This is a genomic window from Marinomonas sp. IMCC 4694 (assembly GCF_008122525.1).
Classification (GTDB): domain Bacteria; phylum Pseudomonadota; class Gammaproteobacteria; order Pseudomonadales; family Marinomonadaceae; genus Marinomonas.
In genome coordinates, this window is record NZ_VSRV01000001.1 from 403700 (window position 1) to 519042 (window position 115343).

Sequence of the window (115343 nt, forward strand, 5' to 3'; positions counted from 1 at the left end):
GCGTTATGGCCTGCCAGAATACCAAGGGCACGACGCGTTAACCGATGCGTTAGCGACCGCCGAACTACTGCTGGCACAAATTGCTTACCAAGGCAAAGAGTGCCGATTACACGACTTAAACCAAATGGGGGGAGGGCGAGTGACGCTCTCGACGCGTTAGCATGTTGGTTAATCGTAATAAGCGTTTACTGAACGCGCCTTTTTACCCTTTTTAATCCGTCATAAGCCGCTATAGTAAGGAGCGTACATAGGCCTCAAGATCGGGTTTTTTGCCATGATCAAAAAAACATTGCTGGAAACGTTCGCCAGATACCGCGGTTTTAATCAGCGCTGGGTCCATGGCGTTTAGACCATCCAAGTAGTTGTTTTTCATGGTGGCGGCTTTTACCATATTCAAGATGCCAGCGTTTTTCACCTGAGGGTCTTTGCGTTCAACCGGATACCCTTCGCCGCGCGGTCCGGTGAAGGCTTTTTCAAAGATGTAGCGCGCGTTCAGCTCTGCCGCCCAACCGAAGCCTTTTGCAAACGCCATGGCAATGGCGTTGCCGTTATTGATTTGATTGAACAAAAAAGCATCAGAAGGTTCTAGGCAGTAACCGCACACCACACCAGGGTGAGCGTTCAGTGACATCATGGCGCCTTGGCCTGTGCCACAGCCAGAGACAACAAAATCCACCGCGTTTGAATTTAATAATAGGCTGGCCATAATACCAAGATGAATGTACGTCAAGTGGTGATCGTTTTCGTCACTCATGCCAACGTTGAACACATCGTGATTCAATGGGCCTGCGGCGGCGTTGAGCTGTTCTAAAATCGCCGCGTTTTTGCTCGCTTGGCTGTTTTCCATCATCAGTGCAATTTTCATCATTTTCTCCTGAATTCGTGTCAATGGTTGCGTTTTACGGTGTGGCTCAAAGAAAGTCTTTTCGAACGGGGGTAAAGTTGTCTAGCAAGACCCCAGGCTCTAAACAGCGACAACCGTGCACGACATTTGGCGCTTTATAAAGGGTGTCGCCGGGGCCAACAATCTTGGTGTCGTCCCCTATGGTGAATTCAAACTTGCCTGATAATACGTAGGTTAATTGTTCATGCGGGTGATGATGTAAAGGCCCTATTGCGTCTTTTTCAAAATGCACTTCAACGGCCATGATGTTCTCTGAATAAGCCATTATTTTACGTGAGACACCTTTTCCAAGATCTTCCAAAGGGACTTCATTATTGTAAATAAACATAGGACAGCTCTTTGTATTCTTGTGTTAGATGGCATCACTATAACATTAATAAAACAATATTAAATATTTTATAAAAAGCTGTTTCATTTATTTTTTTAAAATAGAGGCCTAAACGCCCTCTCATTTTTGAGTATTAAACTTGTGCAATCTCGCTCGTTTTATTTCGAATGGCCAAGTTTTACCGATACTTTCTCGGCCGCTGCACGCAGCAAATCTACATAGGTTTCAAATTTTTCAGGCGTGTAGCGCAGCGTTGGGAAAGACAAGCTTACCCCAGCAATCACCTTGCCTAGTCGGTCATAAATTGGCGCCGCTATGCAGCGTAATCCCTCTTCTTGTTCTTCGTTATCCACCCCGTAGCCAAGGTCTCTAACTTCTTTGAGTTCCAATAAGAGCGAGTCTATGGATCGATGCGTTTTGGCGGTTGACGGCAAAAAATCAGTGTCTTTTAAGATATCTCGAACATCGCTTTCTGAACGTTCTGCTAATAGCACCTTGCCGATCGCAGTAGAATACAGTGGATTACGGCGGCCAACGCGGGATTGCATGCGCAAATTGTACTGAGCATCCACTTTATGAATGTAAATAATCCCATCTCCATCGCGAATACCAAGGTGCAATGCTTCTTTTGTTAGCTCGCCGATACGTGACATGTAAGGTTCGGTCAGCTCGACCAGGTCGACATGCTCTAAGGCGCGCGCACTGACTTCAAACAGTTTTAGCGTCAGAGAATAGCGGTCAAAATCCTCTTCTTGCGAGACAAACCCAAGCATTTTCATCGTTTGTAAAAAACGATAAACCGTACTTTTTGATGTCATGACGATTTGAGACAGTTCCGTTACACCCAAAGATTTGTGTTCTGCTAGCGCGTTCAGGATAGCAAATACCTTCATTACTGAAGATACCGGCTCGATTTGGTGGTTTTTTTCATCATTGATCATAGTGGTTTCATTTTTTTTGAAAAGCGTTTCTGTTGTGTGTCTATGAAATTGTAAAGTAATTCTCCTTTTAGTGACATGATCACTTTTCAAAAAGGCACGTACTGTGCCATTTCTTTGGCTTTTAACGAGCCAGCCAGCCACCGTCTACGGCAATGGTATAGCCGTTGACGTACCGAGAAGCTTCCGACGCTAAGAAAATAATTGGCCCTGCCATGTCATCAGGTGTGCCCCAGCGGCCTGCCGGAATGCGGCTTAAAATCTCATCGGAACGCTCTTTATCTGCGCGTAAAGCGTCGGTGTTGTTGGTGGCCATGTAGCCTGGGGCTATGGCGTTCACATTGATGCCGTGTTGTGCCCATTCATTGGCAAGCAAGCGAGTAACGCCCATGACGCCACTTTTTGATGCGGTGTAAGAGGGCACTCGAATTCCTCCTTGATAAGACAACATAGAGGCAATATTGATGATGTTGCCAGACGTTCCCTGAACAATCACCTGTTTCGCAAAGCCCTGCGACATAAAGAAGACCGCTTTGATGTTCAAATCCATGACATCGTCCCAATCTTTCTCGGTAAAATCTATCGCGTCATTCCTGCGAATAATACCAGCGTTATTCACCAGAATGTCGACTTTACCAAACGCCGATACCGCTTCTTTCACTACGTGAGCGACATTGTCTATTTTGCTCATATCGGCAATAACGCTGTGAAATTGACGGCCTGTTTTGGCCATTAACGCCATCGTTTCCTCTGGAACGCCTCGGTTCACACCGACAATATCAGCGCCTGCGTTTGCTAGGGCTAAAGCCATTCCTTGACCAAGTCCTGTATTACAGCCTGTTACAATGGCGACTTTACCCGTTAGATCGAACATAATGCTTCCTCGTGTTTTACGCATGATACTGGCCGTAAAGGTGATGTTTATTTGCCGCAGAGTGAACATCTTAGAAGAATGAAAAATAAATAACAATGATCAATTTAATTTTTAGAAACACCATTTCATTTTATTTATTTTGTTTTCCCCAAGGTTTTTTAGGCGTCTATTCAGTCATGTTAAGTGGCGGTAGGCTGATTGCTTAATGCCCTGAATTTTCCTGGTGGTAAGCCTGCTGAGCGTTTAAAGAAACGTGAGAAATAGCCAGGGTCTTTAAAGCCCAAGTCATAACTGATTTCTTCTACGGAGCGGGCGGTGTAAATCAAGCGGCGTTTCGCTTCCAGTAATAGTCTGTCATGTATCAAATCTAGCACGCTTTGATTAAACGTGGTTTTGCTCATTCGGTTTAAGCGGCTGATTGAAGTACCCAGAGCATCGGCGTATTGATGACTGCTCCAATGTTCACGGTAGTGGTTTTCAATTAATTCTTTTAACGACAAAGCGTGATGATTGTACGCTCTGCTGGCGGCACTGGATTTGTCGTGACGATGTTGTCGATGCAGTAGCAGCAAAATGGCTTTGATCAGGTATTCGCTCATCAGTGCTCGTCCCTCGCGCATCCGTGATGCCTCATTTTCAAGCTGCTGAATCAACGGCCAGAGTTCTGAAAACAGATTTCGATGGCCATTAAAGTCAATATGAAGGGCCTGACTCAATAAAGGTTTGATGTACATGGCGGCCTTTTCTTGGTACGCATCTTCCAGTAAAGATTCGGCAATACTGATCACTCGTCCGTCGGTGTCGGGTGCAAAGCAAAAGCCATGTACAACGCCCGCTGGCACAATAATCGCCCACGCACCTTGTAACGTCTGTTGCTGTTCATCGAGTTGCACGTGGGCTTGCCCAGACTTTAAGATGAGAATTTGAAACAGCTGAGCGTGGCGATGAGGGCTTATTTTCCAGCCTAAGTCGCTGCTGCGGGAGGCAATGTCTTCAATATGGAAAAAATCAGGGTCATCAATCCCGCTGGATTCTCCATACAGGCCAAAGTGCGGAATGGTCGCTTGCTTCATATAAGCTCGTTTATTGTCAGTTGATTGTTAAAAAGTGTACTTTTTACCGCGTTTTAGACGTGGCGATTAAACTATAGAATCGCCATTAAAATGGCAAACTTTGTAAATATAAGGATTAACCATAGTAAAAAATACACTTTTATACGGTTTTAACCGGACGTTATCCTGCTTCCGCGTACAAAAAGTACAATTTTTTAATCAGAAAGCACCTAACGTATTCTGCCTTTACTCTTCAATATAGTGACCGTTCTTATGCTGATGTTGTTCAGTATGCAAAATAACAATAATGTGGAGAAAAGAGATGAAGACTCAAGTTGCTATTATTGGGGCTGGCCCCTCTGGATTATTACTGGGCCAGTTATTGGCTAAGCAGGGCATTGATAACGTGGTCATTGAGCGCGCTGCAGGTGAGTACATTTTAGGTCGCATTCGCGCGGGTGTTCTCGAACAAGGTATGACGGATTTACTGCGCGAGGCAGGCGTGGGCGAACGTATGGATCGCGAAGGTCAAGTTCACCACGGCGTGGAATTGGCTTTCAATAATAAGCGTGTAAAAATCGATTTGGATACCCTCACCGGCGGCAGCACGGTCATGGTGTATGGCCAAACCGAAGTCACTCGAGATCTGATGGAAGCGCGAGAAAATGCCGGTCTGACCACGTATTATGAATCCAGTAATGTGGTGTTGCATGATGTCAAAACCGACCTGCCTTTTGTTACCTTTGAGCAAGGTGGCACCGAGTATCGTCTTGATTGCGATTACATCGCGGGCTGTGATGGCTTTCATGGTGTCTCTCGCCAAACCATCCCTGAATCGTCTCGTAAAGAATTTGAACGAGTGTATCCGTTCGGTTGGTTAGGTATTTTGTCGGACACGCCGCCAGTGAACGAAGAGCTTATTTATTGTAAAACCGATCGTGGCTTTGCCATGACCAGTATGCGTTCTGCCACTCGATCACGCTATTATTTGCAAGTTCCTTTAACCGACAAAGTCGAAGATTGGAGCGATGACGATTTTTGGACAGAGTTAAAGCGTCGTTTGCCCGATGATGTGGCTGAGAAGTTGGTAACAGGCCCAAGTATTGAGAAAAGCATTGCGCCGTTGCGCTCTTTTGTTTGTGAACCTATGCAATATGGCCATTTATTTTTGGTTGGCGATGCGGCGCATATCGTGCCGCCAACCGGTGCTAAAGGGCTGAATTTAGCGGCCTCAGATGTGGCCACGCTGACTAAAGTGCTGACGCGCGTTTACAAACAGGGCGATAAAGACTGTATTTCTCAATATTCCGACATTTGTCTGCGTCGTGTTTGGCATGGGGAGCGCTTCTCCTGGTGGATGACCAGTATGTTGCACGACTTCAGCGGGGAAAGCGCGAGTCAGATGGATGCACAAACCCATGATAGGTTTATGAGTTCAGAACTGAATTTTTATACCGACAATGAAGCTGGGCGCCGTGTCATTGCGTTGCAATATGTAGGGCTGCCTTACGAAGATTTGTCTTAAACCGCCGCCGGTGAGGCGGCCATAAAAGCCGTGAACCCATGAAGGGCAATACGATACAGATCACCGCCACTCCATGGTGTTTAATGGCGGCTGGATTCGTTCTTCTAGCCGCAACATTTCTTGTATTTTTTATGACTTCCGCAGAAGCAGGGGTCATTCCGCTGAGGTGTTTTTTCCACAAGTTGAGTAATGGGTTTGTTGAGGGCAACCGTCAACGCCGTAATGTCCTCTTGCGCCTCACGATCAATACGGATGTCTGCACACAAATCGTGAGCGATTAAGAGCGTGCTTATTTCACGCTCACGTTCAGGGGTTTGCACTCGTAAGGCAAGTGGATTTTCTTCACTGCCTGATTTTACCGTCGGCTTCGGCTGATAATTGCCTTGATTGTGTTTGCCCATGATATCGGGTCTTCCACGATAGAAAAATTTTGACACGCATATTCCTAATGGTCGTTTTGCAGTCGCTCACAGTGAGTGGCTGAAGAAGCCGCAGTCTATCAGAATTCAGAATGGTTAGCGCATCTCTATTACGGTTTCTGCTGCATCTCATCAGGAGGTTCTCTGTTTACCCGAGTCAGCATTGAATACAGGCTAGGAGCGGTTGTGTATTGATCCAGAAAAGCGTCTTTGTGTGAAAAGAGAAAGAGGTTGTTAGGTCATAAATATTGTGTTTAATCGATGAAAATAAGACTTTTTTATGCAGAAATAAAAGGCGTGCATGTCTTTTATAGGTGCGGATTGATTTTTATAAATACTATTAAAATCATCATATTAGTGAAGATTTTTGTGGCGATTAAAACAGATAAAAGGTCCGTTTTTCAAAAAAAGACAGTGAGCCTATCCAATTTATCAATACCACAACACTATAATCAATTACCTATTTTATAAGTGGATTGATAGTCTTGTAAAAAGATAAGCAATATTGAATATAAAGTGTCAGAAAAACCACAAAAGCCATTGGGAGTTAACCATGATAAAAATAATAAAACACGCCGCTATAACCGCAGTCGTCGCCACCGCAATAATGAGTACTCAGGCCTATGCCTCTGCAGAGTATACCCTGCGATTCAGCCACTTCTTCCCAGAGGTATCTGGACCGAGCAAGGCGTTGTTTCAAAAATGGGCGGAAGCCGTAGAGGCTGAATCCAATGGCCGTATTGATGTGCAGATGTATCCTTCGAGTACATTGGCAAAGCCTCCCGCACAGTACGATGCCGTGAAAAACAGAATAGCTGACGTGTCGGTTTCTGTTCAAGGTTACACAGCAAATCGCTTTCCATTAACACAAATTGTTGAATTACCTGGTGTTTCTCAAGGCGCCGCGCAAGGTTCTTGTATTGTGCAGTCCTTGTATGATGAAGGTCTAATTGCGAACGAATACAGTGAAACTAAGCCTTTATTCTTATTTACCCATGGGCCTGGTGGCATTCACACCACCAATAAAGAAATCAAGGTGCCGAAAGATTTAGAGGGTCTGCGCATTCGTCGCCCAACTGCCGTGGTTGCAAAACTGTTAGAAGGATTGGGAGCGCAGCCTGTTGGTATGCCAGCACCAGACTCTTACCAGTCTACTCAGCGTGGCGTTATTGATGGGGTTTCTCTACCTTGGGAAGGTCAATACACGTTTCGTTTGAACGAATTGACGCCCTATCACACCGAAGTGGGTGGCCTTTATACCTTGTCATTCATTATGACGATCAACAAATCTTTTTATAACCGCCTCCCAGCGGATCTGAAAACAGTCATTGACCACAACTCTGGTATGGAGTGGTCGAAAAAAGCCGCTGCTGTATTTGATGATTTGGATGCCAAAGGTCGCGCCCAAGCGATTGAAATGGGTCATACCATCAACGTCATAAAAGGCGGTGCTGAAAACCCATTGTGGAAACCAGTGTTGTATCAAGCGGCAGAAGATTACTTACAAGAGTTGAAGGAAAAAGGTCTACCTTCTTACAAGGTATATGCCCGTGCGGTGGAATTGTCTAAGACAGCCTGTCAGTAATCGAAGAACAATGAACGACAAAGTCGCGGCAGTTGGAGAGTATTAATGAAGGCAATGGCTCGGATAATAGAGCGTATCGCGTATGGAATGCATTTGTTGGGTGGGTTTTTCTTAATTGCCATGATGGTGGTAACCCTGTTGGATGTGTTAACGCGAGGGTTGTTTACTCTTACAGAGGGAGCAATAGATTTCACCATATTAGGTGGCATTGAATTAGTAAAATACAGCCTGTTGTTTACGGTGCTCTTTATACTGCCGCATTCTGTCAGCCGTTCACAGGTCATTGTTGATCTGTTTACGGAGCATTTGCAAACAAGAACAAAAAAGGCGTTAGAAGCCTTTTATATTCTCTGTTTTGGTTTGATGGGCGCGGGTATGAGCGTGAGCTTTTATCATTCGGTTGAAGAGGCCTCGATGAGTTATGAAACAACACAAGATTTATTGATTCCATTGACGTATTTTTATGCTATAGCGTGCTTTGCGACCGCCATGTTGGCGGTGTCGGCGGCTACCTATGCGTCTCAACTATTATTTTGCACTAAGGCAGAGTCATGAGCACTTCGATGATCGGTATTATTTGCATTGCTGCCATGTTGTTGCTGATCGCACTGCGTGCTCCGGTTGCTCTGACCATGGCTTTAGCGGGTTTTTTTGGTTTTGGCTGGATTGTGGCTTTTGACCCTGCCGTGTCTATATTGGCAAGTGGGCCTTTTGAAACCTTATCCAATTACAGTTTTAGCCCTATTCCCATGTTTATCTTGATGGGGGTCTTTGCGTCCAAAGCGGGCATGTCGCAAGAGCTCTTTCAGGGTGCCAGAGCGATGTTCGGAAGTTGGCGAGGCGGAATGGGCCTGGCGGCGGTGACTTCGTGCGGGATTTTTTCGGCGATCTCAGGATCGTCCATGGCGACCGCGGCGAGCATGTCACGTGTGGCGTTGCCAGAAATGGAAAAAAACGGCTATGCCCCCACGTTAGCAACGGGCGTTTTGGCGGCGGGTGGCACGCTGGGTATTATGATTCCGCCTTCGATTGCTCTGTTGTTGTATGCGTTGATTACTGAACAGTCAGTGGGGGATATGTTCATTGCCGGCATGGTGCCAGGTTTACTTGGCTTAGTGATGTATGGCTTAACCGTCGCGGTTTTAGTGACGCTTTTTCCACACATTGCGCAACCAGGTCAGGCCACTACGCTAAAAGAAAAGTTTTTCGGTTTAAAGGGGTTGCTTCCCTTTACTGGCGTGTTTGTTTTTATCATTGGTGGCATTTACACTGGCTGGTTTACGCCAACAGAAGCCTCTGCTGTAGGCGCAGGGGCAACACTATTGATCGCAGTGTTGCGTGGAATGAGATTGACCCAGTTTAAAGAAGCGGTGGGCGAGACATTGATCATGTCGGCGATGATCTTTTTTATGATCATTGGGGCTGAAATTTTCGGCTACTTCTTATCGGTGTCGCGTATTTCGTTTTCTTTGGTTGAGTACGTGGACAGCTTGCAACTCAGCCCTTATATGGTTTTGTTGTGCGTTCTGATCATCTTTATGCTGCTGGGTTGTGTAATGGACAGTATTGCAATGCTGTTGCTCACAGTGCCCGTCGTGTACCCTTTGATTGAATCGGCGGGTTTTGATCCTATTTGGTTCGGCATTGTCGCTGTGATTACGGTTGAATTGGGGTTGATCACACCGCCTGTGGGCATGAATGTGTTTGTGATTAAATCGGTCGCTCCACATATTTCGATTGGTGATATGTATCGAGGTGTGATGCCGTTTGTGATTGCGGACTTGCTGCGTTTGGCGTTGATTGTTGCCTTCCCTGTACTGGCGATTGGGCTACTCTAGCGTCAGTGAGTGAACGATTGTATCTCTTAAAATACACCAAAAAACGGCTCAAAAATGAGCCGTTTTTTTTGATGTATTGAGTTAGCGATCGGTTTAGGGTAACTGAGTTAACCAAGTAAACATGGCTTCTATCGCTTGGTTGGACCAGTTGATTGAGGCTTCTTTTTCGGCACTTTCTTGGCTTTTACCTATGCCTCTGGCACTCACGGTCCAAGAGGCCAGCCGCGCGCCAGTAGGACCAGACAAGGCCAGTGAGCCCTCTTCAAACACATACACGCGCCCGTTTTGGGTTTCGCTCTGTTGTGTGGTGCGGGTGCTTAGCGTGAAGGTTGAATCATTTTTTGGGGTTAAACCAAACCGTGATAAGGCGCTGGCCAGTGTGTCGGCTTGTTTTGTCTGGGAAGCATCAAACCCATAAAAGGCAAGGGCATTACTCAGTTGCTGCTCTATAGATCGAATATTCACGTCAGCTTTTCCGGCCGTGTTGTGCTCGGTGGAATACAAACTCAGTTCCTTTTGATCGCTTTTTCGTTGCGCAAAATAAGGAATGAGCGACATGTAGATCCGCCAGTCTTGTGCTACTGGTGGTTGGTCGTCAGATTGGCTAAGTAAGGCGGCTTGTCGACGTATCTGATCGTCGGTGTCGTTTATGGCGCGGGTGAGTTTGGCCACAATTCGACGGCGGTCGATTGATTGCAGCGCATAAACATAACGTTCTCCAGCAAAGCGTTGTTCGTTAGTGGCTTGCTCCAATTCAATGGCGGAGGTGGCGATCCGAGTGTAGGCGGTCGAGGTTTGTGAGATTTGTTCTGCACCTTGCCCCGATCGTACTTGAATGTCTTGGGTATTGACTTGGCTGATTTGAGTGCGCAGCTGCTGAGCAATTTGCACATTCCCATTTTGCTCAGCTTGAATGAACGCCAACGCGACATTGTCAATGCGCGGCGCACTCCCAACACCGTATAAGTGAGCGTCGCTTTTGGGTGGAGACAGTACCCAACTGGGTACGGCCTCTTCTTGGTGCTGAGTGGTCTGGGTGCCTAGACACCCTGTCAGGCTGATCACCAAGCTGGTGGTAATGACCCAGCGGTAGGGCGTAGGCAAAGCGGAATAGATCATGGTTAGAAGAAGCCTTTATCGGCTAACTTTTTCAGCTTTTTCTGACCGTTCCATACTTCACGATTCGTCGTCATATCGATCAGCTTTAGGTCAACTTGATAAAAACTCACACGCTGGTCACCATTGGAATCTACGATTGAATTGATGGTCCCAGACAAGGCAAAACCAGCGCCCTGTTCTAACCCAAATTTCGCTACTGTCTCTGGTGCGGCATTTAGTGCTTGCTCTTCGCGTTCACTGCGGATGTCTTCACGTTCAGCACCTGAGACCACAAAGTCGACTGTGCCAGCGCGCAGTAAGCTGCGTTTAATGTCATTGATGAAGGTTTCAACCGGGATGTGTTCCGAGGTTTTGTTGCGAATGGTTTGTACAATGACCGTCGGATTGCCTTTTTGGCTGAAGTTGTAGTCGCGAAACCAAGGGAAGGTCAGCATGTCCCCCATCATTTCCTCGGCCACCAGTCGAGAGTCGGTGTCGTTCCAGCGGTCCGATAGCATAACGTCTTCATTGGTGTCGAGTCGTTTGACACTACCGGAGCAGGCCGTGAGTAACATAGCCATAAACAGTGTGAAGAGACTCTTGTAGGACAGAGAAGCCCATTGAGACCTTTTTGATGTGCTTTTTGTTGAGAACATAGTATTTTCCTTGCGTCTAGTTAGCCTGATGCTCGTTTAAAGGGTGCTGAGCGTTTAGTGTAATCAATTTAATTGGGATTGCGTAGGTTCCATAGTCTAATGTCGTTAGCGCCTAGCTCGATGTCCCCCAGTGAAAAGGGGGTTCGGTCTACTGTGTATTTGGGGGAATATTGCCCCGCTGGCAGTGGTTGACGGGTTAATCTTACCTGCGCGGGTAACGTTAACCAGTTACGCGTATCCGCGGCAGAAGACGCAAACACCGCGACTTGCCCAATCAGATTTAAAAGTAGACTGGCGCCTTCGTCCTGGACATTAGCGGCGATTTGATACGCCAACCAACTGCGTAATAATTCACGAATGAGGCTTTCGTAGATATCGCGTTGCGCCTGGGCGAGCTGCTCTTGAAGGGCAATGTCTGCCAGCGATGTCATCCGTATGCTCGGTTGTTGGGCATTTAATGGCGTGCCATTGGTGATAAGTGCGGTTGGGCTTTTGTCTAACGTAAAGCGCTGATAATACGGTACAGTGACTCGAATGACTTGCTTGGTGAGCAGCGTATCAAGATTGATGGCATTCAGCTGCTGCCAGATGGGACGTCCGAGAATAACGCGTTTGGTAAAGACACCTGAAAAAGTGCCCCATGCGCCGCCGGCTTTGTAATTGGCGAGTAAATTGAGCGGATTAATGTCGGCATAGGCCATGGTAAACCAACGAAATGAGTCATTTGTGTCTTTTGCTCCACCGCCGTGCAAAGGCTCTAATACTAACGAATAAGCACGAGGGTCCGCGTACAGCAGTAGTGTCATTTCGCTTTTGTTTGGGACAAACCCCTGATGCTCTAAAACAACCAATTCAGCGTCGTCATGGTGGTATTGCTCAAAGGTATGTCGCATATCCGCAGAAAGCTTGCTTTGGATAAGCGTATCAATGTCGTTCTGATCAAAGCCCCCTTTTTGCATCATGCGAATCGTATCGAGCCATGCACGTTCTGCCGTGGTTGCCGATAAGTCGTATTGTTTGGCGTAACCGTCTTCGTATAAATTCGCGGCTTTTTGATAACTGACTCGAGCGTCGTCAATGTCCCCACTGATCTCGTAGTTCAAACCTTCCATGTAACGAGCCCAGGCGTCATCGCGATAGAGAAAGGTGTCTGTGTCACGTCCACCGGTGTAAAAGCCGCTTAGCCAACCCAAGGCTTTTTGATAGAAGGCTTGATTTTCTTTGGCATTGAGGTCTTGATAGCTGGGGTTTTGCGCGCGTATTTCATTAAGCTTGATATCAATGCGTCGTACTTCCACCAGTGCAGCATCGTTAAGTTGACGCTTTTGGGTGAATGGTGTTTCTTGTGTGGCGAGCGCAAGATAATTCATCGATTTAAGATAGCTTATGTAGACGCGTTCCATTCCGCTGCCACGGTAATCGCCCTGCCTTGGGTTGCTCAATAATGCCCAAGACCGATTCGAAAAGTTTTCTGAAAAAAAGGTATCACTGAGTCGTTCAGCCTGCTCAAGTAGGGCATTGCTGCGTTCATAATCGCCTTGATTTTGGGCGAGCGCCCCCGTCTCCATATAATAAAGCAATTGGTCTTGCGGGCTACTTAATACACCCTGTAAGGTCTCTTCGGCGTCTTTCCATTTGCCCTGCTGAGCCAACACCAGTCCTTCATTAATGTCTTGTTGGTAAGTGGCGCAACCGCCTAATACACCAAAGCACAAACAAAGAATGATGCCTTTCATGTTAGATTCCTTTCTCTAAAAACTGATGAACAACCAAGACCGCAAGCAAAACAAAACAACCAAGGTATAGCATTAACCAGCGGGCTTTTAAACAGTTCGGGCAGGGCTTTTTTTTCTTTTTCATCGCAACGTCCAGTGTGTCTGAGAATACTAAAAACCAATGACGCTCTATTATGTAATAAAAAAGGAAGCGCGGGGCTTCCTTTTTTTATTACTTTTCGCAGCACGCCGTGTTTCACACTTATTGAGTAGGCTCTGTCGCTTGCTGTTTCTGAAGGCTTTCCATGTAAAGCGCATCAAAATTAATAGGTGCAAGCATAAGCGCTGGGAAGCTGCCTTTGACAACGATGGCATCAATACTTTCTCTGGCGTAGGGGAAAATAGTCGCTGGGCAAAAAGCCCCCAATGCGTGATGAAGCTGTTGCTCGTCAAGACCAGCAATGACAAACAAGCCACCTTGTTGAATTTGCACCAAGTAACCTGGTTGCTCACCATTTTTTACCGTTACCGTAATCTCTAAGACAACTTCGTACACACTTTCGCCAACTTGGCGACTTTTTGTATTTAGCTCCAAGCCAACTTCTGGTTTCCATTCTTCTTGGAAAATCATCGGCGAACGGGGTGATTCAAACGATATATCTTTCAAAAAAACGCGCTGCATAGACAGTTGTGGTGCGGGCGCTTCTTGCGTTGCTACTTCTGGAGTTTCTGCTGTATCAGACATCTTAGTTCCTTTTTTTACTATTTTTAGTGTTGTGTAGTATGAAAGTGATAAAGGTGTGGTTGCGGGTAAATTATGGTGCTAAAAGCGCCGTCAACTTTTGTGCACGCTCAAGCGCAAACAAGTCATCACAGCCGCCGATATGTTTCTCACCAATCCATATTTGCGGAACGGTATGACGACCACTTTTTTCCATCATTTCCTGCCGCAATTGACGTTCTCCGTCAACACGGATTTCGTTAAACGCAACATTTTTTGAAGTCAGTAACTGCTTTGCTCTTACGCAAAATGGACAGTAATCACTCGAATATATTGTTACAGTGGCCATAGTATTACCTTTTACTTCTTCACCAGGGGTAGGTTGGATGCTTGCCATTCCGCAATACCACCTTGTAATTTATATACCTTACTAAAGCCGGCTTTTTGAAGATCTTTCGCACTGGCTCCGGCGGTTATACCCGATTTGCATACCACAATAATGGGGGCATCTTTGTGTTTCTCAAGACGTGTCAAATTGTCTTTCATTTTTGTTGCCGGCACATTGATCGCAGCCGTAATGTGCCCGGTACTGAATTCTTTTTCTGGACGAATATCGATAACCACGGCGTCTTCATTGTTGATCAGCGTGGTGGCCGCGGCCGGGGTTAACCCTTCGGCGCCATTTTTTCGCTCAACGAACAGCAAGGTGATCAGAATCGCAAAAAAAACGCCGACCATTTCCCAGTGGTTAATCGAAAATTCAATAAATTGGTTCATCATAATCGTAAAGCTCGAAATTAAATTGCCAGCATTATACACGGCCTGCGGAATCGGTACAGGTTCAAACGCACGGCGATGAGTTAAAAACAGATTTGAGGAACAAGAAAGTCCGCAGGAAAAATCACAGAACACCGACCGTTTTGAGGAAGTAAAACGGTCGGTGTTGGTCGTGACAGATTATCAAGGATTACTGATTACTGGTGGAGTCAAAAATTTTATCGGCGTTGCCTTCGATAAAGCTGTCGAATAATACTCCGTTTGCCATCGGATGACGGCGGGCGAATTCATAAAAACAGCTTGGAATGGCTTTTTGCGTGCCATCGGCAAAGGTGTAGTGGATTTTGTCGGCCATGGTGGAAGATTGCTCTAGGCAGGATTCTGGCGAGCCTTTGATGACACCGCCCACTTGGTTCAGCGCGTAGCCTTCGCTTTCCAATAAGGCGTTTACGGCCTCAATAGTGGGGAAGTGTTGCAAGTGATTGATGCTGACAGTGAAGTGGTTGGCCTGCAAGCCCATGGTGGCCAACCATGCCGCATATTCACTGTGTTCAGCAAGCGTCGCGTAGTCGGCCTGAGTGGGGGTTTCCCACAGCGTTCCTGCCCAAAAAACAGCGGGGCTTTGCACGGCGTTTGCTGGAATCTGTGCGACCCATTTACCGATGATGTCTTGGCAAACCGGTGGCAACTCTTCTACCAACAATTCAGAGAGAAAAATCTTCGGTAAATTCACGTCTGTGCTGTGCTTATAACAGCGTGCTTTGAGGTGTTTGCTCTCAAATAAAAACGCACCATACGCCTGATACCCTAATGCGGTGAGTTGGGGTTCCAATTTTTCCAAAGCGATTGGAGAGTGGTTGAACGTGCGAAACGCGACGTGGTCGTTTAAAACGGTTTCGCCATGCTTTTTAAACAGCGCTTGGATGCGCTGTGCTTGCGGTGTGACCTCGGTGTAGTGATCCCACAGAGAAGCGAAAAAGTCAGTTGGTGTCATGGTGATCTCCAGAATTAGCCAGTCGATTTGAACATGCCCTTACTCTAAAGGACGATTCCTTACCAATGCAAAAGGTAAAAACGCACCGTGTGATGCGTAAAAGTTATGTGAGCCGTGTTTCTAATAGGCTCTTGTGGGCAAACAGCTGCTGCTTGGCGGCTAAAATGGTATTGATCAAATGGGCAGGAAAGCTACGCTGTTTGTTGTGCGCTAAGCCAACGACGCGTTTTAGTTTTACATCATTCAACGGCCGTAAGCACACGTCATTACGTCCTCGAGAAGAATGCTCAGGGATCAGGGAAATGCCTAATCCCGCCGCCACCAAATCCAACGCATATTCCTCTGTTTTTACTTGCGCTCGCACGTCGGTAGTGAGTTCCTGTTTTTGCATTAAATAATTCCACGATTCCAAAATGTCGCACGGTGTCCGCGAAATAAAGGGCTGCTTATCGATTTGTTTGATCGACAGTGAGGGAAGGTCTGCCAGCCAATGGTCCAAGGGCATGGCAATCACATAATCGTCTTCCCATAAAGGGTAAAACACGTCTTCTTCACTGGTGTAGCGTTGGCAAGTAAAACGCAAGTCAGCGCTTTCTGATTGGTCCACTAATTTCAATGTTAGGCCGTTCACTTCGTCGAGCATGGTTTTAATCACTTGGCCTATCAAGGCCCCCGACAAAAAAGGCGCCAAGGAAATAGACAAGCTGAGGGGCGCGGGCGTTTCGGTAAATAAATGTCGCATGGCGCTTAAATCACTGACCATTTTGCATGCGTGTGGATAAAGCTGGGAGCCACTGTCAGTGGGCGATACCCCTTTAGAATGCCGTACAAACAGCTTGGTGTTTAAGTCGTCTTCGAGTTGGGCAACGGTGGTGGAAATCGACGGCTGCGCCACAAAGCAACGTTTGGCGGCGGCGCTTAGGCTGCGCTCTTCGTAAACCGCAATAAAATAGCGCAATGACCGAATGTCCATAGTGGGCTCTTATTTAATAGTGGAAAAGTCGCGTTCTGATCAATATACCTATAGGACTGGCTTCTGGCCATAGGGAAAAACTAGACCACTGGCAGGAAAACGGTATTTCTTATTTGAGTCAACACTGGTTAAGGTGAACGGATTGACCATTTATTGATACGAAAACACGGATTGAGGTTGTTATGTCACTGACTTGCTTAGAAACACTGGGCGTGAATACGCTAAAACAAGGCAATACGTTTTACAGCGTATTAACCGGTAATACACAGGCATTAGGCGAAGGCAGTGAATTTTCTGCCCACAGCCCAATCGATGGTGCCACCTTATCCACGTTTCATAATGCCACAGCGGTACAGCTTGACGCGGTGAGTACAGAATTAAACGCCGCGTTTAAGGTCTTGCGCACAATCCCCGCGCCGCGCCGCGGGGAGTTAGTGCGCCGCATCGGTGATGAAGCACGCAAATACAAACAGGAATTGGCGCAGGTGATTTCCCTTGAAGCCGGTAAAATTCTTCCAGAAGCATTGGGCGAGGTTCAAGAGTGGATCGATGTCTGTGATTTCGCTGTAGGTCAATCGCGCATGTTGCATGGTTTGTCTATTGTGTCTGAGCGCCCAGGACATCGCATGATGGAGCAATGGCATCCGCTTGGTCCTGTTGCCGTGATTACCGCGTTTAACTTTCCGATGGCCGTTTGGGCGTGGAACACCATGTTGGGCCTAGTGTGCGGCGATCCTGTGTTGCTTAAACCGTCTGAAAAAGCCCCTTTGTGCGCCTTGGCGATGTACAAAATCGCTCAAAACGTGATTGCAGACATGCCAGACATTCCGAAAGCCGCGGTGTCTGTGATGATTGGTGATCGCGAATTAGGTGAGGCGATAGCCTCAAGTGAGACTTTTCCGCTGGTTTCAGCCACCGGTTCTACGGCGATGGGTCGTGCCGTCGCGAAAACCGTGGCGGGTCGTTTGGGTCGTTCTTTGTTAGAACTGGGTGGCAACAACGCCATGATCGTCTCGGACACCGCCGATCTGGATTTGGCTTTGCGTGCGATTGTGTTTTCGGCCGCGGGCACAGCAGGCCAACGCTGCACCACCTTGCGTCGTTTGATCACCCATGAATCCATTGTGGAGGGTTTGGTGGAGCGCTTGGCGACCTCTTACGGTTCACTTCGCGTGGGCAACCCACTAGAAGAAGGCAACTTAGTGGGGCCTCTTATCGACGAAGGCAGTTTCAATCGCATGCAAGCGGCGCTTGATACCGCCAAACAGCAAGGCGGTGTGAGTATTTGTGGCGGCGATCGTGTCACCGAAGGCGTCCCAGCCGATGGATTTTACGTACGCCCTGCGATTGTCCGTATCGCTCATGATGCGCCGATCGTTCACGAAGAAACCTTTGCGCCGATTTTGTATGTGCTGACGTACAGCACATTCGACGAAGCCATTGAGATTCAAAACGAAGTGCCTCAAGGCCTGTCGTCGGCGGTGTTTACCGAAAGCCTGCGTGAAGCTGAACTGTTCATGTCGCCAGCGGGGTCGGATTGCGGTATTGCCAATGTAAATATAGGGACATCGGGCGCCGAGATTGGTGGTGCGTTTGGCGGCGAGAAAGACACCGGAGGCGGCCGTGAGTCCGGCTCCGACGCATGGAGAAATTACATGCGCCGCACTACAAACACGGTGAACTACGGGGGCGATTTGCCTTTAGCGCAGGGCATTGTGTTCGAATAAGCCCAGTTCGGGTATGACATTGATCGATCCATAAAGGTGAGTTTCGGCTCGCCTTTATGTGTTTATTCCATTGCAGGTGCAATTTAAATTGTTTTTGAGGGCGGTGAAATCTGGTCTCGGAGGTCGTTGTTATGGCTGAGCGTGTGTGTGATTCATTGTGGCGATGCAGTGCCCCAGCGGGACCTGAACTGTCGCCGTTGGTTGGTGGGTGCGAGGTTAAAGTGGCGATTGTGGGCGGCGGCTATACCGGCCTGTCTGCGGCCTTGCATCTGGCCAAATTTGGTGTGTCGGTGGCGGTGATTGAAGCGCAAGAAATGGGTTTTGGTGGCTCGGGTCGAAACGTCGGCCTTGCCAATGCCGGGGTGTGGTTGGAACCCGATCAGCTGGACAAAACCCTCGGGGCGGAAGCGGGCAATGTGATGTATAACGCGCTTGCCGCTGCACCGGATTACGTTTATCAACTCATCGCTGAGTATGATATCCAGTGTGAGCCCGTACGTAATGGAACGCTTCATGCGGGCGTCGGGAAATCGGGTTTAGTACAGTTACAGCGCCGTTGCGAGCAAATGCAACGTCGCGGCGCCCCGGTTCGATTGCTGGACGCCAGCGAGGCGCAAGCGCGCATTGGCTCAACCAAGTTTAACTCAGCGCTGTTCGATCCTCGAGCAGGTACGATTCAGCCTTTGGCTTACGCACGGGGCTTGGCTTCAGCGGCCTTAAAAGAAGGGGCGAAACTGTTCGATCATTCCCCCGTAAGTGGCATTCATCCCTTAGAAAACGGATGGCGTATTCAAACCGCACAAGGCGAAATACGCGCGGAAACCGTTATTTTAGCTACCAATGCTTACAGTGAGTATGGCCTTAAAGAGCAGGCATGTAAGTTTGTGCCTATTTATTACAGTCAGCTTGCTAGTAAGCCGTTATCTGAATCCCAACTTGCTCACGTCTTGCCTAACAAAGAAGGCGTTTGGGATACTTGCACCGTGATGAGTTCGTTTCGTCTCGACCAACAAGGGCGATTGATTTTTGGCGGTATGGGAGGCGAAGGCCGTGTTTTGTCAAACTGGGCATCTCAGCGAGTTAGCGAGCTATTTCCGATGTTAAGCAAGGTAGAATGGGATTATTGTTGGACGGGGCAAATTGCCTACAGCGAAGACCATTTACCTCATTGTCAACAGTTGCAACCAGGCTTATACAGCATCGCGGGCTACAGTGGACGCGGCATTGGTCCTGGCACTGTCATGGGCAAAGAATTGGCTGAGTGGCTAACGGGCAAGCGTGAGGCTTTATCGGTTCCAACCACGTTGCTGCGTAATATTCCTATGCGAGAGTTCAAACGACTGTTTTATGAAGTCGGGGCACAGACCTACCATTTGGGGCAGCGAGCTCATGCCTTGGATTAAAGTTGGGAATGCGGTGGAGATAGGATACAGTTGTCGCTTCTTATGTTTCACTGATCGTTAAGGTTGCTATGCGCCGATATATTCCATCATCCACTGCGCTAAAGTGTTTTGAAGCGTCGGTTCGGCATCTTAGCTTCACCAAAGCGGCCGAGGAGTTGCACCTTACTCAAAGTGCAGTGAGTCGACAAATTCGTAACCTCGAAGACTTTTTATCGCGAGATTTATTCATTCGTCTTAACAAGCGCTTAGTGCTCACTGGAACGGGCGCGGCTTACTATAAAGAAGTCGTGCCCTTGCTGGACGGTATGGAAAACGCCTGTCTGAAAATGCTGCACCGCGAAGACGAAAAAACCACCTTAACCCTATCGGCTTTACCAACTTTGGCGTCTTACTGGTTAATGCCCTTGTTGGCGGATTTTCAGCTTGAACATCCGCAATTTCAAATCAAAGTCCGTTCCCTTGACGATGCGGCAAAAATAGACCCTGAAAATATCGATATCATTCTGCATTATGGCGGCGATCATTGGCCTAGGGCGATTTCTCATCAGTTGATTAAAGAAAGTGTGATCGCGGTGTGCGCGCCGGCGTTGTTGCAGCGTATCGCTCGTTCATTAATAGACAATCCATCAATAGGTGAGTGGCAAGCCAAAGACGTGACTTTATTTCCGTTTCTGCATTTGTCATCACGTATGAATGCGTGGCCGGATTGGATGGTGTCTCAAGGGATGGAAAGTGGTTCCTTCGCTGGTGCCTCGTTTGCCCACTTTCATATGTTATTGGAAGCGGCGAAAAACAGTATGGGCATCGCTATTATACCGACTATATTGGCAGAGCGGAGCTTACAGTCGGGTGAACTGGTGGCACCTTTTGGCGGTGCCGTCTCTACGCCTCACGAATATCTACTGTCTTACCCAATAGATAAGGCCGATCTGGAACAGGTGGTGATTTTTCGGGATTGGTTGCTGGCCAAACGAAGCGCAATCTGAGTTGGAGTCGATGAAATTAATCGACACAATAGCGGCGCTGGCCTGTAATTAAATTACAGGCTTGTGGTAGTATCAAGCCATAATCATGATCAATGTAAGGGATAAATTCAGATGAACAAACAGACCACAGCGCTCTTTATTCTTGACGGATGGGGGTACAGCGAAACGTCTACGTCTAACGCCATTGCCGCGGCTAATACGCCTAATTGGGATGCGCTTTGGCAACATCATCCTCACGCGCTCATTAAAACCTCCGGGCTTGCTGTGGGGTTGCCGGAAGGGCAAATGGGTAATTCAGAAGTCGGCCACATGAATCTAGGGGCGGGTCGCGTTGTGTATCAAAACTTCACACGCATCGGCAAAGCCATTGACGACGGTACTTTTTTTGACAACGCGGCGCTGGTTAATGCGGTAGACAAAGCCGTTGCCACTGGCAATGCAGTGCACATTTTAGGTCTTTTATCAGATGGTGGCGTTCACAGCCATCATGAACAGATTATGGCGATGTGTGAGCTTGCGGTTAAACGGGGCGCCAAAGCGGTTTATGTGCACGGTTTTACGGACGGTCGTGACACGCCGCCGCGTTCGGCTCAAACACCGACGGCTGAGTTAGAAGCCAAATTGATTGAATTGGGCGTGGGTAAAATTGCCACCTTGACAGGCCGATACTACGCTATGGACCGAGACAATCGCTGGGATCGTGTGCAAACCGCTTATGATGCGATTGTACTGGGCAAAGGTGAGTTTCAAGCAACGAGTGCGCAAGCCGCGATTCAAGCGGCTTATGAGCGTGATGAAAACGACGAATTTGTTAAAGCCACCGTGATTGGCGATTCTGCTCCTGTGCAAGAGGGGGATGCGATTATTTTTGCCAATTTCCGTCCTGACCGTGCGCGCCAATTAACGCGCGCTTTTACGGATTCGCATTTTGAGGGTTTTCAGCGTTCTGCATTGCCGGTTTTATCGTCGTTTGTGACCTTTACAGAGTACGCTTCTGATATCAAAGCCGATGTGGCGTTTCCGCCGATTGCCTTGAGCAACACCTTAGGGGAAGTGCTGGCGAGCCATGGTAAAAAGCAACTGCGCATCGCAGAAACCGAAAAATACGCCCATGTGACGTTTTTCTTCAATGGTGGCGAAGAAGCCTTATTTGAAGGCGAAGAGCGTGAATTGATCCCTTCTCCTAATGTCGCCACGTACGATTTGAAACCAGAAATGAGCGCCCCAGAAGTGACCGATAAGCTGGTGGAGGTGATCGAGGCGGGCCAATACGATGCGATCATTTGCAATTTCGCCAATGGCGATATGGTGGGGCACAGCGGTATTTTCTCTGCGGCGGTTCAAGCCGTTGAGGCAGTGGACGCGTGTTTAGGTCGTATTATCAAAGCGCTAGAAAAGAACGGTGGGCAATGTCTCATAACGGCCGATCACGGCAACGTGGAACAAATGCTCAGTGATGATGGCTCACAGCCTTTGACATCTCATACTATTGGCCCTGTGCCTCTCGTGTTGTTCTCTCCTGCGCCGGGTGTTGGCCTTAAAGAAGGGGCATTATGTGATTTAGCCCCTACCTTGTTAGACATGATGGGCATGCAAAAGCCTGTTGAAATGACGGGTGTGAGTTTGCTCACACGCGCATGAGGCGAGCATGACGTTATTCTTTCGTTGCCTTTTGTTGAATGTGTTCTTGCTGTCCAGCGTATGCTGGTCTGCAGGCGCGCCGCAGACGCCAGAAGAAGCCAAGCAACAGATTGAGACCTTGCAAAAAGATCTGCAAAAGTTAAACAGCTGGTTGAAGGATCTCAAGTCTGAACGGTCTGGGGTGGAGCAACAGCTTGAAATCAAAGAAAAAGACATTCAGCAGCTGCTTAAAAAAATCCAAAACACTCAAGACAGTCTTAAAAAAGGTGAGGCGCAGCTGGGGGTGTTAAGAGTCCAGCAGCGTTCACTTCAATTAAGCATTCAACAACAAAATGAACAAATAGCCGCCCAATTAAGGGCGGTTTATCGTTCTGGCAATGAAGAAAGCGTGAAGCTTTTATTGAACGGTGATGGTTCAGAAGAAGCGGAACGTTTGGTGCAATACAATCGTTACTTTTCCAATGCTAGGCAGTCATTGATAAATGGCTTTATCAATGATGTCGGTGATCTCAATCTGGTCGAAAAAAGCATTCGCAGCCATCGCGCTCAGCAAGCAAAAGAAGAAGTAGAGCTAAAAGCCGAGCGAGCTCGGCTGAGCCATCAACAAGCAGAGCGCCGTGACGTATTAGCGAAGCTCGATAAAGACTTGGCCAGTGGCGATAAGCGTTCTAAGCAATTATTGCAAGATCAGCAAGATCTGCAAACGATGTTGCAACGTTTAGAAGAGGCGCTGGCAGACATCCAGATCCCAGATCAAGATGTGCCCTTTTCGTCGCAACGGGGAAAGTTAGTTCGGCCGTTAAACAAGGTGTCGGCCCTGTCGTCAAATGGCAGCATTAATCTGGGTGGTGTGACGCTGCAAGCCAAAGAAGGAGAAGCCGTAAAGGCCATTTTTTCGGGTCGAGTGGTGTTTTCTGATTGGATGCGAGGGTTTGGCTTTTTACTTATTTTAGACCACGGTGATGGCTACATGTCATTATACGGTTACAATCAAAGCTTATTAAAAGAAGTGGGTGAATGGGTGCGTGCAAACGACGCCGTCGCCACCGTTGGTAGTACAGGAGGTCGCCCCGATGCCGCTTTATTCTTTGCTATACGTCACAATGGTACCCCACTGAAGCCATTAGCGTGGGTCGAAGCTGGCTAATTTATACAGTAAGCAGAATGCGCGGGCACATGTCGCGGGTACACGCAGAGTAGCGGACACATAAAAACGAATAAGGGTGAATATGATCAAGTTTTTGCGTCAGAGAATGGTGGTTATTTGTTTGGTATTACTGCCTCAGTCTGCTTTGTATGCCGACGGGCTAGAAAAACCGGCGTTGCCCACAGCGGAAATCCAGTCATTTGTTGAAGCCTTTGAAACCATCCGTGAGGGGTATGTGGAGGTGCTGTCCGATGAGGACATTCTCAACAAAGCGCTGAAAGGCATGGTGTCCGGTCTTGATCCGCATTCTGAATATTTTACGAAAAGTGAATTGGTCGATTTCAATGAGCTGACGTCCGGCCAATATGCGGGCATCGGTGTTGAGGTTGAAATAAAAGACAAACGTCTTACCATTATAACGCCCATTGATGGCTCTGCGGCGGCGCAAGCGGGTGTGGTTGCTGGTGATGTGATCATTAAAATCGATAACACATTTATTTCCGATTTGGGTATGCAAGATATTGTCACTTTGATGAGAGGTGACATTGGTTCTGTTGTTACCTTAGACATTGATCGCAATGGAGAAGTTAAGCGCTATGAACTGACTCGTGGACTCATAGAGGACAACAGCGTCACGGCAAAATGGTTAGGCGATGGCATTGCTTATTTTCGATTGAGTCAATTTCAAAGCGATAGCAGTGAAGAGTTTTATCAAGCCATTGAAACGCTTAAAAAAGAAAGCGCTATCAAAGGGGTTGTGTTGGACTTAAGGAACAACCCCGGTGGTATTTTGCAAAGCGCTGTTGGTGTCGTAGATGCCTTCATTGATGAAGGCATTATTGTTTACACCAGTGGTCGTCACGAAATATCAAAGAGCCAATTTACGGCAACAGAAACCAATACGAAACTGGCCAATGTGCCGCTTGTGTTATTGGTCAACGAGGGGTCGGCGTCGGCGTCAGAAATTGTCGCTGGGGCGTTGCAAGATCACCAGCGAGCCGTCATCATGGGAACAGAAACCTTTGGTAAAGGGTCTGTACAAACGATAGTGCCCTTGTCCAATGGGGATGCGGTGAAATTAACCACGGCCTTGTATTTTACCCCCAATGGCCGCTCTATTCAGGCGCAAGGGATTACCCCTGATATCACCGTACCTCAAGCGACATTAACGTTTGAAAAAGGCGCGTTTTTTGTTAAGGAAGCCGAGTTAAAAGGACACCTTGGTAATGGGACCGGTGGAGTAGAGCGAACCAGTGCTGATGTTCAATCAGACATTGGCGAATTGGCAAAAACAGATTTCCAGTTGTTTCAGGCGGTCACCATGTTAAAGGCGCTGCCGAAACTCCATCAGAAACCGTAATGTATGTTTGGTAAAGCGCGTGCTCACTATTAATAAAATCTATGTATGGGTATTTTTCCTACTGGTGTTCTCACAGGGGGCGAACGCATCCGACGACTTCAAAGATCTGTCTAGCGCCACTCCAGTGATGTTTATGATTCAGCAGGCGTCGCCTTTGTCACTGGGTCCTGTCTTAAATGTCGCCCAACCTGCCCCTTGGGAAGCCCCCCTTATTTCACCGTATCGGACTGAAACCATCGCCTCGCCTGGGCCCATGATTATGCCGGCTATCGAGATTTTTGCTCCGACTCTAGTGGGCCGTGATCAGCAAAATAATCAACCAAAAAACCGTGAGAGGATTGAGCCGTCGACGATTTCAGAGCTTGATAAGCGACCTCATCTCCCCACAATAGCCATCTTGATAGACGATTTAGGATACAGCCGCCAAGGCATGAATGCGTCTTTGGCACTCCCTGTTGAGGTGGCGTTGGCGATTTTGCCGAGCACACCGTTTGCCTTGCAAACAGCACGCACAGCGCAGCAACAAAAACGTATGACCCTATTGCACGCCCCAATGGAAAATCAGCGAGCGTTAAAGCTTGGCCCTGGGGGATTATACGCAGCGATGTCTGAGCATGAATTAAAAGCTATGTTAAATGAGAGTTTAGACAGTTTGCCAGGCATTCAAGGCGCCAACAATCACATGGGCAGCTTGTTAACCACGAACGCACAGTCAATGAAATGGGTGATGGAGGTGCTACAGGGTCGCTCAATGTTTTTTATTGACAGCTTGACCAGTCCAGACAGTGTCGCGAGGCGCACCGCAGAGGAATACGGATTAAAAACCGTGAGTCGAGATGTCTTCTTGGATAACCTTCGCACCGAACAAGCCATTGATAAGCAGTTCACACGCTTGTTAAAGCTGGCACGGCGTCATGGCAGTGCGTTGGCCATTGGTCACCCTTATGCCGAAACCACTCGCTATTTAAGCAAACGCTTGGCCCGAATGGAAAACGATGGGGTTCGTCTTGTGCCACTTTCTTCTGTGTTGGCCGTCAGAGCGAATAAAGCGTTAGTCGAATCTCAATAATCGGGCTCGCTAGTTATGCCAGAGCTTTTTGATAAAAAAGCGGATCATTTGCTAATTTATTCTTGCCAAATTTGTACTACATTACACAGATAGAAAAGCAACGTAGCAGAAACGCTGTTTAATGATGCTCTTCCATGACGCTCTTCCTCTCTTATTTTGTTTACCCGATTGTGCCAAGCATTTCTCCTGTCACTTCCTCTCAAACCATGATCAGTGAAAGTTACTGTATTGACAATTTTTTTAGTGTAAAATGCTGTTTGAATCGACAACGGCAGGATTTTATATGCACTATTTAGATTATTTGCATTATTTTTGCGCACTACTATTGACCAACGTTTAGTCTGATATTACTGTGTACCCTTACAAAGATGCACATTTTTTGAATAGTTACAGTGGAAGTTCCATAATTTGTGCCTTTTATTGAGTGGGTTGTAATTATGGAACACTTCTTGCTTTTGAATAATAACGATAAAACACAAAACGAGTAGAGGCTTTTCTTATGTCAAATGCGGTTATTAAAAAAACATTACTATCTCTCGCCATCGCGGGTGCGGTGACAGTGGCTCAGGCTGACGTCGTCATTGGTGTCGCGGGTCCTCATACTGGTGCTTATGCGGCATTCGGTGAGCAGTTGTGGAAAGGGGCTGAGAAAGCAGCCGCGGACATCAACGCTGCAGGCGGTTTAAATGGTGAAATGATCAAGCTTGTAAAAGCAGACGATGCGTGTGAGCCAAAACAAGCCGTGTCCATTGCCAACCGTTTGGTTGATTCCGATGGTGCTGTCGCGGTAGTAGGGCATTTCTGTTCTTCTTCTTCTATCCCAGCATCACGCATTTATGAAGAAGCGGGTGTGCTTATGGTAACCCCTGCCTCGACTAACCCAACGCTAACAGACCAAGGTTTGCCAAACGTTTTCCGTGTATGTGGTCGTGATGACCAACAAGGTGATGTTGCGGCCAGCTACATTGTTGATACGCTAAAAGCGAAACGTGTTGCCGTTATTCATGATAAAGACACGTATGGTAAAGGCCTTGCTGATGCTACCAAAGCGACATTAAACGCTTACGGCGTGAAAGAAGTCATGTACGAAGGTCTGACACGCGGTGAAAAAGATTTCAACGCGGTAATCACTAAAATCCGTTCAGTAGACGCCGATGTTGTGTATTTCGGTGGCCTTCACTCAGAAGCCGGCCCTTTAGTTCGTCAGCTACGTGAACAAGGTTCGAAAGCCATCTTCATTTCTGGTGACGGTATCGTTTCTGATGAGTTCGTTTCTGTTGCGGGTTCTCCAGCATACGTAGATGGCGTGTTGATGACGTTTGGTGCGCCGCCAGCGTCTTACCCAGCAGGTAAGAAAATTGTCCAAGAGTTCCGTGATAGTGGTTACGAGCCAGAAGGTTACACTTTGTATTCTTATACTGCGATGCAAGTGGTTGCGGCTGCCTTGTCTAATAACAACTTAGATCCTGTAAAAGGCGCTGAATGGTTGATGTCTCATTCTGTTAATACCGTAATGGGTAAGAAAGACTTTGATGACAAAGGTGACTTGACTGTATCCGATTACGTTATGTACGAATGGAACGCTCAAGGCAAATATAACCCAGTAAACTAAAAATCAGTTAATCGACTTCACTTGTTTATCTGCCTACGGATAGGTAGATAAACAAGCCCTCTCTTTTTTAAATCCTTCACGAGGTCTTACGATGGATATCGTTCTCCAGCAGTTGGTAAACGGTCTTACCCTTGGTTCTGTTTATGGACTCATTGCGATCGGTTACACCATGGTGTACGGCATTATTGGCATGATTAACTTCGCTCACGGCGACGTTTATATGGTGTCTGCTTATATCACCGCGATTGCTATTGCCTTACTTACTTTTTTTGGCATCGAGTCTTTTCCAATTATTATTATCGGCACGTTATTCTTAACCGTGGCGGTTACAGGCGCCTACGGCTGGGTTATTGAGCGTATTGCCTATCGCCCACTACGAAATTCTAGTCGCTTATCCGTGTTGATTTCAGCGATTGGTATGTCTCTTATTTTACAAAACTATGTGCAGTTAAGTCAGGGGGCAAACCAGCAAGGTGTACCAACTCTTTTAACGGGGGCCATTCGCTTCACTGTGGGTGACGGTTTTGTGCAAATTACTTACATGAAATTGCTTATTCTGTTTATTTCTTTATTAGGAATGGGTGTGTTGACGTACGTTATCCAAAAAACAAAACTGGGCCGCATGTGTCGTGCGACTCAGCAAGACCGTAAAATGGCGTCTATTTTGGGTATTGATACGGATAAAGTTATTTCTACCGTATTTGTTATCGGTGCCATGATGGCCGCATTAGCCGGCGTCTTGATTACACTTGACTACGGTGCGTTTGATTTCTACGTTGGCTTTATTATCGGTATTAAAGCGTTTACGGCCGCTGTATTGGGCGGCATTGGTTCCTTGCCAGGTGCCATGTTAGGTGGATTGATCCTTGGGTTATCCGAAGCACTGTTTGCAGGCTTAATCAGTTCTGATTATAAAGATGTCTTCTCATTCTCTTTATTAGTGCTCATTTTGGTTATTCGCCCAAGTGGCCTTCTAGGCAAACCTGAAGTGGAGAAAGTTTAAATGAGCCAAGCAGTTGGAATAAATTTCAAAAAAAGCATCATTGATACCATTGTTGCTGGTTTCTTAGCGCTTATCCTATTCGGACCTATTGTTGGGGTTTTGCTTGATGGATACGAATTCGAAACAGGCTTTGGTCGTGTGGCCTGGATGGTCGCTGTTGTGATGGCTGGTCGTTTTGTTATGTCGTGCTTTTTTCAAACTGAAAAAGGCATCGCTATGGCATTCCGCTATGCAAATAGCGACGACGGCGCCACTGTGCTCGCACCGGGCCACAAATCTAAAATGGTGTGGATCATACCTTTGGTCATCGTGATTGGCCTTTTAGTGCCTTTCATCGCGTCTAAATACATTCTTACCGTAATTATTTTAGGTTTGATTTACGTTCTGCTTGGTTTAGGCCTTAACATCGTCGTTGGCCTCGCCGGTTTGCTAGATCTAGGCTTTGTCGGTTTCTATGCTATTGGTGCCTATGGTTTAGCGCTTGGGTATGAAAACTTAGGCTTGGGCTTTTGGTCCATGTTGCCCATTGCGGCTATTTTAGCTGCCGTCGCCGGTGCTATTTTAGGGTTCCCTGTGTTGCGTATGCACGGTGACTACTTGGCCATTGTGACATTGGGTTTTGGTGAGATCATTCGATTAGTACTGACAAATTGGGCGTCCTTTACGCACGGCCCCAATGGAGTATCGGCGCCACTGCCTACCTTTTTTGGCTTGGAGTTCAAACGACGCTCAAAAGATGGAGAAACCTTCCACGAGTTTTTTAATATTCCTTATGACTCAGCATATAAGTATATGTTTATTTATTTGGTCTTGTTTGCCGTGGTTTGGGCGGTTCTTTTCATTAAACATCGTTTGGTTAAAATGCCAATCGGTCGTGCGTGGGAAGCCTTGCGTGAAGATGAAATAGCGTGTCGTTCACTGGGTCTAAATCACGTTCTGGTTAAGCTCTCTGCGTTTATGTTAGGTGCATCAACCGGTGGTTTGGCAGGGGTGTTTTTTGCCACGTACCAGGGTTTTGTTAATCCTTCTTCCTTTACCTTCTTTGAATCAGCCTTGATTCTTGCCATCGTGGTACTCGGTGGAATGGGCTCTACACTAGGCGTTGTGATAGCGGCTTTCTGTTTGACAGTTTTGCCTGAAATGTTACGAGAGTTCGCAGAGTATCGTGTATTGATGTTCGGTATTCTGATGGTTGTTATGATGATTTGGAAACCTCGAGGTATTGTTCGTGTAACGCGAACCGGTTTTACAGCGAGAAAAGGGGCGGTCAAATGAGCCAAGAACATATCTTAAAAGTCGAAAACTTGGTGATGCACTTTGGTGGCATCAAAGCCTTAAACGACGTGAATTTTGACATTAAACGTGGTTCTGTGTCCGCGCTCATAGGTCCGAATGGCGCGGGTAAAACCACGGTGTTTAACTGCTTGACTGGGTTTTATAAAGCGACAGGCGGTAAGATTCTACTGTCTGCGGCTGGCAAAGAAACCAGCATTATTAAGGTATTAGGTGAGCCCTTTAAGCCGACAGACTTCTTTTCACCGGTCGCTTTTTTTAATCGCCTTAAATACAAGATGTTTGGTGGTTCGCATTTGGTGAATCGTGCGGGTTTGTCTCGTACTTTCCAGAATATTCGTTTGTTTAAAGAAATGTCAGTGGTGGAAAACCTATTGGTTGCCCAACACATGCGAGTCAATCGCAGCCTAATTTCAGGTATTCTGAATACTAGGTCGTACCGCAAAGCCGAAGAAGAAGCGTTAGAGCGTGTATTTTATTGGTTAGGAGTGGTCGATTTGACCGATTCAGCCAATCGCTTGGCGGGTGAGCTATCTTATGGCCAGCAGCGTCGTTTAGAGATTGCGCGCGCTATGTGTACCAATCCTGAGATCGTTTGTTTGGATGAGCCTGCCGCAGGTTTGAACCCGTCTGAGACGGAAGCGCTGACCAAGATGATTCGTGTATTGCGAGATGAACACAATACCACGGTGCTTTTGATTGAGCACGACATGGGTATGGTGATGGACATTTCAGATTACATCGTTGTGTTAGACCATGGCGAAGTGATCGCCAAAGGGGGTCCAGATGAGATTAAAAATAATCCAAAAGTTATTGCGGCTTATTTGGGTGCAGAAGAAGACGAAGAGGTGACACTATGACATCTTTGATGGAATTTAAGAACGTAGATGTTCATTACGGTCCGATACAAGCCCTTAAACAAGTGTCATTGACCGTAAATGAAGGTGAAATTGTTACCCTAATTGGTGCAAATGGCGCAGGAAAATCCACGTTATTGATGTCGATTTTTGGTCAGCCTCGTATTTCTGCAGGTGAGATTATCTATCGCGGTGAAGACATTTCGCAAAAGTCTGCGCATTACGTTGCCTCTAACGGTTTAGCGCAATCGCCAGAAGGCCGTCGTATTTTTCCAAGTATGTCGGTAGAAGAAAATCTTTTGATGGGGACCATTCCTATCGGCATGGACCATGCGGAAGAAGACATGCAGCGTATGTTTGAGTTGTTTCCTCGCTTATTAGAGCGTCGTAACCAGCGTGCATCTACCATGTCGGGCGGTGAGCAGCAAATGCTGGCGATTGCACGTGCGCTGATGAGTCGCCCTAAGTTGCTTCTGTTGGATGAGCCGAGTTTGGGCCTAGCGCCAATCATTGTGAAGCAAATCTTCCAGATTTTGAAAGACGTTGCCAGTACGGGTATGACGATTTTCTTAGTAGAGCAAAATGCAAACCACGCTCTAAAACTGGCTAATCGTGGTTATGTTATGGTGAATGGTGAAATACGGATGACAGGGACGGGCCAAGAGCTGTTGGTTAACCCGGATGTACGTGAAGCGTATTTGGGTGGACACTAAAATAGCCTCGTAAACCGATTTCATTGCCACTAAAAGCGTTTATTCAAAAAGCCTCGCCCTGTTTATACAAAAATGGTGCGAGGCTTTTTTGTTGCTTGTGGATAATGATGGGGCTTTTGCACAGTGTTTTTATCGCATGTTTTTGGCTACGTTATGCTCTAAACACGGCGTCTGTCAGGATGTCCTTCACCTGAGAAGGTTGGGATGCGTTGCCAAGCGGTGCATCAAAGATAGCGTCAATGCGATCGCCAAAATACAGGTGAACTTCTTCTGCGCTCATGGCTGGCGCCAGTCCTGCAGGGTTGGCGGAGGTTGACACAAGTACACCTTGGAAAGCCAAGCACAGTGTTTGTACTGGTGGATGTTGAGACAAGCGTATGGCAACGCTTTGGTGTTCGCCTCGTACCCAGCTTGGCGCGATGTGCGTGTCTGGAACCACCCAAGACGTTGGCATGGCATTGTCACTGATTAAACGCTGATAAGCGGCCGCATCTAAGGTTTCTTTCCAAGCGGAAAGTGCGTTAGCCTCACCCGCAATTAAAATAAGGCCTTTTGATTCAGGGCGATCTTTCAGGGCTAATATACGTTTCACCGCAGCGTGATTAAAGGGGTCGCAGCCTAACCCCCATACGCCTTCTGTTGGGTAAGCAATGACGCCACCCTGTCGAATAATATCAGCCAATACGGCCACAGATGTTATAAGATTCATAGGATTAAGACTCGAAAAGAGAACAAAAATAAGACGGCAACGACATATTGAAGCGGCCTCTGAAGGAGGCTCCCACTATCGAAAGAGGCACGGTATTGTCGACAATCAATAGTAGGGAGTGCTGTTTTATAGCACCAACATAGTTGGGTTACATCGCGTTAATCTTGTCTCTGATTTCACTTATTTTACTGGTCATCACTTTTTCTAAGTGCTCGAGCTCGTTAACCAAATCTTCTTTTGTTACCTTAACCTCGTGTTGTCTGCCAACAATTTGCTCCAGCTCTTCCATCGCACGAAGAACAATAAGCGAGGGTTCTTGAACTTGGCGGTAGGTCTGTTGACCACCATCCGCGAGTACGGTTTTGGTTGAGCGCCCAAATTTGAATTTTTTACTTTTGGGCAGTAAAGAGCCTTTTTCTCGACGGTAATAGATTTTTAAAACATCGTGACCACTTTCATAGCGCAAAGTGAATTTTTCGATGTCTTGAATACTGGTAATCCCCATGGATTGAAGCGTTGGATACATAGTGTTGTCCCATTAATTAATAACCATTTAGTGGTGCTTAATTAGTAGGGGATTGTGCTGACAAAATCAAGCTCAAAGGCGGAGAAATTGAAACAGCTCAGGCAAGCGTTGCGCTTGTCTGAGCTGTGTGGGTGCATTTACTGACAAACGCAACGTAAAAATATAAAAATCAATCCTCGTCTTGCTCTGCATGATCAATGTTTAATTCCTTTATTTTACGGGTGAGTGTGTTGCGCCCCCAGCCCAGCAATAAAGACGCATCGCGTCGACGCCCGCCAGTATGAGCCAAGGCGGTTTCAATCATTATGCGCTCAAATTTAGGCACAGCTTGATCCAAAATGCCTTTTTGTCCGCTTGCGAGCGAGCTGTCTACCCAGTTTTTAAGCGCTTCTTCCCATGATGAAAAGGGTTGTTCGTGAGGCACCGCGGCCAATAGCTCAGGTGGTAAGTCTTCTACCAAGACCTCGCGACCAGATGCCATAACGATCAACCAGCGGCAAGTGTTTTCAAGTTGGCGTACGTTGCCAGGCCAATCAAGATGGGTAAGGTACTGCTCGGTTTCTTTCGTGAGTATTTTGGGTTCAACCGAGAGCTCATCAGCGGCGCGGCTTAAAAAATGACGCGCCAATTTGGGGATGTCTTCGCGACGCTCAGCGAGTTTGGGCAAATGAACACGGATAACGTTAAGTCGATGGAATAGATCTTCCCTAAAAGTGCCTTTTTTTACCAAAGATTCTAGATTTTGGTGGGTGGCCGCAATAATCCGCACATCCACTTTTACCGGTGTATGGCCGCCAACCCGATAAAATTCACCATCGGCCAGCACGCGTAATAGACGGGTTTGCGTCTCCGCTGGCATGTCGCCAATTTCGTCCAAAAAGAGTGTGCCGCCATTAGCTTGTTCAAAACGGCCGCGGCGTTGAGTGTTGGCACCGGTAAAGGCGCCTTTTTCGTGACCAAATAATTCAGATTCAATCAAATCACGAGGAATCGCCGCCATGTTCAGTGCAATAAATGGGTTGGCGGCTCTGGGGCTATGAGTATGAAGCGCTTGTGCTACCAGCTCTTTACCTGTGCCTGATTCGCCATTAATTAAAACCGTTATATTGGAATTGGCCAACCGGCCAATTGCACGAAAAACTTCTTGCATCGCGGGGGCTTCGCCAATGATCTCTTTGTCGACCTGTACCTCTTCGATGGCGTCCATATCTTCTGTGCTGGGTCGCGCATTTTTGTGATGCAGCATAGCGCGCTTAACTAGGCTTACGGCTTCTTCCACGTCAAAGGGTTTAGGCAGGTATTCAAAGGCGCCGCCTTGGTAAGAAGCGACCGCACTTTCTAAATCTGAGTGGGCAGTCATTATGATAACAGGCAAGTATGGGTGGTCTTTTTGTAGCTTTTCAAGCAGCTTTAGTCCGTCCATGCCTGGCATACGGATGTCACTGATAATGGCACTGGGTTGCTCTTTGTCAATTATATTGACGAGGTTCTCAGCAGAATCAAATAGGCGACACTGTATGCCTTCTTGCTCTAATGTTTTTTCTAATACCCAGCGAATGGATCGGTCGTCGTCAACAATCCATACGGTTTCTTCTGTTGCCATGTGTGATGCTCCTAGTCTTGGATTATTGTCTCAATGGGAATTAATAAATTGAATTCGGTTTTATTGGGGTAACTGTTGCACTCGATAATGCCATGATGTTGATGGACAACCGATTGCGCGATAGAGAGACCCAGCCCGGTTCCGTCAGCACGTCCGCTGACCATGGGATAGAAAAGTGTTTTTAAAAGAGCGTCGGGAATGCCAGGGCCATTATCGATAATGCTGATTTTGCAAACCAAGCGATGACGTTTTGAACCAATGGTGAACTGACGTAAAGCGCGGGTTGCCATATGAATGGTTTTTTGGTGATTGTTTGTGTCTTCCATTAGCGCTTGCATGGCGTTTCTGGTGATGTTTAAAAGGGCTTGTATGAGCTGTGATTCATCACCAATTAAATCTGGAATGCTCGGGTCATAGTCTCTAATAAACTCAATTTTATGGTCTGTTTCAACTGAAATGAGCTGTCTGACACGTTCAATGACTTTGTGGATATTCAATGGCTTGTTCTTGGGGAGTTGTCGTGGGCCTAATAAACGGTCTACGAGATCCCGTAATCGATCCGATTCCTCAATAATGACCTGAGTATAATCGTTAAGCGCCTCATCGGTAAACGCCCGACTTATTAGCTGAGCGGCACCACGAATGCCACCAAGCGGGTTTTTTATTTCATGAGCGAGACCACGAACCAGCTCTTTACTGCTCTCGTGGTTGGCAATGATTTCATCTTCTTGTGAGATGCGTTTCATTCTGTCGCGAGGATAGAGCTCAATAATAAGGCTTTCAGTGTCATTCGAGGTGCCCATTACTGGTGTAACAGTGTAATCGCAAAATAGCTTTTTATTGTTGCTGCATTCTATTTCGGCCTCGCGTTTAGTAAACGGGTAGCCTGACTCAATAGACGCATACAAGGCATTGATGCTGGCGTCGTCTTCTCGAAAAGCCACGCCAATATTGTGGCCTTGAACTCGACGGCGGCTAACGGCGAGTAACATTTCTGCGGCGGGATTAAGGTACTCGATTTCAAGGCGATCGTTTAATTGAACGATGGCAGTAGATAAGTGATCTATTAATAAACTATACACAGTCAGTGCCTCTCTAGTGACGCCTGATTATAGGATGCTCTGTACAATATCTGCAAAAAACGAACCAACATTGTGCGGTTGAAAACGACGGTTTTATTAAGGTCTTTGTGCTGTTATAAAAAACAGACGCCTTATTTTGGTGCGTTAAACGTGTGTCGTTTTAATTGGTGCAAAAAAAAGCCTCGATACATCGAGGCTTTCGTATTTTACATTACGATACTAACGCTTATAGGCTGTAGTAAAGTTCGAACTCAAGTGGGTGAGTTGTCATAGAGACACGACGAGCTTCCGCTGTTTTTAGTTCGATGTAAGCATCGATCATGTCGTCAGAGAAAACACCGCCTTGAGTCAAGAACTCACGGCCTTCGTCTAAGCACTTAAGCGCTTCTTCTAAGCTACCAGCAACCTGTGGAATCGCATGAGCTTCTTCAGGTGGAAGGTCGTAAAGATCTTTGTCAGCGGCATCGCCAGGGTGAATCTTGTTTCTAATACCATCAATACCTGCCATCAACATAGCTGCGAAAGCTAGGTAAGGGTTCGCGGTTGGATCAGGGAAACGTGCTTCAATACGCTTGCCTTTAGGGCTTGCAACGTATGGGATACGAATAGAAGCAGAACGGTTACGCGCAGAGTATGCAAGCATAACAGGAGCTTCGAAATGTGGAACAAGACGCTTGTAAGAGTTAGTTGACGCGTTAGTGAACGCATTCAATGCTTTAGCGTGCTTGATGATACCGCCGATGTAGTAAAGCGCCATTTCAGATAGGCCAGCATACTGATCGCCTGCGAATTGGTTTTCGCCATCTTTCCAGAAAGACTGGTGAACGTGCATGCCAGAACCGTTGTCGCCAACGATAGGTTTAGGCATGAAAGTCGCTGTTTTGCCGTAAGCGTGAGCAACGTTATGTACGCAGTACTTAAGAATTTGAACTTCGTCGGCTTTTTTAACAAGCGTGTTAAATTTAACACCGATTTCGTTTTGTCCGGCCGTCGCTACTTCGTGGTGATGAACTTCGATGACCAAGCCCATAGATTCCATAGCGTTACACATGGCGCCACGAAGATCGTGATGAGAATCGACTGGTGGTACGGGGAAGTAACCGCCTTTAACGAAAGGACGGTGGCCCATGTTGCCGCCTTCGATTTTTTTGTTAGAAGACCAAGCCGCTTCTTCTGCATTGATTTCTACAGAACAGCCTGACATGTCTGTTTTCCAACGAACATCATCAAAAATGAAGAATTCCGGCTCTGGACCGAAAAATGCTGTGTCACCAAGACCCGTTGATTGAAGAAACGCTTCTGCACGTAAAGCAACAGAGCGAGGGTCGCGGTCATAACCTTGCATAGTAGAAGGTTCGATGATGTTACAACGAACAATAACGGTAGACTCTTCAGTGAAAGGGTCAATCACTGCAGTATCGTCTTGTGGCGACATGATCATGTCGGATTCGTTAATGCCCTTCCAGCCAGAAATAGAAGAGCCATCAAACATTTGGCCATTTTCGAAAAATTCTTCATCTACCGTGATAGCTGGAATCGTGACGTGTTGTTCTTTACCTTTAAAGTCAGTAAAGCGAAGGTCAACCCACTTCGCGTCATGCTCAGCAATCAAGGCAAGGGTCTTGTTTGACATAGTTGTTCTCCAGTCGTAGTGAAAGCAAAATTACTTTGGGTTTATAGAGTGCTTTAATATAAAGCGCTATTTGCCGAATATAAAGCACAACTTATGCCAGAATTTTGTGCGGACCAATAAACCTATATATTACAACAAGATAAATTCTCAAATTTTATCTGTGCGCTTTTAGGTGGCTTCAAAAAACGAATATTAAAACGTCAACGCTTTATTTTGGTGCGTATTTTTGGCCTTTTGTTTCTTTTTGGTGCGCTGTGCTGTTTGAGTATCTGATGCTCTTCACCGTAGCGGTGATTTAATGACTGTCCCTTGATTCTTATCATAGCTTGAGAGTATTTGCCGTTTATACTTTTGGGCTTCTTTTAATTCATGGATGGGTAGAATGCTACAATCTTTGCACTGTTTGTCTGTGCAAATGGAAGGCGTGGCGTCGCAGTTTTGGAAGCAGGTAACGCACTCTTAATTGAGTGAAACCGTGCTTTTTAAAAATGCCTCAATGTCTAAACTCTCGATTATCGTATTTTTGTGGACTTTTTTTCCCACTTTAATGGGATCTTCATCAAGATAAGGGTACAATTGCGCGAATTTTACCCCGCACCAAGATCCGAAACGCTTGAAGAGCATGACTGCCCGTATCAAGCGGCGGTACATCTTTTTGCTCACGCTAAACGCAGAGAACTATAAATGTCTAATGATATCAGTAAGTTACGTAACGTGGCCATCATAGCCCACGTTGACCACGGTAAAACCACCCTGGTTGACCAGCTATTAAGCCAATCTGGCACACTAGATCGTAAAGACCAAGGTTCAGAACGGATCATGGATTCCAACGATCAAGAGAAAGAGCGTGGTATCACCATTTTGGCGAAAAACACCTCTATTATGTGGCACGATTACCGTATCAATATCGTAGACACACCTGGACACGCTGACTTCGGTGGTGAAGTTGAACGTGTATTGTCCATGGTTGACTCTGTATTGTTGTTGGTGGACGCCGTTGATGGTCCTATGCCGCAAACGCGTTTCGTAACGTCTAAGGCGTTCGAACGTGGTCTTCGTCCTATTGTTGTTATCAACAAAATTGACCGCCCTGGCGCGCGCCCTGATTGGGTTATGGATCAAGTGTTTGATCTTTTTGATAGCCTTGGCGCGACCGAAGAACAGTTAGACTTCCCTGTAATCTACGCATCGGCTATCAATGGTATTTCTGGTAATGACCCAGAAGCCATGGCCGAAGATATGACACCACTTTATCAAATGATTGTTGACAGTGTGCCTGTGCCAGACGTTGATCCTGAAGGGACTTTCCAGATGCAGGTATCTGCATTGGATTATGACAGCTACGTTGGTGTTATCGGTGTAGGCCGTATTACACGCGGTAGTCTGTCCCCTAACCAGCAAGTCATTGTCAAATCGGCGAATGGTAAAGAGCGTAAAGGCAAAGTGTTAAACGTGAAGGGTTATCACGGTCTAGCGCGTGTTGATACTGATAAAGCGTCTGCGGGCGATATCGTTTGTATCACCGGCATCGATGGTCTAAGTATCTCTGATACTTTGTGTGATCCTACTTGTGTTGAAGCGCTTCCTGCCTTGTCTGTAGATGAGCCAACCGTTAGCATGACTTTCATGGTGAATGACTCACCGTTTGCTGGTAAAGAAGGTAAATACATCACGACTCGTAATATCTCCGATCGTCTTGATCGTGAGCTTATTCACAACGTGGCATTGCGTGTTAAGCAAGGCGAAACACCAGATAAATTCATTGTTTCTGGTCGTGGTGAGCTTCACCTTTCTGTATTGATTGAAAGTATGCGTCGTGAAGGCTTCGAGATGGGGGTTTCTCGTCCTGAAGTGGTTCAAAAAGAAGTCGATGGAAAAATTCATGAACCGTTTGAATTAGTAGTTATCGACGTTGAAGAGCAGCATCAAGGTTCTATCATGGAAGAGCTTGGTTTACGTAAAGCTGAGTTAACGAACATGGAGCCCGATGGTAAAGGTCGTGTTCGTCTTGAGTTCATGACACCTTCTCGCGGCTTGATCGGTTTCCGTGGCTTATTCCTAACATTAACGTCTGGCTCTGGTATCATGACCAGCGTATTTGACCATTATGGTCCAGTAAAAGAAGGTGATGTAGGGAGCCGCCAGAACGGTGTATTGGTCAGCATGTTAGCCGGTAAAACTGCGGCGTTTGCGTTGTTTAACCTACAAAGCCGTGGTCGCTTATTCTTGGGTCATGCGGTTGAAGTGTACGAAGGCCAAGTTATCGGTCTTCACTCACGCGATAACGACCTAACGGTTAACCCAGTGAAAGGTAAGCAGTTAACGAACATGCGTGCCTCTGGTACAGATGAGGCCTTGACCTTGACACCACCCATTCGCCATACACTTGAGCAAGCGCTTGAGTTCATTGAAGACGATGAGTTGGTCGAAGTGACACCGGAAAGCATCCGTATTCGTAAAAAATTACTAACTGAAAACGAGCGTAAACGCGCTGGTCGTAAGTAAATATAAGCCATGCATTGGCATGGTTTAATAGAGCAGCAGCAAATGAGTTCATGCAAATGAGCTCGTGAGCGACAGAAGCGCCTTAGGGCGCTTTTGTTTTTCTGGCATTTGGTAAAGTGATAAAGACAAACAGACTCGACGACAAGGAGTGAATATGAAGCTGCTAGTACAAAGGGCATTAAACGCCAGTGTGGTCGTCAATAACGAAACGGTCGGCGCGATATCGCACGGTCAACTGGTATTTGTTGGTATCGAAAAAGGTGACACAGAAAATGATGGGCAAAGATTGGCCGATAAGTTGTTGAAATACCGTATGTTTAGTGACACAGACGGTAAGATGAATCTTAACGTGCAGCAAGTGAACGGCGGTGTGCTATTGGTCTCGCAATTTACTCTGGCGGCTGAGACGAAAAAAGGCCTACGTCCGGGTTTTTCCACCGCTGCCATACCAGAAGAAGCCGAAAGATTGTTCAATGACTTTGTACACAAAGTACGCGCCCAACATGATCAAGTTGAAACAGGGCGCTTTGCTGCCGACATGAAAGTGTCTCTTACCAACGACGGCCCCGTGACTTTTCTGCTTGAATAGGCTAATGCCTCTTATTTAGAAGGCGCTGAGTCGCTTTGCTCCGCTTCTTCACTGCCATCGACCACAACTTTCACTGATCGACCTGCAATAAGTCCAAGTTCAAACAGCATCCACATTGGGATGGCCAATAGCGTCTGAGAAAAAATATCCGGCGGTGTGATCAACATGCCGACTACAAAACAACCCAGAAAAATATAAGGGCGCTTTTTAGATAAGGTGGCCACGGTTGTCACGCCTGCTTTGATAAGCAAATACGTTGCGACGGGAATTTCAAACGTCACTCCAAAAGCAAAAAACAGCTTAAGGACAAAGTTCAGATAATTGTTTATATCGGTCATGACGGTCACTTCCCCTGGCCCTACGGTCGTGAAGAAACCAAAAATCAGCGGCAATACTGCAAAGTAGGCAAACAATACGCCAGCGTAAAATAAGAAGATACTCGAGATCAATAAAGGAATGGCAATTTGTTTTTCATTTTTATAGAGCGCAGGCGCAATAAAAGACCAAGCTTGGAAAAGAGTGTAAGGCACTGAAATTAAAACCGCGACGGCGAATGTCAGCTTCAAAGGAGCCAAAAACGGCGACGCTACTTCAGTTGCAATTAAAGAACTACCTGGCGGCAGTAACAATCGAAGCGGCTCAGACACGATCAAATACAAGTCGTTGGCAAAATAATATAAGCCAATAAACAGAATTAATATCGCCAAAACGCATTTTAGTAAGCGATTTCTGAGCTCGATAAGATGAGCGACCAGTGGCGCTTGGTGAGTAGAATCTGTGCTCATAATGCGTTAAGTGTCCGCGCGAGGGTTAAGTTGACGTGTCTCTGGTGTATTGCCTTGGAGTGGTTCGTTGTCTTGCCGTGATTCGTTATCTTGATATGACGCCATGTTGTTTTCAGGAGCGATGTCTTGACCAGTAGAAGCGACCATCAAAGGGGCTGGTTGGTTGTCAGTATTTGCCGCGCTTTCGGGATGGGGAGTAATCTTATTTTGAATAGATTGCCCTTCTTTTAATACGCGTTGGTTGGTCTCGGTAATTTTTTGCTGCAGCTCCTCGTGATCGAGCTGTGCATTAATTTCACGTTGTACCGAATTAATACTGCGTCGAATTTTACGCACCCACAACCCTGCGGTTTTTGCAGCATGGGGTAAGCGTTCAGGGCCAAGAATGAGTAAACCCACTACAAAAACCACCAATAATTCTGAAAAGCCAATATCGAACACAGGTTAGGCGCTCTTATCGTCTTTTTTAGTTTCAGCATCAATCACTTTATGCTGGGCGGTTTTTTGCTCTTCTGGATCCTTGTCTTTGTCGACCGCTTCTTTAAAGCCTTTTACGGCGCCACCTAAATCAGACCCCAAGTTTTTGAGCTTTTTGGTGCCAAAGATAAGTATTAAAATAGCCAATACAATAAGCAATTGCCAAATACTGATTCCACCTAACATAACATTCTCCTTCAGGGTTATTTAGTGCGACTGGCTTTTTCTTCTAAACCAGACAAATCGAATCGACGCGCGAGCTCATCTAATATGGCTTCTGGGCCGATGTTTAAATGAGACAGCATAACCAGTGTGTGAAACCACAAGTCGGCTGTCTCATAAATCACGTCTGACGTGTCGCCAGATGTGATGGCGTCTTTGGCGGCGAGGATAGTCTCGATGCTTTCTTCGCCCACTTTTTCCAAAATTTTGTTCAGCCCTTTTGAGTGTAAGCTGGCCACATAAGACGAGTCGGCCGCCGCTGTTTTACGCTGTTCAAGTGTTGCCGCTAACTCAATTAATACATCGGTTTTCATTATAGTCTCTTAGATATTACGATTTTAAGACAAGTAGGTATAAGCCTACTAAAAATAACCCAATACTGGCAAAGTCAGCGTCTTTTAAGTGTGTCAGCGATGCCGGATCTGTGACCACCCAAGCGGCCCCCAAACTGACCAAACCCAACAAGCGAAAGGGTAAATTCCGTCGGCTCTTTTTCAGCTCTTTACTGAGTTTATTGATCGAGTCAGTTTGCGCTTGCATGCGTTCTGCTTGATGAGACATCTGTGACAGCGCCGTAAATACTAAATTAGGGATCTGTGGTAATTGGCCAGCCCATTGAGGCGCTTGTTTTTTGACTTCTTCGATGACGCGTTTGGGACCAACTTGTTCGCTCATCCAGCGCTCTAAGAACGGCTTTGCCGTAACCCATAAATCCAAATCCGGATACAGTTGTCGGCCTAATCCTTCTATGTTGAGCAATGTTTTTTCCAACAAGACTAGCTGAGGTTGTACTTCCATATTAAAGCGGCGCGCGGTTTGAAATAGACCAATTAACACCTGACCAAAAGAAATGTCTTTGAGTGGCTTGGCAAACATAGGTTCACACACGCTGCGAATGGCGGACTCGAAGGCGTGTACGGGCGTGCCTTTGGGAACCCAGCCGCTCTCGACATGCAATTCAGCAACTAAGCGGTAATCGCGCTGGAAGAAAGCCAACAAGTTACGCGCTAGATAATTTTTATCGGCGTCGTCTAGGCTGCCCATAATCGCACAATCAATGGCGATGTATTTGGGTTTTTTGGGGTTGGTCGCATCAACAAAAATATTTCCTGGATGCATATCTGCATGGAAGAAACTGTGTGAAAACACCTGAGTGAAAAAGATTTCAACACCGCGTTCCGCTAGGCATTTCATGTCTACATTGGCGGCGTGCAGGGCATTAATATCAGCAACAGGAATGCCTGAAATACGCTCCATGATCATCACATTGCGATGGCTGTAATCCCAGTAAACCTGTGGTACATACAGTAGATCAGAGGGGGTGAAATTGCGTTGCAGTAAACCTGTATTCGCGGCTTCTTTGGCCAGATCCAGCTCATCTAAAATGGTGTATTCATAGTCTGTCACCACTTCGACAGGCCGCAAACGTCGGCCATCAACACTTAAGTTGGCAACAAGATGCGCTAAGGTGTAGAGCAAACGAATGTCTTTGCTGATGGTTTTTTCAATGTCAGGACGTATTACTTTTACAACCACATCTTCGCCGGAATGCAGCTTAGCCGTATGTACTTGGGCAATAGAAGCGGATGCTAAGGGCGTAACCGAAAACTCGGCAAATAATTCTAAAACGGGTGCTTTTAGGTCGCGTTCAATAATGGCTTGTGCAACGTCTCCAGCAAAAGGCGGCACCTTGTCTTGCAGCTTAGCCAATTCGTTCGCGATATCGTCATCGAGTAAATCGCGTCGCGTAGATAAAATCTGCCCAAACTTAACAAAAATAGGGCCAAGGGATTCCAGTGCAAGACGCAAACGCTCCCCCTTGTTTTCACTTGCGCGTTTTCGACCGATAGAGCACAAAGCGCCGATCGTATAGCGAAGGTACCAAGGCAGCAACGCAAAAGGAATAAACACATCGAGGCGAAAGCGTATAACCGTATAGACAATACGCAATAAACGAAAAGTACTGGTAAGCATAACTAGAATTTAAACCCTTTATGAAGCGCCACAATGCCGCCGGTTAAATTTTGGTAACTGGTGCGTTCGAAGCCGACTTCGTCCATCATGCCCTTCAGTGTTTCTTGATTGGGGTGCATCCGAATGGATTCAGCCAGATAACGATAGCTGTCGGCGTCATTGGCAATCAATTTACCCATAGCAGGTAAAAGACGGAAGGAGTACTGATCGTATACTTGCGATAAAAGCTCGGATTCTGGTTTTGAAAACTCCAATACCAACAAGCGACCACCGGGCTTTAAGACACGATACATAGACGCCAGTGCCTTAGACTTATCGGTTACGTTACGCAAACCAAAGGCAATGGTAATGCAGTCGAATGTATCATCAGGGAAGGGCAATGCTTCGGCATTGGCTTGTACGCATTTTACATTGCCCACCACGCCTAGATTGGCCAGTTTGTCGCGGCCGACTTTTAGCATAGAATCATTGATATCGGCCAGAATAACTTGACCTTCACGGCCAACAAGGCGAGAGAATTTTAGGGTTAAATCACCGGTGCCACCGGCAATATCCAGCACGCAGTGACCCGCACGAACGCCAGATTGGCTAATGGTATGACGCTTCCACAGGCGATGAACGCCCCCAGACATCAAGTCATTCATGATGTCATATTTCGCCGCAACAGAATGAAACACGTTGGCGACCGCGTTGACTTTCTCGTCGGCTGGGATTTCTTTAAAACCAAAGTCGGTGGTTTTTTTCTGATCGTCTTGCATAAACTATGTCATCCTAAATGGCGGGTATACGCGCCTTTTCTCGGTATTCGATGTAAAGGTCTATTGTAACCGTGACCGCAAGGCTCTGGTACTGATTTGTCGGCTCTATTTTTACGCAACGACTTTATTTCGGCCCGATTCTTTAGCGATATAAAGTTGTTTGTCAGCACGATCAAATAAGGGCTCAGGCTCTTCTTTTTGGTTCAGTTCAGCGATTCCAATAGACACGGAGATGGAAACGGGTTCGCCTTGCATATTAAAGGGGGTTTTTGCTATGGCAACACGAATGGCTTCAGCCCGTTCGATGGCTTGCTGTAGCGTGGTGTTTGGGAAAACGATCACAAATTCTTCTCCACCATAACGAAACATAATGTCGTCTTTTAACAAAATGCTACGAACTTGTTGAGGAATCAAGCGCAACACTTTATCACCCGCTAAATGCCCCCAAGTATCATTGACGTTTTTAAAGTGGTCAATATCACACACCGCTAGGCAAATCGGTCTCTGTGTTTTCTGCATCACCTTGCATAAGGGCAAGATAGCATCTTGATACGCTGTTCTGTTAGGCAAATCGGTCAGCGAATCCGTCATGGCTTGGGCCAGTCTTTCTTGCAGTAAAGAGCGCATTGAAACGGTGTCTTTTTCCATTTTATTCACTTTGCTTTTAAGCAAGGAAATAGACCGGTTTGCGTGTTCTTCTTGCTCAATAATCTGAGTTTTATAGTCTGTCATGGTGTGAGAGATAAGATTAAGACGCTCATCAATGAGTGTTTTTAAGCTGTCCAGATCGTTTGCATTTTTCACCGCATTAGAGGTATCTAGTACCTGGTTTTCTAGCCTAGTACTGAACCCTTCGCGGCTGTCCGATAAAGATTGTTGAGAATCATAGCTGTGTGAAATCGACTTATTGATGCTGGCGAGCTGTTTATTTAACAGATTAAGATAGTTGGTTAGGCTTTCCTGATTTTTGCCGATCGTGATCATGATCAAATGAATGACTTCATCTAATAGATCCGGTAATTGCTGCAAACTGTGATTGCTTGACAGGGCTTTTTTAAGCTCTGTTATGTCTTCATCGTAGTGGCTAGGCAAGGATAAGTTATTCATTAAGCCAGTTAAAGTGTGGCTGATTTGTCGCAAAATTTCTTGATCATTTTTGAGTGGGTTAGTGTCGAGGTTTCGTCTGAAAAAATGTTTTAAAAACGAATGCCTAGGCGCATCGTGCTCGGTTGTATTGAAGGTGTTTTCAGCCAGCGACAAATACCCTTTAAGCAAGGCGGGCCAGTACGATGGTGTTTGCCAATGTAATCGTATTTGGGATTCAAGCTGTTTTTTCTCATCCTGCGGGACACTTCGATCGACTTGTTTCTCAAGTAGGTCAATGAGATTTTGAAGCGTTGATTTAACCTGTTGTGCACGGTTTGATTGTGCCGAGTCGCTTTTAATAAGCAGCGGCTCGGCATTGTTTAGTACCGTTTGTATTTGTTCTGCGTTTGCACCTTTATTAATTGCTTGGCGAATTTGGCGAACAACGGAATCTAACTCAGGGTCGTTTCCTTCTGCCAGTAAACTGGTTCGGGATACCGCTTTACGTAATACTGCAATTAGATCGTCACTTGATGATTCCGTCATATCGCCTCATTTATTAATTCTGACGTTCTTTCTCGATTAAAAAATCCACCACGTTGTAAATGTTTTCGTTGCCATTGGCCGTTGCGGCTGTGACAAGATATTTTCCATTTACAATCAAACCTGGCACACCACGGGCACCGTAAGCGCGAATTTTTGCATCGGCTTGGCTGAGTCGGCTGTTTACAGCGAACGAATTAAACTGCTTACGAAATTCATCTTCGCTTACGCCATAGTTAGCGAAAAAGCTCGCTAGAGCATCTTCAGAGCTTAGGTTACGTTTGTCTATGTGGATGGCATTAAACAAAGGGGTGTGGATCTTATCCGTGATGTTCAGCAAGTCCGCCACATAAAACGCTTTTGCGTGCGCTAACCAGCTACGACCGAAAACCGCGGGTAAAAATTTGAAATCGACATCACTGGGTAGATTCTTTTTCCACGCTTGAGTAATGGGCTCAAGGCTAAAGCAATGAGGGCAGCCATACCAAAAAATTTCTGTGACTTCGACCTTGCTAGGGTCGCTGGTACGCACCGGCGTTTTAATGGTGGTATAACCGTTTCCATCACTGTACTGGGCAGCGGCGGCGGTCAGTGGGATCAAAAGTGAAAGAACGAGCGCTGAAAACAGCTTAAACATAGAAGGCTCCTAATGAGTGCTTAATAGTATTAAAGTATTCTAGTGCCGATAAAAGCAATAAATACACAGAGTGTAAAATACAGTGCCTAGATTTACAGCATAATACGATTATAACCAAGCAGGAAGGTTCTGCTTTTCCAGTAAGTTTACATAAAACTGACGTCAATAGAACAGGTTAGTCAGTGATAGAGCATTATTTAGGCCATATTTCTGCCTTCGAGGCGCTTCGCTTCACTTTTATAGGCTTATCCAGTTTAACATGGCATATTTTCTAAATTACTGGCATCATAGTGGTTAATAAATACACCCTAAATGCCCATCTACATTGACAGACGATTACCAACTTATGACTCCTTTTGACTCCACTTTCCAATCCGCACACTTTATTAAAAGTGCCGAAAAGCTTTCTCAATGCCCACTAGATCAGGGTGTGGAAGTGGCCTTTGCGGGTCGTTCGAACGCCGGAAAGTCTACGGCATTAAACACACTGACGAATCAGAAAAAACTGGCGCGTACTTCCAAAACGCCTGGCCGTACTCAGTTGATTAACTGCTTTGGACTCAATGTGGAAGATCGTCGTCTCATCGATTTACCCGGTTACGGTTTTGCAAAAGTGCCCATCGAGATGAAAAAAGTCTGGCAAGCACACATGCAAGATTACTTGATGAATCGTCGTTCATTGGCGGGTGTGGTGTTGGTGATGGACATCCGCCATCCATTAAAAGACTTCGACGAGATGATGTTAGAGTGGGCCAAATCAAACAACATGAAAGTACATATTCTGTTGACCAAGTCTGACAAGTTCAAACGTGGCCCTGCACAAGCGTCCATGTTTTCTGTACAAAAAGCGCTTAAAGCTCAAGGTATTGATGGCACAGTTCAAACGTTTTCGTCTTTAAATGGTGACGGTCTTGATGCTCTTCGAACTAAACTGGCCGAATGGCTTGTATTGGACAATCTAGACGTTATCCCTGTATCGCCTAACGCTTGATGGTTTAGGCTTTTAAGCCATAAGCCATAACGCATCACAAAACTAAAAAGCCTCTACTTTTTTTACTAAAGTAGAGGCTTTTTAGTGTGGCGCAGTCAGTGTTTATTGTGCCACGGTGAGCGCTTATTGAGGGATTAAGTACGCTTTTAAAAAGGTATCAAAATCCACATCATCGGTCGCTTCGATGGCTTCTTGATCCTGCAAAGAACGCTCGGCTTTGTCCATAAATTCTTGGGTTAACGCTGCAGGCAGTGGGCAGTTCATCCACATGGTTTGTTGCTCTTTTGACAAGGCCAACATGGCATTGTGGTAGCCATTTTGTGCTTGGCTTCGGGCTAACAGCTTAGCCGATGGCAGTTTAGCCTCGTCGGCTAACTTTTCTTTTTGCGCTTCTACTGCGTCTCGGTAAGCCAAGTTGCCCGTGGATGAAGATAAAAACTCAGCCACAACCGCTAGGTCTTGAAGCATACTGTCTGCTTTGCTTCGAAGCTGAACCGGGCCTTGACCAAAGTCAAAGTCCATATCCAAATCACGCCCATGAGAGGCGATTTCCTGCTGCATTTTGCGTAAACGAGTGCATTCGTCCATGCCCAGTGGTTCGTCTCCGCGCAGCATGCAATACACCAAAAATACATCGATAAAATACAGCGTCGACGACGTCATGCCGATAGAGGATTCTGGGTCGATGTCCATAATGCGCACTTCAATGTATTCGACACCGCGGGCATGCAAAGCGGCGCTTGGGTGTTCGCCTGGTTGCGTCACGCGCTTAGGTCGAATGTCGCTGTAATATTCGTTTTCAATTTGCAATACATTGCTGTTCAGCTGGCGGTATTGGCCATCGACTTTGACGCCGATGTCTTGGTAGCGCGGGTAAGGCGTTTGAAGCGCTCTTTTTACCGTACTGATGTAGGTTTCCACTTCGTTGTAACACACGTACAAGTCCGCTTGCGCTTTGTTTTGATACCCCAAATCACTCATGCGCAATGAGGTGGCTTTAGGACCAAACCATGTTTTTTCTTTAAAAACGTCTAAGCTGTCTGGTTTTGCCGGCAAAAAACTTTCGTCAATAGCAGGGGAAGCACCAAATAACAACGACAGCATCCAAGAGCTGCGGCGGAAGTTACGAATCAAGGCAAAATAACTGTCAGATTGAAAGGTTTGCTTTTCGGCACGTGATAAGCCGTTTTTGCCCTTATAGCCTTCTAAAAACGACCAAAAATCCGCATCAAAGGAAAAGTTATAGTGCATGCCAGCGATGCACTGCATGATGCGACCATAGCGATTAGATAAACCCTCGCGGTAAACGCGCTTCAATTTCCCTGTGTTTGATTCCCCAAAGTAGGCAATCGGTACATCGTCGTTACTTTCTAAATAGCACGGCATACTGGCAGGCCATAAGCATTCATCGATTTTGAACAGCTCGTGATTGACCAAATTATGAATGTCGTCAAGTTCCTTGATCACGCCCTCTACACTGGGGTGAACCTGCGTAATAAACTCCATCAACGACTCAGAATAGTCGGTAGTGATCGAGCTGTGCGTTAGTGCTGAGCCCAATGTTTTAGGATGAGGCTGATGAGAAATACGACCGTTTTTCCGATCGACTCGAAGGGCTTCTCGCTCAACACCACGATGGAACGTTAACGCGTTAGTGGTCGCGGCTTGTTGGCAATGGGTCGCCAGAGCTTGCAGGGCATCGGATAAGGTGGTCAAGAAGTCTTCCTTCTATTAGGTACAGCCAAGTTACGTTAGGCCAATTGAAAGTGGATACATTGAAATTTGCGGGAATTGTACTCGCCCAACCTTAACAACGGCAAGCAAGAGTGACTTTGTTCACAAAATATGCGAACTTGTAAGTCGGCGGTATCGCCGACTTACAACCGATAGCGACTTACAACAGACACCCAGAAAACAAATTACAAACGCATCTCGATGCCGGCATCGGTCATACGCTGTTTTGCTTGAGCAATGCTGTATTCGCCAAAATGAAAAATACTGGCCGCCAGTACCGCATCGGCTTTGCCTTCAATCACCCCATCCACAAGATGATCAAGATTCCCCACACCGCCAGAAGCGATAACAGGAACATGTACGGCTTCACTAATCGCACGCGTTACGCCCAAATCGAAACCGTTTTTCGTGCCGTCACGGTCCATACTGGTGAGCAAAATCTCGCCCGCACCGTACTCGACCATTTTTTTCGCCCATTCAACCGCATCCAGTCCGGTTGGCTTGCGTCCACCATGGGTGAAGATTTCCCATTTATCAACTTCGCCTTCGGCGCTGACTTTTTTCGCATCGATGGCGACAACGATGCATTGCGAGCCAAAACGCTGAGCCGCTTCGCGGACAAACTCAGGGTTAAATACCGCCGCGGTATTAATGCCTACTTTATCGGCCCCGGCGTTCAGCATGCGACGGATGTCTTCACAGGTCCGAATGCCGCCACCAACGGTTAAAGGAATAAACACCTGGCTGGCAATCGCTTCGACCATGTGAACCGTCGTTTCACGGTTATCAGAGCTGGCGGTGATGTCCAAAAAAGTGATTTCATCCGCGCCTTGTTCGTCGTAGCGTTTTGCCACTTCCACCGGGTCGCCTGCATCGCGAATGTCTAAAAACTGCACGCCCTTGACGACTCGGCCATTGTCCACATCAAGGCAAGGAATAATACGTTTTGCTAAGCCCATAATATGGCTCCTAATCTCAGAAAGAGTTGCTTAACTGGCGGTTATGGCTTGCCATCCCAGTGAAGGAAATTTTTATACAATTGCAGGCCGTCTTTGTGGCTTTTCTCTGGGTGAAATTGCACCGCAAACACATTGTTTCGTGCCAGCGCCACACAAAATTCCAAACCATAATCACAAGTACCAGCGACTTCGCTTTTGTTTTCCGGCACCACATAAAAGCTGTGCACAAAATAAAACCGTGCGTTGTCTGGAATGTTTTTCCATAAAGGGTGCTTGATCGTGTGTTTCACCTGATTCCAGCCCATGTGTGGCACTTTGAGTTTGCTGCCGTCGTGGTCTGTGTGTTTTTCGCCGAAGAACAAGGCGTTACCTGCGAAGTGGTTTAAACACTCGACGCCGCCGTTTTCTTCGCTGTGTGACATCAAGGATTGAATGCCCACACAAATCGCCAGAAACGGCTTTTCTTTCATGGCTTTTTGGATGCTGGGCACCAAGCCGGTACTGTGCATTTCACCGATGCAATCCCGAATGGCGCCCACACCAGGCAACAAAACACGGTCGGCCGCATCAATCACCGCAGGGTCACTGGTGACAATGACCGTGGTGTGTTCATCGGCAACGTGCTCTAGCGCCTTGGCGACCGAGTGCAAGTTCCCCATGCCATAGTCGATTACGGCAACCGTAGAGTGCTTAACATCACGCTTTGAGAGGTCTGTCATAATCCGAAAATCCTACAAACTGCCCTTGGTGGACGGCATTTGACCCGCCATACGCTCATCCATTTCCAACGCCATACGCAAGGCGCGACCGAAAGCTTTAAAAATCGTTTCGGCTTGGTGGTGCGTGTTTTTGCCGCGCAAATTATCTAGGTGCAAGGTGACTTTTGCGTGATTGATAAAGCCGTGGAAAAACTCAGAAAATAAATCCACATCAAAACCACCGACTGAACCGCGGGTAAACGGCACGTGCATTTGCAAACCAGGACGACCAGAAAAATCGATCACCACACGAGACAAGGCTTCGTCTAGCGGCACATAGGCATGGCCGTAACGTTTGATGCCTTTTTTGTCGCCAACGGCCACATCAAACGCTTGACCAAGGGTAATGCCTAAATCTTCCACCGTGTGATGGGCGTCAATATGAAGGTCGCCCACCGCGTGAATGTCCATGTCAATTAAGCCATGACGAGACACTTGCTCGAGCATGTGATCAAGAAAAGGCACGCCTGTGACGCAGTTGAATTTACCGGTACCGTCTAAGTTAATCGACACCTTAATCTGAGTTTCAAGCGTGTTGCGCTCGACACTGGCAATGCGATCGGACATTGATTGGATTCTCCACAGTGAGTGAGGCGATCATTTCGCCACGTTTTAAACATAAGTGACGCATTATAGAACGAGGGCCCATTTGCTTCTACGCTTTGGTTGAGTGTTTTTGATGCGTTCTCACTATCTGGGCGATGTTTTGCATCGATCAAGACTCGTTGCGAATGCTATGATACGCCGATCAACCGTTTTCAAGGAGTGTGTCATGGTTTGGTTAAAACGCTTAGTATTGTTAATTGCAGGGTTATTCGCCTTGGTGGCCATGTTGTTGGCGTATGTCATGGTGTTTGTGAACCCCAATGATTTCAAAGACGAGCTGAAAAACCTCGCCGCGGACAAGGCCAATGTGACCTTGCGATTAGATGGCGACATTCGTTGGTCTTTCTACCCTTGGTTGGGGTTAGAGCTTGAAAACATCGGTGTGGCCTTGGGTTCAGATACCGAGATTGTGCAATTTGATCGTGCTGAATTTGGCTTAGCCCTCTTGCCTTTATTGGAGCGGAAAATTCAGGTCGACAAGGTGAACCTCGTTAATTTACAAGCGAACCTAAGAAAAGACGCACAAGGTCGGGGGAATTGGCAAATGACCGCGCCCTCGGCTCAAGCCCTTGCAAGTCAAACCAGTGCAAGTCAAACCAGTGCAAGTCAAACCAGCACGGCCGCGCAACCTAATCCCGTCGGCGCTTCTGCCCCGGCATCCGATAACACAGAACAAGCGGCGTTCGTCCTGCCTGACCTTCAGCTAGACGCGCTCACCATTGAAAATGCTCAGGTGCGATATCGAGACGAACAAACCAACCAGCAAATCAACGCTACGTTAAACGTAATATTAAGCGATGTGCGATGGGACAAAGCGTGGCCTATGGTCATGGACATCGCGGTAACACAAAGTGATTTGCAGGGAGGTTCGGCCTTAACTGCAAACGCACAGTTAAAAGCCAATCTCACGGTTTTTCCGACGCGTGAAGCCTTATCTTTGGATTCCCTCGTACTCACCACAGACCTTGCGGGCGACGCGTTGCCGACGGGCCCGGTGCAAGCCAAGCTCAGTGCCATTCGTCTGGACATGGATGTACCGCAGGAAAATGTATTGATCGACGGGCTGGCGCTCAGTGTGTTGGGCATCAATATCGATGCTGAAATACAGGCGTATCAAGTGCTGAGTGATCCACAATTTTCGGCGGTCTTGTCGGTCGGTGAATTTAACCCAAGGACGTTGCTCACTCAGCTCAAGATCCCATTACCCGACATGGCAGACAAAACGGCGCTCACCAAGGCGCGGGCCAACATCACCTTAGAGGGTAACCTGACTACTCTCACGGCTCAGCCGATTTCGATCGCCTTTGACGACACTAAGATAGAAGCCAATGCGGTAGTTGAATTATCGCCATTACGCTGGGACGTCACCTTGGCGGGCAATCGTTTGGACGTCGATCGTTATTTGCCTATTCCGGTGGAACCCCACTCAGAGACAATAGCTGATAATGCGGCTGATAATGCCACTGATAGCACAGGAGCACGCCCCGTCATTCAATCGGCTACCCCGTCATCCCCTACGTCCGCTGTCAAGTTTGCCTCAACGGACGCAAAAGCCCCAACGGCAGACACCGCTTCAACGGATCTTATCCCGGTTGAATTGATTCGCCGTTTAAACGGCCATGTAAGCGTGGTGTTCAACAATCTTACGGTGAAAAAAATCAACATCGATACAATCGCATTAGAGTCCACCCAAGCCAACGGTTTGGTAACGGTGTCGCCATTGCATGCGAGCTTGTATGAAGGCACGGTTACGTCAAAAGCGCGTTTAAATGTGCGCGGTAATACGCCTGAATTGGCGCTATCACCGTCCATTAATAACGTGCAGATTCAGCCCTTGCTGGTTGATTTTATGGACATGGATAACATCGCCGGCGCGACCTTTTTAAACGGTGATCTAAGCGCCAGAGGCAACCGTATCGATACCCTGATGTCGTCGTTGCAAGGAGATCTATTAATTGAAATTAAAAACGGGGCGTTGGTTGGCACCAACCTAACCAAAACCGTATGCGAAGGCATAGCAGCGATTCGTAAAGACAGCCTTAATGAAGGGCAATTTGGCCCCGATACGCCCTTTGAAACCATGCGTTTTCCGGCTCGCATTGTCGATGGGACAATCTCAACACCGGGTCTGAACATCAGCTCGGCGGGCATTCAGGTGACTGGTGATGGCGTTGTGTCTTTGCCAAACTCTTCGCTGAATTACCAAGCGAATGTCGCCCTTGCTGGCAGTCAGCTAGACAACGCTTGCCGCGTAAACGAAACCTTAACGAAGCTGGCTTTTCCTATCGTCTGTAAAGGCCAGTTCAGTGATGACCCGGCAGGCTTGTGTCGTCCCGATTTAAAAGGCTTTGGTACATTGTTTGCGAATCTTGCCAAGCAAGAATTAGCCCTCAAACTGGAAGCAGAAAAAGCGCGCCTGAAAGAAAAAGAAGCCGAGATAAAAGCGCGTTTAAAAGAAAAAGAAGCGGCGCTAAAGGCTGAGTTAGAAGAGAGAAAGCACACTGAGAAAGCCCGATTAGAAGCGAAAATTGCCGCGGAGAAAATTCGACTGCAGGCCGAATTTGACGCAAAACGCAAAGCGGAAGAAGAGCGTCTAAAAGACAAGCTCAAAGAGAAGCTGAAAAGCTTGTTTTAATCCCAGTGTTTAAAATAGCTAAGGTAAAGACGAGGCAAACATGACACCAGTTGATAATTTTGCGCCCCGTGTATTGGCGTGGTTTGACGAACACGGGCGTAAAAATTTACCGTGGCAGGCAAACAAGACACCTTATCGTGTATGGATCTCAGAAATCATGCTGCAGCAAACGCAGGTGACGACGGTGATCCCTTTTTACCATAAATTCATGGCGTCGTTCCCCACGGTGGAAGCCTTAGCCGCCGCAGAGCAAGATGAGGTATTGGCCCATTGGAGCGGTTTGGGCTATTACGCGCGCGCGCGTAATCTCCACAAAGCGGCCAAAATGCTGGTGGACGGATTCGACAGCGAATTTCCACAAACGGTAGAAGGCGTCTGTGAATTACCGGGCATCGGGCGTTCAACGGCCGCCGCGATCTTGTCCATTTCTCGTGGCGTACAAGCGGCTATTTTAGACGGCAATGTCAAGCGTGTCGTGGCGCGGTTTCATGCGGTGCCGACCTGGCCGGGGGAGAAAAAAACAGAAAACGCCCTGTGGGATTTGGTTGATCATTATATGCCGAGCGAACGCTGTGGCGAGTACACGCAAGCCATGATGGATTTGGGCGCGACTTTGTGTACCCGTTCTAAACCGCAGTGCTTGTTATGCCCTTTGCAAACCGATTGCCAGGCCCGTTTAACGCAAGACCCGACGCAGTTCCCCGTTCGAAAACCCAAAAAAGCCCCTAAGCCTGTAAAAAGCCTACAACTTTTGGTATTAATGAATGCTCAAGGGCAGTGTTTATTAGAAAAGCGCCCGCAAACGGGGATTTGGGGCGGACTGTGGAGTTTGCCAGAATTGGCCAGCGACGAGCCCCTTGTGTTGCACATTGAGCAGCGTTTTGCGACTCAAGTGACCGCTGTCACACCCTTGTCATCGTTTCGTCATACCTTTAGTCATTATCATTTGGATATAGCGCCAAGCCGATTGCACATCGCAGATACCCATCTGGTATTAGAAAGTGATAAATATCAATGGTTTGATCCGCAAGACGCGCTGGCGCAAGGCTTGCCTGCTCCAGTCAGGACGATTGTAACGCTCGCTATCCTCTAAAGTGACAGTGATCCAATGCATACCAATGCATAGAATTCGATGAGAGAGCATCATGTCAGAGCCATTAATCCCCAGTTATGGGCAACGTCTATGGGACGTTTTTGTGTCTTTTTTACTGTTAGGTTTCACCAGTTTTGGCGGGCCAGCAGCACACCTCGGCTACTTTAATCAAACGTTTATACAACGAAAGAAATGGGCCACAGAAGCCCAATACGCCCAGTGGATGGCGCTGAGCCAAGTGGTGCCGGGTCCAGGTTCAAGTCAAGTGGGCTTTGCGTTGGGCTACCATCGTGCCGGTTGGCTGGGTGCGTGGGCGGCATTTGTTGGCTTCACGCTGCCGTCTTTTGTGTTGATGGTGTTATTAGCACAGTTCAGCGATGACTGGCAAGATACGGCGTGGTTTAACGGCGTGATTCACGGGTTAAAACTGTTGGCCGTGGTGGTGGTGGCCGATGCCTGCGTGAGTATGTGGCGATCTTTCTGCAAAACGTACACGTTAGCCGGCGTCGCGTTAGCCAGTGCGGTGGGTCTTATTCTTGCTCCGGTTTTGTTCCCTTTTATTAGCGTACCAAGCCTGTGGGTTTTGCTGTTGGTTGGTTTGGTCAGTGCAATGTTTCTGCCGGTCGATGCTATGGCGACGAGTGAGGCTTTGCCACCGGTGCGTTTCGCCCGTTGGCTGCCTGTGCTTGTGGTGGGGCTGTTTGCAAGCGGCTTTGTTTTTCAGGGGGGATTGGGTCAGTTATTTGCGGAATTTTATCAAGCGGGTGTCTTGGTGTTTGGCGGCGGGCATGTGGTATTGCCAATGTTGTCGGCCTTTGTGAGCGATAGGGTCGCCAGTGATCAGCTATTGGTGGGTTACGCGGCCGCTCAGGCGGTACCTGGTCCTATGTTTACCATGGCGAGCTTTTTGGGGGCATCCTCGACATCAGAGGGCGCTCATCCTTGGTTGTGGGCCGGTGTCGCCACGCTAGCGGTGTTCTTATCTGGTCTGTTGCTGATGTTAAGCATGCAAAACGTATGGCAACAATGGTCTCATTATCGTCGATTTCGTGCTGCGGTCAGGGGTATAAACGCGGCTGTGGTAGGGGTTTTGCTGGCGGCTTTGTATCATCCGATAGGCACTTCTAGTCTTCTTAGTGGCTGGGATATTGCGATTGTTGCGGGTGGGTTTGTGTGGTTGAACCGCAAGCGACCGTCTATTTTCAGTCTCATTTTTGTGTTTGTTGCGTTGCAACTCGCGCTGATTGGTTTGGCTTATTGATCGCTGACCTTGATTTTTTCATTGTAAACGCTATTAATTAGGCTACTTTGGGATCAAACCGTGAAGGCGGTCCAACTTTTTGATTTGATAATGGCGAGTGAACCTTATGGCGAATACCGTGTTTTGTAAGAAGTTTCAAAAAGAAATGGACGGCCTAGACCGTGCACCATTGCCCGGTGCAAAAGGCCAGGAGATTTTGCAAACCGTGTCTAAGCAAGCGTGGCAAGAATGGCAGTTGTTGCAAACCATGATGATCAATGAAAAACAGCTGAATCTTATGCAGCCGGATTCACGCAAATACGTGATGGAGCAGATGGAAAAGTTTTTTAAAAACGAAGCCACCGATAAGCTAGCAGGTTACGTTAGCCCCGATGACATCAAAGAGCTTTAATTAAAGATCTCTGGTTAAAAGCCGCCAGTCACAGTGCTGGAAACACCCAGAGCCGCGCGATCTGATTACCCCCTAAAAAAGCCCTTTTGCCGTGATGTTGTGCGCAAAGGGGCTTTTTTGTGACGAGTGTTTATTGCGTCACAAAACTGGCAAATAAGATGTCTTTTACTGGCGTCTGGCGAGTTTCTTCCAACATAGCGTTGTTTACCGCAAGGGCGGCGTCTGCTCGAGTTTGTTCTCGTGCGATCGTGCCCGTTACTTGTTTCGCCGTACGGGAGCTGAGGAACATCACTAAGGCATCTCTTACAAGAGGCATATTGGCTTCAATCAGGTCTTTTTGAACGACATCAGTGCGGATGCTGATGCTGGTTTTGATGTACCTGAGGCGGTTGTCTTTAGTTTGGTAATTCACGACGAAGCTGGGTTTTAATTCGACATACGCAGTCGGCACGGGGGCTTCTTCGCCTTCGTCTTCAGCATGACTGACAATGCTGATCACGCTGCACAGTAAAAGTAACGTAAAGAGGCGTAATTTATGGGATAGGTGCGTCATCAGGAGCATGTTAGGTTCTCGTATTCATTGCAATAGACAGTATACTAACTGGCACGAAAGCCCTCTGTCAGTAGTATTTTTGCATTTGCTTGATTGCGCGCTGATGGTATTTGTTGTTTATTTTCTTTTTAATTTTAGTTTTGGTGTAAGGAAACTGGTACATGTTCACACTGTTGTCTGCTCGTCGTTTTCATGGTTTGGTTGCTTTAGTGGCGTTCGCCTTGTTAGCGGTCGCTTTTTATATGGAATATCAAATGGCGCTGGAGCCTTGCCCTTTGTGCATGCTGCAGCGCATTGTGTTTTTCTGCGTAGGCGTGGTGTCGCTTGTGTCCTTTTTGTTATCCAGCGAGCGACTTCGACGTTGGTGTGCGTGGAAAGTGGTCGTCTTGTCTTTAATGGGCGCTGCGTTAGCGATTCGGCATTTGTATTTACAGCATTTACCCGAAGAAGAGTTACCCGCGTGTCTACCAGGTTTGAGCTACATGTTTGATGTTTTTCCCTGGCAAGAAATTATGCAAGCAATGATCATGGGAACCGGAGAGTGCGGCGACGTCGTGTGGACTTTGTTTGGCATTAGCATTCCCGGTTGGACCTTGATTGCCTTTGTCAGCATGGCGATAGTGAATGGTGCCATTGCTGTGCGTGGCGGCAAAAAAGCACACTAGCCACAAGTGTGTGGTGACCCTAAACAAAACCCCCTTGAGATAGTCTTGCAGGGGGTGACGTATCGGAATATGCTTGAATCATTCATAAAACGTCCGATGGAGTCTGCGTATGTTAGAAGGTTGTAAAACAGCCCAAGAGCGATGGGGCGGCGTTCACGTTATTATCGACCGCTGGTTAGAACAGCGTCGGCAATGGGTGGAAACCTGTGTGTATTTGCGTGAACGTGGCGAGTTCACTCCGACGGACACGGTTAAAATCCAATTTCTGTGTGAAATGCTGGTGGATTACGTGTCTGCAGGCCACTTTACGGTTTATGAACAGCTGGCATTAGAAGCCAAGGAATTCAAAGATGATAGTGCGGCCGTACTATTGAGTGAGTTATTGCCTTTAATCGACAGTTCGACGCAAATTGCCATTGAATTTAACGATAAATACGATACCAAAGAGCATTGTAACGCCCAACTTGAAGCGTTACCTTTTGCCCTACAAGCCTTATCGTTGGTGATGATGGAGCGATTCCAATTTGAGGATCAGCTTATTAAAGAATTGCATGAAGCGCACAGTGAAAAAAACGCTTAAATTTTTGTCTACCGCGTGTTGTGCGGCGGCCTTGCTGTCATGCTCTGCCGATGCGCCTGTGCGCTCAGCACAATACGCAACACAAGGGCTTTTTTCGGCGGTGTTGAGCGACGACGGCGCGACGTCCTTGGTCGGATCCATTCAGCATGGCGGCAGCTACTGGATCAATTCTGTTAATGATCGCCGCTACAATTGGAATCATGCCCAAGGTGAGTATTCGCCGCTTACGGCGGTAGATATTGACCCGAGTGGTCAATATGCCGTTACCGGAAGCGAAAGAACGTTAGTACTGTGGAACACGGTAACGGGTAAATCTGATGGCTTTTGGACCACACCGGGCGATATTCAAACGATAAAATTGACCCAAAACGGCGACTCAGCTTTGATCGGATTAAACGATCAAACAGCCCGCTTTTTTAACAGCAAGCAAGGCGGTATAAAACAAACACTTCGCACTGGTGCTACTGTGCGAGCGGTCGACGTGACCCCCGATGGCGCAGTGGGTATAACCGGCGATGACCTTTCAAACGTGATTCTGTGGGACTTACAAACGGGCGACAAAAAATACACCTGGCCATTAAGCAACCGCATAGCCAGCGTTGCCCTCTCGGCAGACGGTAAGTATGCTTTTGGTGCCGCCCAATTAGGCGATGCCAAAATTTGGTCTACCAGCACAGGCAGAGAACTCACCGTCATCGATACAGGCGCATTAAAATACCGAAAAGCGACCATTAGCCAAGCGGTTTTTTCCAAAGACAATCGGTCTCTATTGATCGGTGAAGTGAACAGCCGCGTTTCGTTAGTGCAAGTAAGCACAGGAGCAGTGCAAAAAGAATGGGATATATACACCACTAAAACCCGGCCCAGTGGTGCCAGCGTGCTTGCTTTAGCTTTTGGTTCAGGCCTGCGTTATTATGCGATTGGCAGTAACGGCTACTTGAGCGTGTTGCAATAAATGCCTTAATTTCATTCATACGAGCTCGACATGCCTCATCGTAAAATCACATCCAATGCTCATTATAACGCCAACCAATGGGCCGCCAGTTTTGCTGTTCAGGCCATGTTGTCTGTGGCCGCGGGGGCGTTTGGTGCCCATGCACTGACGGGTCTAGTGGATACCAAAGCGCTTGGCTGGTGGAGTACAGCAAGCCAGTATCTTATGTACCATGCGTTAGCGGGATTAATGGTGGTGGCGCTTGCTCAGTATGTGACTCCAATACGCTCTATTTTGTTGTATTTTTGTATGGGAAATGGTCTCTTTGCTGGTAGTCTTTACGTGATGGCGTTGACCGGATATTCCTTTCTAGGGGCTATTACGCCGTTAGGCGGCTTGTGTTATCTGGTCGGCTGGTGTCTTTTTGCTTTCCGGCTCTGGTCGACAAGACAGGACAGGATTTGATTTTTCAGTTAACATATCCCTCCAAATTTATACTGAGTGATTTTGGCGAGTCACCCTCCGCTTTTATAGCCGTGTTTTCTCGCCAATGTTGCTTGATTGAAACAGAACAAACAGACGCGATACGGAACCATGCCAGAGCAAAATATAGACATCCAAGATTCAGATAATCAAGATTTAGACACTCAAACTTCAGGCATTCAAGAAACGAAAAAACGCACCATACGCAGCTTTGTTGTACGCGGTGGCCGCATGACAGAAGGCCAACAAAAAAACTACGACGCCAATTGGGCTGTTTATGGCTTAAACCTCGAACAAGGCCGAATTGATTATTCCGTTGTCTTTGGGCGCGAGGCAGACGTGGTATTGGAAGTCGGCTTTGGTATGGGCGCCTCCTTAGTGGAAATGGCAAAAAATGCCCCAGAAAAAGATTTCATCGGTATCGAAGTGCACCCGCCTGGCGTTGCCAAACTGATGATGCTGGCAAAAGAACAAGACGTGACGAATTTACGTGTCTACTGCGACGATGCTATCGAAGTCATGGCGCAATGTTTACCACCCAAAACCGCCAGCGCGTTTCAATTGTTTTTCCCAGATCCTTGGCATAAGAAAAAGCACAATAAACGCCGTATTGTACAAGCTCTATTTGCTCAGCAAGTCGCCAACGTGTTAAAAGACGGAGGGCATTTTCACATGGCAACTGACTGGCAGCCCTATGCTGAATACATGATGGAAGTAATGGAAGAACAAACCAACTACCAAAACGCCGCAGGCAAAGGGGAATACCACCCACGCCCTGAATGGCGACCACTGACGAAATTTGAACAACGTGGCGAGCGATTAGGCCACGGAGTGTGGGACTTGATTTATTCAGTTAAATCGTTGTCTTTGTAAGGCTCAGAATCAATCAAAAAACTCAAACGTGTTAAACGTTTTTAAAATCTAAATAATGTATCTCATGATAGAGAGGACAACGTGACAAAATCGCCATTACCGCAAGATCAAACGGGGCAAATTTCTTCATTAGGCCAGCACCAGTTTACTCATAACGACGACGAAATTGATTTAAAAGAGCTCATCGTTGCTCTATGGAAAGGCAAACTCACTATTATTGCAGCGACTGTGGTTTGCGCTGTTATTGCTGTTGTTTATGCCTTAAAGACCGAGGAAGTATGGACCGCTGAAGCTAAAATCGCTGAACCACAAGTAAGTGATTTCTCTGGTTATCAAAAAATGGTGAGTAATTACAGTCCGATATTTAATGGAGAACGTTTTCTTCTCCCGGAAACGATATTTGAAATTTTCACGCAACAATTTGAAGTCAGATCAAATAAAAAAGAGTATTTCCAATCTTCTGCTGAATTTCAAGCCGAATTAAGCCTATTGCGATCAGAAGCAGAAAAAGACGCCTTAGATGATGCCGAAGCTAGACTGTATGATGAATGGTCCAAAAAGCTAACACTAAGTGTGGACAAGGCTTCTGATGATGTTACGTTGCAGGGAATACAAAATAATGCTGTGAAAAGTCTGACTTTTCTGGAAAATTACGTTGAATACATAGAAGAAAAAAGTAGAAAAATAGCAATTGATAATTTAGTGACGGTAGTAGAGGGTAAGCGCAGCGAGTTGGAGCAGCAGAAGTCGCTGATCATAGAGCAAGCGTCTAATAAGCTACAAAGTGAATTGCAACTATCGAAATACGCGTTACAAATTGCGAAAGCCGCTGGCGTTACGCAACCTCAGCAGAATCTAGGTGATCAAGAGATATTTATGATTAATATTGGTTCTAATGCGCTTGAAGCCAAGGTAAAAGTGCTTGATAACCTCACTGTGAAACAGCTCAATATTATTGACCCAAGATTACAACAAACCGAATCCCTACTAAATTTAATAAATAAGCTCAGTGTGTATGAGTCTGTGACTTTTCAAATGTTTCGTTACATTGAGTCACCAGAAAAACCGCTCAACCGTACCGCACCTAAGCGTTCTTTAATCGCGGTATTAGGTGTGCTGTTAGGTGGAATGCTAGGGTGTTTTATCGTATTGGTCAGATTTGCATTCAGAGAAAAAGAAACGGTTTAATAGCGTTTACAATATGAGTTCACTCGATTTCTGAGTGAACGATTAAGCTTATAGCGACTACAAGCTATTACAGGCAATAAAAAAGCGACTCATTTGAATGAGTCGCTTTTTTATTGGGTATTCAGTAAGTCGCTCACTGAAAGGTCAATATCAAAGGTTTATTTGATTTCGACGCTGTCGCGGCTGTTGCCCGCATCAAAGTATTGCTGAAAGACTTTAGGGGTACGGCCACGGCCAGTCCACTCGTAAGTTTCGCCTTCTATCGTAAGGCGGTATTTAGGCTCAACGGTTTTACCTTTGGTGGCGCCGGCTTTAGGGGCAATGGAGAGCGCTATTTCTTCCATGGTTAGGCCACTTTCTGCTATCAGATTAGCAATTTCTTCGGCGCGAGCCGATTTAAACGCTTGCTGCGCATCACGTGCTTCTTCTTCTTCTTTAACTTTCACAAGGGCATTACTGAACCCAGCAATAAGGTTTTCTAGCTGTGCGACCGTCAATTCTTTTGCGGCTGCGCGGGCTTTTGCTTTGTTGCCAGCTAATTCTAGTAATAAACTCATTTGTATGTCCTGCCTGTTGATTGAAATGTTTAATAGGTAACAAACGTAAAGGCGATCCATTCTTTGCGCTTGGCGAAGGGTATAAAAATAGGTTGTTTGCGAATACATCGCTTTTTTGTGCGTCATTTTGATACCTGAAGTAACCACAATATCATTTTAATGCGCATAAAGTATTATAATGCGACGTCGAACAACGTTTTATTTATAATCGGATTCTAATTTAAAATCGGATAAGATGCTAATAAAATAGACAACCACAATCGCCATAAAAGTGTAAAAATAGGGCAATAAATGAATTCGACATCATCGATCTTAACTCAAGAGTTTTCTATATCACAAAAAATCACTCAAAATATAATTCAACTCTTTGATGAAGGTGCGACGATTCCATTCATCGCGCGCTACAGAAAAGAAAATACCGGTGGTATGAGTGATATGATTTTGCGGTCATTTTATGATAGGTGGCAATATTTAACCGAACTCGAAAAACGCAGAAACAGTATTCTATTACTCTTGGAAAATGAGCCAAACGTTTCCAGCGCAATAATACAGAAAATACGCCATGCCAGTGCTAAAACTGAGTTGGAAGATTTGTACGCCCCTTTTAAAAAAGTGCGAAAAACGAAAGCCGATGAAGCAAGAGAGCAAGGCCTACAGCCCTTGGCGGCATTGATATGGTCTGGTCAGCGTTCCGACAGCTTGTCGGCGATTCAGGCCTGGTGCAAGCAGCATACACCAGCCGTCTCCGCAGAAAGTGCGTTAGAAGGCGTGGCGGAGATACTCTACGATACGATCGCAAGTGACAGCGAAGTCCTTAAAAAAGGCCGCAGTGAATTACTAAAAGACGGTATTTTAACCAGTCGAGTATTGCGTGGAAAAAAAGAGCAAGGTGAGAAGTTCAGAGATTACTTTGATTATCATGAACGAGTAAATAAAGTCCCAGCGCATCGTTTACTTGCCCTGTTTCGTGGCAAAAAAGAGTCTATTTTAAAACTCAATATTTCATTGAGCGGCGAGTCTGTTTTTCCTAATGCATTGCTGTTTCCACATTTTAATCAATGGCTGGATATTAACGCGGCTCCATCACAACGAATAACCCCAGTGCAGCGTCGATATTTAGACTTAGCGTGGGAGAATAAACTGTTACCGAAACTCGAAACCGATGTTCTTGCGCAACTTAAAGACAGAGCAGAAGAGGGTGCGATTCAAGTATTTGCAGATAACCTGCAAGACTTATTAATGGCGGCACCCGCGGGTGCTCACAGAGTATTAGGCGTGGATCCTGGTTTTCGTAACGGTGTTAAATTAGCCGTGATAGATGAGCAGGGTAATGTATTAGATTACGGTGTTATTTACCCCCATGGCCCTCAAAACCGTGTTAAAGAGGCTCAAGATAAACTACTGGCCTTGATTCGTCAGCACTCTATTCATTGGGTGGCCATTGGTAATGGCACCGCGTCACGAGAAACAGAAAGCCTGGTTAATGCGTTGATCAAAGATGAGAATCTAACGTGTCGATCGGCTGTGGTCAGCGAAGCGGGCGCATCAGTGTATTCGGCGTCGCCCATTGCGATTAACGAATTTCCAGATTTAGATGTGACCATTCGAGGTGCCGTGTCTATTGCCCGTCGTTTTCAAGATCCCTTGGCCGAATTGGTCAAAATTGACCCGCAAGCGATAGGCGTGGGGCAATATCAGCATGATGTTAAAGCCTCGCAGTTATCGAAAAGCCTGACCAATGTGGTGGAGGATTGTGTGAACCGCGTTGGCGTCGACATCAACCTCGCATCGGTGCCTTTGTTGTCTTATGTCTCTGGATTAACCCAGCGCCTGGCGCAAAGTATTGTGGAGTATCGACAGCAAAAAGGCCGCATTGAATCGCGCGCCGAACTGCTGAAAATAAAAGGCATTGGCGATAAGTGCTTTGAGCAATGTGCCGGCTTTTTGAGAATCCGCGATGGCAAAGAAGCGCTGGATCAATCAGGTGTTCACCCTGAGTCTTACCTCTTAGTCCGGCAGATGGCCGCTCAATTATCGTTAACAGTGAACCAATTGGTAGGGAATGCGGCTGCGCTGCAAACACTATCGCAACCGGGGCAACAAAACGATTTCACCTACGCGGATATTTTAGTCGAATTGGCGAAGCCTGGCCGCGACCCACGACCAGAATTTCGCTACGCGACTTTTGATCAACACGTGCAAACACTAGAAGACGTACACGAAGGCATGAACCTAGAAGGCGTGGTGACCAATGTGGCGGCGTTTGGCGCTTTTGTCGACCTAGGCGTGCATCAAGATGGTTTGATCCATATCTCGCAACTGGCAAATCGATTTGTCAAAGACCCAAGAGAATTAGTCCGAGTGGGGCAAGTCGTCACCGTCACCGTATTGGAAGTCGATGTGCAGCGCAAACGCATCGCACTAAAAGCCAACGGCTTGTAGATCGCGCACTGACGTCGACAAAAGGTCTCGTGGGTCGTGCATTTATGCCGACAAAGGCAGTTTATGTCGACAAAGGCAGTTTATGCCGACAAAGGCAGTTTTTGGCTACACGGATTCCGCGTCGGGCTAAAGCCGCGACCTACCGGGCGTTGGGTTTGTATCGGGCTTGTGGGTCGTGCATTTATGCCGACAAAAGGTTTTTTGTTACACGGATTCCGCGTCGGGCTAAAGCCGCGACTTACCGGGCGTTGGGTTTGCATCGGGCTTGTGGGTCGTGCATGTATGTTGACGAGGCTTTTGCCTCGTCAAATAGGGCTTTTATTTATTACCCTACAATGGTGTCTGAAATTTTTGCTTTGGCTTGTTCAAATGATGCTGCACCGGGTTCGCCCATTGCCTGACCACCGGCAATAAAGGTGTCTTTCACGGTAATGCCGACAAAGCCTAGGAAAGTGTTTAGGTAAGGTACTTGGTGATCCATAGGGGTTTCGGCTAGGAAACTACCACTGGCAATAAACAAATACGCGTCTTTGTTTAGTAAACCGACAGGGCCTGTTTCAGTGTATTTGAACGTACGTCCAGCGCGGGCAATGTAATCAAAGTAAGACTTCAAAGTAGAAGGAATACCAAAGTTATACATAGGGGCTGACACGGCGATCACGTCGGCCGCTTCGATTTCGTCAATCAATTCATCGCCGATCGCTACGATGGCTTTTTGTGCGTCGGTACGATTTTCTTCTGGTGTAAACAAAGCCCCCAACGTTTCGCTGGTAAAATGCGGCAATGGATGGGCGTCTACATCACGCACAACCACGTTTCCTTCTGGGTTGTTCGCTAGCCATTTTGCAACAAATTCGTTTGCTAACTGGCGAGATTTTGACTGTTCGCCAGAGGCACTAGAATCGATACGCAGTAAAGTCGTCATAATTATGTTCTCCGAAATAAGATAGTAAGAGCGTTTAGGCTCTGTTTATGTGTTGATAGAATGATAATATAACCAATATATTCGATAAAAAAGTGACATTTTCTGAAGATATATATCGAAAAATACGATAAATTATTCAAATCATTTTAATAAAAGAGAGAGTTATTGTGAAAGCCCCAAGAGTAACGTTAGAGCAATGGCGTGTATTGCAAGCTGTTGTGGATAAAGGTGGCTTTGCCCAAGCGGCTGAGGCCCTTCATAAAAGTCAGTCGTCGGTGAGTTATACTGTAGCGAAACTGCAAGAGCAGCTAGGGTATCCATTGTTAGTCATCGAAGGGCGAAAAGCCAAGTTAACTGAACGGGGCGAGGTGTTGCTGCGTCGCTCTCGTCATCTCATCAAAGAAGCTGTAGACCTCGAAGAGCTAGCACACACACTAGGGCAAGGCTGGGAGCCGGAGCTGGAGTTAGTGGTGGATCAAGCGTTTCCAACACCCGCTTTATTAAGAGCATTACAGGCCTTTGAGCCGCAGAGTCAAGGCACGCAAGTGCAATTGAAAGAGGCGGTGTTGAGCGGTGGGGAAGAAGCTTTACGAAAGGGCAGCCCAGATTTGGTGCTCAGCGCCATGGTGCCAAAAGGGTATCTTGCCGACCCCATTGTGGAAGTGGAAATGATCGCCGTAGCGGCAACGCGCCATGTATTGCATAAAGAGATTGAGCCGATTAATAACGAACGCTTGAGTCGTGAGTTGCAAATTGTGATACGAGATTCTGCTTCTGAAACGTCTGTCGACTCAGGTTGGCTGGGCACGGATCGCCGTTGGACTGTGTCTAGCGTGCAGTCTGCGTTGGAAATCGTCACCAGCGGCATTGGTTTTGCTTGGCTGCCAAAGGCTGACTTGTCGTATGCACTGCAAAGCGGGCAATTGAAAAAACTCAAACTTATTTCAGGCAGTGAGCGCAATTTTCATATGTATGCGATTTTTGGCAAAGGCGAGCGAACCGGACCGGCGACACGATTACTGGTGGAATTACTGCAAGCCGAATGCAACCGTTGCCCAGAGCACGCCAGCCTTTTGAAATAACGGATTTTCTAAAAGATACGTTTTGTCATTTTTTTTGTGACAATTTGGGTTGTGACGATTTCCACAAGAGAGTCTAATACCTGTCACTTAAAATAATCCATTCTGTCAACACGTCACACAAGGACGCTTCATGACTCAGGACATCGTAATTCTCGCGGCCGGCAAAGGCAGCCGAATGAAATCGGCCTTTTCTAAGGTGCTTCACAAAATAGGCGGCATCCCTATGGTTAGGCGCGTACTCACTACCGCCAGCGCGCTATCCGATTCCAAATTGCACCTTATCGTCGGGCATCAGGGCGAACAGGTCGAGACCAGTTGTCAGGACTTTTCGGCCAATATCGTTTGGCAGAACGATCCGCAAGGCACGGGCGATGCTCTAAAACGCGTGGCCCCTTTTCTGCAAACCGACGGCGCAACACTGACGCTGTATGGCGATGTACCGCTGATTCGTGCCAGCACCTTAGAAAAAATGACAGCCTTATCAACGCCAAACACGCTGGTATTACTGACGATTCGTTTAACCAACCCCACTGGTTATGGGCGCATAGTGCGCAACGAGCAAGGCAAGGTTATGGCGATTGTCGAACAAAAAGACGCGACCGACCGCCAGCTTGCCATCAATGAAGTCAACACAGGTATTTTGTTGGCGCCAAACTCGCATTTGCAAACTTGGCTCGCGGCACTCACCAACAACAATGCGCAAGGTGAATATTACCTGACCGACGTAATTGCTATGGCAGCCCAAGCAGGGGTAGACATAGTAACAGTGAACCCTGAAAACGAAGCCGAAGTAGCAGGCGTAAACGACCGAGTACAACTGGCGGCATTAGAGCGTGAACTTCAGCATCAGCAAGCCATTGCGCTGATGCAAAACGGCGCGACTTTATTAGACCCCGCGCGCATTGATGTGCGCGGCACGCTGACCACCGGCAACGACGTTATTATCGATGTGAACTGTGTGTTCGAAGGCAACGTGGTGCTGGGTTCTGGCGTCGAAATAGGCCCCAATTGCTTTTTGAAAAATTGCGTCATTGGTGACAACACGGTGATCAAAAGCAACAGCATGATCGACGACAGTCAAGTGGCAGAAGCCTGTGACATCGGTCCTTTTGCGCGCCTGCGTCCTGGTACACAACTGGCGAATAAAGCGAAAATCGGCAATTTTGTGGAAACCAAAAAAGCCCTCATTGGCGAAGGCAGCAAGGTCAACCATTTAAGCTACATTGGCGACACCGAAATGGGCGCAAATGTGAACGTCGGCGCCGGCACCATTACCTGCAACTACGATGGTGTGAATAAATTTAAAACACAGATTGGTGATAATGTCTTTGTCGGCTCAAACACCTCGTTAGTGGCTCCGGTGCAGGTAGCAGAAGGGGCGACCATCGCCGCGGGTTCGACCATCACCAAATCGGTGAGCGAAAACCAGCTGGCCTTTGCCAGAGCGCGTCAAACCAACAAAGACAATTGGCCACGGCCGAGTAAAAAATAACGTAATAATCCGTTTAATCACTTATTAGGAAGGGATCTGGCCCCTTTCGCAGACATTAAAAAAGGACTCTCTCATGTGCGGAATCGTTGGCGCCATTGCACGCCGTAATGTATCAAAAATTTTATTAGAAGGACTAAGCCGCCTTGAATACCGCGGTTATGACTCTTCCGGCGTAGCTATTAACAACGAAGACGGTGTGTCGAGTCATCGTGCGGTTGGCAAGGTGCAAGCCTTGCGCGACAAATTCGACCTTCAGCCGTTAGACGGCAAAATCGGCATCGCGCACACTCGCTGGGCGACCCACGGCAAGCCGACCGAAGCGAATGCTCACCCTCACTTTTCCGGTGATGATTTGGCCCTGGTACACAATGGCATCATTGAAAACCACGAACCATTACGCCAAGAACTTAAAGCCAAAGGCTATGAATTCAAATCCGAAACGGACACCGAGGTGATTGTTCACCTGATCCATGACGCGCTCAAAACCCAGCCGGATTTGCTCAAAGCCGTGCAAATGACCCTTCCAAAACTGCATGGCGCCTTTGCCATCGGCGTGGTCAAAAATGACGATAACGAGCGCTTCATCGCCGCCCGTAAAGGCAGCCCACTCGTGGTTGGTGTGGGTATCGAAGAAAACTTTGTCGCATCGGATCAGCTTGCTTTGTTGCACGTTACCGACCAGTTCATCTTCCTAGAAGAAGGCGACGTAGTCGAATTGTCTCGTGATGAAGTGATTATTTATGACGAAAAAGGCGACGTTCAAGAGCGCCCGATTAGCGTGTTTAACCACAATATAGACGCCACAGACAAAGGTGAATTTCGTCATTACATGATGAAAGAAATCTACGAACAACCTAAAGTCATCAGCGCCTGCTTAGAAGGCCGTATCAGCGAAAACAAAGTACTAACCAGCTGCTTTGGTGCGGATTCTGGCTTTCTAAAAGACGTTGAAAACGTCCACATCGTTGCCTGTGGCACCAGCTACCACGCCGGTATGGTGGCAAAATATTGGATCGAAGACCTTGCAGGCCTTCCTTGCAGCGTCGAAGTGGCCAGCGAATACCGCTATCGCAAAGTCGCCGTACCAAAGAACACCTTATTTTTGACCTTGTCACAATCGGGCGAAACGGCCGACACACTTGCCGCGTTAAGAATGGCAAAAGAGTTAGGGTATTTAACCACCTTGGCGATTTGTAACGTGCCTTCAAGCACTTTAGTGCGTGAATCTGCCCTGACGTTACTGACCAACGCCGGCCCAGAAATAGGCGTTGCCTCTACCAAAGCCTTTACCACGCAGCTGACCGCGCTCTTGATCACCAGCGTCGCCATTGCCGTGGAAAACGGCTTGTCAGCCGAAAGAGAAAAAGAGCTCGTACAAGCCTTGCGCTCTTTACCGGCGCACGTTCACGATGCATTACTGCAAGATGCGCACATCAAAAACGTCGCCGATCGTTTCGCCAACAAGCACAATGCCCTGTTTTTAGGTCGTGGCACCATGTACCCCATCGCCCTTGAAGGTTCATTGAAACTGAAAGAAATCTCCTACATTCATGCCGAAGCCTACCCAGCTGGCGAACTAAAACACGGGCCTCTAGCGCTTGTCGACGAAGACATGCCGATCATCGCCCTTGTGCCGCACAACGACATGCTGGACAAACTTAAATCGAACCTGCAAGAAGTCGCCGCCCGCGGAGGCGAGCTTTACGTCTTCGCCGACAAAGACACCGACCTGCATAACGAAGACAACATCACCTTCACCGAAGTGCCTAAAGTCGACAGCATACTCGAACCCATCGTCCACACCATCCCACTACAGCTACTGTCCTACCACGTCGCCGTCGTAAAAGGCACCGACGTAGACCAGCCGAGAAACCTCGCAAAAAGCGTCACGGTCGAATAAAGGCAAAAAAAAGCGCCTTTTTTAACAAAAGGCGCTTTTTTCACAACCATAGCCGATTGCAATACGCGAACTACAAAACCCTAACCAATCCGTGCAACCAAAAACTTTTTGTCAGCCATAATGCGCCACTGCATTAAATTAACTGTTCGCCATCATTATACAGTTTGATAATAAGCGTTAATGTAAGTGAGGCGGTAAGCCAGCAATTAATGTTCCTATAACCATCTAATTAGAATGTCACTGTTAAAAGGCTTATAGGTGTTAGGTGAGCAGGCGAGTGACGACATCAGGACCTAAAATAGAGGGGTATATTGTAAAGCCTAAATTCAGATAATAAGTGCGACACTGCAAATCAGGTGTAGAAGAAGCCAACTGCTGAAGTTGATACACTTCTTCTTACCACAGATAAAGCAGTACCAACATGAATTATCAGCAGTTGACCGAAGGCAAAAGATACCAGATTTCCGCTCTTTTAGGGCAAGAAATATCAGTGGCAAATATTGCGCTCACCCTGAATTGTCATAGAGCTACGATTTACCGTGAGTTAAAGCGGAATAAAAAAGTAACAGAATATTGCCCTGACAAAGCCCAAAGAGCTTGTTTGATAAGGCGGAAGACAGCGGCAAAATATCGCATATCATCAAAGACAATTGATTTTATTCGTATTTTAATTGAAATCGACTGGAGTCCTGAGCAAGTCTCTAACGTACTCAAAAACTGCGGTGTTCCCGTCAGTCATGAATGGATTTACCAATATATCCATGATGACAAAAGAAACAAAGGGACACTTTACCGCCATTTGAGGCAAGGAAGAAAACGCTACCGGAAAGGCCAGAGAACAAAAGCTGAAGTGATTAAGAATAAGGTATCCATTGATGATCGGCCTGTGATTGTTGATACCAAAAAGCGCTTTGGAGACTGGGAGATAGACACTGTTTTAGGTAAGCACGGCTCAGGCTCAATCGTCACCTTGCTAGAAAGAAAGACACGTTTTTACCTTATAAAGAAAGTGGATTCGAAATCAGCCAAAGATGTGACTCAAGCAACCATAGAGCTATTGTTGCCTTTTAAAGATCATGTTCACACGATCACAGCAGATAATGGTCGAGAGTTCGCGTATCACGCTGAGATAGCCGAAGCATTAGAAACGACAGTGTATTTTGCTCATCCATACAGTTCTTGGGAACGTGGAGCAAACGAAAATAGCAACGGACTCCTAAGGCAATATGTGCCCAAAGGTACTGATTTAAGGCGTGTTACAGAAGAGAGAATACACTTCGCAATGAGACGAATAAATAATCGTCCAAGGAAGTGTTTAGGGTTCAAGCAACCAGCCGTAGTGTTTAAAGAAATGTGCTTAGTTGCTTGAAGTGAAAAGTGTCGCACTTCGGGCTTGAATTCAGGGGTCGCTTTGATGGCAAAGGTACAGGGGAAAACGAACCTGTCACTTCTTGTGCCTGTGTGGTGTTTTAAACTGGCGGGTAAACTGTTTAAAAAAGACGCTGTGGTCGATCGTTTGGTTGGGTCTTTGCAACTTGATATTGAGCACACTAAGAAAACGTTAGATTGGACTCCGCCTTATTCGGTAGAGCATGGTTTTAAGTTGGCCGCAAAGAAAAGCGACCCAAGTAAATAAATTAGGTTAAGTAAATGATTCGGTTATTGGATTTTATATTTTCGTTTTTAGGGTTAGTCTGCGGTTCGCCTGTTTTATTGGTTATTTATCTAATAGGCCTTTCTGACACTGGTTCGCCTATTTTTCGTCAAGAACGAGTTGGCCGCAACAAAAAGCCTTTTGTGTTGGTGAAATTCCGCACCATGTCGGTAAATACTGCTTCCGTTGCAAGTCATTTGGCTTCCACGTCTTCTATTACTAAATTAGGTGGCTTTTTGCGTCGTACTAAGCTGGATGAATTGCCGCAACTGTGGAATGTGTTGAAAGGCGAAATGAGCTTAGTTGGCCCACGTCCTGGGTTGTTTAATCAGCAAGAGCTTACCCAAGCCCGAGAGGCGAAAGGTGTATATGCGGTTCGACCTGGTATCACCGGTTTAGCGCAAATATCGGATATAGATATGTCGACGCCTGAGCTGTTGGCGGAGACGGACGCGAAGATGATTGATAGTTTGTCTTTGACGTTGTATTTTTCCTATATCATTAAAACCGTCACTGGCAGCGGATCAGGTGATCGAGTTGGTTGAGTCATTTGTTGCAGATTGGCGATGTGATTTTTAGGTCGTGCATTTATGCCGACAAAAGGTTCTGGTTGCACAGATTCCGTGTCGCGCTAAAGCTGTGTCCTACTGACCATTTGGTTTGGTGATATGGCTAAACACCGGATAGGCATGAATGTATTGGATGTTTAAATGAGTAAAAAAATGGACTGTATTTGGTCTTTGCCGCGGTTTTATAAGCGCGTGATCAGTTTGGTGATAGATGCCTTGTTCGTCTGCTTGGCATTTGTGTTTGCTTATTGGGCAAGGCTCGGTGAGTTTAGTAATGTGATGAACGGGCCTATTCTGTCAACATTGGCCGGTGCTGTTATAGTGACCTTGCTAGCGAATACGCGGCTGGGCTTGTACCGTGCGGTGTTGCGTTACCTCACTTTTCATGCTTTTACGGCGATCTTGCTCGGTGGAGTCGTATCTGCGATAAGCATTACATCGTTTGCGTACTTTTTCAACTCGGCCATTCCCCGTACGGTTCCGATTATTTATTTTCCATTTTTTATTATATTGAGACCTTTGCATGAGCAGTCGATCTAGCCATATTGCTTGCCAATGGTCTTTTATAAAAAATTCAATCAACGCCTTTATAAAAAACGGTCAACATCGTTAAAAATCAGTGCTCTTTAACTCATAAAAATGCCCACATAGTCCACTTGGACGGACTTTACTTGCTATCTCAGCATTCTCGTTGGATACGAAACGCCCGTTTTAGGTTGTAAGCCATACAAATTAAACTCACCCTAGCCTGATTGCGAGCCCGTCCTAGATAACGCGCTTTACCTAACCCATAGTGCAATTTCATTATCCCAAAGACATGCTCTACACGGGAACGAATACTGGAAAAATAACGGTTTTGCTTTTCTTGATCCTCGTTAAGAGGTCTATTACGATAAGCTCGATGGGTAATGCATTCTTTGACCTTTTTTTGCTTCAATAACCTGCTGTGCTGGGCACTTTTGTACGCACTGTCTGCATACACTTCCCGCTCATGACCAGTGAGTATCGATTCAAATGGAATCGAATCGTGAACATTGCCTGCCGTGAGCATGACTTCTTTGACAAAACCATCCTCATCCACATTTGTATGGGCCTTAAAACCATAGGTGGTTTTACGTTTTCCATCGCTGCTTTGCTTAACGCTATAGCCTGCTTCTGGGTCTTGCGTGTTTTTACCCTCAGCATTCTTACGAGGACGAGCATTCTTCGCTTCTATCACGCTGGCATCTATGACGCTTATCTCACCTTGTTTGATGATCAGACTTTGTTCGGCTAACTGGGCATTGATCTCAGTCATCGCTGCGTCTAGTAATCCGTTTTTCTCTAGCAGATTACGGAAACGCCAAATTGTACTGTGGTCGGGAACGCCTTGATCTAGGCCGACACCGACAAACCGGCGAAATAATAAGTCGCGAGCCAATGCTTTTTCCAGCGCTGGGTCACTTAGGTTGTGCCATGATTGCAATAACAAAGCTTTAAACATCATCAACGGAGGCCAAGCGCGTTCACCTTTTGTACGGTTGTGAATGTCACAGAATAATCGCTCAATGCAGGACCAATTCAACAAGTCATGAATCTCGTCAAATTCTTCAATAAACCGATTCGATGCTTGCAGCGCATCGGCAAAGCTCTGTTGTTTTAACTCTTTCCACGCCATTTTTTGATTGCTCTTCTTTGCTTTTGGTTATTATCTCATAGGATCGAAGGAGATGATTCGTGCAAAGGTCTCATATTGTGTGGCGGCTCGCGTTTATTAGTGCGCGCTTTGATCACACAAAAACCAAAAACTGGCATCGAAGCGGTGTTGATATTTGGTGCAGGTTCCACTGGCAGGCAGTTGGCGTTGGCGCTGCGCCAAGCGTCCGCTTATCGGGTTAAGGGATTTATTGATCACGATGGTTCGTTGGAGAACACTATCATTCAGGGTGTGCCAGTGTATCGCCTGGATAAAATAGAAAGTCTAATGGATAAACACACTATATCTAAGGTGTTGTTGGCCATTCCTAGAGCGAGCCGATCTGAGCGTAAAAAAGTCATTGATACCCTGATTCCCTATGCTGTCGAAGTGTTAACTGTGCCCAATTTTGACGACATCGTGACGGGCAAGGCTAAAGTCAGTGAGCTACAAGATGTTGCCGTAGACGATTTACTGGGTCGTGATGTGGTCGAGCCCGATGCTATGCTGATGGGGGCTAACATCATGGGCAAGGTCGTGATGGTGACCGGGGCCGGTGGTTCTATTGGTTCTGAGCTGTGTCGACAGATTTTAAAACAACGACCAACGACGTTAATTTTGTTTGAAGTGTCTGAATTTGCTGTGTATCAAATACACAAAGAGTTGCTTGAAATTGTTGAAGAGCGAAGTTTAAACGTCACTATCGTGCCTTTAATTGGCTCGGTGCAGCGTATTAATCGTCTCGCTTCCACCATGAAGGCGTTTTCTGTGCAAACGGTTTACCACGCCGCGGCCTACAAACACGTGCCCTTGGTGGAATACAATGTGGTAGAAGGCGTGCGCAACAATGCCTTTGGGACGTATTACTGTGCTAAAGCGGCGATTGAATCGGGTGTTGAGTCTTTTGTATTGATCTCCACCGACAAGGCCGTGCGACCCACCAACGTGATGGGCGCGACCAAACGCATGGCTGAACTGGGCTTACAAGCTTTGGCACAACAAGAAGCCATAAAAGCGTCGCAACAAGAAAAATTTACCCGTTTTTGCATGGTGCGTTTTGGTAACGTGCTTGGTTCGTCGGGTTCGGTTATCCCTGTCTTTAAAAAACAAATCGCAGAGAATCAGCCCATCACGGTGACTCACCCCGATATTATTCGTTATTTCATGACGATACCGGAAGCCGCGCAGTTGGTGATACAAGCGGGTGCTATGGGCAAAGGCGGCGACGTATTTGTCTTAGACATGGGCGAACCGGTGAAAATCGTCGACCTAGCGGAGAACCTGATTCGTTTGTCTGGGTTGGAAGTGAAATCCGCCGCTTATCCTAGTGGCGATATCGAGATTCAATTTACCGGCTTGCGTCCGGGGGAAAAACTGTTTGAAGAATTACTTATTGGTGACAACGTCGCAGAAACGCAACATGAACGCATCATGACGGCGAAAGAGCGCTTTTTACCTTTAAATGAATACGTTGAGACCATGGACAGGCTTGATCAAGCGTGTCATGACTTTGACCATGAAAAAATACGCCAGTTATTAATCGACGCCCCGACGGATTTTCAACCGACAGACGGTATTGGGGATTTGGTGTGGAACGCCAGAAAAGGCCAACAGGAGAACAGCGCAAGCAACGTCGTGCCATTAAAAAAACAGATTTTATAATCGTAGGGCATCATGAGCGAAGCGATTTTTTATTATTGAAATACCGTGGTTTTGTCGTTATTTGGTCATGAGTTAAGCGTCGGATTACGCCTCGTGCCTCGTCTCATCCGACCTACGGGGCTTTTGGGTTTGGGCATGTTCCGTAGGGCATCATAAGCGAAGCGTAATGTGCCGTTGGGTTTTGGTCGTATTGTGGTGCGTCAAATGTGGTGGTTGGATTTGGGGCATATTCGTAGGGCATCATAAGCGAAGCGTAATGTGCCGTGGTGGTTCGATCGTATTGTGGTGCGTCAAATGTGGTAGTTGGATTTGGGGCATATTCGTAGGGCATCATAAGCGAAGCGTAATGTGCCGTGGTGGTTCGATCGTATTGTGGTGCGTCAAATGTGGTGGTTGGATTTGGGGCATGTTCCGTAGGGCATCATAAGCGAAGCGTAATGTGCCGTTGGTTTTTGGTTGTATTGTGTGGCGTCGGATTACGCCTCGTCTCATCCGACCTACGGGGTTTTTGGGTTGATGGTTATTTTACTGTGGCTTTTGTAGGTTTCGATTAAGACGGTACGACTGTAATCAAGCAAGGTAGCGTGGTCTGATTGCGGGTATTTTAAGGCGTGGTATGAGGGTTGTTCCGGTTGTTCTTTGTGGTGGTGTGGGCAGTCGTTTGTGGCCGTTGTCTCGTGTTCAGTTTCCTAAGCCGTGTTTTGCGTTGGTGGATGATGAGTGGAGTTTGTTGCAGCAAACGGTGCAGCGCGTTGTTGGTTGTGGTTTTGAGTCGCTTGTTGTGGTCTGTAATGAGCAGCACCGTTTTTTGGTGGCTCAGCAGTTGCAGGCGTTGGGTGTGCAGGGCGCGACGATTGTGTTGGAGCCTGTAAGCCGTAATACAGCGCCGGCGATCGCTCTGGCGACGTTGGAAGCGCAATGTTTGTTTTCTGATGATGCTCTCTTACTTGTGTTACCTGCCGATCACGTGATTCGTGACGATTCGGCTTTTCATTATGCTATTCAACAAGCCATTCCTTTGGCTAATCATGGTCAAGCCTTGGTGACTTTTGGTGTCGCTCCTACTCGAGCAGAAACCGGTTATGGTTATATACGAACCGGTGAGGGCTTTGCTGTGGCGGAGTTTGTGGAAAAGCCCAGTGCAGAGGCGGCTCAGTCGTATTTAGCGTCGGGGGATTACCTCTGGAACAGTGGGGTATTTTTATTTCGTGCTGATGTGTATTTGGCCGAGTTAGCGCGTTATCGTGAAGATATTTTTCAATCGGTTTCTTTGGCTTATGCACAGCGCACGGTGGATGTGGATTTTGTGCGAATCGGGGCTGAGGCGTTTGAGGCTTGTGCGTCTGCGTCGGTTGATTATGCCGTGATCGAACACACCAATAAAGCGTATGTCGTGCCGTATAATGGCGATTGGAGTGACATCGGTGCCTGGGATACTTTGTACGATTACGCGGATAAAGACGATCAGCAAAATGTCTTGTTGGGGGATGTGATCTCTGAAGCCTCAACGAGCTGTTATGTGCGTTCTGAATCTCGTTTGGTGGCGGCTGTCGGTGTACACAACTTGGTGATCGTTGAAACCGCGGATGCGGTGTTGGTGATAGACAAAGACCGTGCCCAAGACGTTAAACATATTGTGTCACGGCTTAACAAGGGCGCCCGCCAAGAAAGCCAATCTCATACAAAAGTGCATCGCCCTTGGGGACGTTACGAGGTAATCGACTCTGGCGAGCGCTTTTTGGTAAAGCGCCTTGTGGTGAAGCCAGGTGGGAAGCTCAGTGTGCAAATGCACCACCATAGAGCGGAGCACTGGGTGGTTGTGTCTGGCACGGCCAAAGTGCAAAACGGTGACCAAGCTATGCTGCTGAGCGAAAACCAATCGACCTACATTCCTATTGGTGTGGTCCACGCATTGGAAAACCCGACCGACAAGGCATTAGAGTTGATAGAGGTGCAATCCGGTGACTATATTGGCGAAGACGATATTGTGCGTTTACGTGATGCCTATGGACGATGAGGTGGTCGATGAAATGGTTTTATGACGAGAGTCGATGAAGTAAGCCGATTAAGAGAGCCGACAACGCTTCAACGACCGGTAAAACGTGTCTTATTGTTATCAGGTTAGAGGATAAATAGATTGCCTCATGGCAGTTGTGGTAATCTTGCAGCCCAAATTGGAATTGATTACTTTTTTAAGGTGTAAGGCGTGCTTTTTGTGACCTCTAGCGTAACCTCTGCGATGCTTAAGTCGTTCTATTTTATTGTTTTTATGGCGTTGGTTTTTCTGATTTCTAATCCCATTCCCATTTCTATTGCTATCGCAGTCTTGTCTTTGGTGTCGATCGCGTTTTTGTTTTCGACAAATAATACACCTATCCAGCTAGACCGATACGGCAAGCTCTTTGTTGTTGTGCTATCAGCGTATTTAGTGAGCAAAATAGCGCCTTTTGTGAGCAGCGGCTTTATTGCGCGGTATCTTAGCCCTGGTTTTCATATGCTGGTGTCTTTGCCTATTTTCTTGGTGCTGTGGAAGTTATCTCGTGATACCGATGGTGAAAAGCCGCTGATAAACATCATCACGATAGCCGCTGCATTGGGTTCGTTTGGTGGCTTGGCGGTGGCGTATTATCAAACTCAAGTCTTAGGAATGGGTAGGGCGGATGGCTTCTTATTCAGTATTAATTTCGGTTTTCTTGCCGGTACCTTGTTTGCTATTAGTCTTGGTCTGGTCGGCAAAAATCGCTTGAGTGTTTTATCTTTTTTGAGCTGTGTTGCGGCATTAGGCTCGATTATGTTGTCCGGCTCACGGGGGGCGTTGTTTCCGCTGTTGTTTGTGCTGATCGCCTGGTTGTTGTTTTCGTTTAAGCATCTACCTAAACGTTACCTAGTGGTTATCTTGGTGCTCGCCATAGCGACACCGTATTTTGCTTATAAAACGTCACCCTTTGTAAAAGCTCGGCTTGATACGGGGCTAACAGAGTTAAAACAAGTTGCAGAGGGTGATGTGTTTCGAAGTGGCTCACTGATCGCTCGTGTGCAGCTCTGGATAGCGGCGACACATGCTTATGAGCAAAGCCCTGTATTTGGTCTGACTTACCCTGAGCGTGAGCAGCTTAACAAAACGCTGGTCGACACTGGCGAGGTAGTCCCCTGGGTGGGAACGGTCCGCCGCGGTCATGCTCATAGCCAGTATTTTGAAACCTTGGCCACAGGCGGTTTGGTGGGCATGTTTTGTTTGGCTGTGTATCTTTTTGCTCCGATGGTGATTCATTTACGGTTTCTGGTTACCAATTCGACCAATGTGTACGCTCGAACAGGGTTTTTGTTTACGCTGTCAGTGGCTGGGTTTGGTTTGACCGAGGTATTGCTGCAGCAAGAAATGATCGCAACGTATTACGCTTTTATGCAGACAATCTTTTTTGTGTTTGCTTATCGACAATGGCAAGGCGATAAGACGGAATCACAATAAACACAGGGTAAAGCATTTTTTATGACTAAAAAAATGGCCGTTGTATGACGGCCATTTTTGTTTCACACAGCAATAAAGAACGCGTTATTTTGCAGTTTCTTCTTCGGCGTTTTCGTTCACTATGTTGTGCAGTTCCACAACAAATTTCAATGCTGAGTTAGGTGGAATAGGGCCGGTGCCGCCAGGGCCGTAGGCGAGGTCGGCTGGGATGTAGAGTTCGTATTTAGACCCCACTGCCATCAGTTGCAAGCCTTCTGTCCAGCCAGGAATCACGCCGTTTAGTGGGAAGCTGATAGATTCACCGCGCTTATAAGAGCTGTCAAATACGGTGCCGTCGGTGAGGCTGCCTTCGTAGTCGACTTCTACTGTGTCCGTTTCGGTTGGCATGGCACCATCACCTTGGGAGATGACTTTGTAAAGCAAGCCAGAATCTGTTTTCATCACGCCGTCTTCGGCTTCTTTTTCAGCCAACCAAGCGCTGGCCGCCGCGAGTGCTTCTGCAGAGGCTTTTTCTTGTTCTAGCTGTGCTTTTTGCATTTGTTCTTGCTGGTACGACTGAATAGTCTGTGTGACTTCTTCCATGCTCATTAATGGCTCTTTGCCATCGAACGCGTCTTTAAAGCCTGCCATGAAGGTGTCCATGTCCAATTCGGCGAAGTCTTGCGTCATACGAGAGCCAAACATGGTGCCGATGCTGTAACCTAGGCGTTGTCCTTGAGACTCGAGGGTAACCGCGCTGTCGTCGGCGTGGGCCATAGAAACAGAAGACATAACCAGCGCCGCGATAAGTGTTTTTTTCATAAAAAGCGTTCCATTGTTTGTTAATTTAGTACTGAATAAAGTATTAGGTTAAAACAAGCGACAGCAAAGCAGAAACATTGGTGTACGCCTTGTGCTTTGCTAAGTCAGATTGGTCATTCCTTTATAACATATGTTTTCTAACATAAATTAGACCGTTTATGCCAATTTAATGTTAATAGGCGAGTCAATGGACTTTTTTACTTGTTATTGACATTTGAGTGTACAGTTTGTGATGTTTTTGGTTTGTTTAGAGTGGTTTCTTAAGAGTAGTTTGCTAAGAGCAACTCGTTAAAAGCGGCTTGGTGCTTGGCATGAGAGGCGAATTAAACTCTCATGAACAAGGGAATCAACACCGGCACCAAAATGCTCATAATAAAGCCGCTGGCGATGCACACGGGAACGATTTGTGCCCCGTGAAATTTGCCCAACATGGGTAGGGTGAAGTCCATGGCGGTAGCGCCAGAATAGCCGACGGACATGTGGCTGTTGAGTCGCGCCAAGAAGGGGATTAAGCTCAAGGCGAGAATTTCACGTCCGAGGTCGAGTAAAAATGCCGTCGTGCCCAGTACAGGGTTGCCTAAGCCAGTGATCAAAATCCCCGATAAACTGTACCAACCAAAGCCCGACACCACCGCCAGCCCTTGATTCCAGCTTAACCCTAAAATGAGGCTGCCAAGCCAGCCGGCCAGCAACGTCGTCGTGATGGTTACTAAGGCGATGATCGCCCCTTGGGCGTTTAACAACAGCTTACGCAAACGATGATTGCCTTGGCGAAGTTGGCAGCCGACAAGAAACAGCAACACATACAATAAGCCGGTAACGAGCTCGTCTATGCCCGTGAGCCAGTCTTTGGTGAGCAGCCCAACCACCACGCCACCGATCACCCACGCTATGGTTTTCACGGCATCCATCAAGGCATTGGTTTTGGTGTCAGAAGGCCCTTGTCCCAAACGGCTCGCATGCGTGCCGCCAAAGCGTAAACCGCTCAAATACAAGCCAGATAAACTCAACACACTGATCAACACAAAAAACACAACCGCCTGATAACCTGCGATAAGCAGCTTTTCTGCCAAGTTATCCAACGCGCCAAGGCTAAAACCGATGAGGCCAAGAATCAGATACACCAGCTGTTCCAACCCTTTCGCCACCCGTTGCGGAGTGAACACCTTGATATTGATCCAATACCCCATAAAAAGTGCGATTAATAAGGGGCCGAGCGTGATCAGAATGGTCATGTCAGGAGATCTGCCTTGAAAACGTCAATGAAGGGTAAATGTCAGCGCGATGGAAATAACGAAGCGGCATTTTCAAGGTATTTGTCGTGAAATACAAGGCAAGCATAGGCCTTGCTTTACATCGCTTTAGTGTCTTCTGATTTTCAATACTTGCTTTTATCACCAATTAATACATACATTGACGATGTTTTTGTATCATATTCAAGATCCCAACCAAATACGGGCTCACGATTAGACCAAAGGACAAGCCAAGTGCATTGTCGAGCGATCGGTGGTAAATTGCGCGGCTAATGTGTGTGTTTTTGCATGAGTCATAATGAACAGCTACGGACAGTCGGCGGTGATGTGTGGTTAAGCGTTTTCCTGTGTTAAAAGAAGTGCTGCATTTGTTGTTTCCTATGGTGTTAACCATGACGTTGGAGCTGTCGATCAGTGTGGTCGATACCATTATGTTAGGGCATTACAGTGCCTTGCATTTGGCGGCAGTGGGATTAGCGTCGAGCTTATGGTTGCCGGTGGGTTGCTTTATGATTGGGGTGACCTTTGGGCTTACGCCGCTGGTCACTCGCCATTTGCATGGTCGACAGCCGAAACTCGTCAATCTGTACATGTCCCAAGCCGTTGGTTTGTGCGTGGTGTTGGGCTTAGTCGCCAGTCTGGTGGCGGTGTTTATTTTGCCGATTTTTGCGTCCATGATGGCGACGGAAGAAGAAACTCGCCGCGTTGCTGTGTCGTATTTGTATATTTTCGCGCCCGCTTTGCCGATGCTGGCATTAATGACCGCCTACAAAAATTTATTTGAAGCCGCTGGGCGTCCAGGTTTTCCTTTATTTGTTGCCAGTACCGGCTTGATACTGAACATTCTGTTTAACTATGTGCTGATTTTCGGCAAGTTTGGCTTTCCTGAAATGGGTGTTGAAGGCGCGGCGTTAGCGTCGGCCTTGTCGTTGTATTTGGCCGTGTCGATGTTTTTTGTGTACGACCGATTTATCAACAAGAGACCTTTATTTACCCGCCTTGTGTGGCGTTATACTCGAAAATTCGGCATTTTACTGAACGTTGGCGCGCCAGCGGGCTTTGCGTTTGCGTTTGAAGTTGGGCTGTTTTCATCGATGACTTGGTTGATTTCGTCGTTTGGGGATTTAGCGTTAGGTGGCGGACAAATCGTCATGTCATACACGTCTTTCTTGTTTACCCCGATGATGGCAATGAGCGCGGTAACGGCGATTGTCGTCGCGAAAGCCATGTCGAAAGAAGGCGTTGGCGGTGTGAGAAAACGCATTCGCGTGATTGTTTGGCTTGGCTTGGGTTACGTGGCAACCTGCTTCACCATTACACAGGTCTTTCACAACGAGATCCCGTATATCTTCAGCAACAACGCAGAAGTGGTGGCGTTGGCCGCGAGTATCCTATTGATCTCGTCCTGTTACCAATTCCCCGACATGCTACAAACCGTATTTACCGGCGCACTGCGTGGCTTTCGTGAAACGCGCTCCACCATGATCGCCTTCGCCGTATCTTTATTTGGCTTTAGCATGCCCTTTGGTTTTTGGTTATCACACTACAGCCCTTGGGCCGATACCTTGTCATTACGCGGTTTTTACATCGGCTTAGGCACCGGTTTAACCGTGTTAGCCGCCATACTCATCGTGCGCTTTCAAATCGTCCTACGTCGCTATGAAGGCAAACGCATCGCCTCGCCACGGGAAGTGGCGTAATCCGGCGTTTAATTAAAGCCGCTTCGCTCATGATGTGCTACAAAACCATCGTATATTTGGCCTAATCAAAACGACGCATCACTTGTAGGTCAGATGAGACGAGGCACGAGGTGTAATCTGACGCTCTAAAAAACTATTGTGGTGCCAGTTTATCTGTACATTGGTGTTATTTTCCGTTTTTATCTGGAATGATGCTGTTCCAATTATGGTCAAATAGATGGCGTTGAACATCACGGTGAAAGCTTGAATACGGCCATTCATGTGTTGAGGCAACAAGGCCATGTTTTACAGGGTTTAAGTAACAATAATTGATATGTGCTGTTAAATCGTCTGATGTGCGAATTTCATGTTCCCAGAACCGTTTCTGCCAAATGCTGTGTTTGTATTGAGTTGTTGCTTTGAGTTTTTTAGTAAAGAGCGTTTTGATAAGTTGCCAACGCCTTGAAAAGTCGTTGTCGCCATCGGGTAATGTCCAAACGGCATGAATATGGTCTGGTAAAACAACCCAAGCCACAATGGTAAAAGGTCGTCGCGATTTGACGTAACGAACGCTCTCACGTAGCAAGTCGATATGGTCAATTAATAAACAAGATTGACGGTTTTGAAGAGCGACGGTAAAGAAGAACGTACCACCTTTTTGTTTGCTTCTTACGTAGTTTGGCATCCATACCCACCTTTTTATCCATATTTTTGTAGTTTTAGCACCATTTTATGTTAATCATCAACCTTGTTTTGTAAAACAGCATTTCTCATGATGCCCTACGAAACCATCGTATATTTGGCCTAATTAAAACGGCACATTACGCTTCGCTCATGATGCCCTACAAAACCATCATCCATTTGGCCTAATCAAAATGGCATTTCCCATGATAAAAAGCCGCTTCGCTCATGATGCCCTACAAAACTATCGTATATTTGGCCTAATTAAAACGGCATTTCCCGTGATAAAAAGCCGCTTCGCTCATGATGCCCTACAAAACCATCATCCATTTGGCCTAATCAAAACGACGCATCACTTGTAGGTCAGATGAGACGAGGCACGAGGCGTAATCTGACGTTTAACTTATGACGACCTACGGAAATTAATTAGAATGGCATTTCCCGTGATAAAAAGCCGCTTCGCTCATGATACCCCACAAAACCATCATCCATTTGGCCTAATTAAAACGGCGCATTACGCTTCGCTCATGATGCCCTACGAAACTATCGTATATTTGGCCTAATTAAAACGGCACATTACGCTTCGCTCATGATGCCCTACAAAACCATCATCCATTTGGCCTAATCAAAATGGCATTTCCCATGATAAAAAGCCGCTTCGCTCATGATGTGCAACGGCGTATCACTTGTAGGTCAGATGAGACGAGGCACGAGGCGTAATCTGACGTTTAACTCATGACGACCTACGGAAATTAATTAGAACGGCACATTACGCTTCGCTCATGATGCCCTACAAAACCATCATCTATTTGGCCTAATTAGAGCAGCGCATCACTTGTAGGTCAGATGAGACGAGGCACGAGGCGTAATCTGACGTTTAACTTATGACGACCTACGGAAATTAATTAGAACGGCATTTCCCGTGATAAAAAGCCGCTTCGCTCATGACGCCCTACAAAACCATCGTATATTTGGCCTAATCAAAACGGCATTTCCCGTGATAAAGAGCCGCTTCGCTCATGATGCCCTACAAAACTATCGTATATTTGGCCTAATCAAAACGGCACATATCGCTTCGCTCATGATGCCCTACGAAACCATCGTCTATTTGGCCTAATCAAAATGGCACATCACTTGTAGGTCAGATGAGACGAGGCACGAGGTGTAATCTGACGTTTAACTTATGACGACCTACGGAAATTAATTAGAACGGCATTTCCCGTGATAAAAAGCCGCTTCGCTCATGATACCCCACAAAATCATCATCTATTTGGCCTAATCAAAACGGCACATTACGCTTCGCTCATGATGCCCTACAAAACCATCGTCTATTTGGCCTAATCAAAATGGCATTTTCCATGATAAAAAACCGCTTCGCTTATGATGCCCTACGAAACCATCGTCTTTTTGGCCTAATCAAAATGGCACATCACTTGTAGGTCAGATGAGACGAGGCACGAGGTGTAATCTGACGCTCTAAAAAACTATTGTGGTGCCAGTTTATCTGTACATTGGTGTTATTTTTCGTTTTTATCTGAAATGATGCTGTTCCAATTATGGTCAAATAGATGGCGTTGAACATCACGGTGAAAGCTTGAATACGGCCATTCATGTGTTGAGGCAACAAGGCCATGTTTTACAGGGTTTAAGTAACAATAATTGATATGTGCTGTTAAATCGTCTGATGTGCGAATTTCATGTTCCCAGAACCGTTTCTGCCAAATGCTGTGTTTGTATTGAGTTGTTGCTTTGAGTTTTTTAGTAAAGAGCGTTTTGATAAGTTGCCAACGCCTTGAAAAGTCGTTGTCGCCATCGGGTAATGTCCAAACGGCATGAATATGGTCTGGTAAAACAACCCAAGCCACAATGGTAAAAGGTCGTCGCGATTTGACGTAACGAACGCTCTCACGTAGCAAGTCGATATGGTCAATTAATAAACAAGATTGACGGTTTTGAAGAGCGACGGTAAAGAAGAACGTACCACCTTTTTGTTTGCTTCTTACGTAGTTTGGCATCCATACCCACCTTTTTATCCATATTTTTGTAGTTTTAGCACCATTTTATGTTAATCATCAACCTTGTTTTGTAAAACAGCATTTCTCATGATGCCCTACGAAACCATCGTATATTTGGCCTAATTAAAACGGCACATTACGCTTCGCTCATGATGCCCTACAAAACCATCATCCATTTGGCCTAATCAAAATGGCATTTCCCATGATAAAAAGCCGCTTCGCTCATGATGCCCTACGAAACCATCGTATATTTGGCCTAATTAAAACGGCACATTACGCTTCGCTCATGATGCCCTACAAAACCATCATCCATTTGGCCTAATCAAAACGGCATTTCCCGTGATAAAAAGCCGCTTCGCTCATGATGCCCTACAAAACTATCGTATATTTGGCCTAATTAAAACGGCATTTCCCGTGATAAAAAGCCGCTTCGCTCATGATGCCCTACGAAACCATCGTATATTTGGCCTAATTAAAACGGCATTTCCCGTGATAAAAAGCCGTCAGCTTTTAAATCTGAGCCATAAGACAAACGCCCCTGAACCCTATCCGCCAGTAAAGCGAGTAAACCAAAATCATCCGTTGGCGCCAGTTTTGAAAAATGTTTTTTTATCACAGATAGCAGATAACCTTCTGGTAAATGCATCTCAAAAATAGGGAAAAGCTGATTTGAGGAATAACTTTTTGCGCGGACGGGCATGGTTAAGGAGACAAAATACGATGGATCGTTGCTCGAATAATTAAGCAAAAATTCATCAGACTCTTTTGCCAAACACGCAACGGGGGATCGGCTGATACAAACCTCTAATTTAGTCATTGCGACGCTCAGCTATTAGGGACTCAAAAGTGGGTAATGAACTCGCTGTTTGCGGCGACAACTCAAGCTGCAGATAATCAAACATGTTTAACACTTTACGAAGACCAATGTCCGCTACACGACCGCTTTCAAAGCCGCTTAGAGTGGCACGCGCGAACCCTAAGTCATCCGCCATTTGCTGCTGACTGATGCCCTGCGCTTTACGCGACTGCTTAACAAATTGCCCTAACCCTTGAAAATCCATAGCGTTTAAAATACCTTACAAAAAAACAATATGATAATAAATGTTTAATATATTAAACAAAAACGAAGGCTATGCAACCCGTAAAGATAAGATAGGATGAAGTGAGACGAGGCACGAGGCGTTATCCGACGTTTCGCTCATGATGCCCTACGGGAATTAATTAGAACGGCATTTCCCATGATAAAAAGCCGCTTCGTTTATAATGCCTTTCGGGGGCGTTGTTGAAAATCTCGGCACTGTTTGATCAGTGCGTCGATGTTTATGTGTTGTTCGGTGCTGTCGGCGAGGCGGTTGATTTCCTTGTCGCGGAGTTGGTCGTAGTCGAAATGCTCGGCATGGGTGACGCCTGCCCAGTGCAGTAGTGCCGCAAGGGCGTCTGGATGATCAAAGACGCCGTGGAGGTAGGTGCCGATGATGTGTTGGTCGGCGGACATATAGCCTTCTTGTTCGCCGTTTTCTAATGCGCTGAAGGGCGTTACGGTGGTGGAAAAGCGCGACACGCCTGAGTGAATTTCATAGCCGGTTACCTTGGTTGATTGTTCGGTAAAGGCCAGTGTGCCATGGCGTTGTTTGAGTTGTTTGTCTTTTTCTAGCACGGTGTCCATAGGAATCAAACCAAAGCCGGCGCATTGGGTGTTGGCGTGTTGATTTTCCAAGCCGAGTGGGTCGCTTAACGTGTCGCCGAGCATTTGAAAGCCGCCGCAAATCCCCATGACTTTTCCGCCGTATCTTAAATGTTTGTTTAAATGCGCTTCCCAACCTTGGTCGCGTAAAAACGCCAAATCACTCTGTACGCTTTTGCTGCCGGGCAGAATGATCAAATCCGCTGGCGGAATGGCGTCGTTGGCGCCTACGAGGGTGACTTGCACGTTGGGATGTAAGCGCAGGGCATCCCAATCGGTGTGGTTGCTGGTGCGGGGTAAAATTGGAATAACCACTTGCAGCAAGGCTTTGGTGTCGGTTTTCAGCGGGCTTTTGGTGACCGCGTCTTCCGATTCCAGATGAAAGCCCATTAAATAAGGCAGCACGCCCAACACGGGTTTGCCGGTGCGCGCTTCGAGCCAATCCAAGCCCGATTGCAGCAAGCTGATGTCGCCACGAAAGCGGTTGATCACAAAACCAATCACCCGATCTTGTTCGTTTTGACTGAGCAAATCTAACGTGCCAACGAGGTGGGCAAACACGCCGCCTTTGTCGATGTCAGCGATAATAATCACCGGACAATCGACGCTTTCAGCAAAGCCCATGTTGGCAATGTCTCGTGCGCGCAAGTTGATTTCCGCCGGGCTGCCCGCGCCTTCAATCATCATCGCCTCGTATTGCCCCGCCAGTCGGTAATAGGATTCTAATGCCGCGGCTTTGGCGACGCTTTTGTATTCGTGATAGCCCACGGCGTTCATGTTGCCAATGGCTTTACCCTGGATAATGACCTGCGCGCCGGTGTCGGTATTCGGCTTGAGCAAAATGGGGTTCATGTCCACATGAGGCGCAATGCCCGCGGCGTAGGCTTGCACAGCTTGGGCGCGGCCGATCTCGTTGCCGTCTTGGGTGACAGCACTATTTAGGGCCATGTTTTGTGGCTTGAAAGGCGCCACCGTGATGCCGCGTCGTGCCAGTAAACGACATAAGGCGGTGACCAAGGTGCTTTTTCCGGCGTCTGAGGTGGTGCCTTGCACCATTAAACTAAAGGCTGTCATTCAGGGATATCACGCTTTAAATCAATTAGGTGGTAGAATTCTACCTTACCTTCTTCTTCTATGACGTGAAAAAACGACCTATATTCATGACCCTTTCTATTTTAGACAGTATTTTCAACGGTTTCTTTGGTGATCTTTCCCATACAGGTTTTATGCTGGTGGCGGCCTTGGTGCTAGACCGATTATTGGGCGAGCCAAAAAGCTGGCATCCGCTGATTTGGTTTGGCCGTTGGGTCGACCTGTGCCGACAGCAATTGCAAATACCCACCGACGCAAGCCTGATTCGTCAACGTCTCGTTGGTGTGTTGGCTTGGCTACTAGCGGTATTACCTTGGGTCGCGATGTTACTGGCGGTATTTTGGTGTTTGCCCGGTTGGCTCGACAACGTAGTGTCTGTGTTGGTGTTGTACTTTGCGATTGGTTGGCAGAGTCTGCGCGAACACGCGTTGGCGATTTATCAGCCCTTGTCTGCGGTGCCGTTAACCGAGGATAAGCTAGATCAAGCCCGTGTCGCGGTCAGTTACATTGTGAGCCGTGATACGCAAAATCTTGACGACAGCGCGGTGGCCAAGGCGGGCATTGAGTCGGTGTTGGAAAACGGCAGCGATGCGATTTTTGCGCCGATTTTTTGGTTTATGTTACTCGGTGCGCCGGGTGTCCTCTTGTATCGATTGGCGAATACCTTGGACGCCATGTGGGGCTATAAAACGGCTGAGTGGCTGCATTTTGGCTGGTGCGCGGCCCGTGTGGATGACGTATTAAACTATGTGCCGGCGCGATTAGTGGTATACACCTACGCGGTATGTGGGCGTTGGAAGAGCGCGATCCGCAGCGCAAAACAGCCATCGGCTCGTTGGAAAAGCCCCAACGCTGGCCCTGTGATGGCGGCAGGTGCCGGTGCTTTAGGCGTGAAGCTAGGCGGTGAAGCGCCGTATTTTGGTAAAATGGAAACCAGACCGATTTTGGGTGACACCGACGGCGATGCGCCCCAACCACATCATGTAAAAGAGGCGATTTTGCTGGTGGATAAAAGCGTGTATTTATGGGGGTTGTTACTGTGGCTGTTGTTCTAAAATCGTCCTTATTAGAAAGTACCCCCCCAAAACACGGCGGTGACTTGGCATATTGGCAGCGAAAAGTCGGCAACGCAGCGTTGCATTGGTTGGACTTATCGTCGGCGTGCAATCGTGAACCTTGGCCGGTGCCTGAGGTTGATGCCAGCCTGTGGATGAATTTACCCGATCAGACCGCGCTCCTTGACGAAGCCGAGACGTATTTTACGCATCGCCCGAGTGCGATTGGTGCCGGGTCTCAGCACATCATTGAGTGTTTGCCGGTGTTGTTAAAACACGCACTTCCTGTCCGTGACGTGGCGGTGCGCATGCGGGCTTTTGTGCCACGTATCGGTTACCAAGAACACGCGTTTGCTTGGCAAAAGTGGGGTTACGATCTGGTCTATTACGACGCACTGAGTGAGCTGTTAACCCAGCGTTGGGACGTTGCGGTGGTGATTCAGCCGAATAACCCGACCGGAGAATGGGCGACGGCGGATTGCATCGCGCAATTGATCACGCATGCCGAGCAACAGGGGGCGCATCTGATCATTGACGAGGCTTTTATTGACCCTTGTCCTGAGCGCAGTGTCTTGATGACTCAAGCTCCGTCTGATGTGAGCGAGTCTTTGTTTGTGCTGCGTTCTGTGGGCAAATTCTTTGGCTTAGCCGGTGCGCGCGTTGGTTTTGTTTTTTGTCATTCTCGTTGGCAAAATGCGCTGAACAATTTACTAGGGCCTTGGCCGGTGGCGACACCGAGTTTGCATTTGGTGACCTTGGCGCTGGCGGACACCGCGTGGCACACTCACGCTTTAGCAAGTCTCAAGGTACGACAAGCGGCTTTTGTGGAGCGCATCATGCCCAAGTTCAATACCATTTTTGACTCCCAAGACAAGGTCGTTAATCCTTTATTTGTGACTTGGTTTGTCGATTCAGAGTACGGCCAACAGGTGTTCGATTGGTTACATAAAGTGGGCATTCATGTGCGTTTGGGTGATGGCTGGGTTCGGGTTGCGTTGCCCGCGCTGGCGGAAATGGATGCCTTGAATGCCGCGCTGATTCGCTTATTAAAAGACGTGGGAGGGCGAAATTTAGTATGAAGCATTTAGTATTAGGCGGTGTACGCAGTGGCAAAAGCGCTTACGCTGAAGAAGAAATTGCCGCTTGTGAAAAACCCGTGTGTTACGTAGCGACCACGCAAGTTTGGGATGAAGACATGGCCGAACGCGTTCGCTTGCATCAAACCCGTCGGCCCAGTGATTGGCGTTTGATCGAAGAGCCCTTGGCGCTCGCTGAGGTGTTAGATTCGCTCAATTCACCAGAGCAAGCGGTGATCATCGAATGCTTTACTTTGTGGCTGACAAACTTATTGTGCCTCGACGACGAGGCTCGGCTGGCGCAAGAAAAGCAAGACTTGTTGCGCGCTGTGAGCGAATTTAAAGGCGACTTGGTATTGGTATCCAGTGAAGTCGGCTTGGGTATTATGCCGATGAACGCCTTGGCGCGGCGCTTTGGGGACGAAGCGGGTGCGATGAATCAGGCGCTGGCAACATTGACCGATCGGGTAACTTTAGTTGCGGCCGGGCTACCGATGCCGCTAAAATCGCTTTCTACATCCTTAATAGCAAAAGCCTAGGAGCTTTCATGACCCCTTACTCAAAAGATTTCCCTGTATCCTGGGAAGAATTGCACCGCAACGCTCGCGCTTTATCTTGGCGTTTGCTTGAGCAGGGACCGTGGAAAGGCATTATTGCGATCACCCGTGGCGGTCTGGTACCGGCGGCAATCTTGTGTCGTGAAATGGACATTCGCTTGATCGATACGATTTGCATTGTCAGCTACAAAGACGGCGAAGCGGGCCAAGGCGCAATGAAACAAGGCGACTTGGACGTGTTAAAAGGCGTGGAAGGCGACGGAGAGGGCTTTATTTTAGTGGATGATTTAGTCGATACGGGTCGCACGGCGGCGAAAGTCCGTGAAATGTTGCCAAAAGCACACTTTGCAACGATTTACGCTAAGCCTGCGGGCAAGCCATTGGTGGACACCTTTATTACTGAAGTCAGCCAAGATACTTGGATTCGTTTTCCTTGGGACATGGAATACACGTTTTCGACGCCGTTGGCGAATCGCCAAGAAAAGTAAGATGGATTAACCATGGATTAACATCTCAGTCCGTTGTGTTGAGAAAATATTATTACAAAAGGCGACAAATTTTTGTGGCCTTTTATTTCTTTGTAGGGTGACTTTGTGTTTAGATCTAAGGTTAGTAGCGAAATGAACAGGGAGGTTACGCTGGTGAGTGTTGGGTAATTTTCTTTGTTATGTCGTTAACAATGACCTTTATGACGCAATAGGAAGTGAATATGTGGCAATCGCTAATTCGAGTTATGTTGGCTGGTTTTGTGTCCTTTTTGGTGGTGTTACCCGCTGCAGCCGAAGCCCCTGTGGTTTTAGGGACGGTGGCTCGCGCTCAGTTCACAACGGACGTTATTGACCGTGAACCCATCGATGATGTCGGCCCTGTTGTTACAGTCGAATACGGCGAAATTCAGCGGGTGTATTTTTTTACCGATTTGCGAGACATGGGTGGCCGTCAAGTCATTCATCGTTGGACATTAGATGGCGAAGAGCAAGCGGATGTGGCCTTTGATATAGGAGGTGACCGTTGGCGTGTGTGGTCCAGTAAGCGCCTGATGCCGGGCTTTGATGGCACTTGGCGCATTGACATTTTGCTCGATGGCAAGGTCATTGAAAGTCATTCATTTGATTATGTCGACGAAGGCTAATGATGAGCCTCGGTGCGCTCTTTTGTGCTTGTGAACCGCTTTAATAATAGGTAAGGGGAGTTATGCCGCATTTACGGGTACGTGGAATGGCGTTTGACGAGCTTGAGTCGATCGCTGATATTTTGGTTGAAAATCTCGCAGAAATAACCGACACCCCCAACTCGCATTTTACCTTGGAATACCAAGCGACGACTTACCTTGTGGTCGGTGGTGCATCGCCTGCTTATCCATTGTTTGAAGTAGTGTGGTTTGACCGAGGGGACGAAGTAAAACGCAAAGTCGCCCTTGTCATTGAAGATCTCATTAGGCCTTTGGTCGACAGCGGCCAAGACATCACCGTGTTATTCCGCGACCTGCAAGGCAAAGACTACTATGAAAACGGCGAGCATTTTTGAGCGTAACACTTTTAAAGTCGCTTATTTTGCTCGGACTTTACGGCTGAAATTCGTACACATTTCCTAGGTTGAGAAGTCGAGTGAGTTCGTCTAAGGCGTTACGGCTTTCGATGAGCAGCATGGGGTCGGCGAGGTCTTTTTCATACAATTCGTCGCGATAATGCTTGTCGACCCAAAGGTTTAGGCGCTCAAACAGGGTGTCGTTCATTAAAGTGGCAGGATTAATGGCTTGGCGCTCTGCGTCGGTTAAGGCGACACGAAGGCGCAAACACGCAGGACCGCCGCCATTGCTCATACTTTGTTTCAAATCGAATATTTTCACTTCATTGATGGGAGAATGGCCAGTTACTAAGCCATTCAAATACGCCCACACCGCCGAGTTATTTTCACATTCCCCTGGTACGACCAACACCATGTCATCGTCACCGCGGCTCAGTAGCTGACTGTTGAACAGATAGGATTGAATGCTGTCTTGTACCGATACGTCTGCGCGAGGCACTTCAATCAGATGGAATTTAGACGTACGATCGCCCCATGCGGTGAGTAATTCGGCTTTCATTTTAGCCGTGTCTAAAAACGCATCCTGATGGTAAAAGTGCGCATTGCGGTTGCCAACGGCGATCACGTCGTTATGAAACACTCCAGCGTCGATCACGGCGGGGTTTTGTTGTGCGTACACCACTTGATGCGCTGACAAACCATGCTGACGCGCCACGGCTTGGGAGGCTTCTACAGTGTGACGCGCTGGGAATGTCCTTGGGCGTGGTGCGTGGGTGTTGAACGCTTCCATTCCGTAAACAAAAAACGCCACCCCTTGCTCGCCATAATCGTGACAAAAGCGCGTGTGATTGGCGGCGCCTTCGTCTCCTAATGTATCCACACTGGGCAGCGCGTCATGATGGGCAAAATGTCGCTCGTCACGGAAAGTGGCTCGCAAAATCGCGCCGGTGGTTTCGTGTTCAATGGAGCGGTGGAATTTGTTCACCAAGTTGGCAGGCGTAAAATGCACCCGCTGGTCGCTGGTGTCGCCACTGGGCGAAACGGTCGCGGCGTTGGCGGTCCACATACAAGACGCCGAGCTCACGGCCGCGAGCAATTTGGGCGCGTGTTTTGCGGCTTGTTGCAAAATATGTGCGTCGCTGCCACGGAAGCCCAAACGTCGCAAGGTAGGAATATGGGGGCGTTCGTGAGGCGCGAGCACACCTTGTACAAAGCCCATGTCCGCCAAGGCTTTCATTTTGGTTAAGCCTTGTTTCGCAGCCGCTTTGGGGTTGGACGCGCGTGCTGAGTTGTTTAATGAAGCGACATTACCAAAGGATAGGCCGCTGTAATTATGGGTTGGGCCCACTAAACCATCAAAATTGGCTTCTGTCGCTGTGCTCATAATGCTCTCTTTTTTCGTTGTGTGATGAATCTTGTGAGGCTCGTAACATTGACAAGCTGAGGCCGTGTCCCAGTGTTTCTGGCAGGGTTAGGCTGTCTGCTTCAATACTAGAAACAGGGTAAGCACAGTAATCTGCCGCGTAGTAAGCGCTCGCTCTGTGATTGCCGCTGGCGCCGGTGCCGCCAAATGGCGCATTACTGGAGGCGCCGGTGGTTTGACGGTTCCAGTTAATAATGCCAGCGCGACTGTGCTGCAAAAACCACGCATATTCTGTGGCATCGTCGGACAATAGGCCGGCAGATAAACCGTATTGAGTGTGGTTGGCGATGGCCATCGCTTGATCTAACGAGTCGTAACGAATTACGGTGAGCAAGGGGCCAAAGTATTCTTGGTCTGGTAAGCGGTCTTGAATGTGTGTGGCGTCAATAATACCCGGCGTGATAAACCCGGTATGAGCGTCGCCGCGCGTCATGTCAAGCAGTGAAGTGGCACCTAGGTCGATGAGTTTCTGATAGGCTTGCAGCAAACCATCGGCGGCTTGTGCGGAAACAACAGGCCCCATAAACGGTTGTGTTGTGGCGTCAAAGCGGTCGATCAGTATGTTTTTGGTTGCCGTGATAAGCGACTGCAAAATCGCGTCGCCTACGGCGCCTTTTGGCAGTAATAATCGACGGGCGCACGTGCAACGTTGTCCAGCGGAAAGAAACGCTGATTGGATGATTTCGTGCACCGCGGCGCGTTGGTCGGCGACTTTTTCCGAGACCAAGAGAGGGTTATTACCGCCCATTTCTAGTGCAAGAATTTTCCCCGGATGACCTGCAAAGTCGTGATGCAACATGTGGCCGACTTGCGGGCTACCAGTAAAAAACAGGCCATCGATGCCGTGGTGATTTGCCAGAGCGACGCCGGTGTCGCGTTCGCCTTGGACCAAGTTCAATACGCCGCCAGGTAAGCCGGCTTGTTGCCACAACTGGACAATGAAGTCCGACGTGGCGGGGGCTTGTTCGCTGGGTTTAAATACCACGGTATTGCCCGCGATCAATGCCGGTACGATGTGGCCATTGGGTAAATGCCCCGGGAAGTTATACGGACCAAATACCGCCACAACCCCATGGGGCCGATGACGCAAACGGGCGGTAGCGCCGGGCATTGGCGTGGTTTTTTCGCCGGTACGTTCGTGGTACGCCTGTTGCGAAATGGCGATTTTGCCGACCATTGCAGCGGCTTCGGTACGGGTTTCCCAAATGGGCTTGCCCGTTTCGCGGCTGATTAAGGTGGCGATCTGTTCACTGTGTTCTTTTACCAAGGCGGCGAAGTCGTCGAGGATGCTCAAGCGTTCTTCTAAAGGGCGGTTCGCCCACGCCGGAAATGCCGCTCGCGCTGCGACAATCGCCATGTCTACTTGTTCAGTTGTTGCGGTATTGGCTTGCCATACGAGGCTGGCGTCGGCGGGGTCGATTGACTGAAAAGCATGGCCTGCGCCAGAGACCCACTGACCATTAATGTAATGTGCTTGCTGTAATTTGCTCATGATGGCTCCTTTTGTTCGCTTAATATTTCATTAAATAGCCGCTGGATTACCGTGAATAAGGGGACAATTCGACGATGCGCAACGGTTCTTTGTGACTGACGCATAGGCAATCGGCTTCTTCTTGCGTTAGGCTCATGGCGCTGCCGATGGGCGTCGGACGCTGGATCAAGATACAACGAAAATCCGCCACCTTGGTGTTAGAGACTAAATAATGGTTGCCCTCGTTTGTGCTGTTTGAACGGTTTGAACAGTGTGCGGTGTTGGTCGTGTTAGCGGTTTGAATGTTAGCGAGGCAAATACGGCTGTCACGTACGGCGCGAATGTCTTGCACGCGGGCTTCTAAACTTGGGCCACCATCAAAAATGTCCACGTAGTTTTCGTAACGAAAGCCTTCTTGTTCCAGCAAACGTCGCGCCGGTGCGGTGTTGGTGTGTACCTTGCCCAGTACCTCTCGGGCGGCTTTGGGCAGCAAGTTGACGTACACCGGATTATTTGGCATGAGCTCGGCGATAAATTGTTTGTTCCCTTGAGCGGTGAGCTCGTCGGCTTCTTTGAAATCGATCGAAAAGAAATGCCGCCCTAAGCTCTCCCAAAAGGGCGATACGCCGTTGTCATCACTTACGCCACGCATTTCGGCGAAGACTTTTTCCGTAAAGCGCTCGGGAAATTGCGCCATGAACATAAAACGAGATTTAGACAGTAATTGACCATTTTTGGAATGGCGGTAATCTTCCTCCAAAAACAAAGTACAAATTTCACTGAATCCGGTGAAATCGTTGTTCAATATCAAGGTAGGCACGGCGTTGTGGACGCCCAATTCTCGAGAGGCATGGGTGATGGTGCCAAGGTGATAACTGTAGAACGGCTCGTCTAGGCCAACGGTCGCTAAAATGCCACAGGTGCCGACGATGTCACCGGTCGTGCTGTCTTCGAGTACCATTAAGTAATCTTCGTTATTGGGCGTGCTGACCGTGTCTTTGGTGAAAGAGTGCACGGCGCCGTCGATTTTTTTTTGTAATCGCGTTTCATCATTGACCAGCGAGGTGAAGCCAATGCCTGTTTTTTCGGCCAAACGACAGAGTGAGGTTAGGTCATTTTGACAAATAGGGCGGATGACCATCATGGTGGTGTTCCTTGTTGTGTTTATTATTTGTAAGTTGAACGTATGTATTTTGGGTGTTCATCGTGTTTGTGTGCGCCGCTTTACAGTGTGATCCATTGGACGCGACCACCAGCGCCTATTCCTAGGTGTTCTTGGGTGGATTTTTCCAACCCAAGCCCAGCAATTTGAGGCTCTGCCTGGGCGGCTGTGACTCGAAAATGCTCTAAATGCCCAGCGGCAATAAGGTATGTGGTGCCCTTTGCCGCATGGGGTAGACTCAAGGCTTTGTCAGTTTTATGTTGCGATATAGTGTGCAGGCTTTCGGTTCGTGCTTCTATGCTGGGGCCGGCGTCAAAAATGTCCACATAACCTCGAAATTCGAAGCCTTCGTCCAATAAGATGTCGGCGCTTTGTACGGATTTTTCGTGCACTACGCCAATGCTGTCTTGCGCAGATTGCGGTAATGTGGGCACATAAATTGGGTAGCGTGGCATGAGTTCAGCAATAAAGTTTTTGTTGCTTACGCCAGATAAATAATCGGCTTTTTTGAAGTCCATGGTAAAAAAATGTTTGCCTAATGCGTCCCAAAATGCCGAATAACCGTGCTTGTCACTTTCGCCTCGCAGTTCGACAAACAGGCGCTTGGTAAAGCGTTCTGGATAACGCGCGATGAATAACAAGCGCGCCCGAGATAACAAAGACATAGCCAGATGATTTTGATGTGCTTTGTCTACCACTAGGGCAATCAGACGGCTGGTGCCGCTGTAGTCGTGGCACAAAAACAGCGCGGGAATTCGGTTGTGAATTTGCAATTGTGGCGAGGCGTGCACCACTTCGTCGATGCGATAACTGTAAAAGGGCGTGTCAACGCCCACCATGGCGTCCATGCCGCAGCAGCCGATAATCTGGTCGTTACTGGTATCCACTAAGACAAACAAGTAGGATTCATCGCCGGGTTGTATTACGTCGGTTTGGAAGGAGCGACGCGACGTGGCGATTTTGTCGTTTAGGCGCTCTCGGTTGGCTGGGAAGTTAGTCATGCCGATCCCCGCTTGTTGAGCAAGGCGCTCTAGGGCAGGCAAATCAGCAAAATCGACAGGGCGAACGAGATACATAGACAACCTCAGTGAGATGTAAACGGAACAATACCAGATAACCATTGGGTTATTATTGCTGAGATGCTTAGGGTGTGTAAGTAGGTGACTTTCGTATTAGCGACAGTTATTTCTTAATATTGGTTGATATCGTCTTATATGAGTCGATTTTTAATAAGTATAGAGGGTTTTAGAATGAAAGCAGGCGTCTATCAGCATTATAAAGGCTCACTGTATTGGGTAGAGCGAGTGGCCACCCACAGTGAAACCGAGCAGGAACTGGTGATTTACCAAGCGTTGTACGGCGCGTTTGGCTGGTGGGCGCGACCGCTCAGCATGTTTCAGGAATCGGTTCATATTAATGGTGAGAATATCCCGCGCTTTGAGTGGTTGCGAGCCGAACGCGACGCGGGTTAGTCTGTTTACCAACGGGCTACTTAGGTGAGTGCATCCATGGCGATTCACGCATAAAGTAAATAATTTGTTCCCTGAGCCAGCGATGGGCTAAGTCGTTATTAAAGCGTTCATGCCAAAAAATATGGATAGGGTGCTGTCCATTGTACTCGTCAAGTTCGATGACTTCTTTTGGAATAGGCAGTATTTTGACCGGGTAGAAATTGGCTTTCTCGCACATCACTTGCAAAAACAGATCTCCGATTGAGCGCGACGTGACCAAGGCCATGCCGCGTTTCACCGCTTGCATCGCGACCATTAAACTGTCGGTCTCCAAGCTGGGCTGTATCACATGACCTTGTTGTTTCAGTTTTTGCTCGGTTTTTGAGAACGAGCTGTTGCGGTTGCTGCGTAAATGATGAGTCACCACCTTGTGAGCCAAGAGGTCGGTGACGGACACTTCTTCTTGATGAAACAAAGGGTGCGCTTCACTTAGCACAATGCAAGCTTCCATGTAGCCAATCAGTTTGCTGCGAATGTTGCCCGGGGTATCGTTGATGCGCATGATGCCCAGATCCACATTGCCAGACACCAATTCATCGAATTGCGAGTCTCCCCAAGAATTGATGGATAAGCGTATTCCGGGTGCTTGATATTGCAGTGATGCGAGTAAGGGTTCGATAAAATTTTCTAAATCCCCTTCATCAACGCGCATTTTAAAACGTCTGTCTAAGCTTTTTAAGTCCAATGAATGGGGGCTCATCAGCTCCGACAATGAGCTTAAAATCGGCTGGATCATGTCGTGCAATTCAGACGCGCGAGCGGTGGGGCTGAGCCCATAGGCTTGTCGAGTGAACAGAGAATCTTTGAACAAGTCTCGCAATCGCTGCAAACTTTTGCTCAGTGCTGGCTGAGTGACGCCGAGACGCTCTGCGGCCCGCGATACGCTGCCTTCTTCCATAATGGTGACGAACGCGACGAGTAACTTAATGTCCAGTTTTAATACATCGTCTAAATGCATAAGGTGTCTCGTTAGCTGATAGTGAAAGTCAGGCGCCTTACTTCGTAAAGAGGTCGGCGCCTGTCAGTTCAGAAGTTAGTCAAAATCACGATGATGACGGTATTTTACTCGGAATAAGATTGAATAAAACACAGGAACCGCGATCAAGGTTAACACCGTGGCAAAGCCCAAACCAAACGAAATGACCACAGCCATGCCCTCAAAGAAGGCATCATACAGCAAGGGAACCATGCCCAAAATGGTGGTAATAGCGGCCATGCACACCGGACGAACTCGACTTACAGCGGAGTTGAAAATCGCCTGATATTGCTCGGTGCCTTGTTCCATTTCGTAGTTGATTTGATCGGCCAAAACGATACCATTTTTTACGGTCATGCCCGACAAGCTTAAGAACCCTAACAGCGCCATGAAGCTAAACGCTGAGTTCATCACCAATAAGCCTGTCGATACACCGATTAACGCCAGTGGCACACAGAACCAAATCGTCAGTGGCACACGAATGGAGTTGAACAACAAGATAGTAATAATGAACATAAACAGGTAGCCCATTGGCAAAGCTTTGAAGATGTTCGCTTGTGCGTCGGTGCTGCTTTCGTATTCACCGCCCCACTCCATGGCATAGCCTGGTGGTAATTCAATGGCTTCTATGGCGGCACGGGTGCGACTAAAAATCGCCATGGCGGTTTCGTCGCCTAAGATTTTAGGGTCGGCCATTACCGTGATGGTACGTTTACGATCGCGACGTTCAATGATTGGATCTTCCCACACGGTTTCAAAGCCAGACACTAAGGTCGACAAGGTGACATAGGAGCCGGTTGCTGGGCTGTAAATCTGCAAATCGCGGATTTGATCGATCGACACACGTTCGTTTTCAGGTGCGGTGCGTACTATTGGCAACAAATCTGTCCCTTCACGATACAAGCCAATTTGAGACCCTGTGAAGTTGGTCAGCAAGACATCGTCCAGCTCTGTTTTGCTGATGCCTAAACGTCGAGCTTGCGCGTCGTTAAAAATAGGACGCAACACCTTGACCGGCTGACGCCAGTTGTCCTTGATGCTTTCAAGACCGCCATCTGCACGATAGATTTCTTGGATCTGAGCACTAATCTGACGCAATTTTTTAGGATCTGGGCCACTGATGCGTGTTTCTAATTTAGAACCAGTTGAGGGGCCTAATTGTAGGCGTTGTAGCTTCACTTCCAGTTCTGGGTAGTCTTCCTGCATGGTGTAATACAGGTCTTTTAAGAGGCCAGGAATCACTTCTGTGTTGCTGGTACGAACAATAAACTGAGCGTAGCTGGAGTTCGCTTGCTCTGCCGTGTAGGTCAGCATGAAACGCAGTGCGCCTTGCCCTGTGGTCGATGTGACAGAGTCAATGCGTTCGTCTTTTAATAGATCCTGCTCAATTCTGGCGACGGTTTGGTAAGTATCTTCAATGTGTGTGCCTTCTGGCATCCGAATGTCCATGTACACCATCGGCGTTGTGGACGGCGGAAAGAACGACTGTTTCACAAATTGGAACGCCCATCCAGCGGTGAATAAGCTGCCTACCAATAAGACAACCGTGACCCAACGAAAGTGCATGGCTTTATCGAGTAACCATTTGTAGCCCGTGAAAATAAAGCCTTTATATGGGTCAATTGTGTCTGAAGAGGCGCCTTCTTCGCTGTTTGCTTTCGCAATGGTTTCCTTAAAGAACAAATCACAAAAGAACGGCGTAAGCGTGATGGCGGTTAACCAGCTTAATAACAAGGAGATCAACAAGACATAAAACAACGAGCCGACAAATTCCCCAACGGCGTCTGGCGACAAACCAATAGGCGCAAACGCCGTAACGGCAATCACAGTCGCGCCCAGCAAGGGCCATTTGGTTTGTTTTACCACGGCGCTGGCGGCTTGCACCTTGGTCATGCCGCGCTGTAAGCCGATTAACACCCCTTCAGTAACCACAATGGCGTTATCGACCAGCATACCGAGTGCGATAATCAAGCCGCCCAAGGAGATACGTTGTAAATTGATGTGAAGGTAATCCATCACAATAAAGGTGCCCAAAATAGTGAGCAACAAGATGATACCGATCAAAATCCCGGAGCGAATGCCCATGAATACCAAGAGCACCAAGATAACAATGCCCACGGCTTCGACCAAATTCAGTAAGAAGTTAGACACAGAACGATCCACTTCCTTGGACTGAAAATAAATCGTGTCCATGTTTAAGCCAACAGGCTGTTGGTATTGCAGTTCTTCGATGCGATTTTCTAACGCCTCGCCGATTTTCACCACGTTGACGCCCGATGAAAACGAGATGCCAAGCAGCAAAGACTTAGCGCCATTAAAGTTAACAATGTGAGTTTGTGGCTCGGCGTATTCGCGCTTAATGGTCGCGATGTCTCTTAGGCGAATGAGCTTGCCGTCTGCTGGCGTGCCGACAATGAGGTTTTCCAATTCGGAGATGTCGTTAAACTCTCCGGTTGGGCTAATGCGAATGTACTCACTGCCTACTTTAACACGGCCGGCATTAGAGACGCTGTTTTGATTGGAAAGCAGTGTTTCTAACTGGCTCGGAGCAATGCCCATATTGGTCAGTTTAGAGCGCGAAATTTCGATGGTGACCTGCTCGTTTTGTTCACCAGCGACCGCGACTTTTGCTACACCATCAACCAAAACCAACTCACGTTTGACATAGTCAACGTAGTTTTCCAGGTCTTTGTAAGGATAGCCTTCGCCATTGATGGCAAGCATGACACCGTACACATCACCAAAATCGTCCAGTACCATAGGCGTAGCGACGCCTTTTGGAAAGGTGCCCGTGATGTCGCGAATTTTCTTACGCACCTCGTCCCAAATTTGCTTTAATTCTTTGGCTCGGTAAGTGTCTTTGATGGTCAGCTGAACTTTAGAATAACCCGCCTTAGAGGTGGACGTGATCTTGTCCACATACGGTAAGTTTTGCAGTTCTCGTTCAATAGGGTAAGTGACTTCTTCTTCGACCTGTTCCGGCGATGCGCCTGGATAATAGGTGATGATTAGAGTGTCTTTGATGGTGAATTCAGGGTCTTCTAATTGCCCAAGGTTGCTAAATGCAATGATACCACCGATCAATAAGATCAGTGTGATCATCCAACTGGTGACTTTTCGATTAATAAAGTACGCTGCAATATCCATAATTATAGGCCACGCTCACGAGTCCAAGGACGCACGTGCATGCGGTCGGTTAAGCTGTTTACCCCTGCCGCGACAATTTGATCACCCGCTTCAAGCCCCGATATAATCTCAATTTGATCGTTCTGCAATGTACCAAGCGTCACCACGCGAGCACTGACTTTCTCGGTGCTTTTATTGTATACCCACACGGTGTTGTTGGACGTTCCTGTCGTGGTGTCTTCATGACGCAACACGGCTTCTACGGGGACGGTAAAATGTTTTTTCTGCCCCAATAGACGGCTCAAATCAATGTCTACGTTCGCCGTCATGCCCGGTAACAAGGTGTGAGCTGAGGCGTTGTTTCGAATCAATTGTAAGGTCACGTCGTAGGCTTTTGTGGTTTCATCCGGTGTTGTGTTGTGTTCTTTATACACGCCGGTTAGGGGTTCGTTTGGTGCAACATCCACAACCACATTAGGCCGATAGCTAGAGTCTGTTGATCTAATGCTAACCACTAGGCTTTCAGGAACTTGGAATTCAATGTCCAAATCGTCGATGTTTTGAATGTGCATTAACGTCTCGGTGGCGCTCACATACTGAAAGTTCTCTGTCGCTACGGACGAGATAACGCCCTTGAAAGGCGCGTAAACTTGGGTGTATTTAAGCTGGTTTTTGGCGGTTTGTAGGGCGTTATTCGCCTGATCGAGTGTCGCTTTTGTGGTGTCGTATTGCGCTTGCGTGGTGGCGTTTTGACGTAACAAATTCTGAATACGTTTAAACTGGGCGTCAGCCAGACTTTGGTTTGCTTGTGCGAGTTCGACTTGCAGTTTGAAGTCGGTAGGGTCTAACACAGCCAGTAAGTCGCCTTTATTGACACGCTGGCCTGCGACGACGTTAAGCGTCATTAATTGGCCGCCGACACGAAAAGCAATGTCGGCTTCTTCGCTGGCTTTTAATTCGGCCGGGAAGCGACGAATATTCACGGTGTCCGTGGCGTTAATAGTGACCAATTTGACAGGACGAATAATGTCTTTTTCTACGATGACGTTTTCTTCGGCTGGTGAGCAACCGGTTATCAGTAGTGACGCCGCGAGCGTCATACCCATTATTGTAGGTAAGCGTTTTTGAGGGTTCATTCATAACTCCGTAAACATTGAGGATATAGAAGGCGTAGCAAGATGAATCTATTTTATATCTCTAGCGTTAGGATATGAACTTTTAAATATATATGAAAGATATTCCCAATTAAGAATATCTTGCAATGTTAACCCCAATAAAGCACCGGCTATTGGGTTTTGGCCAGTTCTTCAAGAAAGGTTTCTAAAATAAGGTTTGCTCTTGCGCCCTTGCGAGTAATTGCGGAGAACTGGGTCACATAGCGGCATTCATTGGGCAGAATCGCTCTCATCCGACCATCTCGAATCCAGTGCGCGGCCACGTGGTCGGGTAAAAAGCCAATGTAACGCCCCGTTAGAATCAAAAACGCGATGCCTTCGCGGTCTGTTGCCGTGGCGCTGGTGGTGAGTGGCTGATGTTGTGCTTTGACCTCGGGCGTTTGGGCGTAGGCGGGCAGTACCGCGTCAAAATTTTTCAGTGTGGTTTTGCTCAGGTCGTTTTCGTTTAGATCAAAAAGTGGGTGAGTGTCGCTGCAATAGAGCTTGGATTCTTCTTCATATAGGGGGTGATAATCTAAGCCGCTGAGGATCTTTAGGTCGGGCACTATGCCGACGTGCAAGCGTCCGTCGAGTACGCCGCGTTCTATATCGGTAGGCGGTATCATACGAATGTTAATGGTGACTTGTGGGCCTCGGTCTTTGAGCCCAGCAAGTGTTTGTGTAATGCGCGTATGGGGTAAGGTGACCAAATTATCGGTGATGCCAATGTTCAGCTCGCCTTTTAAGTGCTGATGTAACGCGTTGATGTGTGTACGAAAATCTTCAATCGAAGAAAGCAGTTGCAGGGTATGGTCGTAGACTTGGCTGCCTTCATTGGTGAGTGAAAAACCCGAGCGACCACGCTGGCAAAGCCGAAATCCAAGTCGAGTTTCTAGATCCGACATGGCAATGCTGATCGCGGCGCGGCTGATGTTGAGCTCAACCTCGGCGGCGGAAAAGCCACCGCACTCCACTACGGTTCTAAAAATCCGTAAAATGCGTAAATCTGCATCACTGACCTGACTTTGAAATTTATTCATGGCTTGGCTTTCTTCTCTTTTGGTTAGTCTGTAATAATGGTTAAGTAATACGTTAACTAAGCGTTAATAGATTCAGATTTTTATAATCTATTCCTCTGGCATAGTAGTGTCAATCATCGTTATTTATGAATTTTTTATAAAGCCCTTTTAGAGTAGAGAGACCACGCTGTTATGGAAATTATTGGACATTTCATTGGAGGCAACGCCTCACAAGACGCCGCCCGTACACAAGATGTATTTAACCCAGCGACGGGGAACGTGGCGAAAAAAGTCGCCATCGCGTCAAAAGACACCGTCGAAGACGCGATCGCCGCCGCTCAAGCAGCGTACCCAGAATGGCGAAATACACCACCCCTGAAACGCGCTCGAGTGATGTTTCAATATAAGGCGCTGTTGGAAAAGCACGCGGATAAAATTTGTGAATTGATCGGCGCTGAACACGGCAAGATTTGCCACGACGCCGCCGGTGAATTGCAGCGCGGTATTGAAAACGTCGAATACGCCTGTGGCGCGCCTGAATTGCTTAAAGGCGAATACAGCAAAAACGTCGGTCCGAACATCGATTCTTGGAGCGAGTTTCAGCCGCTGGGCGTGGTTGCCGGCATTACGCCGTTTAATTTCCCCGCGATGGTGCCCCTGTGGATGTTTCCGATGGCGATCGTGTGTGGCAATACGTTTGTGTTAAAACCGTCCGAACGGGACCCCAGTACCGCGTTATTTCTTGCGGAATTACTGCACGAAGCGGGTTTGCCAGCGGGGGTATTCAATGTGGTCAACGGCGACAAGGTCGCGGTGGATACTTTATTGGAAGATAAGCGTGTCAAAGCCGTGAGCTTTGTCGGATCTACGCCGATTGCGGAATACATTTACAGCAAAGCCAGCGCCAATGGTAAGCGCTGCCAAGCACTGGGCGGCGCAAAAAATCACGCGATTGTGATGCCAGATGCCGACATGGATAACGTGGTGAGCCAATTGTTGGGCGCGGCATTTGGCTCGTCAGGCGAGCGTTGCATGGCCTTGTCGGTTGCGGTCACCGTCGGTAAAGCGGCCGGCGATGCCTTGATCAGTAAAATGGCGGAAGCAATGAAGCCACTAAAAGTTGGCGAATGCTCCGATAAAAGTAACGATTTTGGCCCAGTCATTACCCAAGAACATAAAGACAAGGTGGTAGGCTTTATCGACAGCGCCGAAGCACAAGGTGCTACGGTGGTGGTGGATGGTCGTTATCCACACGTTGCCGGCTATGAAAACGGCTTTTTCGTAGGCGCGACGCTCATTGATGGCGTGACGAAAAACATGGACAGCTATCAGCAAGAAATTTTTGGTCCTGTGCTGCAAGTGATTCGCGTGGACACCATGGAAGAGGCCATGACGCTGATCAATGACCACGAATACGGCAACGGCACTTGTATTTTTACCCGCGACGGCGAAGCGGCACGTTACTTTTCAGATCACATTGAAGTGGGCATGGTCGGCATTAACGTGCCTTTACCGGTTCCCGTGGCGTACCACAGTTTTGGCGGTTGGAAGCGCTCTTTATTTGGTGATCTGCATGCTTATGGTCCAGACGCAGTGCGTTTTTACACCAAGCGTAAAACCATCACCCAGCGCTGGCCTTCAGCTGGTGTTCGTGAGGGTAAGAGCTTTGCTTTCCCATCTTAGTGGTTAACGGCACTCTGACTGATGTTGTGACGTATCTTTTTGTGGCATGAATAGATGTGTGCTAAATGTGTTTCATGGCCGCTCATCGCAAGATGAGTGGCTTTTTTTTATGCGAATAAAACCCAAGCTGATGCTTGCTTTGCTCTGGTATGGCCTAGTGCTATGATGTTTTTTTCAATCGGCTGGGTGTGTTATGAAGGCGAGTCAATTAGGTGCAAGGGCAATGTCGTGGTCATGGCTTTTTGCTGTGCTGCTTTTAGTGGGTTGCGCCGCATCGTCTGAGCCTGGGATTAAGCGTGAATCGGCTCGTGCTTTGAGTATTGAAGTGGAAGATAACTACGCCTACTTGTTTGGTGTCTTGGACAGCAATTTGGTGAACACGCTGAGTGACATGGTCGAACAGCATCCCAATGTGACCGATTTGGTGCTGGTGGATGTACCAGGCTCGGTGGATCAACAGGCGACGATGGAAGGCGCACGGCTGATTCGTCGTTTGGGGTTGAATACGCACATTGCGTCAACGGGTTATGTGTTGTCAGGTGGTGTGGATTTATTCTTAGGTGGGGTAGATCGCACTATAGGCCCGGGAGCTGGCGTCGGCGTTCATGCGTGGTCGGATGGCTCTGCGATGACAGCCGAGGCGCTTAATATTGCAGACCCTGTACACGCTGTGTACGTGAATTTCTATTTGGAAATGGGCATTACCGAACGTTTTTATTGGTTTTCACTGGATGCAGCCCCTGCGGAGCGTGTGTATTTCTTATCCCCAGAAGAAGTGTATGATTTTCAGCTAGCGACAGAATAATGCGAGCGAAGCAACAGGAATCCAAATGGAACAAATAGAATTATTTGCCATAGAAAGCCCCTGTCGTGGTGTGTGTGAGAACAGCGCAAAAGGCTTTTGTAAGGGCTGTTTACGCAGCCGAGACGAGCGCTTTCATTGGTTTTCATTGTCCAACGAGGCGCGTCATCATGTATTGGATTTGTGTAAACAGCGCCGAGTGCGTTTGCTCAAAGCGCGTCAAGATCGATTAGCAGCCGACTCGTCCAAAGCGCTGCCTTACGGTATGGAAGCCGCCCCGTTGGACGATTTATTTACGTTTAAAAGCGACTGACTTTTAAGAACCACTGACTTTTAATAACAAGGGCGTTCTTAAAAAACTACTGTTCAAAAATAGCCTCTAACGCTTCGGATAACCGATCAACACCGATCACTTTCATGCCGTCTATTGGCTTTTTCGGGCAATTGGCTTTCGGCACGACCGCACGCGTAAAGCCGTGTTTCGCGGCTTCACTGATGCGCTCTTGACCCGAAGGAACAGGGCGAATTTCACCGGATAACCCCACTTCCCCCAATACGACTAAATCGTGCGGTAATACTCGGTCTCGAAAGCTCGACACCACCGCCGCGATGGCGGCCAAATCCGCACTGGTTTCCAGAACTTTTACGCCGCCAACAACGTTTAAGTACACATCCTGATCTGAGGTCAGTAAGCCACCGTGTTTGTGCAATACGGCGAGTAGCATGGCGAGGCGATTATGATCAAACCCCACGGTAACGCGTCTTGGGTTACCCAAGGCAGAGTCGTCGACCAATGCTTGTAATTCCACTAGCAAGGGGCGCGTGCCTTCCCATACCACCATCACTAGGCTTCCGGCGGCTGGGTGTTTGCTGCGATTCAAGAAAATTGAGCTGGGATTTTTCACCTCTTTCAAGCCGTTTTCGAGCATGGCAAAAACACCCAACTCGTTAACTGCTCCGAATCGATTCTTCATGCCGCGCAGGGTCCGAAAGCGTGAGTCTTCTGAGCCTTCCAGCAGCACTGAGCAGTCCACCATGTGTTCTAAGACTTTTGGTCCCGCCAGTGTGCCGTCTTTCGTGACGTGACCGACGAGCAAGACGGCGGTTTGCGTTTGTTTGGCAAAACGTGTCAATACGGCAGCGCTTTCACGCACTTGCGATACACTGCCGGGGGCGGATTCGATGCCATCAAGGTGCATGACTTGAATTGAGTCGATGACCATGACTTTCGGTTTCACCTGCTGAGCGATGGTCAATATTGCTTCAACGTTGGTTTCCGAAAGCATTTTCAGATGTTGCGTCGGCAAACCAAGACGCTGCGCGCGCATGGCCACTTGCTGCAAGGATTCTTCCCCTGTGACATAGAGCGCACTTTGTTGTTGCGCAAGCCAACACATGGTCTGCAGCAAAAGCGTACTTTTTCCGGCGCCGGGTGATCCGCCGATTAGTACAACACCCCCTGGCACCAAGCCACCGCCAAGCACGCGGTCGAACTCATTGGCGCCGGAACTAAAGCGCGGCACATCCCCAAGGTCGATGTCGGACAAATTCTGAATGCCTGTCACAGCACCGGCGTAGCCTTGATAACGTGGGTCTTGCGCGGCGGACACGCGAGCCGACGTTTTACCCGATGTTAGGCGTATCTCTGACAGGGAATTCCATGCGCTGCACGCCTGGCATTGTCCTTGCCATTTTACGTAGTCTGCGCCACATTCGTTGCAGACAAAGGCGGTTTTTGCTTTGGCCATGTGAGTCTCTTCTTTTCAGTGAGGTTGTGTCAGTGATGTTGTGTCAGTGATGTTGTGTCAGTGATGTTGGTTGGATCACGCTTTTTTCCAACTAAGTGAATATAAATCGGTACGGCGATCCTTTAAGTTATTGACTGAGCCTTCGCTGCGCGTCAATTTTAACTTATCTAAATCCAAGTCAGAGAACATGATCATTTCGGTGTTCGCGGTGGTTTCGGCCATAACGGCATCGTGTGGATAGGAAAAGTCAGACGGTGAAAAGACCGAGCTTTGTGAATACTGAATGTCGAGGTTTTCCACTTGTGGTAAGTTCCCACAGCTGCCGCAAATCACCACGTAACATTCGTTTTCAATGGCGCGGGCTTGTGCACAACGACGCACACGCAAATAGCCATTTTTTGTGTCGGTCCAGAAAGGCACAAATAGAATGTCCATGTCTTGTTCCGCTAACAAGCGGCCCAGTTCTGGGAATTCCACATCGTAGCAGATCAAGATGCCCACACGGCCGGCGTCGGTATTGAAGACACGAATTTCGTTACCGCCTTGAATGACCCAATCGCGGCGCTCGTGAGGCGTAATGTGGATTTTTTTCTGTTCTTCTACGGTGCCATCGCGGCGACATAAATAACTCACGTTATAAACAATGTCATCTTCGATCACGGGCATAGAGCCGGTAATGACGTTGATATTATAACCCACCGCAAACTGGCTCATTTCATTTTTAAAGCGCTCAGTGTAACTGGCTAAAAAACGTATGGCTTCGGTTTGATTGCTTTGGTCTGGGCTGAGTCCGATCAAGGGCGCATTAAAAAATTCTGGGAAGAGCACAAAATCACTTTTGTAGTCGGAGACGGCATCAATGAAGTATTCAACTTGTTTGAGTAATTCGTCAACACTTTCTACTTCGCGCATTTGCCACTGAATCGCACCGATTCGAACTTGGGTTTTGCGTGAACGAATCACATTCGTGTCAGGCTCGAAGAAAATATTTTTCCATTCTAATAACGTAGCATAACCTTGGGACTTTTCGTCCTCTGGCATGTAGCGTTTTAATAGGCGCGTGACTTGAAAATCGTTGGATAGCTGGAAGGTGAGAATAGGGTCGTAGATTTTGCGTTCGCGTACGGCTTCTAGGTATTCGGCAGGGCTCATTTCGTGAGCGTGTTCGTGATAGCTCGGGATGCGTCCACCGGCTAAAATAGCACGCAAATTATGCTGACGGCACAAGTCTTTACGCGCTTCGTACAATCGTCGCCCTAAGCGATAGCCACGATATTCTGGCGCGATGAGTGCGTCTAAGCCGTACATAGCGTCGCCTAGCGCATCGTTTAAAATGTTTTCTTTTTGATCGACTAGATCGTCGTAGGTGTGTGGGTTACTGAAGCGCTGGTAACTGACTTGCACCGACAAGGCAATACCGACGATTTTGCCGTGGTCTTCTAGGCAAATTTGGCCTTCAGGAAAATCTTTAATCAGTTGATGAATGGTGTGTTCTGGCCAAGAGCCGCCAATGTCATGATAGACCTTATCCATTAGGATTTTGACTTGTTCGTAATCGTTGTTGGTTAGGTTACGAATGGTTAAATGCAGATCTTCTCTCATGGTGGCCTCAATAAGTCGGTCGTAGGTTTTGTGCATGATAGCCTTTATCGAAGTGGGGAAGTAGACGATAAAGGCCTAAATAAAATAGTTACTTGATAATGGCTACTTGATAATCGTTACTTGATAAATAATTACTTAACGTAGATGCAAATAGAAAACCCCCGCCGAGGCGAGGGTTTTGATTACTGAACAAAGAAGTTACTTATATGTAGCGTTATTTTTTTCCAAACTCAGGGTAGGCTTCCATACCACACTCAGACATATCAACGCCTTCGTATTCTTCTTCTTCTGTCACTCGAACACCCATGATGGCTTTGATGACTAACCAAACCACCAAACTAGAGAAGAACACCCAAACGAAGATGGTTAGCGCGCCGGCGATTTGTCCACCGAACGTTGTACCGTCGTTGGTAAGAGGAACCGCTAATAGACCCCAAAGACCGACCACACCATGTACTGAAATCGCACCGACCGGATCATCAATTTTTAATTTGTCTAGCGTCAGGATAGACACAACAACAATCAAACCACCCACAAGACCAATCAGAGTCGCGCCTAGAGCAGACGGTGTGTCTGGACCGGCTGTGATGGCAACCAAACCAGCCAATGCGCCGTTTAGAAGCATGGTTAGATCGGCTTTACCGAATAGGATACGAGCTAGGATAAGCGCACCAATTGCACCACCTGCTGCCGCTGCGTTTGTGTTCAAGAACACCATAGCAACAGAGTTTGCGCTGGCGATGTCGCCAAGTTTGAGAACAGAACCACCGTTGAAACCGAACCAACCCATCCAAAGGATGAATGTACCTAGCGTTGCTAGAGGTAGGTTTGCACCAGGAATGGCACGTACTTCACCGTTAGGACCGTATTTGCCTTTACGAGCGCCCAGTACCAATACACCCGCTAGTGCAGCAGACGCACCCGCCATGTGAACGATACCGGAACCGGCGAAGTCAGTGAAGCCAAGGTCGCCAAGGCTAAACATACCGAATACAGAACCGCCGCCCCATGTCCAGTTACCTTCCATTGGGTAGATGAACCCCGTCATGACTACCGCAAACACAAGGAATGCCCATAGCTTCATACGTTCCGCAACGGCCCCAGACACAATGGACATGGCTGTTGCAACGAATACAACTTGGAAGAAGAAATCAGACGCGCCTGAATAGATAGAGCCGCCGACGAAGCCGTCTTCGCGACCAGCAAAATCCGTCAAGGTAGAGTCGACATCTACATCTTGAATCCCCGTTAAAAACCAGTCACCACCGTACATGATGGCGTAACCACACACCAAATACATGATGCAAGAAATGGCAAACAAGGCGACGTTTTTAGTAAGAATTTCTGTGGTGTTTTTTGCACGTACTAGACCTGCTTCCAACATGGCAAACCCAGCTGCCATCCACATAACCAGCGCGCCACACACCAAAAAGTAAAAGGTATCCATGGCATATTGTAAGTGAAAAATTTGATCTTGCATGTTTCGCCCCCCTAAAGGCTTGTATGAGTCAGCCGTAATTAAACCGCTTCTACACCCGTCTCGCCGGTACGAATACGAACCGCTTGTTCTAGGTTAACGATAAAGATTTTACCGTCGCCAATTTTGCCTGTGTTTGCTGCGCCAGTAATGGCTTCAACAACTTGATCGGTCATCTCGTCGGCAATCGCCAATTCGATTTTTACTTTTGGTAAAAAATCCACAACGTATTCCGCGCCGCGGTATAATTCTGTGTGACCCTTTTGACGTCCGAAACCTTTGACTTCTGTGACGGTGATCCCTTGGACGCCGATTTCAGAAAGTGCTTCTCGAACATCATCGAGTTTAAATGGCTTGATGATGGCAGTTATAAGCTTCATACCCACTGTCTCCTTAAAAAGTCAGTTTTATTGTCGTATCGCAGGTACTTAGCCTTATTCAATATGCGTGCCAGAAATGGATTACCCCATACAGCGTGGGACGTTTCGCTTAGTTAGGGTTCGCCGTGTTGGGGAAAGCGCAATTAGAACGTATTTTGTGCAGCAAATTGGGCTGTTTGTTTGCATTGTTGCGTTAACTTGGTGCGCAGCGTAAAAAAGCCATCGGTCAAAATATCGCTCAAGCCGCTATATCATTGCTTCTGATCAGAAAATGAACGGATTGTGACAGTGAAGTTTAATGGCGTTTTTAGTGGCTTTTAAGGCGGTAAAAAGTACGAACATTGCTTTATATGCACAATAAAGAGGCGACTATAAGAAGGGCGGGAATCACTTCAAGCGTAAAACGCACCGAAGAAACGCGTGATCCTTTAATGAGGCGTTAGAGATGGCTTGTATTGACGGTCTTAAGGTCTCTATACTGTTCAATATTGTTAATGCAAAGAATGAGAATCACATGATCGATCAGTTTATAAAACAACTTGGCACCGGATTAGAGCAGGCAGCAGAAACTTTAGGGAAATTGCCGAAAGAGGAAATTCAAGCGCAGCTTCATGATGTTGCACGTAATACATTGCAAAAAATGGACTTAGTCACACGAGAAGAATTCGAGGTGCAGGCCGCCATGTTGGTAAAATACCGTGAAAAACTGGCGGCGTTAGAAGCACGCTTAACCGTATTGGAACAAAAAGATTAACGCACTGTCTGCATGGTTGGACTGAATTATTTCCAGCCTTGCTGCCAGTCAGTTGCTGATGTCAGATTCTGCCAAGGCAATTGATACTGGTTACGATTGATCACCGCTTCTATAATGCAGTCGACAACCATATCGGCTTCATTACGGATGAGTTGTGTGACCAAAAAATGTTTCTCTTTTTGCTGTGGTGATGTGGACGTCCATTTAGACATCAGTAATTTGTTGGGATTAAGGCGGTGAGTCGGCATTAGGTTCTCTCGTCGAATGAAGTTAACGTTGTTTTACAGTACGTACCAAGTCGCAAGCGGGATTCTTCGTCGTTGCGTATTTTTTTGGATCAAGGAGTGATCATGAGTTTAGCCACCATTTACAGTCGCGCCCGTGTCGGCGTGTCTTCCCCTTTAGTCACGGTTGAAACACACATTTCCAACGGTTTACCCTCGTTAAACATTGTCGGTCTTCCTGAGGCGGCGGTGCGTGAATCAAAAGATCGCGTGCGCAGTGCGATTATCAACAGCCATTTTGAATTTCCCACTAAGAGAGTGACCATTAACCTTGCTCCAGCGGATTTACCGAAAGAAGGCGGCCGTTATGATTTGGCGATTGCTATCAGTGTATTGGTGGCGTCGGGGCAATTGGGTGATATAAACGTGCGCGATATTGAGTTTATCGGTGAGCTGGCACTGTCGGGGGACATACGAGGCGTGCCCGGATTGTTGCCTTCTGCGATTGCGTGCCATCATGCGAATCGACAGTTGATTTTACCAGAAGACAATCAACAAGAAGCGGCTCTGGTCGACAGTAACGCTGTGTTTGCAAAGCATCTAACGCAAGTGACTGCCCACTTACTCAAGTCCATTACGTTACCGGATTGTGTGTCTAAACCCAGCGAACCGTTACCGTTGGACCACAAAGACATGCGCGATGTTAAAGGCCAATATCAAGCTAGACGTGCGTTAGAAGTTGCCGCCGCCGGTGGGCATAATCTGTTGTTTATTGGTCCGGCTGGCACGGGAAAAACCATGTTAGCATCGAGGCTGCCGAGCATTATGCCTGCAATGACGGAGGCCGAAGCCTTGGCTGTGGCGTCGGTGCAATCGGTCGCAGGTCGAAAAATGGGGCTAGATTGGCACTGGTCGGAGCGGCCCTTTCGGTCGCCACACCATTCTTGTTCCGCCGCCGCGTTAGTGGGTGGAGGCTCTATTCCGAAACCGGGTGAAGCATCGTTGGCCCATTGTGGTGTGCTTTTTCTTGATGAATTGCCCGAATTTGACCGAAAAGTGCTTGAAGTACTGCGTGAACCACTCGAAAGTGGCGAAGTCCATATTTCACGAGCGCGTGGCCAAGTGACCTTCCCGTCTCGGTTTCAACTCGTGGCTGCGATGAACGCGAGCAACGAAGCTTACAGCGGTGGACAAGATTACTACCAGTCCAGCGCGAGCCAAAAATATTTAAAAAAACTCTCAGCGCCTTTTTTAGATCGCATTGATTTGCATGTCGAGGTACCGCCTTTGCCCTCAAGTGTGTTGGTAAATGCCCAAGAAGAAGGCGAGTGCAGCGCCAGCGTGCGTGAACGCGTCGAACGCGCGGTAGCCCGTCAACGTTCACGTCAAGGCATGCAAAATGCTTTGCTCAGCGGCCGACAGCTAGAAAGCATCTGTGCGCTCAGTGAGAATGACAAACAGTTTATGCAGCAAGCCCTAGAAAAACTCAAACTCTCAGCCCGTGCCTATCATCGCGTGTTAAAAGTAGCGTTAACACTGGCCGACCTCAGTGATAGCGACGTCACCCGGGCGCACCTGATGGAATCGTTAAGCTATCGTAAAATGGAAAAAACCTTGTCCGCTGCGGTGTCGTCATAGGGCAAAGAGAGAGATTATGCCCGTGCGAGATGGGAGAATGTCGGTTACACTGAACGTGTATTTTTCATCACTTTGTGAGCTAGGTTTTCCATGAGTCAGTCTTTACCGTCTATTTCCCAACGTTTACGCAATTTGAACGAACGACAGCTTGATGCCGTTAAGAAAATTGATGGGCCTTTGTTGGTGTTGGCTGGGGCAGGCTCGGGGAAAACCAGTGTAATCACGACAAAAATCGCCTATTTGATTCAAACGTGTGGATTTAAAGCCAGCAGCATTATAGCGGTGACCTTTACTAATAAAGCCGC

At 47.4% G+C, this 115343-nt stretch carries 112 protein-coding genes (2 of these 112 running past the window's edge); 55 read left to right on the top strand and 57 right to left on the bottom strand.

Annotated elements, in window-relative coordinates:
* Positions 1-160, top strand: the end of a protein-coding gene (locus FXV75_RS01860; RefSeq protein WP_148830921.1) for a 3'-5' exonuclease. 503 nt of this gene lie to the left of the window's left edge; the window shows 160 of its 663 coding nt (coding positions 504-663); its start codon lies beyond the left edge, outside the window; it ends in the stop codon at positions 158-160.
* Positions 161-229: 69 nt separating this feature from the next.
* On the opposite strand, the gene FXV75_RS01865 is transcribed toward FXV75_RS01860, so the two are convergent.
* The 5 genes from FXV75_RS01865 to FXV75_RS01885 form a co-directional block, all read right to left on the bottom strand.
* Positions 230-865, bottom strand: a complete 636-nt coding sequence (locus FXV75_RS01865) for an RpiB/LacA/LacB family sugar-phosphate isomerase (protein WP_148835157.1) — start codon at positions 863-865, stop codon at positions 230-232.
* 46 nt (positions 866-911) lie between these two features.
* On the bottom strand, positions 912-1232 hold the full coding sequence (locus FXV75_RS01870) for a cupin domain-containing protein (protein ID WP_148830922.1): 321 nt from the start codon (positions 1230-1232) through the stop codon (positions 912-914).
* A 158-nt stretch (positions 1233-1390) separates the two neighbouring features.
* Entirely contained in the window at positions 1391-2173 is a 783-nt protein-coding gene (gene kdgR, locus FXV75_RS01875) for a DNA-binding transcriptional regulator KdgR (protein WP_148830923.1), read from the bottom strand.
* Between the two features lie 121 nt (positions 2174-2294).
* Positions 2295-3044 (bottom strand): 2-dehydro-3-deoxy-D-gluconate 5-dehydrogenase KduD, encoded by a 750-nt coding sequence (gene kduD / locus FXV75_RS01880; protein ID WP_148835159.1) that lies wholly within the window; start codon positions 3042-3044, stop codon positions 2295-2297.
* Positions 3045-3223: 179 nt separating this feature from the next.
* Positions 3224-4117: a helix-turn-helix domain-containing protein gene (locus tag FXV75_RS01885; RefSeq protein ID WP_148830924.1), complete on the bottom strand. Its 894-nt coding sequence runs from the start codon at positions 4115-4117 to the stop codon at positions 3224-3226.
* A 301-nt stretch (positions 4118-4418) separates the two neighbouring features.
* Here FXV75_RS01885 and pobA point away from each other — a divergent pair, with 301 nt between their 5' ends.
* Positions 4419-5621: a 4-hydroxybenzoate 3-monooxygenase gene (pobA, locus tag FXV75_RS01890; protein ID WP_148830925.1), complete on the top strand. Its 1203-nt coding sequence runs from the start codon at positions 4419-4421 to the stop codon at positions 5619-5621.
* Between the two features lie 104 nt (positions 5622-5725).
* Here pobA and FXV75_RS01895 read toward each other — a convergent pair whose 3' ends face one another.
* Positions 5726-6058, bottom strand: coding sequence for a PBPRA1643 family SWIM/SEC-C metal-binding motif protein (locus FXV75_RS01895; RefSeq protein WP_148830926.1), 333 nt, complete (start codon positions 6056-6058; stop codon positions 5726-5728).
* 535 nt (positions 6059-6593) lie between these two features.
* Here FXV75_RS01895 and FXV75_RS01900 point away from each other — a divergent pair.
* Genes FXV75_RS01900 through FXV75_RS01910 form a run of 3 tightly spaced genes read left to right on the top strand, consistent with a single transcriptional unit; the run spans position 6594 to position 9463 of the window.
* The gene (locus FXV75_RS01900; protein ID WP_148830927.1) at positions 6594-7625 is read left to right on the top strand and encodes a TRAP transporter substrate-binding protein; all 1032 of its coding nucleotides are present in this window, start codon (positions 6594-6596) and stop codon (positions 7623-7625) included.
* A 45-nt stretch (positions 7626-7670) separates the two neighbouring features.
* The gene (locus FXV75_RS01905) at positions 7671-8180 is read left to right on the top strand and encodes a TRAP transporter small permease (RefSeq protein ID WP_148830928.1); all 510 of its coding nucleotides are present in this window, start codon (positions 7671-7673) and stop codon (positions 8178-8180) included.
* The gene (locus FXV75_RS01910) at positions 8177-9463 is read left to right on the top strand and encodes a TRAP transporter large permease (protein WP_148830929.1); all 1287 of its coding nucleotides are present in this window, start codon (positions 8177-8179) and stop codon (positions 9461-9463) included. Before FXV75_RS01905 ends, FXV75_RS01910 begins: the two co-directional genes overlap by 4 nt.
* 93 nt (positions 9464-9556) lie before the next feature.
* Here FXV75_RS01910 and FXV75_RS01915 read toward each other — a convergent pair whose 3' ends face one another.
* The 8 genes from FXV75_RS01915 to FXV75_RS01950 form a co-directional block, all read right to left on the bottom strand.
* Positions 9557-10582 carry an LPP20 family lipoprotein gene (locus FXV75_RS01915; RefSeq protein ID WP_148830930.1) on the bottom strand — a complete coding sequence of 342 codons (1026 nt, stop codon included), beginning with the start codon at positions 10580-10582 and terminating at the stop codon, positions 9557-9559.
* A gap of 2 nt (positions 10583-10584) precedes the next feature.
* On the bottom strand, positions 10585-11217 hold the full coding sequence (locus tag FXV75_RS01920) for a penicillin-binding protein activator LpoB (protein ID WP_187424835.1): 633 nt from the start codon (positions 11215-11217) through the stop codon (positions 10585-10587).
* A gap of 68 nt (positions 11218-11285) precedes the next feature.
* Positions 11286-12953 (bottom strand): hypothetical protein, encoded by a 1668-nt coding sequence (locus FXV75_RS01925; RefSeq protein WP_148830931.1) that lies wholly within the window; start codon positions 12951-12953, stop codon positions 11286-11288.
* A gap of 241 nt (positions 12954-13194) precedes the next feature.
* Positions 13195-13677, bottom strand: a complete 483-nt coding sequence (gene secB / locus FXV75_RS01930; RefSeq protein ID WP_148830932.1) for a protein-export chaperone SecB — start codon at positions 13675-13677, stop codon at positions 13195-13197.
* Between the two features lie 70 nt (positions 13678-13747).
* Positions 13748-14002, bottom strand: coding sequence for a glutaredoxin 3 (grxC, locus tag FXV75_RS01935; RefSeq protein WP_148835163.1), 255 nt, complete (start codon positions 14000-14002; stop codon positions 13748-13750).
* An 11-nt stretch (positions 14003-14013) separates the two neighbouring features.
* On the bottom strand, positions 14014-14433 hold the full coding sequence (locus FXV75_RS01940) for a rhodanese-like domain-containing protein (protein WP_148830933.1): 420 nt from the start codon (positions 14431-14433) through the stop codon (positions 14014-14016).
* 187 nt (positions 14434-14620) lie between these two features.
* Positions 14621-15424 carry a DUF1338 domain-containing protein gene (locus FXV75_RS01945; protein WP_148830934.1) on the bottom strand — a complete coding sequence of 268 codons (804 nt, stop codon included), beginning with the start codon at positions 15422-15424 and terminating at the stop codon, positions 14621-14623.
* Between the two features lie 103 nt (positions 15425-15527).
* On the bottom strand, positions 15528-16397 hold the full coding sequence (locus FXV75_RS01950; RefSeq protein ID WP_148830935.1) for a LysR family transcriptional regulator: 870 nt from the start codon (positions 16395-16397) through the stop codon (positions 15528-15530).
* Positions 16398-16579: 182 nt separating this feature from the next.
* On the opposite strand from FXV75_RS01950, the gene FXV75_RS01955 reads away from it, so the two are divergent.
* The 7 genes from FXV75_RS01955 to FXV75_RS01985 all read left to right on the top strand — a co-directional run bounded on the left by FXV75_RS01955 (position 16580) and on the right by FXV75_RS01985 (position 25730).
* The gene (locus FXV75_RS01955) at positions 16580-18124 is read left to right on the top strand and encodes an aldehyde dehydrogenase family protein (protein WP_148830936.1); all 1545 of its coding nucleotides are present in this window, start codon (positions 16580-16582) and stop codon (positions 18122-18124) included.
* Between the two features lie 131 nt (positions 18125-18255).
* On the top strand, positions 18256-19527 hold the full coding sequence (locus FXV75_RS01960; RefSeq protein ID WP_148830937.1) for an NAD(P)/FAD-dependent oxidoreductase: 1272 nt from the start codon (positions 18256-18258) through the stop codon (positions 19525-19527).
* A gap of 68 nt (positions 19528-19595) precedes the next feature.
* A complete protein-coding gene (locus tag FXV75_RS01965) occupies positions 19596-20513 on the top strand; it encodes a LysR substrate-binding domain-containing protein (protein WP_148830938.1) in 918 nt (305 codons plus the stop codon).
* A gap of 111 nt (positions 20514-20624) precedes the next feature.
* On the top strand, positions 20625-22154 hold the full coding sequence (gpmI, locus tag FXV75_RS01970) for a 2,3-bisphosphoglycerate-independent phosphoglycerate mutase (RefSeq protein ID WP_148830939.1): 1530 nt from the start codon (positions 20625-20627) through the stop codon (positions 22152-22154).
* A 7-nt stretch (positions 22155-22161) separates the two neighbouring features.
* Entirely contained in the window at positions 22162-23301 is a 1140-nt protein-coding gene (locus FXV75_RS01975; protein ID WP_148830940.1) for a murein hydrolase activator EnvC family protein, read from the top strand.
* An 82-nt stretch (positions 23302-23383) separates the two neighbouring features.
* Positions 23384-24661 carry a S41 family peptidase gene (locus FXV75_RS01980; protein WP_148830941.1) on the top strand — a complete coding sequence of 426 codons (1278 nt, stop codon included), beginning with the start codon at positions 23384-23386 and terminating at the stop codon, positions 24659-24661.
* Between the two features lie 19 nt (positions 24662-24680).
* Positions 24681-25730, top strand: a complete 1050-nt coding sequence (locus FXV75_RS01985) for a divergent polysaccharide deacetylase family protein (RefSeq protein WP_262368436.1) — start codon at positions 24681-24683, stop codon at positions 25728-25730.
* Between the two features lie 56 nt (positions 25731-25786).
* On the opposite strand, the gene FXV75_RS01990 is transcribed toward FXV75_RS01985, so the two are convergent.
* Positions 25787-26050, bottom strand: coding sequence for a hypothetical protein (locus FXV75_RS01990; RefSeq protein WP_148830942.1), 264 nt, complete (start codon positions 26048-26050; stop codon positions 25787-25789).
* 179 nt (positions 26051-26229) lie between these two features.
* Here FXV75_RS01990 and FXV75_RS01995 point away from each other — a divergent pair, with 179 nt between their 5' ends.
* The 5 genes from FXV75_RS01995 to FXV75_RS02015 all read left to right on the top strand — a co-directional run bounded on the left by FXV75_RS01995 (position 26230) and on the right by FXV75_RS02015 (position 31208).
* On the top strand, positions 26230-27342 hold the full coding sequence (locus FXV75_RS01995) for a branched-chain amino acid ABC transporter substrate-binding protein (RefSeq protein ID WP_148830943.1): 1113 nt from the start codon (positions 26230-26232) through the stop codon (positions 27340-27342).
* Between the two features lie 91 nt (positions 27343-27433).
* A complete protein-coding gene (locus FXV75_RS02000; RefSeq protein WP_148830944.1) occupies positions 27434-28345 on the top strand; it encodes an ABC transporter permease subunit in 912 nt (303 codons plus the stop codon).
* On the top strand, positions 28346-29620 hold the full coding sequence (gene livM, locus FXV75_RS02005; protein WP_148830945.1) for a high-affinity branched-chain amino acid ABC transporter permease LivM: 1275 nt from the start codon (positions 28346-28348) through the stop codon (positions 29618-29620).
* Positions 29617-30498 carry an ABC transporter ATP-binding protein gene (locus FXV75_RS02010; RefSeq protein ID WP_148830946.1) on the top strand — a complete coding sequence of 294 codons (882 nt, stop codon included), beginning with the start codon at positions 29617-29619 and terminating at the stop codon, positions 30496-30498. The genes livM and FXV75_RS02010 overlap by 4 nt, the downstream gene beginning before the upstream one ends.
* Positions 30495-31208: an ABC transporter ATP-binding protein gene (locus FXV75_RS02015; RefSeq protein WP_148830947.1), complete on the top strand. Its 714-nt coding sequence runs from the start codon at positions 30495-30497 to the stop codon at positions 31206-31208. The genes FXV75_RS02010 and FXV75_RS02015 overlap by 4 nt, the downstream gene beginning before the upstream one ends.
* 151 nt (positions 31209-31359) lie before the next feature.
* Here FXV75_RS02015 and FXV75_RS02020 read toward each other — a convergent pair whose 3' ends face one another.
* The 5 genes from FXV75_RS02020 to glnA form a co-directional block, all read right to left on the bottom strand.
* Positions 31360-31917: an L-threonylcarbamoyladenylate synthase gene (locus tag FXV75_RS02020; protein ID WP_148830948.1), complete on the bottom strand. Its 558-nt coding sequence runs from the start codon at positions 31915-31917 to the stop codon at positions 31360-31362.
* A gap of 148 nt (positions 31918-32065) precedes the next feature.
* Entirely contained in the window at positions 32066-32443 is a 378-nt protein-coding gene (locus FXV75_RS02025; RefSeq protein ID WP_148830949.1) for a DUF3461 family protein, read from the bottom strand.
* A gap of 169 nt (positions 32444-32612) precedes the next feature.
* On the bottom strand, positions 32613-34046 hold the full coding sequence (gene ntrC, locus FXV75_RS02030) for a nitrogen regulation protein NR(I) (protein ID WP_148830950.1): 1434 nt from the start codon (positions 34044-34046) through the stop codon (positions 32613-32615).
* Positions 34047-34057: 11 nt separating this feature from the next.
* Positions 34058-35128 (bottom strand): nitrogen regulation protein NR(II), encoded by a 1071-nt coding sequence (gene glnL, locus FXV75_RS02035; RefSeq protein ID WP_148830951.1) that lies wholly within the window; start codon positions 35126-35128, stop codon positions 34058-34060.
* Between the two features lie 226 nt (positions 35129-35354).
* Entirely contained in the window at positions 35355-36761 is a 1407-nt protein-coding gene (gene glnA / locus FXV75_RS02040) for a glutamate--ammonia ligase (protein ID WP_148830952.1), read from the bottom strand.
* Positions 36762-37445: 684 nt separating this feature from the next.
* Here glnA and typA point away from each other — a divergent pair.
* A complete protein-coding gene (typA, locus tag FXV75_RS02045; RefSeq protein WP_148830953.1) occupies positions 37446-39266 on the top strand; it encodes a translational GTPase TypA in 1821 nt (606 codons plus the stop codon).
* A gap of 154 nt (positions 39267-39420) precedes the next feature.
* On the top strand, positions 39421-39855 hold the full coding sequence (dtd, locus tag FXV75_RS02050) for a D-aminoacyl-tRNA deacylase (RefSeq protein ID WP_148830954.1): 435 nt from the start codon (positions 39421-39423) through the stop codon (positions 39853-39855).
* 11 nt (positions 39856-39866) lie between these two features.
* Here the strand turns inward: dtd and tatC are convergent, their stop codons facing one another.
* From tatC to FXV75_RS02090, 8 genes are all read right to left on the bottom strand, one after another.
* On the bottom strand, positions 39867-40640 hold the full coding sequence (gene tatC / locus FXV75_RS02055) for a twin-arginine translocase subunit TatC (protein WP_148830955.1): 774 nt from the start codon (positions 40638-40640) through the stop codon (positions 39867-39869).
* A 6-nt stretch (positions 40641-40646) separates the two neighbouring features.
* Entirely contained in the window at positions 40647-41081 is a 435-nt protein-coding gene (tatB, locus tag FXV75_RS02060; protein WP_148830956.1) for a Sec-independent protein translocase protein TatB, read from the bottom strand.
* 3 nt (positions 41082-41084) lie between these two features.
* Entirely contained in the window at positions 41085-41303 is a 219-nt protein-coding gene (gene tatA, locus FXV75_RS02065) for a Sec-independent protein translocase subunit TatA (protein WP_148830957.1), read from the bottom strand.
* A gap of 17 nt (positions 41304-41320) precedes the next feature.
* Positions 41321-41653, bottom strand: a complete 333-nt coding sequence (locus tag FXV75_RS02070) for a phosphoribosyl-ATP diphosphatase (RefSeq protein ID WP_148830958.1) — start codon at positions 41651-41653, stop codon at positions 41321-41323.
* 16 nt (positions 41654-41669) lie between these two features.
* Complete coding sequence (ubiB, locus tag FXV75_RS02075) at positions 41670-43313, bottom strand: ubiquinone biosynthesis regulatory protein kinase UbiB (protein ID WP_148830959.1); 1644 nt, start codon at positions 43311-43313, stop codon at positions 41670-41672.
* Between the two features lie 2 nt (positions 43314-43315).
* Positions 43316-44071 (bottom strand): bifunctional demethylmenaquinone methyltransferase/2-methoxy-6-polyprenyl-1,4-benzoquinol methylase UbiE, encoded by a 756-nt coding sequence (ubiE, locus tag FXV75_RS02080; RefSeq protein WP_148830960.1) that lies wholly within the window; start codon positions 44069-44071, stop codon positions 43316-43318.
* Positions 44072-44182: 111 nt separating this feature from the next.
* Entirely contained in the window at positions 44183-45703 is a 1521-nt protein-coding gene (locus FXV75_RS02085) for a GGDEF domain-containing protein (RefSeq protein WP_148830961.1), read from the bottom strand.
* Between the two features lie 13 nt (positions 45704-45716).
* Positions 45717-46337, bottom strand: a complete 621-nt coding sequence (locus FXV75_RS02090; protein WP_148830962.1) for a thiol:disulfide interchange protein DsbA/DsbL — start codon at positions 46335-46337, stop codon at positions 45717-45719.
* A 346-nt stretch (positions 46338-46683) separates the two neighbouring features.
* On the opposite strand from FXV75_RS02090, the gene yihA reads away from it, so the two are divergent.
* Complete coding sequence (gene yihA, locus FXV75_RS02095; protein ID WP_148830963.1) at positions 46684-47328, top strand: ribosome biogenesis GTP-binding protein YihA/YsxC; 645 nt, start codon at positions 46684-46686, stop codon at positions 47326-47328.
* Positions 47329-47451: 123 nt separating this feature from the next.
* Here yihA and gshA read toward each other — a convergent pair whose 3' ends face one another.
* The 4 genes from gshA to hisB form a co-directional block, all read right to left on the bottom strand.
* Positions 47452-49044: a glutamate--cysteine ligase gene (gene gshA, locus FXV75_RS02100; RefSeq protein ID WP_148830964.1), complete on the bottom strand. Its 1593-nt coding sequence runs from the start codon at positions 49042-49044 to the stop codon at positions 47452-47454.
* A gap of 203 nt (positions 49045-49247) precedes the next feature.
* Entirely contained in the window at positions 49248-50021 is a 774-nt protein-coding gene (gene hisF, locus FXV75_RS02105; RefSeq protein WP_148830965.1) for an imidazole glycerol phosphate synthase subunit HisF, read from the bottom strand.
* A gap of 41 nt (positions 50022-50062) precedes the next feature.
* The gene (gene hisH, locus FXV75_RS02110) at positions 50063-50740 is read right to left on the bottom strand and encodes an imidazole glycerol phosphate synthase subunit HisH (protein WP_148830966.1); all 678 of its coding nucleotides are present in this window, start codon (positions 50738-50740) and stop codon (positions 50063-50065) included.
* A 12-nt stretch (positions 50741-50752) separates the two neighbouring features.
* Positions 50753-51346: an imidazoleglycerol-phosphate dehydratase HisB gene (gene hisB, locus FXV75_RS02115; protein ID WP_148830967.1), complete on the bottom strand. Its 594-nt coding sequence runs from the start codon at positions 51344-51346 to the stop codon at positions 50753-50755.
* 205 nt (positions 51347-51551) lie between these two features.
* Here hisB and FXV75_RS02120 point away from each other — a divergent pair, with 205 nt between their 5' ends.
* The 4 genes from FXV75_RS02120 (at position 51552) to FXV75_RS02135 (ending at position 56765) form a co-directional block, all read left to right on the top strand.
* On the top strand, positions 51552-54020 hold the full coding sequence (locus FXV75_RS02120; protein ID WP_148830968.1) for an AsmA family protein: 2469 nt from the start codon (positions 51552-51554) through the stop codon (positions 54018-54020).
* Positions 54021-54060: 40 nt separating this feature from the next.
* Complete coding sequence (gene mutY / locus FXV75_RS02125) at positions 54061-55113, top strand: A/G-specific adenine glycosylase (RefSeq protein WP_148830969.1); 1053 nt, start codon at positions 54061-54063, stop codon at positions 55111-55113.
* A gap of 52 nt (positions 55114-55165) precedes the next feature.
* Positions 55166-56374, top strand: a complete 1209-nt coding sequence (gene chrA / locus FXV75_RS02130) for a chromate efflux transporter (RefSeq protein WP_148830970.1) — start codon at positions 55166-55168, stop codon at positions 56372-56374.
* Positions 56375-56480: 106 nt separating this feature from the next.
* Complete coding sequence (locus FXV75_RS02135; RefSeq protein WP_148830971.1) at positions 56481-56765, top strand: oxidative damage protection protein; 285 nt, start codon at positions 56481-56483, stop codon at positions 56763-56765.
* A 130-nt stretch (positions 56766-56895) separates the two neighbouring features.
* Here the strand turns inward: FXV75_RS02135 and FXV75_RS02140 are convergent, their stop codons facing one another.
* Entirely contained in the window at positions 56896-57327 is a 432-nt protein-coding gene (locus tag FXV75_RS02140; RefSeq protein ID WP_148830972.1) for a flagellar basal body-associated FliL family protein, read from the bottom strand.
* Positions 57328-57479: 152 nt separating this feature from the next.
* Between FXV75_RS02140 and FXV75_RS02145 the strand changes: the two genes are divergently transcribed.
* The 6 genes from FXV75_RS02145 (at position 57480) to FXV75_RS02170 (ending at position 62041) form a co-directional block, all read left to right on the top strand.
* On the top strand, positions 57480-57983 hold the full coding sequence (locus FXV75_RS02145) for a disulfide bond formation protein B (protein WP_148830973.1): 504 nt from the start codon (positions 57480-57482) through the stop codon (positions 57981-57983).
* Positions 57984-58092: 109 nt separating this feature from the next.
* Positions 58093-58563 (top strand): sigma D regulator, encoded by a 471-nt coding sequence (gene rsd / locus FXV75_RS02150; RefSeq protein WP_148830974.1) that lies wholly within the window; start codon positions 58093-58095, stop codon positions 58561-58563.
* The gene (locus FXV75_RS02155) at positions 58535-59518 is read left to right on the top strand and encodes a WD40 repeat domain-containing protein (protein ID WP_148830975.1); all 984 of its coding nucleotides are present in this window, start codon (positions 58535-58537) and stop codon (positions 59516-59518) included. Before rsd ends, FXV75_RS02155 begins: the two co-directional genes overlap by 29 nt.
* A gap of 30 nt (positions 59519-59548) precedes the next feature.
* Positions 59549-59962, top strand: a complete 414-nt coding sequence (locus FXV75_RS02160) for a DUF423 domain-containing protein (RefSeq protein ID WP_148830976.1) — start codon at positions 59549-59551, stop codon at positions 59960-59962.
* 129 nt (positions 59963-60091) lie between these two features.
* Complete coding sequence (gene trmB, locus FXV75_RS02165) at positions 60092-60853, top strand: tRNA (guanosine(46)-N7)-methyltransferase TrmB (protein ID WP_262368437.1); 762 nt, start codon at positions 60092-60094, stop codon at positions 60851-60853.
* Positions 60854-60934: 81 nt separating this feature from the next.
* Positions 60935-62041, top strand: coding sequence for an LPS O-antigen chain length determinant protein WzzB (locus FXV75_RS02170; protein ID WP_148830977.1), 1107 nt, complete (start codon positions 60935-60937; stop codon positions 62039-62041).
* A gap of 158 nt (positions 62042-62199) precedes the next feature.
* Here FXV75_RS02170 and FXV75_RS02175 read toward each other — a convergent pair whose 3' ends face one another.
* Positions 62200-62598 carry an H-NS family nucleoid-associated regulatory protein gene (locus tag FXV75_RS02175; protein ID WP_148830978.1) on the bottom strand — a complete coding sequence of 133 codons (399 nt, stop codon included), beginning with the start codon at positions 62596-62598 and terminating at the stop codon, positions 62200-62202.
* Between the two features lie 291 nt (positions 62599-62889).
* Between FXV75_RS02175 and FXV75_RS02180 the strand changes: the two genes are divergently transcribed.
* Entirely contained in the window at positions 62890-65040 is a 2151-nt protein-coding gene (locus FXV75_RS02180; protein WP_148830979.1) for a Tex family protein, read from the top strand.
* Positions 65041-65365: 325 nt separating this feature from the next.
* On the opposite strand, the gene FXV75_RS02185 is transcribed toward FXV75_RS02180, so the two are convergent.
* Entirely contained in the window at positions 65366-65965 is a 600-nt protein-coding gene (locus tag FXV75_RS02185) for an FMN-dependent NADH-azoreductase (RefSeq protein WP_148830980.1), read from the bottom strand.
* 167 nt (positions 65966-66132) lie between these two features.
* Here FXV75_RS02185 and FXV75_RS02190 point away from each other — a divergent pair, with 167 nt between their 5' ends.
* From FXV75_RS02190 to FXV75_RS02220, 7 genes are all read left to right on the top strand, one after another.
* Positions 66133-67047, top strand: coding sequence for a LysR family transcriptional regulator (locus FXV75_RS02190; protein WP_148830981.1), 915 nt, complete (start codon positions 66133-66135; stop codon positions 67045-67047).
* A 130-nt stretch (positions 67048-67177) separates the two neighbouring features.
* Complete coding sequence (gene glmU, locus FXV75_RS02195; RefSeq protein WP_148830982.1) at positions 67178-68539, top strand: bifunctional UDP-N-acetylglucosamine diphosphorylase/glucosamine-1-phosphate N-acetyltransferase GlmU; 1362 nt, start codon at positions 67178-67180, stop codon at positions 68537-68539.
* Between the two features lie 73 nt (positions 68540-68612).
* Positions 68613-70439: a glutamine--fructose-6-phosphate transaminase (isomerizing) gene (gene glmS, locus FXV75_RS02200; protein WP_148830983.1), complete on the top strand. Its 1827-nt coding sequence runs from the start codon at positions 68613-68615 to the stop codon at positions 70437-70439.
* A 421-nt stretch (positions 70440-70860) separates the two neighbouring features.
* Positions 70861-71808, top strand: a complete 948-nt coding sequence (locus FXV75_RS02205; protein WP_148830984.1) for an IS30 family transposase — start codon at positions 70861-70863, stop codon at positions 71806-71808.
* 45 nt (positions 71809-71853) lie between these two features.
* Positions 71854-72075, top strand: coding sequence for a hypothetical protein (locus tag FXV75_RS02210; RefSeq protein ID WP_222863079.1), 222 nt, complete (start codon positions 71854-71856; stop codon positions 72073-72075).
* A 14-nt stretch (positions 72076-72089) separates the two neighbouring features.
* The gene (locus FXV75_RS02215) at positions 72090-72638 is read left to right on the top strand and encodes a sugar transferase (RefSeq protein ID WP_148830985.1); all 549 of its coding nucleotides are present in this window, start codon (positions 72090-72092) and stop codon (positions 72636-72638) included.
* Between the two features lie 165 nt (positions 72639-72803).
* Complete coding sequence (locus FXV75_RS02220; protein WP_148830986.1) at positions 72804-73202, top strand: hypothetical protein; 399 nt, start codon at positions 72804-72806, stop codon at positions 73200-73202.
* Positions 73203-73341: 139 nt separating this feature from the next.
* On the opposite strand, the gene FXV75_RS02225 is transcribed toward FXV75_RS02220, so the two are convergent.
* A complete protein-coding gene (locus tag FXV75_RS02225; protein ID WP_148830987.1) occupies positions 73342-74319 on the bottom strand; it encodes an IS5 family transposase in 978 nt (325 codons plus the stop codon).
* A gap of 108 nt (positions 74320-74427) precedes the next feature.
* On the opposite strand from FXV75_RS02225, the gene FXV75_RS02230 reads away from it, so the two are divergent.
* Complete coding sequence (locus FXV75_RS02230) at positions 74428-75999, top strand: polysaccharide biosynthesis protein (protein ID WP_262368438.1); 1572 nt, start codon at positions 74428-74430, stop codon at positions 75997-75999.
* 112 nt (positions 76000-76111) lie between these two features.
* Here the strand turns inward: FXV75_RS02230 and FXV75_RS02235 are convergent, their stop codons facing one another.
* Positions 76112-76333 carry a hypothetical protein gene (locus FXV75_RS02235; RefSeq protein ID WP_148830988.1) on the bottom strand — a complete coding sequence of 74 codons (222 nt, stop codon included), beginning with the start codon at positions 76331-76333 and terminating at the stop codon, positions 76112-76114.
* A 282-nt stretch (positions 76334-76615) separates the two neighbouring features.
* Here FXV75_RS02235 and FXV75_RS02240 point away from each other — a divergent pair, with 282 nt between their 5' ends.
* Positions 76616-78016 carry a mannose-1-phosphate guanylyltransferase/mannose-6-phosphate isomerase gene (locus tag FXV75_RS02240; protein ID WP_148830989.1) on the top strand — a complete coding sequence of 467 codons (1401 nt, stop codon included), beginning with the start codon at positions 76616-76618 and terminating at the stop codon, positions 78014-78016.
* A 198-nt stretch (positions 78017-78214) separates the two neighbouring features.
* Positions 78215-79468, top strand: a complete 1254-nt coding sequence (locus FXV75_RS02245; RefSeq protein WP_148830990.1) for an O-antigen ligase family protein — start codon at positions 78215-78217, stop codon at positions 79466-79468.
* Positions 79469-79552: 84 nt separating this feature from the next.
* On the opposite strand, the gene FXV75_RS02250 is transcribed toward FXV75_RS02245, so the two are convergent.
* Both FXV75_RS02250 and FXV75_RS02255 read right to left on the bottom strand, forming a co-directional pair.
* Positions 79553-80269 carry an FKBP-type peptidyl-prolyl cis-trans isomerase gene (locus FXV75_RS02250; protein ID WP_148830991.1) on the bottom strand — a complete coding sequence of 239 codons (717 nt, stop codon included), beginning with the start codon at positions 80267-80269 and terminating at the stop codon, positions 79553-79555.
* Positions 80270-80592: 323 nt separating this feature from the next.
* Positions 80593-81504 (bottom strand): lysine exporter LysO family protein, encoded by a 912-nt coding sequence (locus FXV75_RS02255; protein ID WP_148830992.1) that lies wholly within the window; start codon positions 81502-81504, stop codon positions 80593-80595.
* Between the two features lie 347 nt (positions 81505-81851).
* On the opposite strand from FXV75_RS02255, the gene FXV75_RS02260 reads away from it, so the two are divergent.
* The gene (locus tag FXV75_RS02260; protein ID WP_262368439.1) at positions 81852-83222 is read left to right on the top strand and encodes an MATE family efflux transporter; all 1371 of its coding nucleotides are present in this window, start codon (positions 81852-81854) and stop codon (positions 83220-83222) included.
* A gap of 166 nt (positions 83223-83388) precedes the next feature.
* On the opposite strand, the gene FXV75_RS02265 is transcribed toward FXV75_RS02260, so the two are convergent.
* From FXV75_RS02265 to FXV75_RS02285, 5 genes are all read right to left on the bottom strand, one after another.
* A complete protein-coding gene (locus tag FXV75_RS02265) occupies positions 83389-83886 on the bottom strand; it encodes an REP-associated tyrosine transposase (protein ID WP_148830993.1) in 498 nt (165 codons plus the stop codon).
* Between the two features lie 1513 nt (positions 83887-85399).
* Positions 85400-85897 (bottom strand): REP-associated tyrosine transposase, encoded by a 498-nt coding sequence (locus FXV75_RS02270; RefSeq protein ID WP_148830994.1) that lies wholly within the window; start codon positions 85895-85897, stop codon positions 85400-85402.
* Positions 85898-86369: 472 nt separating this feature from the next.
* A complete protein-coding gene (locus FXV75_RS02275; RefSeq protein ID WP_148830995.1) occupies positions 86370-86714 on the bottom strand; it encodes a HipA N-terminal domain-containing protein in 345 nt (114 codons plus the stop codon).
* Complete coding sequence (locus FXV75_RS02280; protein WP_148830996.1) at positions 86707-86958, bottom strand: helix-turn-helix domain-containing protein; 252 nt, start codon at positions 86956-86958, stop codon at positions 86707-86709. Before FXV75_RS02280 ends, FXV75_RS02275 begins: the two co-directional genes overlap by 8 nt.
* 197 nt (positions 86959-87155) lie before the next feature.
* Entirely contained in the window at positions 87156-88655 is a 1500-nt protein-coding gene (locus tag FXV75_RS02285) for a cobyric acid synthase (protein ID WP_148830997.1), read from the bottom strand.
* A gap of 86 nt (positions 88656-88741) precedes the next feature.
* On the opposite strand from FXV75_RS02285, the gene cbiB reads away from it, so the two are divergent.
* The 6 genes from cbiB (at position 88742) to FXV75_RS02315 (ending at position 92888) form a co-directional block, all read left to right on the top strand.
* On the top strand, positions 88742-89728 hold the full coding sequence (cbiB, locus tag FXV75_RS02290; RefSeq protein ID WP_222863080.1) for an adenosylcobinamide-phosphate synthase CbiB: 987 nt from the start codon (positions 88742-88744) through the stop codon (positions 89726-89728).
* Positions 89698-90807 carry an aminotransferase class I/II-fold pyridoxal phosphate-dependent enzyme gene (locus FXV75_RS02295; protein ID WP_262368440.1) on the top strand — a complete coding sequence of 370 codons (1110 nt, stop codon included), beginning with the start codon at positions 89698-89700 and terminating at the stop codon, positions 90805-90807. The genes cbiB and FXV75_RS02295 overlap by 31 nt, the downstream gene beginning before the upstream one ends.
* A complete protein-coding gene (gene cobU / locus FXV75_RS02300; protein WP_148830998.1) occupies positions 90804-91343 on the top strand; it encodes a bifunctional adenosylcobinamide kinase/adenosylcobinamide-phosphate guanylyltransferase in 540 nt (179 codons plus the stop codon). Before FXV75_RS02295 ends, cobU begins: the two co-directional genes overlap by 4 nt.
* 8 nt (positions 91344-91351) lie before the next feature.
* A complete protein-coding gene (gene gpt, locus FXV75_RS02305) occupies positions 91352-91849 on the top strand; it encodes a xanthine phosphoribosyltransferase (protein ID WP_148830999.1) in 498 nt (165 codons plus the stop codon).
* A 221-nt stretch (positions 91850-92070) separates the two neighbouring features.
* The gene (locus FXV75_RS02310; protein ID WP_148831000.1) at positions 92071-92493 is read left to right on the top strand and encodes a DUF2914 domain-containing protein; all 423 of its coding nucleotides are present in this window, start codon (positions 92071-92073) and stop codon (positions 92491-92493) included.
* 62 nt (positions 92494-92555) lie between these two features.
* Positions 92556-92888: a DUF1904 family protein gene (locus tag FXV75_RS02315; RefSeq protein ID WP_148831001.1), complete on the top strand. Its 333-nt coding sequence runs from the start codon at positions 92556-92558 to the stop codon at positions 92886-92888.
* A gap of 37 nt (positions 92889-92925) precedes the next feature.
* Here the strand turns inward: FXV75_RS02315 and astB are convergent, their stop codons facing one another.
* The 4 genes from astB to FXV75_RS02335 form a co-directional block, all read right to left on the bottom strand.
* The gene (gene astB / locus FXV75_RS02320) at positions 92926-94272 is read right to left on the bottom strand and encodes an N-succinylarginine dihydrolase (RefSeq protein WP_148831002.1); all 1347 of its coding nucleotides are present in this window, start codon (positions 94270-94272) and stop codon (positions 92926-92928) included.
* Complete coding sequence (gene astD / locus FXV75_RS02325) at positions 94244-95803, bottom strand: succinylglutamate-semialdehyde dehydrogenase (protein ID WP_148831003.1); 1560 nt, start codon at positions 95801-95803, stop codon at positions 94244-94246. Before astD ends, astB begins: the two co-directional genes overlap by 29 nt.
* 46 nt (positions 95804-95849) lie before the next feature.
* Positions 95850-96926: an arginine N-succinyltransferase gene (gene astA, locus FXV75_RS02330; RefSeq protein WP_148831004.1), complete on the bottom strand. Its 1077-nt coding sequence runs from the start codon at positions 96924-96926 to the stop codon at positions 95850-95852.
* An 80-nt stretch (positions 96927-97006) separates the two neighbouring features.
* Positions 97007-98020: an arginine N-succinyltransferase gene (locus FXV75_RS02335; RefSeq protein ID WP_148831005.1), complete on the bottom strand. Its 1014-nt coding sequence runs from the start codon at positions 98018-98020 to the stop codon at positions 97007-97009.
* A gap of 174 nt (positions 98021-98194) precedes the next feature.
* On the opposite strand from FXV75_RS02335, the gene FXV75_RS02340 reads away from it, so the two are divergent.
* Positions 98195-98416 (top strand): DUF1653 domain-containing protein, encoded by a 222-nt coding sequence (locus FXV75_RS02340; protein WP_148831006.1) that lies wholly within the window; start codon positions 98195-98197, stop codon positions 98414-98416.
* 16 nt (positions 98417-98432) lie between these two features.
* Here the strand turns inward: FXV75_RS02340 and FXV75_RS02345 are convergent, their stop codons facing one another.
* The 4 genes from FXV75_RS02345 to FXV75_RS02360 all read right to left on the bottom strand — a co-directional run bounded on the left by FXV75_RS02345 (position 98433) and on the right by FXV75_RS02360 (position 104751).
* Positions 98433-99413 (bottom strand): LysR family transcriptional regulator, encoded by a 981-nt coding sequence (locus FXV75_RS02345; RefSeq protein WP_148831007.1) that lies wholly within the window; start codon positions 99411-99413, stop codon positions 98433-98435.
* A gap of 75 nt (positions 99414-99488) precedes the next feature.
* On the bottom strand, positions 99489-102578 hold the full coding sequence (locus FXV75_RS02350; RefSeq protein ID WP_148831008.1) for an efflux RND transporter permease subunit: 3090 nt from the start codon (positions 102576-102578) through the stop codon (positions 99489-99491).
* A gap of 2 nt (positions 102579-102580) precedes the next feature.
* On the bottom strand, positions 102581-103693 hold the full coding sequence (locus FXV75_RS02355; RefSeq protein WP_148831009.1) for an efflux RND transporter periplasmic adaptor subunit: 1113 nt from the start codon (positions 103691-103693) through the stop codon (positions 102581-102583).
* Between the two features lie 149 nt (positions 103694-103842).
* Positions 103843-104751: a LysR family transcriptional regulator gene (locus FXV75_RS02360; protein ID WP_148831010.1), complete on the bottom strand. Its 909-nt coding sequence runs from the start codon at positions 104749-104751 to the stop codon at positions 103843-103845.
* A 171-nt stretch (positions 104752-104922) separates the two neighbouring features.
* Here FXV75_RS02360 and FXV75_RS02365 point away from each other — a divergent pair, with 171 nt between their 5' ends.
* From FXV75_RS02365 to FXV75_RS02375, 3 genes are all read left to right on the top strand, one after another.
* The gene (locus FXV75_RS02365) at positions 104923-106413 is read left to right on the top strand and encodes a CoA-acylating methylmalonate-semialdehyde dehydrogenase (protein ID WP_148831011.1); all 1491 of its coding nucleotides are present in this window, start codon (positions 104923-104925) and stop codon (positions 106411-106413) included.
* Between the two features lie 223 nt (positions 106414-106636).
* Complete coding sequence (locus FXV75_RS02370) at positions 106637-107218, top strand: alpha/beta hydrolase (RefSeq protein ID WP_262368443.1); 582 nt, start codon at positions 106637-106639, stop codon at positions 107216-107218.
* Between the two features lie 25 nt (positions 107219-107243).
* A complete protein-coding gene (locus tag FXV75_RS02375; RefSeq protein WP_148831013.1) occupies positions 107244-107528 on the top strand; it encodes a DUF1289 domain-containing protein in 285 nt (94 codons plus the stop codon).
* A gap of 46 nt (positions 107529-107574) precedes the next feature.
* On the opposite strand, the gene radA is transcribed toward FXV75_RS02375, so the two are convergent.
* The 4 genes from radA to glnK form a co-directional block, all read right to left on the bottom strand.
* Complete coding sequence (gene radA, locus FXV75_RS02380; protein ID WP_148831014.1) at positions 107575-108963, bottom strand: DNA repair protein RadA; 1389 nt, start codon at positions 108961-108963, stop codon at positions 107575-107577.
* A gap of 75 nt (positions 108964-109038) precedes the next feature.
* Entirely contained in the window at positions 109039-110565 is a 1527-nt protein-coding gene (locus tag FXV75_RS02385; protein WP_148835177.1) for a carbon-nitrogen hydrolase family protein, read from the bottom strand.
* A 214-nt stretch (positions 110566-110779) separates the two neighbouring features.
* Positions 110780-112045 carry an ammonium transporter gene (locus FXV75_RS02390; protein WP_148831015.1) on the bottom strand — a complete coding sequence of 422 codons (1266 nt, stop codon included), beginning with the start codon at positions 112043-112045 and terminating at the stop codon, positions 110780-110782.
* 38 nt (positions 112046-112083) lie between these two features.
* Entirely contained in the window at positions 112084-112422 is a 339-nt protein-coding gene (gene glnK, locus FXV75_RS02395) for a P-II family nitrogen regulator (RefSeq protein ID WP_012071322.1), read from the bottom strand.
* A 445-nt stretch (positions 112423-112867) separates the two neighbouring features.
* On the opposite strand from glnK, the gene FXV75_RS02400 reads away from it, so the two are divergent.
* Complete coding sequence (locus FXV75_RS02400; RefSeq protein ID WP_262368445.1) at positions 112868-113176, top strand: accessory factor UbiK family protein; 309 nt, start codon at positions 112868-112870, stop codon at positions 113174-113176.
* A gap of 26 nt (positions 113177-113202) precedes the next feature.
* Here FXV75_RS02400 and FXV75_RS02405 read toward each other — a convergent pair whose 3' ends face one another.
* On the bottom strand, positions 113203-113424 hold the full coding sequence (locus FXV75_RS02405; RefSeq protein ID WP_148831016.1) for a TIGR02450 family Trp-rich protein: 222 nt from the start codon (positions 113422-113424) through the stop codon (positions 113203-113205).
* A 102-nt stretch (positions 113425-113526) separates the two neighbouring features.
* Here FXV75_RS02405 and FXV75_RS02410 point away from each other — a divergent pair, with 102 nt between their 5' ends.
* A complete protein-coding gene (locus tag FXV75_RS02410; RefSeq protein ID WP_148831017.1) occupies positions 113527-115038 on the top strand; it encodes a YifB family Mg chelatase-like AAA ATPase in 1512 nt (503 codons plus the stop codon).
* Positions 115039-115128: 90 nt separating this feature from the next.
* Positions 115129-115343, top strand: the 5' portion of a protein-coding gene (gene rep, locus FXV75_RS02415) for a DNA helicase Rep (protein ID WP_148831018.1). The gene runs 1834 nt beyond the window's last position; 215 of the gene's 2049 nt are visible here — the first part of the coding sequence; it begins with the start codon at positions 115129-115131; its stop codon lies beyond the right edge, outside the window.

Excerpts from the sequence above, each read along its gene's own strand:
- FXV75_RS01865 (WP_148835157.1), bottom strand. The coding sequence starts at position 865 with ATGAAAATTGCACTGATGATGGAAAACAGCCAAGCGAGCAAAAACGCG.
- FXV75_RS01870 (WP_148830922.1), bottom strand. The coding sequence starts at position 1,232 with ATGTTTATTTACAATAATGAAGTCCCTTTGGAAGATCTTGGAAAAGGT.
- kdgR (WP_148830923.1), bottom strand. The coding sequence starts at position 2,173 with ATGATCAATGATGAAAAAAACCACCAAATCGAGCCGGTATCTTCAGTA.
- kduD (WP_148835159.1), bottom strand. The coding sequence starts at position 3,044 with ATGTTCGATCTAACGGGTAAAGTCGCCATTGTAACAGGCTGTAATACA.
- FXV75_RS01885 (WP_148830924.1), bottom strand. The coding sequence starts at position 4,117 with ATGAAGCAAGCGACCATTCCGCACTTTGGCCTGTATGGAGAATCCAGC.
- pobA (WP_148830925.1), top strand. The coding sequence starts at position 4,419 with ATGAAGACTCAAGTTGCTATTATTGGGGCTGGCCCCTCTGGATTATTA.
- FXV75_RS01900 (WP_148830927.1), top strand. The coding sequence starts at position 6,594 with ATGATAAAAATAATAAAACACGCCGCTATAACCGCAGTCGTCGCCACC.
- FXV75_RS01905 (WP_148830928.1), top strand. The coding sequence starts at position 7,671 with ATGAAGGCAATGGCTCGGATAATAGAGCGTATCGCGTATGGAATGCAT.
- FXV75_RS01910 (WP_148830929.1), top strand. The coding sequence starts at position 8,177 with ATGAGCACTTCGATGATCGGTATTATTTGCATTGCTGCCATGTTGTTG.
- FXV75_RS01915 (WP_148830930.1), bottom strand. The coding sequence starts at position 10,582 with ATGATCTATTCCGCTTTGCCTACGCCCTACCGCTGGGTCATTACCACC.
- FXV75_RS01920 (WP_187424835.1), bottom strand. The coding sequence starts at position 11,217 with ATGTTCTCAACAAAAAGCACATCAAAAAGGTCTCAATGGGCTTCTCTG.
- FXV75_RS01925 (WP_148830931.1), bottom strand. The coding sequence starts at position 12,953 with ATGAAAGGCATCATTCTTTGTTTGTGCTTTGGTGTATTAGGCGGTTGC.
- secB (WP_148830932.1), bottom strand. The coding sequence starts at position 13,677 with ATGTCTGATACAGCAGAAACTCCAGAAGTAGCAACGCAAGAAGCGCCC.
- grxC (WP_148835163.1), bottom strand. The coding sequence starts at position 14,002 with ATGGCCACTGTAACAATATATTCGAGTGATTACTGTCCATTTTGCGTA.
- FXV75_RS01940 (WP_148830933.1), bottom strand. The coding sequence starts at position 14,433 with ATGATGAACCAATTTATTGAATTTTCGATTAACCACTGGGAAATGGTC.
- FXV75_RS01945 (WP_148830934.1), bottom strand. The coding sequence starts at position 15,424 with ATGACACCAACTGACTTTTTCGCTTCTCTGTGGGATCACTACACCGAG.
- FXV75_RS01950 (WP_148830935.1), bottom strand. The coding sequence starts at position 16,397 with ATGGACATTCGGTCATTGCGCTATTTTATTGCGGTTTACGAAGAGCGC.
- FXV75_RS01955 (WP_148830936.1), top strand. The coding sequence starts at position 16,580 with ATGTCACTGACTTGCTTAGAAACACTGGGCGTGAATACGCTAAAACAA.
- FXV75_RS01960 (WP_148830937.1), top strand. The coding sequence starts at position 18,256 with ATGGCTGAGCGTGTGTGTGATTCATTGTGGCGATGCAGTGCCCCAGCG.
- FXV75_RS01965 (WP_148830938.1), top strand. The coding sequence starts at position 19,596 with ATGCGCCGATATATTCCATCATCCACTGCGCTAAAGTGTTTTGAAGCG.
- gpmI (WP_148830939.1), top strand. The coding sequence starts at position 20,625 with ATGAACAAACAGACCACAGCGCTCTTTATTCTTGACGGATGGGGGTAC.
- FXV75_RS01975 (WP_148830940.1), top strand. The coding sequence starts at position 22,162 with ATGACGTTATTCTTTCGTTGCCTTTTGTTGAATGTGTTCTTGCTGTCC.
- FXV75_RS01980 (WP_148830941.1), top strand. The coding sequence starts at position 23,384 with ATGATCAAGTTTTTGCGTCAGAGAATGGTGGTTATTTGTTTGGTATTA.
- FXV75_RS01995 (WP_148830943.1), top strand. The coding sequence starts at position 26,230 with ATGTCAAATGCGGTTATTAAAAAAACATTACTATCTCTCGCCATCGCG.
- FXV75_RS02000 (WP_148830944.1), top strand. The coding sequence starts at position 27,434 with ATGGATATCGTTCTCCAGCAGTTGGTAAACGGTCTTACCCTTGGTTCT.
- livM (WP_148830945.1), top strand. The coding sequence starts at position 28,346 with ATGAGCCAAGCAGTTGGAATAAATTTCAAAAAAAGCATCATTGATACC.
- FXV75_RS02010 (WP_148830946.1), top strand. The coding sequence starts at position 29,617 with ATGAGCCAAGAACATATCTTAAAAGTCGAAAACTTGGTGATGCACTTT.
- FXV75_RS02015 (WP_148830947.1), top strand. The coding sequence starts at position 30,495 with ATGACATCTTTGATGGAATTTAAGAACGTAGATGTTCATTACGGTCCG.
- FXV75_RS02020 (WP_148830948.1), bottom strand. The coding sequence starts at position 31,917 with ATGAATCTTATAACATCTGTGGCCGTATTGGCTGATATTATTCGACAG.
- FXV75_RS02025 (WP_148830949.1), bottom strand. The coding sequence starts at position 32,443 with ATGTATCCAACGCTTCAATCCATGGGGATTACCAGTATTCAAGACATC.
- ntrC (WP_148830950.1), bottom strand. The coding sequence starts at position 34,046 with ATGGCAACAGAAGAAACCGTATGGATTGTTGACGACGACCGATCCATT.
- glnA (WP_148830952.1), bottom strand. The coding sequence starts at position 36,761 with ATGTCAAACAAGACCCTTGCCTTGATTGCTGAGCATGACGCGAAGTGG.
- typA (WP_148830953.1), top strand. The coding sequence starts at position 37,446 with ATGTCTAATGATATCAGTAAGTTACGTAACGTGGCCATCATAGCCCAC.
- dtd (WP_148830954.1), top strand. The coding sequence starts at position 39,421 with ATGAAGCTGCTAGTACAAAGGGCATTAAACGCCAGTGTGGTCGTCAAT.
- tatC (WP_148830955.1), bottom strand. The coding sequence starts at position 40,640 with ATGAGCACAGATTCTACTCACCAAGCGCCACTGGTCGCTCATCTTATC.
- tatA (WP_148830957.1), bottom strand. The coding sequence starts at position 41,303 with ATGTTAGGTGGAATCAGTATTTGGCAATTGCTTATTGTATTGGCTATT.
- FXV75_RS02070 (WP_148830958.1), bottom strand. The coding sequence starts at position 41,653 with ATGAAAACCGATGTATTAATTGAGTTAGCGGCAACACTTGAACAGCGT.
- ubiB (WP_148830959.1), bottom strand. The coding sequence starts at position 43,313 with ATGCTTACCAGTACTTTTCGTTTATTGCGTATTGTCTATACGGTTATA.
- ubiE (WP_148830960.1), bottom strand. The coding sequence starts at position 44,071 with ATGCAAGACGATCAGAAAAAAACCACCGACTTTGGTTTTAAAGAAATC.
- FXV75_RS02085 (WP_148830961.1), bottom strand. The coding sequence starts at position 45,703 with ATGACGGAATCATCAAGTGACGATCTAATTGCAGTATTACGTAAAGCG.
- FXV75_RS02090 (WP_148830962.1), bottom strand. The coding sequence starts at position 46,337 with ATGTTTAAGCTGTTTTCAGCGCTCGTTCTTTCACTTTTGATCCCACTG.
- yihA (WP_148830963.1), top strand. The coding sequence starts at position 46,684 with ATGACTCCTTTTGACTCCACTTTCCAATCCGCACACTTTATTAAAAGT.
- hisF (WP_148830965.1), bottom strand. The coding sequence starts at position 50,021 with ATGGGCTTAGCAAAACGTATTATTCCTTGCCTTGATGTGGACAATGGC.
- hisH (WP_148830966.1), bottom strand. The coding sequence starts at position 50,740 with ATGACAGACCTCTCAAAGCGTGATGTTAAGCACTCTACGGTTGCCGTA.
- hisB (WP_148830967.1), bottom strand. The coding sequence starts at position 51,346 with ATGTCCGATCGCATTGCCAGTGTCGAGCGCAACACGCTTGAAACTCAG.
- FXV75_RS02120 (WP_148830968.1), top strand. The coding sequence starts at position 51,552 with ATGGTTTGGTTAAAACGCTTAGTATTGTTAATTGCAGGGTTATTCGCC.
- mutY (WP_148830969.1), top strand. The coding sequence starts at position 54,061 with ATGACACCAGTTGATAATTTTGCGCCCCGTGTATTGGCGTGGTTTGAC.
- chrA (WP_148830970.1), top strand. The coding sequence starts at position 55,166 with ATGTCAGAGCCATTAATCCCCAGTTATGGGCAACGTCTATGGGACGTT.
- FXV75_RS02135 (WP_148830971.1), top strand. The coding sequence starts at position 56,481 with ATGGCGAATACCGTGTTTTGTAAGAAGTTTCAAAAAGAAATGGACGGC.
- FXV75_RS02140 (WP_148830972.1), bottom strand. The coding sequence starts at position 57,327 with ATGCTCCTGATGACGCACCTATCCCATAAATTACGCCTCTTTACGTTA.
- FXV75_RS02145 (WP_148830973.1), top strand. The coding sequence starts at position 57,480 with ATGTTCACACTGTTGTCTGCTCGTCGTTTTCATGGTTTGGTTGCTTTA.
- rsd (WP_148830974.1), top strand. The coding sequence starts at position 58,093 with ATGTTAGAAGGTTGTAAAACAGCCCAAGAGCGATGGGGCGGCGTTCAC.
- FXV75_RS02155 (WP_148830975.1), top strand. The coding sequence starts at position 58,535 with ATGAAGCGCACAGTGAAAAAAACGCTTAAATTTTTGTCTACCGCGTGT.
- FXV75_RS02160 (WP_148830976.1), top strand. The coding sequence starts at position 59,549 with ATGCCTCATCGTAAAATCACATCCAATGCTCATTATAACGCCAACCAA.
- trmB (WP_262368437.1), top strand. The coding sequence starts at position 60,092 with ATGCCAGAGCAAAATATAGACATCCAAGATTCAGATAATCAAGATTTA.
- FXV75_RS02175 (WP_148830978.1), bottom strand. The coding sequence starts at position 62,598 with ATGAGTTTATTACTAGAATTAGCTGGCAACAAAGCAAAAGCCCGCGCA.
- FXV75_RS02180 (WP_148830979.1), top strand. The coding sequence starts at position 62,890 with ATGAATTCGACATCATCGATCTTAACTCAAGAGTTTTCTATATCACAA.
- FXV75_RS02185 (WP_148830980.1), bottom strand. The coding sequence starts at position 65,965 with ATGACGACTTTACTGCGTATCGATTCTAGTGCCTCTGGCGAACAGTCA.
- glmU (WP_148830982.1), top strand. The coding sequence starts at position 67,178 with ATGACTCAGGACATCGTAATTCTCGCGGCCGGCAAAGGCAGCCGAATG.
- glmS (WP_148830983.1), top strand. The coding sequence starts at position 68,613 with ATGTGCGGAATCGTTGGCGCCATTGCACGCCGTAATGTATCAAAAATT.
- FXV75_RS02205 (WP_148830984.1), top strand. The coding sequence starts at position 70,861 with ATGAATTATCAGCAGTTGACCGAAGGCAAAAGATACCAGATTTCCGCT.
- FXV75_RS02210 (WP_222863079.1), top strand. The coding sequence starts at position 71,854 with ATGGCAAAGGTACAGGGGAAAACGAACCTGTCACTTCTTGTGCCTGTG.
- FXV75_RS02215 (WP_148830985.1), top strand. The coding sequence starts at position 72,090 with ATGATTCGGTTATTGGATTTTATATTTTCGTTTTTAGGGTTAGTCTGC.
- FXV75_RS02220 (WP_148830986.1), top strand. The coding sequence starts at position 72,804 with ATGAGTAAAAAAATGGACTGTATTTGGTCTTTGCCGCGGTTTTATAAG.
- FXV75_RS02225 (WP_148830987.1), bottom strand. The coding sequence starts at position 74,319 with ATGGCGTGGAAAGAGTTAAAACAACAGAGCTTTGCCGATGCGCTGCAA.
- FXV75_RS02235 (WP_148830988.1), bottom strand. The coding sequence starts at position 76,333 with ATGATGCCCTACGAATATGCCCCAAATCCAACTACCACATTTGACGCA.
- FXV75_RS02240 (WP_148830989.1), top strand. The coding sequence starts at position 76,616 with ATGAGGGTTGTTCCGGTTGTTCTTTGTGGTGGTGTGGGCAGTCGTTTG.
- FXV75_RS02250 (WP_148830991.1), bottom strand. The coding sequence starts at position 80,269 with ATGAAAAAAACACTTATCGCGGCGCTGGTTATGTCTTCTGTTTCTATG.
- FXV75_RS02255 (WP_148830992.1), bottom strand. The coding sequence starts at position 81,504 with ATGACCATTCTGATCACGCTCGGCCCCTTATTAATCGCACTTTTTATG.
- FXV75_RS02265 (WP_148830993.1), bottom strand. The coding sequence starts at position 83,886 with ATGCCAAACTACGTAAGAAGCAAACAAAAAGGTGGTACGTTCTTCTTT.
- FXV75_RS02270 (WP_148830994.1), bottom strand. The coding sequence starts at position 85,897 with ATGCCAAACTACGTAAGAAGCAAACAAAAAGGTGGTACGTTCTTCTTT.
- FXV75_RS02275 (WP_148830995.1), bottom strand. The coding sequence starts at position 86,714 with ATGACTAAATTAGAGGTTTGTATCAGCCGATCCCCCGTTGCGTGTTTG.
- FXV75_RS02280 (WP_148830996.1), bottom strand. The coding sequence starts at position 86,958 with ATGGATTTTCAAGGGTTAGGGCAATTTGTTAAGCAGTCGCGTAAAGCG.
- FXV75_RS02285 (WP_148830997.1), bottom strand. The coding sequence starts at position 88,655 with ATGACAGCCTTTAGTTTAATGGTGCAAGGCACCACCTCAGACGCCGGA.
- cbiB (WP_222863080.1), top strand. The coding sequence starts at position 88,742 with ATGACCCTTTCTATTTTAGACAGTATTTTCAACGGTTTCTTTGGTGAT.
- FXV75_RS02295 (WP_262368440.1), top strand. The coding sequence starts at position 89,698 with ATGGGGGTTGTTACTGTGGCTGTTGTTCTAAAATCGTCCTTATTAGAA.
- cobU (WP_148830998.1), top strand. The coding sequence starts at position 90,804 with ATGAAGCATTTAGTATTAGGCGGTGTACGCAGTGGCAAAAGCGCTTAC.
- gpt (WP_148830999.1), top strand. The coding sequence starts at position 91,352 with ATGACCCCTTACTCAAAAGATTTCCCTGTATCCTGGGAAGAATTGCAC.
- FXV75_RS02310 (WP_148831000.1), top strand. The coding sequence starts at position 92,071 with ATGTGGCAATCGCTAATTCGAGTTATGTTGGCTGGTTTTGTGTCCTTT.
- FXV75_RS02315 (WP_148831001.1), top strand. The coding sequence starts at position 92,556 with ATGCCGCATTTACGGGTACGTGGAATGGCGTTTGACGAGCTTGAGTCG.
- astB (WP_148831002.1), bottom strand. The coding sequence starts at position 94,272 with ATGAGCACAGCGACAGAAGCCAATTTTGATGGTTTAGTGGGCCCAACC.
- astD (WP_148831003.1), bottom strand. The coding sequence starts at position 95,803 with ATGAGCAAATTACAGCAAGCACATTACATTAATGGTCAGTGGGTCTCT.
- astA (WP_148831004.1), bottom strand. The coding sequence starts at position 96,926 with ATGATGGTCATCCGCCCTATTTGTCAAAATGACCTAACCTCACTCTGT.
- FXV75_RS02335 (WP_148831005.1), bottom strand. The coding sequence starts at position 98,020 with ATGTATCTCGTTCGCCCTGTCGATTTTGCTGATTTGCCTGCCCTAGAG.
- FXV75_RS02340 (WP_148831006.1), top strand. The coding sequence starts at position 98,195 with ATGAAAGCAGGCGTCTATCAGCATTATAAAGGCTCACTGTATTGGGTA.
- FXV75_RS02345 (WP_148831007.1), bottom strand. The coding sequence starts at position 99,413 with ATGCATTTAGACGATGTATTAAAACTGGACATTAAGTTACTCGTCGCG.
- FXV75_RS02350 (WP_148831008.1), bottom strand. The coding sequence starts at position 102,578 with ATGGATATTGCAGCGTACTTTATTAATCGAAAAGTCACCAGTTGGATG.
- FXV75_RS02355 (WP_148831009.1), bottom strand. The coding sequence starts at position 103,693 with ATGAACCCTCAAAAACGCTTACCTACAATAATGGGTATGACGCTCGCG.
- FXV75_RS02360 (WP_148831010.1), bottom strand. The coding sequence starts at position 104,751 with ATGAATAAATTTCAAAGTCAGGTCAGTGATGCAGATTTACGCATTTTA.
- FXV75_RS02365 (WP_148831011.1), top strand. The coding sequence starts at position 104,923 with ATGGAAATTATTGGACATTTCATTGGAGGCAACGCCTCACAAGACGCC.
- FXV75_RS02370 (WP_262368443.1), top strand. The coding sequence starts at position 106,637 with ATGTCGTGGTCATGGCTTTTTGCTGTGCTGCTTTTAGTGGGTTGCGCC.
- FXV75_RS02375 (WP_148831013.1), top strand. The coding sequence starts at position 107,244 with ATGGAACAAATAGAATTATTTGCCATAGAAAGCCCCTGTCGTGGTGTG.
- radA (WP_148831014.1), bottom strand. The coding sequence starts at position 108,963 with ATGGCCAAAGCAAAAACCGCCTTTGTCTGCAACGAATGTGGCGCAGAC.
- FXV75_RS02385 (WP_148835177.1), bottom strand. The coding sequence starts at position 110,565 with ATGAGAGAAGATCTGCATTTAACCATTCGTAACCTAACCAACAACGAT.
- FXV75_RS02390 (WP_148831015.1), bottom strand. The coding sequence starts at position 112,045 with ATGCAAGATCAAATTTTTCACTTACAATATGCCATGGATACCTTTTAC.
- glnK (WP_012071322.1), bottom strand. The coding sequence starts at position 112,422 with ATGAAGCTTATAACTGCCATCATCAAGCCATTTAAACTCGATGATGTT.
- FXV75_RS02400 (WP_262368445.1), top strand. The coding sequence starts at position 112,868 with ATGGCTTGTATTGACGGTCTTAAGGTCTCTATACTGTTCAATATTGTT.
- FXV75_RS02405 (WP_148831016.1), bottom strand. The coding sequence starts at position 113,424 with ATGCCGACTCACCGCCTTAATCCCAACAAATTACTGATGTCTAAATGG.
- FXV75_RS02410 (WP_148831017.1), top strand. The coding sequence starts at position 113,527 with ATGAGTTTAGCCACCATTTACAGTCGCGCCCGTGTCGGCGTGTCTTCC.